Genomic DNA, 105,132 nt, shown 5'->3' with positions numbered 1-105,132 from the left:
TTCGTACCTGTCGTGTGAACTAGGTCGGATCGTCGAGTACTTCCAACCTAGTTTATTCGATTTGGTGCAGGGCTACTAAAAGCCTACTCCATAGTCGGTACTCCGACTTGGTGTAGGTAGTTTACTTAATCATTTCCCGGTTTACCACCGGGAAACGATCTTAGCTAGGGGGCCCAGATAGGTCTACCAATCCATACCTCTTGACACGGCAAGAAGAAACCGACACATCGAGTGTCTTAAACAAGAATATTATAGACCATTTCCCCTTCGTAGAGACAGCGAGAGGGGATTTTATATGCTATCGGATTGATAGGTTTTTGGAAAGTAAAACATATCCCAATACGGTTTACTTAAGATTGTCCTTCGAGAGGAACGAAGCAATCTCCGTATCTATTTTTCAGAGGATTTTACCCCCAGGGCGCTATATCAGTAAACGGTATTGAAACATATCCTAGATGCGCGTTAATTGATATTGCTCGCCTACGTCGAAAACCTCAAAAAACAGCCTCTTAAAAATAAAAAAACAGTTTTTTTTTACCGTCCGGATGGCTGTAGCGATGTTTTTTGTCGAAAAATGCTTGGCATCAAACTCCTCAATAAATCAGTTTACATCTAAAATTAAATATTTTTGTTTTGGCATTAATTGCTTCTGCTTTGCTGTTGATTTTATACTTAATCTAAAGTTTAGTAACTAGCAAATTTGGTTACATATAACTGCTATTTTCCGCCAACTGCGAAGGTCATATCGGCACTTTCAATCTTGAAGGTGATGGTATTGCCGTGTTGATTTGTTTGACCCATCTTTTTGGCTGTTGAGAGCAAATTACGGATAAAAAACTATTGAAAATTGTGCTGTCTTAAAATTATTAGGATTAATCGCTCTGTTATAAATTATACAAAATGATCCGTAGCTCGCAATTGTCGTCGGCGTGCGATCGTCCCCAATGAATTTAGAAAACAAATTCATCGCCACAGAGAGCAAAATGTATCGACTTGGAAGTTCGAGTCTTCCTCGGTAATGTATCGACTCAGAAGTTCCGAGTCTTAGTTGGTGCGGACATCATAAAGCTGCCTTAATTAACACAAATCATGGCTTTGGAAGAATAGCCAAAAAATATATCATCTATAAACAAGAATTAACACTTGCTCGCTTATGGTAGCCCCCGTAACAATACGTATGCCTAAAGTTATAGTTCACAGCAAAGCATATGCGGGGATCTAAATCAATAGGGTGAGGTGGTAGTGTCTGGGTGTTAAGAGGGGCGCTCCAAGAGGAATGTTTGGCGATCGATCCCTTCCCTATGGGGGAGGCTAAAACGTAAGAAGGCAAGGATCGGGAGACTGTGGTGAATTTTTTGAGTCCCGGAGAGTAGCGTTAGCACTAAACTCTGCATTATTGTAGGAAGCTAGGTAAATTTGTAACAGTTCTTAACTATGGAAAATTCTGTCAAAACTGCTAGCATGGTGACACTTTTGCTAGCAAAAACAGATAAAGTAAATAAAGTTGGCTAGCTCTAGAGGCCCCGATCCCCATCCCGGGGATCTTGAATCAATTGGATTCGTACCAAGTGGTTTTAGAGTTACAATTGGAACCAAAGCATCGCTATTTAACTGAGTTCTTTAGTTACTTTTACTTTCTGCTATGAACGTGGATTTTATCAAAGCCCAAGTCAGGTTGCTACAGGGTGCAAGTTCATCGGAGCGAGAAACCCTTATTAAAAACATCGGCGTCTGTGCTGGCGTGATCAGACCCGGAGAGTACGTGACTCCACAGCGGAAGCACGCCATCACTCTCTGGCTGCAAACAAATGCAGTGCGACTCCGGCTTCCCCAACTTCCTCTGGATTTATCGGGCCACAAGCCTTCACACGGAAGTAATTAAGAGGCAGCAACAGAATCAGATAAATTAGTCAATCTTGTCTAAAAGTGCTTTTTTGTTGAACCCTACAGGGTCAATGAGACACGATTCAGATTGAAAAAATGTTTGTAGGGAGAGTTGAACCCGAAAAAATGCCTGCGAATCGGAAGCGGCCCACCGCTTTGGGAGACAAAGGAAGTGAACGTCAAACCTGCTCTAAAAGTAGATTTGAGTGAGTTTCGCAGAACGGGGTTATTGTCCACCACTAAAACCTGGGTTATTTGCTTTTAGATTTGAGATTCAAGATTGAGTTCGTGCTGGATAAATTTGCTATTTGTCGATCGGCTGAAAAATCAACCCTATCGAATAGGTATAACTAATTACACGGGCAGTCGCAGGACTGCCTTTATTTTTGAGTTCCCAGACGAAACTCCTGCAAGTTACAATAAACCCATCTACTTGCAGACAGACTAAAGAGTTGGGAGTTCTCCTCTATTAAATACTGAGCAACTGGGATAGCTATGAATTTCACCCGGTACAGGATTTGTAGAAAGGCCAGCAACAATCTGAAATTTCTGTCCGGGTTGGTAGTGGGAGTCGGGCTGGACGGTAACTGTTGGAGATGTGGAACTTTCTGAGGGAGGATATCCGGTGCATGGCTTGAACTAGGGAGCAATTGTTATTTATGATATTAATATCATCCAACAGAAAAAGTTATTGCAATTAACTACCAGCCGGGAAGTCTAAGGGTATATTCAGAGGGGGATGAATCTCAATTGCTGCGCGAAGTACCCCCGAATGAATTACCGCGCTTGATGAAAGGCTCGTCGGATGGAGGAACGGAAGCCGACAATTAGACTTCGAGAGTACCTTTAAATTTGATGTACTTCCAGATGTTAAAACAAAAGAAATGGTATATTTAAGGTAGGTCGAAAAAAGGAAGTTTCTAATGCAGCTCACCTACAAATACCGCCTCAAACCAACCAAGCCCCAACTAGCAACTATTGTGGCTCATCTAGAACTTTGTCGCCGACAGTACAACTACCGACTCGGTGAAAGATTCAGATGGTGGGAAGCCACAAGAACGCCCATTAATGCCTGCCCGTTAGTTGTTTCGATAGTCCCTCTCGATGAGATTTATCGCAATATTCCCTTAACCAGAGTGCAGACTAGGGATGGCAGAAAGAAGGATGAATCAGGGAATCCTTTAACTAAAAAAGGGGACGTTTTCTCAAATATCGAAGGCGGATATGTACAGTGGCAGACGATACAACTTGCCGACTTGAAGAACACAAAAAAGCTATTTCCTGACTACAAAGTGCTGGATTCGCAAGTCTTGCAAGATGTCGTCAACAGAGTTAAAACTTCGTTTTCAAATTTCACCACGCCCGACAAAAACGGCAATCGTAGAGGCAAGCCTAAATTCAAAGGGCGACCCTACTACAAATCCTTCACATACCCTCAACTAGACAATCTAAATATTGTCAAAGACGAGCAAAATAGGATTTGTATTAGCCTCGCAAAAATAGGTCAAGTGCCGATGGTTTTTCACCGTCCAATACCAACAGGTTTCAAGGTTAAGACGGGTACAGTTGTCAGAGAAGCGGATGGGTGGTATATTTCCCTGACGCTAGAAGACAAAACGGTTCCCGTAACGGTTGCAGAAATTCAACCAACCGAAGAAAGCACTCTTGGTATCGATCTAGGAATTACTAATTATGCCTATCTTTCCAATGGTGAAAGAGTTGAGAATCCTAGATTCTTGAGGAAATCTGCTGACAAATTAGCAAGACTTCAAGCAAGGCTAGTTAGTAGAATTAAAAGTTCTAAACCTTGGCAGATTATCAAAGACAGGATTTCCAAACTCCATCAGTTCGTAGCTAGAGCGAGACTTGATTTTCAATTCAAAATAGCACATGAACTGTTTGGCAAGTGTGAAATTTTGGTGGCTGAAGATTTGAGTATCAAGAATCTAACAAGACGCACCAAAACTAAAACTGATATTGACAGTGACGGTAACTTAGTTTATTTACCAAACGGTCAATCAGCTAAAAGTGGCTTGAATAAATCAATGCTTGATGCTGCTCACGGGCAATTTGCTAGCGTCCTGAAATATGTTGCCTGGAAATTAGGTAAAAATGTTTTGTTCGTCGATCCCAAGGGAACTTCTCAGCATTGCTGGCATTGCCTCAACAAAGTACCGAAAGAATTGTCGGAAAGATGGCATTCCTGCCAGTGCGGAGAATCTTTGGATCGAGATGAAAATTCAGCCAAACTTATCAGAAAGATTGGTCTACTGCATCAAAGTGGCGGGGGAACTCCGTCACTCAAAAAAGCCTTTGCAAAAAAGGAAAAAGAAGCCTGCGGTCTAACTGTACTCAGTTGACCGTCAGGTTCGTTCACCTTGCTTTCTCATATATTTGCCAACAAAAATACTGTGCCGAAAAAACAAAAATTTCCTTATTTAGTTGGTTCCCGATGGACTTCTCACCAAAAAACTTGGGGGTGGCGGCACTTTCAAGTAGTCAACCGCAAAAACGAAGGTCAATGGGTTTTTGCCGAAATGGTGGCGGCTTGCGATCCAAATGTCCGTTTCTGGCTGAATGCCAAACAGCTCAAAGATCGATCGCTCTGGCAAGCTGGATGGCAGTCTACACAAGAATTAGAAGAATTAGAAGCGGCAGAGTAAAAGATAGCGCTTTGGGGGTAGAGTGAGGTAGAGATTAGTCATGGGCGATCGCAACAGGGTAAAGTAATGAAAAAAAAAGTTGTGTTCTTGGTGTGTTTGCTAATTAGTGCTGGATTGGGCGGTGCAGTTGGCGAAGAGTCGATCGCAATTCCAATTCGCTCTCTTCCCAATACTCTATCTGCGGATATTCCAACTCCCGCAGCGGAATTGTCCAACCTAGTCCTGACCTTACAAGACTTACCCGCAGGTTTTGTAGAGATGCCACCTGCGACCATGCAAAAACTGGTCAGCGGTCTCCAGACATTGAAACCAGCAAGTGTGTTTGCTTATAACAAAAACGACGACCAGCATTTTCAAATAATCCTAGGATTTACACAAAAACTGACCAACCAGATCGAGCGAGCAAAATTTGACGCAGATATGCGTGAAGATGTTTTTGCCAAAGAGTTCTCCAAAGGTTTAAACAGTAGTGGTAAGAATGAATATCAATTTACTAATCTTACTACTTTAACTTTAGAAGAAAAGATTGGGGAGGTATCGCGTGGGTGGACAAATCAAGGAAAAATACAAGGTGTGACGATGAATCTCGAAATCGCGGTATTTCGACGGGGAAAAATAGGAAGTTATCTGATGATTCTGTATGTTGATGGCAAGAAACCCGCTATAACAATGAGTTCAGCCGCACGCCAACTTGACAAGCGGATCGTGGAACTGACTCCTGACTTAACTCAACCGCAATAAGCGGGTAATGCCAGCGGTAAAAAAAATCAGCCTGATACCTGAGGGTGAGACTCAGATTGGTTGCCCTAACAAGATTCTTCGTTAAAAATAGCATAAAAACCTAATTTTTATGCTATTTTTAACGAGGAGTGTTACCAGAAAATTTAGTCGATCGCACTTGTTGCGGCATCCAGAGATGATATCATGTCTGTTGAATTGCCCGCCATCAAATTTTGTCGTTTGGTTGGGGCAGGTTGATAGATATTATTGTGGATGTGAATCTGAGATTGTTAGTAAACCCGCCACAAGTATTATGGTTGATTGACCAGGCAAAATCTGCCCCATAAGCAAGAGATCGATCGCAATAATTGATACAAAAATACCTATGACTGCCGCTGTTTCCCTGCAAAATGCCTGCAAAATCTACAACAAAATTCCTGTTGTCAATAACCTTTCATTCACGATTGAAGCCGGAGAAATGTTCGGTCTTTTGGGCCCCAACGGTGCCGGAAAATCGACGACAATTCGGATGCTGACTACGCTGACTAAACCCAGCAGCGGTCAAATTGAGGTAGCTGGATATGACGTGATGCGTCAAAGCTTGCAAGTTAAACAGTCCATCGGCGTTGTGCTGCAACAAACTAGCGTTGATAATGAGCTTTCTGTATGGGAAAATATGGAGTTTCACGGGCGGATGCACCACATCCCCAATCCGAAACGCCAACAATTGATTAAACAGTGGTTGGGATATGTAGAATTAGCAGAAAGACGGGATGATTTAGTCAAAACTTTGTCCGGTGGAATGAAGCGGAGGTTGCAAATTGCCCGATCGCTTTTGCATGAACCGGAAATCTTATTTTTGGACGAACCGACTGTAGGGTTAGACCCGCAAACGCGGCGCAGGTTGTGGGAAATTATTCTAGATTTGAACAAGCAGGGGATGACTATGCTGTTGACGACGCATTATATGGATGAGGTAGAGTATTTGTGCGATCGCATCGGGATTATGGACGGCGGTAAGTTGATTCAATTGGGAACGCTAGCGCAACTGCGGCAAGAACACGGTCAAGGGTTGGTGATGAAGCAAATAGGCGATCGCTGGGAATACAAGTTTTTCCCGACTTTGGAAGAAGCGAATTTTTATCTGGATGCGAAAGAGGATAAGACTGGTATGATGGTTCGTCCTTCTAATTTAGAGGATATTTTTGTAGAACTGACTGGCAGACAGTTAGATTGATAAATGTCTAATTGCTTTTTTCCGGTTTTCCTAGATAACTCGATCCTTCTGAATTCAACGTCTCTATTTCTAATTACCAGAAAGAATTGGTTGAAAGCCCGCCCGCCTTTGAGGTAGAAATTAAAATCAGACTATTCATTACTCCAATCCTCTTCCTTCTAGGTAGAGGTCGCTCTCAAACTGTCCCAGGTCAACTGTCAACTGTCAATTGTTGAAAAATTCCCCAATGACTCGTTTAGCCACAACAATAGAAGCCATACTTTATCTAAAAGGTCAGCCGGTGTCGCTTGTAGAGATTGCCGAGATTGCTAAGTGCGATCGATCGGAAGCCGAAGACGCGATTATCGAGCTCATGTCTGACTCATCCCACCGCGACAGTGCGCTAGAAGTCGTCGAAACTCCGACGGGATACAGCCTGCAACTCAGAGACGAGTTTGCGAGTTTAATGCAAACTTTAATACCCCCAGAATTAGGTGTTGGGGCTTTGCGGACGCTGGCGGCGATCGCCCTCAAAGGTGGCATCGCACAGCCAGATTTAGTGAATTTGCGGGGTTCGGGGGCTTACCAACAAGTGCAGGAACTGGTGGAAATGGGTTTCGTGCGGAAACGGAAGCCAACGGATGGGCGATCGTACTGGCTACAAGTTACCGAAAAATTTCACCGGTATTTTCAAGTAGACCAATTGCCCAAACAATTACAACTTGACTTTCAGGCAAATTTGTACCCAAGCAATGAGGAGTAGTTTGAAGTAGAATGTAGCAAGCCAGAAATTAAGAATCGCCAAATGGTTTTTCACCCTGACTTTGACCAAAACAATGCCCAACAAACCGCAGTCAATCCACTTCTGAAGTACCTCCAACACCAATCCCCGGAGGTTCTAGCCCGCATCGCCAAGTCCGCCAGCCCAGAAATCAGAGAAATTATCTCCCACAACGTTCAAGGACTTGTCGGCGTCCTGCCTTCAGACAATTTTAACGTCGAAATTACCACAGACCGCGAAAACTTAGCAGGTTTGCTAGCTTCAGCGATGATGACAGGCTATTTTCTCAGACAAATGGAGCAGAGGATGTACCTAGAAGAAAATTTAGCAAGCACGAGTTCGATTCAACCAAACCCTACCAAAGAAAATTGACATACTCACGTCTGCTGAAGCAACGGTGATTCTTATTCATGGTTCACAGAAGTCGGCTTGCTATATCAGGCTTCCCTTTTATAGTAGAGGCAGTCTTCTCCCCATGCTTTCCCGATTTCTCGGCAGATTCCTAATGCCCTTAGGTACTGTTAGATGGAATTAATTATTGGTTTTGTTTTTTGGGTACTTATTTATTTCCCCTAGCTATGTTTTTCTTGGCTTTCGCTACCCAATATTTTGCAGGTCTAGGCTCTACTTTCTGGTTCAAGGAGTCTTAACAAGCCACCACCATGGGATTTCCAACCGCTATAATTATAGCAAAAGCCGATGCTCAAAGCACGGGGCTGATTTACCCAATTTTTTGGTAAAAAGAGCAGCGACGGGTTTGGCAAGCCAGAAAGAAGAAACGTGTTGACAACAAAAACATTCCTGGACGGAGTAGCGAATTAAGAAACCGGGTTTTTAATCCTAATATACCGGACGATACACGGATGATTTGGGTAGCAAAACCCGGTTTTTGTGTCTACGACTATCCACCATCAGATTTATTTTTCAACTCGACCGCTTGAACTTAACCACCGGTGGGACTCCCGGATATGGGAAAAGCACCCGGACGTACTTTAATTTTCTGAACTTGACCGAAACGGTTAATTTCCACTTCGAGTTCTTTGCCCACAGCAGTGTTTTCCACCCGTTCTTGTACGTCCCCGGGAGTGTTGACCGCAATTCCGTCAATTTTTTGAATGACATCTCCAGCGCGCAAGTCGGCTTGTTTGGCAGGGGAATTTTCCACGACTCTCGTCACGGCTACGCCTCGATCGATCGTAATTTTGTTATCGAGTTGTTTGTTGACTTCTGCCTTGGTGGCGGGAGTCAAACTGAGCATTTGAATCCCCAAATAAGGATGTTCGGCTTTCCCTTTGGCGAATAACTGATCGGAAACTCGTTTGGCGGTTTCGATCGGAATTGCAAATCCCAAGCCTTGAGCGTCGGCGCGAATGGCGGTATTGATGCCAATTACTTCGCCTTGGTCGTTCAGTAGCGGGCCGCCTGAATTACCGGGGTTGATGGCGGCGTCAGTTTGGATGAACCTGACTCGTTTGTCGGGGATGCCGACTTGGGAACTGGTTCTACCCGTGGCGCTAATAATGCCGACAGTCACGGTATTGTCGAGCCCTAAAGGATTGCCGATCGCGATCGCCCACTGTCCCGGTACAATATTGTCCGATCGACCCAAAACCACCTGCGGGAGTTCCTTGGCATTAATTTTCACAACAGCAACATCCGTCAGCGGATCGACGCCCTGCACCTTACCCTCAAACTCGCGGCCGTCTTTGAGCGTCACCTTAACAGTATCCGTCCCGGAGACGACGTGAGCATTAGTCACAATGCGGCCGTCAGAAGTAAGAATAAACCCAGAACCGGTACCGCGCCTGACTCGTTCTTCCGGCTTGGGCAAATTGTCCCCAAAAAACCGGCGAAACAAAGGATTGTTGAAAGCTTCGGGGACTTGATTCGTTACCTTAGCCGAAGCATCAATCCGCACGACAGCAGGGCCGATTTTTTCGGCTGCTTCAGCAATAAAATTGGGATTGCTGCGATCGACTGGGCGATTTTCCTGAACGGGAGGAGACACATAGGAGGGGATTTGCTGGCGCACCACGGGCAAAACTGATCCGGTTTCTGGATTGTTTGAGCCTTGTAGATAGCGATTCCCCAACCATCCGATGCCTCCCCCAACAGACAGCAAAGTGACATAAAGGGTCAACTGCTTAAAAGATAAACTCATAAAAGCACTCGGTAAGTGAGAAACTCAGAGACTTCAGTCCTGAGAGAGAAACTCCAAGAGCGGTTTCAACCGCCTTGAATCCCCTTGCGGGGTAGAGGGGTATGGTTGCCCCTCTGGCGAGGATGGTTGTCCTCAATCTCCCTTTCGGGGTAAAGTTAGCTTCGCCAATGTTATAAAGGCTTGTCAGGCTAGCAGCACTGCCTCAGTGACTTTAAGGCTGTTTAACTACTAGCGACAGAGCAAGGGACTAGCTTCGCATCCCAGGGTGTCGTGACCTAAATAACGTAGCCAGTTAAGGCTTAGGCTGGTCAATATAGCTTGCTAGATTTCTCTTACAAGCTCAGTGGCTTGAGCCCTGAGTTACTGACATTTAACAACTCCCGCTGAATACCTCATCCCCGCAGACACCTTCGGCATCAAGTATTTTTGTCTTGGCGACGGGAAGGAAGCGGGGCGGGGCGTACCGCTTCCTCAAGAATATAGCTGTTAGCAACCAGGCGCAACACGGGCATCACGGGCAAAAATTGCCTGATTTGCCAAGAGCGACAAAAACTAATAATTCTCATCCTAACTTGGCTTAGCCTGGGATTTATAGTCTAGGGTACGGCTGGAGTTTTCAAATAAGCCTTTTCACTCGGCTCAAAAATTGTCAATTGTCCGAATGAATACTTTTTTCTGCACGCAATGAGTTCTAAACGCCTATTTTTGGTCATTTATGCATTGATTTGCTCGATCGCCCCTGTTGACAAAACGGCGGCAAATCTTCCTCCCGGCGCACCTTTGGAAAACCCGAATCCTGCCCGCGATTGCCTGGGGCAGGCCTTGGATCGATCGCGCCGCCACATCGCTCTCCAGGGCGAAACGTTGACAAACCTCTGCCTAAAGGCAAGAGGATTCTTGCTTCGCAGGGATTCCGACGAATTTACCCTCTGCAAGCATCTTGACCGTATGCCCTACGGCTGCAAGTCCTCTACTTAGAACTAAAGCGAGCTGCTGCAACATCTCTATCGGTTGTGTAACCGCAATTTGAGCAAATATGAGTACGCTCAGAAAGCTCTTTTTTGCCTGTTGCGACACCGCAATTTGGACAAATCTGACTGGTTTTCTTCGCATCCACTTTTTGGAAGTACACCCCGCGTTTCCAACAGGTTTGTTCCAAAATAGTGAAAAATTGACCCCATCCAGCGTCTAAGCAGTGCTTGCCCAGCATCCCTCTAGATAGTCCAACTAAATTTAAGTCCTCAACGAATACCATCCCCACATCATTGCAAATTTGATGAGAGATTTTGCGATGCCAATCTTTGCGACAATTAGCCACGTATTCATGCAAAAGAGCAACTTTTTTTTGAGCTTTGCGCCAATTATTTGAGCCAATCTGCTTTTTACTTACACGTTTTTGCAGCAATTTCAGCTTGCGTTCTGCGTCTATAAAAAACCTTGGCCTCTTGACTAAAAGACTATTAGAAGTTGCTATGAAATTCGTGAGTCCGACATCGATTCCCAGGGGATTTCCGTGTGGCATTACCTCGGGAATTTTTACGTCCCATGCAACGGTCAGCATTACATACCAGCCGGATGCACGATTTACCACCCGTGCCTGCTTAATAATTCCACCATCGGGAATTGCTCGGGATTGCCAAAATTTTACCCAGCCAATTACAGGCAGTTTCACACTACTATTTTGAATTGGGTTTGAACTTAGTTGTGGAAACACAAAAGACCTCATCGCTCCCCTTTTTTTGAATCGGGGAAATCCGTGATTTTGTTCCCACATACTTACAAATGCCTTTTCTAGTCGGCGCAGCACTTGTTGTAAAGCTTGAGCATTGATACGTTGTAATGCAGGGCTGGTTTTCCTGTATGCAGTTAAGGCTTTACATTGAGTTGAGTAAGTTGGTCTGGGTGTTTCAGCTCTGATGATGAATTCCGAGCGAAGCGAACAAGCGTCAATCCGACATTTTCGCGAATTATACCAATCTTTACGTTCTTGCAGGGCATAATTATAGACCTTGCGACATTGTTCCAACCAATCCTCAAATATTGCTACTTGTGTTTTTGTTGGTTTTAGCTTGAATTCATAAGTCAGATTGAACACTTGCATCACCTCCTTGTTTGATTTTACCGAATTTCTACAAAATGGCAAAAGGATTTATAGAATAAAGTCGTCCTGGAAGGACGAGGCTCTAACCCCCTAATTTTGGTAGATTTTTTGGCTGCGGAGGGTACGCAGGTTTTGGCTGCGGGCGGAGGGACTGTCGCCTTTGCCGGGCCGCAGGGGGATTACGGGAATTTAGTTGTGGTGAACCATCAAGCGGGGAAGCAAACGCGCTACGCTCATTTAAAAGATCTTGCGGTGCAAGTCGGTCAAAAAGTGCGATCGGGAGAAGTTTTGGGAAGCGTGGGGATGACTGGAAAACGGGACATTCCCCAAGCTCATTTACATTTTGAAGTTCGGTACAATTCGGGTTCGGGTTGGGTGGCGGAAGATCCGCTGCTTTATTTGCAAGCTGCTGTTAAAAAATAAAATTAAAAAACATAGGCCGTTGAACACACAATTCAACCGCCAATTCTGTTTTTGTCTCACATAATTTACCAACAAAAATGGGTTTAAAGCCTCATCCTTCGAGGGGGAAATAAAACAAAATTATTCACTGTTTCATTCCTCGGACTTATAGGTAGAGGTATATCTAAAACTGTCAACTGTCAACTGTCAACTGTCAACTGTTGAATCCAAGCCCGTGGCGAGATTTGAACTCGCGACTTCCTCCTTACCAAGGAGGTACTCTACCCCTGAGTTACACGGGCATAAAAGATTAAAAATGTTAAATTAAAATGTTTGACTTTTAATTTTTAACTTTTAACTTTTATGTGAATTGTGGTGGGCCGGGCTGGATTTGAACCAGCGTAGGCGTAGCCAGCGGATTTACAGTCCGCCCCCATTAACCGCTCGGGCACCGACCCATTTGTACCCACAGTTAAACATCCTAGCAGATTCTTCTTTTTCTGCAACATGACATTTAAAAGTCTAATCATTCAAGGCTGAACACATAAGTCATATCGCGTCCGGTCGATTACCATAACAAAAACAGTTGGCGCGTGTAAGTCCTCCGCACTACGGCGGGAAAGCGGACTGAAGTCCGCACTACGAACCTTAACAGTTGGCGCGTGTAAGTTCTCCGCACTACGGCCGGAAAGCGGACTGAAGTCCGCACTACGAACCTTACAAGAAACCGGGTTTTTTACCGAATCTGAGGGTTGCAACGACTATTTTGCTAAAAACCCGGTTTCTGGCCACGTGTCCATCTAGGATTCTTATAGCACCGGAAGTCTGGGCTCAGCAGAAATTGTTAATTTAGTAATTCGCCGGTTTCTTGCAGTTTGTGCAGGCGACGGTAAATGCCTTTTTGGTTCAAGAGTTCGTCGTGGCTGCCAACTTCGACGATTTTACCGCCGTCGAGTACGACGATCGCATCGGCTTCGCGAATTGTACTCAGGCGGTGGGCGATAATTATGGTGGTGCGCGTACCCAAGATGTTCTGCATGGCTAGCTGGATCGATCGCTCCGACTCATAATCCAAACTAGAAGTAGCTTCGTCAAAGATTAACACGTCCGGCTCCACTAACAGCGCCCTAGCAATGCCCAACCGCTGCCGCTGACCGCCAGATAACCGCATTCCCCGCTCCCCGACAACGGTATAGTAACCTTGGGGCAACAAGTTCACAAACTCATCAACTCTGGCGATGCGACAAGCTTCTTCAACCTGGGCGAAAGTTGCTTTCGGGTTGCCGTATGTCAAATTATCTAGCAAACTACCGTTAAACACGTCTACTTCTTGGTGGACAATGGCTAAACGCTTGCGGTAGCCAGTGACATTTAAACTGGAAATATCCTCGCCGTCGATCAGAATGCGCCCGGAGTTAGGCTCGAAATATCGAAACAGCAGTTTCACTAATGTTGATTTCCCCGAACCAGATCGCCCGACTAATGCTACAGTCTGACACGGATGAATCAATAAATTGATATCCTGCAAAACTGGCTTTTCGCGATCGTACCCGAATGTCAGCCCGCAAAACTCAATTTTGCCACTAAATTTATAAGGCGACGCGGATGCAGCATTTTCTGTTAAATTCACCGCATCAACACCGTCTGGTAACTGCATAAACTCATGGAAGCGGATCATTGAAGAATAGCGGCGGGCAAATAATTCGGCGATAATACTAATCGGGCGGAGTTGCGAATAGGCCATACTTGCTAAGGTGTAAACCGTAACAAAATATCCCAGAGATATTTTACCTGCGACTGTTGCTGCTAGACTAAAACCGAGAACTGAAAACAGGCAAAGCTGGACGATTGCTTGTCGGTATGTCCCCAGGATGACGTATCCTTTGTGAATGCGTTGAATTACAACTTTCAACTCGCGATCGAGTCTGGTTGTTTGCTTTTTTAGTTCGTTTGTTTCAGTGGCAAAAGCTTTGACTGTTTTGATGTTTGTAATAATTTCTGAGTTGCGACTTTCGGTATCTTCGATGTATTCATCCAGAATTTCTTCGCGCTGAGTCAGCCCTTGGAGGCCTTTGAGGGTGAAACTGAGGATAAATATGAAGGAAATTGAAATTAATAGGCCGATGCGCCATTCAATTAACCAAATAACTGCAAAAATGCCGATTAAGCGGACGACTTCTGGGATGAATTCAGCGGCAATTTCTGGGTATGTCCAAGTATGGTTGGCGATGCCTTTGGCGATGCGACTGGAAATTCGTCCGGCGTTGTTTTCGTCGTAGTATTCTAAGGGTAAGGTGAGCATTTTGCCGATCGCTCCTTTCATCCAATCCCGCCTTGCTCTCAACGGTACTACCCAATGGAACCAATTTCCCATCCAAAGTTCTATGGGTGCTTTGACGACTGTTACTACAAAAATCAAGCCCAGCAAGACGGATAGCGATAATATCTTGCTGGGTGACTGCTGGGTAAGTGAGGCGATCGCTGCGATCGATTTTTGCGTTATTGTGTCTGTAGGTCGATCGGACAATACATTTAAGAGTTGCCCGATCGCGTAGGGTACAGCTAAATCCGCGATCGCAAACAGGCTGGATGCACCGATGCTCAGAGCTGAGATTTGACTGTAGCGGGTGTAGTATTTAAGGATGTCCCGAAAACTTGCCATAAATTTCTGTTGCGATACAACCCTTGCAAACACTTGAGTCTGATAACTGCGCGCGATGGCGCTTGAATTACAAGTATACTACAAAAGTAGGTCTTCGGGGAAATCGATCGAGAAAATCTGAAGCAGCTCAGCTCGTTTAAAGGTGCGATCGCAGATTTGAGATAAATATTATTGGGAAGGGGCAATCGAATGAAGCAGATCGATCGCCAGCGATGATATTTCAAGGGTTGAGACAAAAACAGAAAACCACCGACTAACGCAGATTAACGCAGATAGTCTCAAGAAGAGCGATCGAATTAATGCACTGCCGAACTTAGTTGTGGTGTCGCAGAAGTCCTTGTACTGGTACTTTTGGGCAGTAATTGATTGAGGGCGACACACAAGTATTTTATCACGGTGTCCCTGCTGGCAGTCACCCCACTCGAAAGGGCAAAAAAATACAGAAGACAGAATTCCCTAAAAATTCTGTCTTCTGTGACTAAAGCTTTCTAATTTTTAGGTTTGAGCAGCGTGTTAGCTGAAGGCGTAGGCTGATTGCAGCGCCCACCAGATTAGGATGCCGATGCCGCCACCAATGACGATCGCTGAAATGGCGATCGCGATCGGGCTGTCAGCTCCCTTGAACTTCATGATTCCGCGATTTAAGTCTGACATGAGCAGTGTTCTCCCACAATTGCAGCTTGATTGTAGCTTTGCCCTCGGCGGATCGCGGTCAAAAGCACTGCAATTACTGATTTTTTTAACAATCTACTTGCTGCAATTTCAGGCGGGGTGAGGCATTCGGGTGCGCCCCAGCGAGTTTATGAAAAAAACTTACAAAAAACACTTGACAAATTCCGAGCAGTGAGGCAATATTATTAATACCGCAGCAAATGCGGGTGTAGCTCAGTGGTAGAGCGTCACCTTGCCAAGGTGAATGTCGCGCGTTCGAATCGCGTCACCCGCTTTTAAAAATCAAGAACACCAGGAAGACTAACCCGGAAAGTATAGCGAGAAGATATCGCATATACCCCTAACGGTTGTTGAAAACACCTAGGTTAATGGTAAAATTGATTAGATAACTGGCAAGTCACAATAGCCGATCGGGCGATCGATCGAAACAGGTAGTTAAAAGCCTCGACTGGGCAGAATTGACCGGGAAGCGAGACTCAAGCTCCTGACTTTAGGTAGGGGGAAATTCGATAGCGGTTTCAACCGTCTTGAAGATTTCTTTAGGTATTTTTTACAGAGTTAATCAAAAGTTGATGTTATCATCAAAAATATCGAGTAAGAATAACCACCTGCGTGTTGAAACATCCTGAGTTGGGAGCAATCCCTGCAACGGGCATATTCGGCCCATATCCGAAACAGCTCTCATTGCGAATAATGGCAGGATGTTGAGCCTACCGTACCTGTTGGCTAGTGATGGCAGGACGAAATAAAAAAAAACAAAAGTATACGGAATGTTTGAAGAAATTCAAACTGAGTTAGTAGCGGTGGCTTGATAACGCCGAAGACAAGCCCGACTTTGGACTATTCAAGAATCCCCGTCTATGACTCGGGTTCGGGAGTATCACAAGTTTGATTAAATGGATATGTTAACGATTATTTTTGCAAAAACGCTTTTTTTATCCGATCGCTCGTGCCATCTCAAAAAGCTCCCAAAATTGACTTAAACGATGAGTACCCGTGCCCTTGCCGGCGCCGCGGCCGTCTCGTACCCATAACGCTGACAGAAGCCTTTGGCTGCAACCGCTGTCAGCAAATATTTGTATTGGAGGAAAACGGACACGTCATCGAGCAACTATCAACGAACTATCCTTACAAGCAGGCTTGGCGGTGGACAGGCAACCAGTGGCACAGAGCACATCCGGGTTTGAAGGCGCACTACTTGCCCCTAGCCCTGGGGATGATTTTGGTGCCGCTATTGATTTGGCTGCCCCTGGCGCTGCACTCACCGGGCCCGAATATTATTCTGTGGGCAATGGTCGCTGTGCTGTTAGCAATGCTGCCGGCGCTGATGGTATGGCTGGCTTACAGGCGTTAGTTAAATGATAATAGAGGATTTTAGTCATTCATCAGAGGGGGCCAATGTCGCCCGCCGCGCTTATCAGGCTTCTTTGGAATTGGCGGCAACCAAAAGTACGGATCGCGCTGCTGCTTTGCAGGCAATGGCGATCGCACTCAAACGCCGACAAAATGACATTTTAGAAGCCAATACTCTGGATCTAGAAGCGAGTCGCGACATGGCGATTCCCGACTTGATTGTGGACTGGCTGAAGCTGACGCCGGAACGGATCAAGACAACTGTCCAAATTTTGCAACGCTTGGGGGAAATGCCAGATCCAATTGGCAGGGTGATCAATGCTTCTTATCAAGTCGATCGCTGTCAGGTGTACTGTCAGTCTCTGCCGCTGGGGGCGATCGCGCTCATTTACGAGGCGTTTCCAGAGTTTGGGGCGATCGCGGCCGGTTTGTGTCTCAAAAGCGCTAACAGCTTGATTCTCAAAGGTGGCAGCGAAAGCTGGCAAACTAATGCTGTAATTGGTGAAGCTTTGGTTTCGGCGATCGATGAGGTAGGTTTGCCGTCAGGATGTTTGCAGGTATTGCCACCGGATCGGGGCGCTTCGATCCGCGATTTGGTAACTCAAGACCAATATCTCAATTTAATTATTCCCTACGGTAGACCGAGTTTAGTGCAGCAGGTGGTAAGGCTTTGTACGGCACCGGTGTTGCGATCGGCAATGGGCAATTGTTACCTTTATTGGTCGCCGACTGGTAGTTTGGAGATGGCAAGGTGGATGATTTTGGACAGCCATCAAAGTGTGCCCGATCCGGTAAACGCGATCGAGAAAGTATTGATCGATCGCAACCAAAAGCATTCTTCCTTAGTCAGGCTGTGGAACAGTTTAAAAGAAAAAGGCTTTCAAATTACCGCAGATGCGGATCTTGTCGCAGATTTCCCAGACTTGAAGCTGGCGGAACCCTACGAGTGGACTCAACCGTATTTAAACAAAACCATCGCGTTTAAAGTTGTTGATAGTTTGGAAATTGCGATCGGCTGGATTAACCGCTACAGCAGCGGCCACGCTGACGCGATCGCCACTGAATCTTATTTAGAAAGCCGCCAATTTGCTCTGGATGTTAACAGCGCCTCAACTTTTATTAATGCCTCGCCTCGGTTTTGGCGCTATCAAAATCGGGGAGATGCAATTTTTCTGGGAATGTCCAACCAAAAAGGCTATCGTCGGGGATTGATCGGGCTAGATACGCTGACAACAATTAAAGAAATTGTTCAAGGTAACGGAGAATTTTAGCTGAGTTATCTTTGGCAGTTTGGCTGTTGAATTTATACCAATTATAAAAAATATTGCTACTACCGAAATTAGAGCATTTCATCTGTATGCCAACGGCACAGTAGGGTGTCTAGCCGGAGTTATGCAAATGACAGATAATTTATCGACAATCAATAATAATTGGTATCAATATTTTTTTAAATAGGTATTAATTTAAGTATATATAGCGGTTATCAGAAAGATTCGCGGACGTTGTTGGGATGCGAGCCCTCTGAGTTTACTGGTTTTGCAAACAGTCTGTTATACCTCATCTTTTTGAGAAAGGCTATAGCCGTTCTCAGAAAGATGAGGTACTCATGGCATTGGGCGAAGCGAAGCGGAGAGATTGAACATTTTTTGACCCAAATATGATTTTAAAATTGTCTGTCTCGCACATATAAACATCATCACAAAATGATTTAATGAAACCAATTTTTCGGCAAATATGATATACTAATAAATGTCAAAAAAACAATCTGACTAACATTTTGGTGTGATTAGCAAACAATGAATTCAGAAAAAATGCTTATTTCTTTAGACGAGACTGTCGATCGCGAAACGCTAATTCACCAATCGGCTTATGTTAAAAAATTGCGTCCGCTACTGCCACCAAATGCCTTTGAACCAGATCCTAGCAAATTAACAATCCTGTTAATCAATCTGGGAATTTTATTGCTGGGATGGGGAATTGCCGACTACCTCGATCGCTGGCCTGTCTACCTTTTAGGGCTTTACTTGCCTTTGGCTGCGATTATGGGCAATAGTATCATAGTTTTGCTATTTAGCTCCCACGATCTGATGCACGGCAGCGTTCAGAAAAAATCCCGGCTGACTTATGCGATCGCCTTTTTAGGCCTAAGTATGCTATTGATGCCACCTACTCAGTGGAAATCGCTGCACAACCTCGTACACCACAGTACCACCAATTCCTTAGCAGACCCCGATCGCAATTACCTGTTCCAGCAACCGGATACTTGGGGAAAATGGATTCAAAATCTATTTGTACCGTCGGTGGAAGTCAATCCCCTGTGGTTCATTGTAGGCATGGCTGGATCGTGGTTGGTGCATAACTTCCGCAACGTGTCATCGGTATTGTTATTCAACGATAAATCTGTGGATTACGTGCCCGCTGCGTTTACCGTTAGTCCGAAAGATCGATTGACGATCGCCCTGGAATGTCTCGGAATTTTGGGAATTCATCTGGGCGTCTTGTTTTACCTAGATTTTAACCCGATTAAAGTTATTCTGGCATACATTTTGCCGATCGCACTGGGTCACGCAGGCACAATGTTTTACATCTATACCAACCACATGGGTTGCCGGATGACCAACATTAATGACCCGCTGATCAATACTACTTCCCTGCGGGTTCCTAAAATATTTGACCTGCTGCACTTAAATTTCTCTTACCATACAGAACACCACATTTTCCCTAGCATTAACTCCAACTATTACCCGATGGTGCAAGAGTTGTTAAACGTTCACTATCCCAATCGAATGAATTTAATCGATGCTGGGGAAGCTTGGCGGTTGCTGATGGAAACGCCCCGGCATTATAAAGATGAAGTTACCTTCACTGATTCCTTAGGAAAAATGTCCGTTAATTGCAGTATTCTCGAAGAATATAAGGGCTAATTTAACCATGTCAAAAATCCGTAGGTATGCACTGCATACCTACGGATTTTTGACAGTTATATAATGTCGTAAGATTGGTTTTATAGTGCAATACGGTTGACTTACAGCTTTTTGATGAATTTAGGAATGAGAATTAAATAACTTACAATTTAATGGTTCGTGGGATGGGCGTCCCGCCCGTCCCGGAAAGACGGGCGGGACGCCCATCCCACTTTCTTTGTGTAAATTATTTAATTTGCGATCCTTACGAGCGCGATTTTATAGGAATACAGGCATTTTTACCAAATCTGATTGGTCTTAAGTCAACTATATTGGTTCTCAGAAAGATTCGCGGATGTTGTTGGGCTTGGGCCCTATACGTTCAAGCGGTTATGTAAGCTGTCAGTCATACCTCACCTTTTTGAGAAACGCTATATATTGGTTGATAGTGAGGACTCAGAGTTCAAACTTATGGATGCGGACTTTGGGGCGAACGACAATACAAACCTGTTTGATTCCGGGCAAAGCGTTGTGCAGGGAATTGACTGGGATAATAGACATCTCCCAAAAAGACAGTCTTGAACAGGCAGGATGTCTGTTTCACAGTATTATGGGAGATGTCTATTATTATTTGAGCTTGAATCGCCTGAAAAATCACTGAATTTTAGCAGCGATTTTTCACGCGAATTGGGTATTAGATGCTGATGCTATTGATCACTAAAGAAGGTTTGAGAGCAATATATGGCACTAATCGCTTTTTATTGTTCTGATCTATCTTCTGTTCTGCCACATTCAAATCTTGCTGGAACTGTTTGACTAACTGTTGGATCGGAGTACCTTCAAAAACTTCGTCGAAGGTGGCACGATAGAGTTCTCGGAAAGATTTATCGTAATAACCCAAGCGGTCATATTTATAAGCTGACAGAGTAAACAAAATTTGCAGTTGTTCGGCCGTTTTTTTGTAGGGCGGAAGCAACTGTAAAATTTTCATTTCCGTAATTACTTCGGGAATCTCTGACTTGTTAATTGCCGGAATATCGCGGTAGGCAGCCAAAGGCATATTGGCAGCAAAACTCATGTATTGATGCTGGGTATAATTCACAGCAGAATGCTGGGGCCCGCAGGTAAAAATCACGGTTGTGACAATATCAATCAATTGTTGAACATCCTCAATGCGCTGTGGCATTCCTTTGACTTTACCTCCTGTCTGGGAGGATAATTCTTGGGCCCAGCGTTGCAGTTCGGTATCATCGGTAAGTTTCTGCTTTGTCGGGTAAAAGTATTTGAGATAGCCGGAGACAAAGGTTTTAATCGCGTTCCACAGCAGCAATCCATCATCTCGGTAAGGGTAGTGAGGTAGTTGAGTTGTGTTGTCCATTCCGCGATTTTTTAGTTCCGTTGGGAAGGCAAATTGATCCAGACTCCAGTTAGTGCAGGCTTCTCTACCGATCTCTATTGTCTCTGGCAAGGTTCCTGCCAGCAACTCATCGACGGGGCCTCCAGGGGCGATCAACTGAGTGCGTGCGAGATTGTTGTTGGTCAACATGAAGCGAAAGTGGGGTTTGAGCAATAAGCTGAGGGGATGATTTTCAGCTAACTGTCGCGCTGTGACGATCGCAATTGGTTCCATAACTAGATGGGTTCGACCTAAATGCGAACTCATTTCGTGGTGATTGGCATCTGCTACTTGGACGCAGAGTTTGGCAAATAACCAATTGAGTGGCGGATCTGACGGCGTGTAGACACGGCTGCCCGGTTTGGGGTCTAGTTGGATCGCAATGGGTACCAGTTCACCGCGATCGCGCACTCCAGTCCACCGCCAAGCGAAGAAAGCACGGGGTTTCGGCAAGTATTTCCTGCCCTTTTCGTAGGTTCCTCCTTGAATTCGAGAAGGTGCGCGATAGTTTGGATCGGTACCTGTGTAGTCGGCAATATAAATACTTTTTTCCCGTAACAGTCTGGCAAGTTCCAATAATGGCTGCTTGCTGTCGAGTTTTGTGACGATTTCTGCCCGGGGGTCGGTGGCACTTAAGAGACGAAGTACCATCGGATTTGCCCCAGACAACCGCTGTTCGGCAAAAGAGCGATCGGTTTGGTAAGTCTTGGCAACTTGAGGCAGCCGGATCACAGGAAAGAAGTCTTCATAGTCTTGGAGCTCGTCGAGAGGATCTAGAAAAGATCTCGCCCGGACTGCCAACATATTTACAGCAAGTTCAGAGGTTGCTAATATCCGTTCTCCAATATAATCGCTCGAAAAATTCTCGATCGCTGGCACGGTTTTCAATAATGCCAAAGGCGATAAACTGTTATAGTCAAATTGGTAATCTTGTTGCTGGCGATTTAAGTAATCGCTGCGCTGTTGTTTGTTCGCATCGTCTTGAGGAAGGGAAGGTTTCATGATTTTTACCATTATCAAAATTCACCCTTGTTTTTTAGTAAAATATAGGTAAAAATTACTATAAAACGAGGATGGGATGAACTAAGTTTTGTAACCGTAGAAGAGAGCTTGATACAATCATAGTTCGCAGATAGGTAATTGCGCTCCGGACAGTTTCGGCTTATGTTGCTGCTACGAGTCGCAGATTTCCAAGCACGGGGATTTTGAGATGCTGACTCAAGCTTTATCGCGCACTCAAATCCATAGCTCGAAGGGAAATTTATCCTAATTCAAATAATTTTTGCAACAGTAGGTTTGGTTTGTATTCAGGATATGATAATTTTTATTGCTGGTAAAGCTGATATGATGAACGTGATTATTCGACCAAATGTATGAAGTCTTCGAGTTTAAGCAAGGTTAATATTTCAACGCGGTTTCGGTCTCGCGAATCAGCCGAACCGTTGAAACAAGCGCTACAGGATCGAAGCCTTGTACCCGAGGAAGCAGCGGCATTACTAGCAGCAGACGAACAGCGTGCCATTCCTGCTATTAGCAAAAATGCAGCGTTGATCGAGGAAATTCAGCATCGGGTGCAAAGCTTGCCATCTTTCCATTCTCTGCTACAGGGCGATAGCCGAAATTTGACAGATATTCCCGATGAAAGCGTGCATCTGGTAGTCACATCGCCCCCGTACTGGAATTTAAAAGAATATCTTAAAAACCCAAACCAGCTTGGGGAAATAGCAGACTACGAACAGTTTTTGCAAGAGATCGATCGAGTATGGCAGCAAATATGGCGTGTTTTAGTCCCCGGCGGACGGCTGGTGATTGTGGTGGGCGATGTCTGTGTTGCGCGCCGGCGTTTTGGCAGGCACATGGTATTTCCCCTGCACGCGAGTATTCAGGAACACTGTCGCCATTTGGGATTTGATAACCTCGCACCGATTATCTGGTACAAAATCGCCAATGCTTCTCTAGAAGCAGCAGGAAACGGCACCAGTTTTCTCGGCAAACCTTACGAGCCCGGAGGCGTCATCAAAAACGACATCGAATTTATCCTGATGCAGCGCAAACCGGGCGGCTACCGCAGTCCCAGCCTGACAGCACGAGTATTGTCCGTGATACCGGAAACTCTTCACCGACAGTGGTTTCAACAAATTTGGCAGGATATCAAAGGCGCTTCCACCAAGCAACACCCCGCCCCGTATCCTTTGGAACTAGCAGAAAGGCTGGTGCGGATGTTTTCTTTTGCTGGGGACACGGTACTTGACCCATTTATGGGGACAGGAACAACCTGCGTCGCCGCCGCCAACTGGGGGCGCAACAGTATCGGGGTAGATGTTGAGCCAACTTACCATCAGCTAGCGCTGAAACGGATGCAGGAGACGTATGGCTTGCGCGTAGTCTATGACGGATTGATGGGGGAGGTTGCTCAATGACTGGACAGACACCCATTATCCCCAATGATGTGTTCCAGGAAGCGGTGCAGGGTTTCTGGGATACCCGCATCGCCCAGGCACAAGCCCAGGTGCTAGCTGGCAAGATTGACCAAGGGAACCGCAGTGCGGTGACAGGCGGCAAGCAGATGGACGGTTTCATCCTGACGCTGACTAATTTCTTGCTGGCTGCAGGTGTGCCTCAAAACCATATCCACGTTAAAAAAAGCCTAACCGTTATACCGGGGTTCTTTGGCCCGACGAAGATGTACGACTTTTTGGTGGTAAACCCTCAAAAACGGCAACTCAAAGTAGTCATCGAGTTGAAGAGCCAGGTTGGCAGCTTTGGCAACAACTTCAACAACCGCACAGAAGAAGCGATGGGGGCTGCTCTCGACATCTGGACAGCTTACCGGGAAGGGGTGTTTGGCGCAGCACCTCCGCCACCGTGGTTGGGATATCTGTTTGTTTTGGAAGACTGTCCTGCCTCGCACACCCCGGTACAGGTTGCTGAACCGCATTTCACGGTTCTGCCAGAGTTTAGAGGGGCCAGCTATGCTAAACGCTATGAACTGTTTTGTCAGAAGATGGTGCGGGAAAGGCATTTCACGGCTGCTTGCTTTTTAGTGACCGATCGCAAACAGGCTGCACAAAATCCCAACTATACGGAGCCATGTTCAGACTTGTCGGCTGCCAATTTTTTGCAGCAACTTATCCGGCACGCGCTCTAAATTAGGTAACAGATTTTGGCGCTGCTGAACAGGAGTATGAATGTACATTTTTTAGTTGTTGCCGAAAACAAACTTTTTGCGCCTTTGAGTCTTTGTGTAGAAGTTAATTCATATCTTTTCCGATCGATTACCTTAACAAAAATGGTTCGTAGTGCGGACTTCAGTCCGCTCTTAAAATGCGGACTGAAGTCCGCACTACGAACCTTGCTTATTGCGGTACCGGACATGATGTTAATCAGCAATCCTACAGTTTATTCTTCGTTTTCACCCGCATATACAGCTCTTCCATCGCCTCAATAAACGAACCATCCTTCTGCCAAAACGGCGGAAAATCTCCCTGTTTCTTCACCACGATCGCACTTACGCCACTTTGCACGCCCACCTCAATCGTCTGCGGCAACCGCTTCGCACCGTGCCAAAACTCTCTCAGGCTGACGGTTGGCGCCTCATTGGCGATCGCCTGCGTGTAATAGGAATCCACCGCCACAGGCTCGACTGAATCCGCCGTTAACTCGGCAGAAAGCGCCAAGCCCAAGGGCGTTTTTGCTAATTCGCGGTGCAGCACTTCCTTAGAAAGTCCGCGCAATTCAAACAACAAAAATGGATCTTTGTCCAATTCGGCGGCCACCAGATAATAGACTCCCGCAATATGTTTGCAGGGATTGCTATAGTCTGGGCAAGAGCAAGTGGTTTTAAAGTCCTCGCGGCTGCTGGGTAACAGGTGCAATCCGAGGGGTGAGAAAGCGTTTTCAATGTTGTCGGGCATTTCGTTGAGCAGCAGGCGGGAAATGAAGCTGGCTTTTGATGCCATTTGGGCGATCGCCACTTGCCACTTTGCCTGACTAATCGGCTCAAACTCAATTTTAGTTTTGTACAGCGGCTCCTTATAAACTCCAAAATAAGGATTCACCGAACCCCTGACTTCTGCCATCACTAAGCCATCATTCATTTTAAAGCTCTTTACCTTACCATTTCGTGCATAGGAACGTCCCCGCCCGAGACGCCCAGAATCGGTAAATCTTTCCAGCGCCTCGATAAATTTGTTGCCCCACCAAGTCCGAGTAAATTGTGGCATATTTTTGATTTTCTCCTAATCTAAAACTGCATTTTTATTGAGCCTAATTAAATTCTTAAATGCCTCATTATCCAACTCTGTCAACCAGGATTCATCAGCACCAATAATTGAGCCTGCCAATTTCTTTTTGTCCTCAATCATTTGGTCAATCTTTTCTTCCAAAGTGCCAATTGCTACAAACTTATGCACGAACACATTTTTTTCCTGCCCGATCCGAAACGCCCGATCCGTTGCCTGATCTTCTACCGCCGGATTCCACCAGCGATCGAAATGGAATACATGATTGGCTTTTGTTAGGGTAATTCCCACACCGCCGGCTTTCAGTGATAGAATAAATACCGAAGGTTCTGATTCTGGATCTTGGAACTCTGAAATCATCCGTTCCCGTTTTTCGCGACTGGTTCCGCCGTGGATGTAATAAGTGTTGTAATGTAGGGTTTGTTTGATGTATTTTTCCAACGCACTTCCCAATTCTGTAAACTGCGTAAATACTAATAAACTTTCACCTTCGGCTTTGACTTCCTCAATCATCTCGATCAGCCGTTCCAGTTTGTGCGATCGCTCTGGTGTAAACTCACTTTCATCCTGCAAAAACTGGCGGGGATGGTTGCAAATTTGCTTTAACTTCAGCAGCGTTGCCAAAATCATCCCCTTGCGCTTCATGCCTTCAGCCGCGTCAATTTCTTCCTCTATCTCTTTGACAATGGCTTCATAAAGCGAAGCTTGCTCGCGGGTGAGATTGCAGTAGAGCTTTTGCTCAACTTTGTCGGGGAGATCCTGAATAATTGACTTGTCGGTTTTCAGACGGCGCAGGATAAAAGGTTCTACTAATTTTTTGAGCGCGGCTGATTGCGTGCGACTACCATGTTTTTGAATCGGTAATTCAAACATTTTCCGAAACTGCGCCTCTTTTCCCAAATATCCGGGATTGAGGAAGTTAAAAATTGACCATAAATCCAACAAGCGATTTTCGACAGGTGTTCCAGTCAATGCTAGTCGATGGGTAGCGGGTAACTTTAAAATCGCCTTGGTTTGCGCGGCTTTCGGATTTTTAATATTCTGGGCTTCATCAATTACCACGCGATGCCACGCTACGCTGCTCAACAGCTTCTCATCTTTGCGCGCCAAGGTAAAGGAAGTAATCAACATATCACAATCTTGGACGGCAGCTTTAAATGCTTTGGCATCTTGCAAACGTTGAGGGCCGTGGTGAATCAGCGATCGCAATTCTGGAGCAAATTTTTCCATTTCCTTTTGCCAGTTGCCAACTACGGAGGTTGGCGCAATTAGCAGCGTCGGTAAAATTGCATTTGCTGTCTCTTTTTTTCTCTTCTTTTCCGTTCCTTGTTCCGTCTCTTTGGTAGTAGATAAAACTTCTCTTTCCTGCAACAATCTAGCAATTACCTGCGCCGATTTACCCAAACCCATATCGTCGGCAAGACAGCCATTTAATCCAAGGCTTTCCAAATAGCTCAACCAAGAAACACCGCGCTTTTGATAATCCCGGAGTTTGCCTTGAAAGCTTACTGGATCTGCAATCAACTCTAGCCGACTCTTGTCGTGCAGCTTCTCCAACATATCCGATAAAGCGCGATCGCGCTCCACCTCCAAATCTTCACTAGCTTCTCCTTCTGCCGTCAACTTCATAAAGTCAATCAAGCTGACATCGGGATTCTCTTCGCGATGTTTTTGCCAAAAATTCAGCATCTCCTGCATTTTATCTTTGTCCAGTTCCATCCATTGTCCTCGGAACTGTACTAACGGCGTTTTACTATTAACTAACGCCTGCCATTCTTGTTCGCTAACTCTTTCGCCTCCGATCGCCAATTCATACTGATATTCCACCAAGGAATTTGCCGAAAACAATCCCTTGCCTTTGATTGCAGCGCTTTTACTGCCCTTTCCTTTGACTTGCAGGCGAATCTTCGCCCGCTGCCGTCCCTTCGGCGTCCACCAAGCGGGGACAATCACTTTATATCCAGCATCTTCTAATACCCAAGCGGACTCGCTGAGGAAGGTAAAAGCATCATCTACGTTGAGGGAAATGTTAGCGGGTTTGTCTGTTTCTAGCCCCTGCCAAAGTTGGGGATAAATGCGCGCAGCGTAGCCGAGATTTGTCAGCAGATGTTGTTCAAAGTTGTCGCCGAATTGTGTTTGCAACTGTTTTTGTTGAGTCGATCGCGATCGCCAATAATCCTGCAACGGCACCCGCAGAGATGGGTCTTGTTTTGCCGCCACCTGAAACTCTAACACCCAAGGCTGTTCGGGGTTTTCGGGGGATTGTAATTGAAAGCAGAGGGAGAATGAGTCAGCAGATTGATTGCGCGTAATGCGATCGCGCCAGGTTTGCCATTGCCGGTATTGTTCGAGGCTGACTCGCGCAATTTTTTGTGTTTGGTTAAAGCAGATTTCGAGTAAAGAATCCTCAATCTTCATCTGAAACGATGCTGGGATGGGAGTTTGAGTGACAATTTCTGCGATCGCGCATTCTGAAAAATTACGCAGCAACATTTCGCGATCGTAGAACTTTGGTGTATCTTGTAGCTGGATCTTCCGAAAACCGGACACACAAACTAAAGGCATCCATTCAACATAGCGTTGTAACTCTGTTTCGTACTGTGCTGAGACAATTTCCCATCCCGGATAAATATCAAAGCTGGGTGGAATTTTGGCAGGTGTTTTTGGAGTTTTTGTGGTTGTTTTTGTTTCACCCGCTTTCTTGCGCCCGCGCGTGGCTTTCTGGGCGGGTTCGGATGTTTCGATGGGTGCGATCGCGATCGGAGCAATTTCTCGATAGCGCAACGCCGGAATATAATGATCTTTCAGAACAATTTGCTTAAAAAATTGGGTGTAGTGATACCAAAACAGCAAATCTGAACCAAACTGAACTTCTGCTAAATCGTAGAGGGCCAAAAAATGCAAATCGTTCAATACTTTAGTCAAAGTGTGGGTAGCGATGACTGCACAATCGACTTCCCAATACTCCAACTCAAATGTTTCGGGTAATTCTGTCTCTAAATATCGCGCTAACTCTAAAGATGGTAGCGGCTGGTTATCGGCAGTGGGCAGTAAAAAGTACCGATGGGCGATCGCGTATTCTAGCCCCATCCCACTTGTATTGCTGGCTGGTGCGAGTTGAATCCCGGCTTCTTTCGTTAGAAACTCTGTTAACTGTGCCGTCTCCAATTGTCGGGGATGAACCTTAGCAGGCTGTTTTTTCCTTTCAGTGGTTTCAACCCAAAGACAAAACGTTCCAGCTTGAATAAAATTCTCTTGTGTTTGAGGAATCCAAGTCCCGTGGAGGATTTTCATAGGTCATACCAAACGCAACCTTTAGGAGACGATCGTATCATGAATTAGCCGAAAAACATCAGACGGCAGCTGAAACCAGGTTTATACAAACGATGTCCCGTCCAAGCGTACTCAAGAAAATAAAGGTATCTATCTGTAAGGTACGTTGTTGGGCTTTAGCCCTGCTGAAATCTGTAAGGTACGTTGTTGGGCTTTAGCCCTGCTGAGATCCGTGACAAATAGGAAAGTATGCGCCTAACAAGCCGGATCTCCTGAAGTGCATCTGATTTTGGCAAGGGTTCTCGCATTTCGGCACATAATTTATGAGTAACAATCAGAGATTTACTGCCGAAATGCTTCGCCCCTTAGAGGGCTAAAGCCCAACAACATACTTCATTTTTACGAAAAGAGCGACAATCTGACATATCCGCACATCTCCGCTTAAATTGCATCAATCTTTGATTGATAGATGCCACATTCTGCACGTCTATTTTGGAACTTAACTCTCTATATAACCTTGCATATTTTCCGGTTCAAATTGCTGCAAAATATTAGCAGCTTGATTGGTTAAATCGTCAGTACCTTTAACTGCAATCAAAAATTTGCCCGCATTCAAACGGTTGCGATAGGGCAAAGCATCGCCGCTACCAAAGGCCATTCCTCCCGCACCGCCGACAAAAACGCTGCCCATTCCGGCTGCGATCGCACCTAGCACTCCGCCGATCGCGTGATCGCCAATTTCGCCCGCCCATGCAAAAGTCTTCAACTCTGTCATCAAGCTGAAAGTAACGCCGGCAATAAAGCCAAACGGTATCAGCCAAACAGCCATGAGTTTAGCTTGTTTCTTTGCTTGCTGGTTGGGGTCGATTAAGCCAAATTCATCAGCAGTTTTGTAGCCCCGTCCCAAAATGCTGACTTGCTTCATGGGTAAGCCTTCTTTTTCGAGGGCGCAATAGGCAGCTTCGGCTTGCATTCGATCGGGCAGTACGGCGATAAGATAATTCATCAAAATAATTCCTGATAGTTAGGCTTCAATATCCGGAATTCATTATAGCCTGAAAAGACTTGCTAGCTAAGCAATTGAGCGTTTTTAAGACGATCGCCCAGGACGATCGCCCGTAAAGGTAAAATATTTCAAGCAAAAATGACCGACCTTGACCGAATACGGATACAATTCAAACTGCACAAAGGCAAGCTTGAGCTGAGCTGTTAGATTCTGCTCTAAGTCATAAGTCTCAACTTTGAGCTCGCCAACGCTCGGCCTATTTTTACTATTGCACTCAATTGCTTGCTATGCCTAAAGTTCTAGTATCCGATCCGATCGACCAAGCCGGTATTGACATCCTCTCCCAAGTCGCACAAGTTGACGTGAACACAGGGCTTTCAGCCGAAGAGCTCGTGCGAATTATTCCAGATTACGATGCTTTAATGATCCGTTCTGGCACCCAAGTTACCAAAGAAATCATTGAAGCCGGAAATCTACTAAAAATCATCGGTAGAGCGGGCGTTGGCGTAGATAATGTCGATGTCCCCGCCGCTACCCGCAAAGGAATTGTAGTCGTCAACTCCCCCGAAGGCAACACGATCGCAGCAGCCGAACACGCGATCGCCATGATGCTATCGATGTCCCGCCACATCCCGGAAGCCAACGCCTCCGTCAAAGGCGGTAAATGGGAGCGCAACCGCTTTATCGGCGTAGAAGTTTACAAAAAAACCCTCGGTATCGTCGGTTTGGGCAAAATCGGCTCCCACCTCGCCACCGCAGCCAAAGCAATGGGCATGAAACTGCTCGCTTACGATCCCTTCATCTCTACTGAAAGAGCCGAACAGTTGGGCTGCCGCTTGGTAGAGCTCGAACTGTTGATGCGCGAATCCGACTACATCACCCTGCACATCCCCAAAACGCCGGAAACTCTGCACTTAATTAACGCTGAGGTGCTGTCGAAGATGAAGCCCACGGCCAGGATCATTAACTGCGCCAGAGGTGGCATCATCGACGAAGCAGCCCTCGCAGAAGCTATCAAATCAGGTCAAATCGCCGGTGCAGCGATCGATGTTTACGAACATGAGCCGCTGGAAGCTGATTCTCCATTGCGGAATGTCGGGCAAAACATCGTGCTGACGCCTCACTTGGGAGCTTCTACGGCTGAAGCTCAGGTGAATGTGGCGATCGATGTTGCCGAACAAATTCGTGATGTGTTGTTGGGACTGCCGGCGCGATCGGCTGTTAACATACCAGGAATCTTCCCAGATTCGATCGAAAAACTCAAACCCTACCTGCAACTCGCCGAAACCCTCGGCAACCTCGTCAGCCAGCTAGCCGGAGGCCGAGTCGATTACCTCAACGTCCAACTCCAAGGCGAATTGGCCAGCAACCAAAGCCAGCCCGTAGTCGTCGCCTCTCTCAAAGGCCTGCTCTCCCAAGCCCTGCGAGAGCGCGTTAACTACGTCAACGCCAGCATTGAAGCCAAAGAACGCGGAATTCGCGTCGTGGAAACCAGAGACGCCTCAATCCGCGACTACACAGGCTCTCTGCGCCTCTCGGCAAAGGGAACTCTCGGCGAACACACAGTCACGGGTGCAGTCCTCGGCGAAACCGAAATTCGGATTACCAGCGTTGACGATTTCCCAGTCAACGTTTGCCCGACGCACCATATGCTGTTTACCTTGCACCGCGATATGCCGGGGATTATTGGCAAAATTGGTTCCCAATTGGGCAGTTTTAATGTCAATATTGCCAGTATGCAAGTAGGCCGTAAAATCGTGCGAGGCGATGCAGTGATGGTTTTGAGCCTTGATGACCCTCTGCCAGAGGGTATATTGGCTGAAATTATGAAAGTTCCTGGGATTCGGGATGCTTACACGGTGAATCTTTAAAGGATTTTAGATTTTTTAGGTTCCCCAATCTAAAATCTAAAATCATTAAACGGTAACTATTTAAAGGATTTTAGATTTTAGGTTAACCCAATCTAAAATCTAAAATCGTTAAACGGTAACTATTTAAAAGAGTTTAGATTTTAGGTTTCCAAATCTAAACTCTAAACTCTAAAATCTAAAATCGTTAGACGCTAACTCTTTAAAGGATTTGGGGGTTTAGATTTTGGATGCAAGGACTGATAATTGGTAATAAGTGATTGGTCATTGTTAATTGGCAAAGTTAATTGGCAAAAAAGCTGGAATTTTTCTATTAGTCAATCGTCATTTCTCACTCTTCAGTTCCCAGTATCCAGTTCCTGACGGGCGAATCTAAAATCTAAAATCTAAAATCTAAAATAGTCATGGCACATAGCTGGTGGGAAATTAGAATTCTTTGCGATCCGGCGCTGGAAGATATCATCTTTTGGCGGCTGGAACGGTTTAACTGTCGGGGAACTGCCACTCAGATTAAAAGCAATTCCTGCCTGATGTCGGCTTATTTGCCCGAGGAACAAGCGGGATTGTTGGATTTAGCCGCCCTGTCTTTGTGGCTGCGCCAAGATGCTTTGTGTGCGGGTTTGCCCTTACCTGCGATGCAGTGGGATTTGATAGAGGATGAAGACTGGGGGAGCACTTGGAAGCAGCAGTGGCAGCCTCAAGAAGTGGGCGATCGCTTTTTAATTAATCCGGCTTGGCTGCCCCCACCGACTGATACCGATCGGGTAATCTTGCGTTTAGATCCCGGTGTGGCTTTCGGTACGGGTGCTCACGCTACGACTCAACTCTGTCTGGAGTCGCTGGAAATGCGCCTCGGTTTTGACGACAAAGAATGTGTAGTTGCTGATATCGGCTGCGGATCGGGTATTTTGTCGATCGGCGCGGTGTTGTTGGGCGCCACGAAAGTTTATGCTTTGGATACAGATCCTTTGGCAGTGCGATCGACCATCAGCAACCGACAACTCAACCGCATTAACCCGCAGCAGTTGGTGGCAGAACTCGGAAGTGTCGATCGGCTGATCGAAATGACGGGCAGCCCGATCGACGGTTTGATGTGCAACATTTTAGCAGAAGTAATCATTGATTTAATCCCGCAGTTCACTGCAATTAGCAAGCCGAGCACTTGGGCAGTTCTCAGCGGCATTTTACTCGAACAAGCCAAACCAATTGCAGACACTCTCGAACAACACGGTTGGATTGTCGCTACTCTGTGGAAGCGCGAAGATTGGTGCTGTTTTAACATTCGGCGCAGTTAATAATTGGGAAGGTTCGTAGTAAGGACTTTAGTCCTTCTTCAAAGTTTGTAGTAATTTGTAGGGTGCGTCACTTAGGATAATTCAATTCACAAGCAATCAGATATTGGCTGACGCACCTTACAGAAGTTGGGTAAGATAGTAAGTAATTGCAGCAGAATAATTAAGATATAGAAATTATATTAAGTTTGCAGTAAAGACTTTAGTCCTTCTTCAGAACACGAAAGAGGACTAAAGTCCTCACTACAAACCAATTTTATCGCTGTCGCTCGACAGCAGATGATATTAGAGAACGAACATAAAAAGAGACAGAGCCGATTAAATAAAAACTATTCACCAAAATCAACAATCCTTTACCAATAGAAGAGTGAACAAAACCAAAAACGCGGTAAGTTGACAGCAGCACTAACAACATTTCAATAAAAGAAACAATTGAGCCGTAGTGATTTGGATCCCAATAAGAAATCGGGCTGATAAAACGGTAATTGCTGAACGGAAAAAAGTGCCTGTGAGCATCATCATTATGTACAGGCAAATCCCCCAAAGAGTGCAAAATCATACTCAAAAACAGAAATTGCAGATTTTGCCAGCCCAAGTAATAAGCAATTAACCAACCAATAACCGCCAGGGGAATTGAATGAAACAAAGCAACAATATTTTGGTTTAAAGGCTCATAGTATGCTTCCGACCAGATTTTGGCTTCCGGCAAGCGAGCAATGTACTTCGCCCAAAAGTAAAATAAAAATATCGGGATATCGGGTAAGATTCCGCCGATCGCAATAATCAGATTAAATTCCGGCTGTTGCGGTTTACCCAGAATAGCTAGATTGATAATCGCGTGACTGGGAGTTTTCATAAGACAAAAATGCAAAATTGGTTTGTAGTGAGGACTTTAGTCCTTCCAAAAGAGGACTAAAGTCCTTACTACGAACCTAACTTCCTCGTTGGTAGTAAGGACTTTAGTCCTTTCAGATAAAAGTGAAGTCCTGACTACCAACCTACAAATGAGGTTGCAGTCGATCGATCAACTGCGCCGGCTGCAATACTCCCTCAATGCGATCGACCTCAACACCATTTTTGAACAGCACCAAAGTCGGCAAAGCATAAATGTGAAACTGCGACGCCAACTGCTCGTACTTATCCGTATCAATCTTAACAACCATGAGCTTATCTTTGGTCTGACCGCTCACCTGCTCCAAAATCGGCACCATCATCTGACAAGGCCCGCACCAAGTAGCATAAAAATCTACCAGTACAGGCAAGTCGGAGCTTGATAGTAACTCTTCAAAACTGTTGAACTGTTTTTGAACTGCCATCTTAAAAATGTGGTAAAGGGACGCCCATTATACCCGAAGGGTTAACGAGTAGGGAATTGCGACAACTCAATTAGTGTCAAATTAAGACTAAAAACCTTGAGAAATCTCGCTTTTAATCGAGTCTCGATCCCCCTAAATCCCCCTTAAGAAGGGGGACTTTGAGCACCTCCGGTTCCCCTCTTCTGTAGGGGCGGTGCCCCCGTGCCCGCCCTCGGCTAGGGGGATCTAGGCCTTAATCGTCAGACAGTAGACCGGCACTAGATTTGACGTGTTGGTTGACACTAATACTCAAAACTGAACTGAGTAAGTCAGTATAAATTTTTTTGGTTCTGGATCGATTTTAGTGCAGAATTCTGTGAGCATAGATTTTGAGGACAGAATTATGGAATTATTGCCAGAGACATATCAACGATTGCGGGGTCAAGTTGCAGTTGTCACCGGTGCATCGCGGGGAATCGGGCGCGCGATCGCTCTAAGCTTAGCAGCAGAGGGCGCTAAAGTCGCCGTTAACTATGCGAGTTCCAGCGCTGCGGCTGATGAGGCCGTAGCAGAAATCATCGCAGCAGGCGGAGAAGCTGTGGCCCTTGGGGCGGATGTCTCTAAAACTGACCAAGTGGATGCACTCGTCAGCAATGTCATGGAAAAATGGGGACGAATTGACATTTTGGTGAACAATGCCGGCATCACCCGCGATACATTGCTGCTGCGGATGAAACTGGAAGATTGGCAAGCAGTGATTGATTTGAATCTCACCGGCGTATTTTTGTGTACGAAAGCTGCTAGTAAAATCATGTTGAAACAGCGCAGCGGCCGAATTATTAATATTGCTTCGGTTGCCGGTCAAATGGGAAATCCCGGACAAGCTAATTACAGTGCGGCGAAGGCTGGAGTAATTGGATTTACAAAAACTGTGGCAAAAGAGTTAGCAAGTCGTGCGATTACGGTAAATGCAGTTGCACCGGGTTTTATTACCACAGATATGACCAAGGATGTCAAATCTGACGAGATTTTGAAGTACATTCCGCTGGGAAGATACGGCGAAGTTGACGAAGTTGCGGGGATGGTGAAGTTTTTGGCGGCGGATGCGGCGGCGGCCTATATTACCGGGCAAGTTTTTAATGTCGATGGTGGCATGGTGATGGCTTAAGATTTGATTTTATAACCGCAGATATCTGCGGTTATGATTTTATCTCAAATACCTGTAAGCTGGTTATCAGTAAACCTTCCAGGTACGTAGTTGCGATGAAAGCGCTCCGAAAGGTACGTAGTTGCGCTTCAGCGCTCCGGGAGCATCTAATTTTTTTACAAACCATTTTTTTACAACACAATAACAGGTAGGTAAAGGATTACCGATGTATAGCATTTCTCAAAAAGATGAGGTATAATTGACAGCTTATATAACCCTTAAACTCAGAGGGCTGAAGCCCAACAACGTACCTCACAACGTACCTCACTTTTTTAAGAACCGCTATATGCCGATCGCAATCTAAGTTTCACAATCTAAATATTTTCCGAGCCCAATTCCGTACCGCAGCCAATAAACCCATTAAACTCTTGAAAATGCGCTGCAAAACTGAACTTTTCTTAACCTGGGAAATCTCCTCAATTTCTACTGGTAGCGGCGGCATTCCGACAACTTCGTAAAGCGGATATTCGCCGCTCTTTCCGGGAATTTTAACTGATACGCATTGATTGACGATCGCCAAATCCTTCACTTCCTCATAAGTTTCCTCAGAAATCAGCAAACTTGTTCCTACTTGCTTGTTTGCAGCTTCAATCCGGCTGGCAAAATTTACCGCATCCCCGATCGCCGTTACCGTCTGATTTTTCTGGGCCCCCAGATTCCCCACAACCGCCAAACCGCAGTGAATCCCAATCCCAATCCGCAACCGGTGATGGTATAAAGTCTCAAAATAAGGATTTAGTTTGTCCAATTCCTCCAGCATCTCCACCCCAGCCCTCACCGCTTGTTCCGCTGCCTTCTCTGAGTTTTCTAACCCAAACAGCGCCATAAAACCGTCGCCCATATAATTATTAATCATCCCGCCGTTGCGGTTGATCGCATAACCCATTTTTTGGAAATAGCGATTTAAAATATAAATTACATCATAGGGTAACAGCGATTCTGCAAAGGCGGTAAACCCTCGAATATCGGCAAACAAAATTGCTATTTTTTTTTCTTGGCCCACAGGTGCAGAAATGAAGTTTCCGGCGATTTCGTCGTTAAAGGTTTCTAAGTCTTCAGAATCGATCGCCAGACGGCGCAAAATCACCTTCCCGCCCGCAACCTGTGTCTGACACGCCAGCCTAATTTCGGGATCTAGGCGCAGTTTGTTCGCGAGCTCATCTTCCGCGGAATTGCGGGGCGAGCAAAATTCCAAACCTTCGACTATCAAGACGCGACAAGTCGAACACCGCGCACTACCACCACAGGCGTGGGTGTGGGGAATACCTGCACGCAGGGAAGCTTCCAGAATTATATCGTCGTCGTCTATCTCGATCGCGCGATCGTCCGGCAGATAGTGAATCTGTGGCATATGTGGCGTTTCTAACTAAGTAGCGAGGCATGAAGCGGACATCTGTTATTGCAACGACTCTCTATGCAAACCCGGTTTTTCGACATTTTTTCTGCATTGCCTGATTCCTTCAGTATAAATGGCGATCGGCATTAGCTTCTCGTGCCGTCCACTCAACCGCCAAACAAACTCAGCTTTAAATCGGCGATCGCACCCTCAAAACACCTCAATTCAAGCTTCATTAAAGTCTGTGGAATTAGTCTCAAATCTCCCATCTAAAATTTTAAATTAACTGACATAATTCTTAATAAATTTATGATAGCTCAAAACCCTTTAAATCCGTTATCGAATCTCCTTCACCCCCCCGATATTTTGATAGGTTTGTAGATTTTTGCTATGCAAACCATACTTGGCAATAGTTTTAGCTGTTGGGTTCTCTAACCGCCAGCAAATTTGCTTGAGATAGAATAGCAGCATCTTTAAAACCCGTATAACCATGAGTTCATCAACAGCCCTACAAAACATCGAACAGCACATCCCGCTGGTGGGAAATATCCATCTCAAAAGCCCGATCGCCTATCGAGCAACCCGCGTCGCAGTCAGTGCAGTTAACGCGGTGCAAATGGCAGTAGCAGAGTCTTATATCAACGGCTTAGAAGTACCGGATTCTGTATTGCGAAGTCTTTTTGATACCTGTATGCCCGTCTTTTTTAAGTATTTTCCCTCTCTGCTCGCACCCTACGAATGGGTACTCAAAGAAACAGAGCATACAGCCGAAAGCCCGCGAGATTTAATGAAAATTCAGTACGACTTGCCTCAAGCTATGCTGAATCCCATGTTAGGCGAGAGCAAACTGATTTATCCGAAATACAGCATGGGATTGTGGGAAAAAGGAGCAGCCAACCTCGAACAATCCCAAATTCAGATGATTGATGATGTAATTGAGAAACTAGAGATTCAGGATGGCGATCGCATTTTAGACTTTGGCTGCGGTTGGGGCTGCGTTCCCAATTACATTCTTTCCAAATTCCCCAATGTCCAGTTTACTGGCATTAATCTCAGCCACCATCAATGCGAATATATGCGTCACAGGATGCAAGATCCCGACAGCTACCTTAGTTCAGGTCGATTCACTCTATTTGAAGGCGATTTGAACGACGCCCAATTCGATACCAAATTTGACAAAATTCTCTCGATCGGAGTTTTTTGTCATGTCGGTAATTTAACCAAAGCTTTCCAAAAGCTCGCCTCTTTCCTCAAAGATAACGGCCGCGCATTCATTCACATCATCACCGTTCGTACTCCTAACAACATCTCCAGCGTTTTCACCCACAAATACATTTTCCCCCACGGCCGTTACTGGAAATACGATGCCGTTCCCAGCCACAACAAAGACCTCAAAACCATCAAACAATGGTATCTCAACGGTTACAATTACTCTACAACCTTTGCTAACTGGCTGAAAAACTTTGATGACTCTCAGCCGATAGTCAAAGATTTAGACTACGGCATCGACTATGCCAAATTCCGCAGAATCTGGCGGTTTTACTTGATTTGGTTTGTTGCTAATTTCGCCAGTTGCGATGGTGAATATAACGGCAACGGTCAATATCTAATGGTTCATGCCTAATTGCTGACATTCCTGGACGCATCAACCGGGTTTTTCAACCGCCATTCTTCGTTAATTAAAGAATCTCACCTGTCGGGAAACGGCGCTGCCGTGTCCGGCGGGGAGTTCAGGCAATAACAGCTAATTGTTGCTACGGTTATTAAACGTAGCAACAATTTTTGATGCTTGGTATTATTTGACGATCTTAGACTATAATTAAAGTAGTGGGACTGTTAAAGAAGTAGACTTTTGAGTTACTACAGCAACATGAAGGCAATTTCAAATTAGAATCTAAAATTGACTGATGTTACAAAAAGAAGAACTGTTAAAAGGCATCGAAAACCGCGAATGTGTGGCGCGGGCATTAGACCAAGCTGAACAAGCAATTAAAACTTGGGAAGTTACTCTGACTGATTTTCTGTCGCCGCCGGAGTTGGCGGACACTCTGACGGTATTTAAGCGCTTGACTGATGTGGAATTGGTGGCTTGGGGCGGCTATCCCCAGGGTGAAAGGCAGAGAATTGCGATCGCCCGATCGGAAATCCCGATCGACTCTGGGAGTGTTAGCGTGGCTGCGGTGGAGATAGCCGGCAATTTCTTGTTTGACACCGCCAGTCACCGCGACTTCTTAGGCGCAATGCTGGGTACGGGAATTGTCCGCGAGAAAACCGGCGATGTGATTGTCTTGGGGGAACGGGGCGCGCAGGCGATCGTCATGCCCGAAATGGTAGAGTATCTGGAGATGAGTTTGCAGCAAGTGCGATCGGTTCCCGTTAAAACTCGGCGCATTGAGTTAAGCGAACTAAAAATTAGAGAACCGAAAAAGAAAGAAATGACAACCGTTGAAGCATCGATGAGATTGGATGCTGTGGCTTCTGCTGGATTCGCCATGTCTCGCAGCAAAATGGTTGAATTCATTGACAGAGGTGACGTGCGAGTTAATTGGAAAGACATCACCCAAGCTAGTTATAACGTTAAGTCGGGAGATTTAATCGCTGTTACTGGTAAGGGAAGATTGGAAATTGGGGAAGTTATGATTACTAAAAAAGAACGCTATCGAGTGCAGTTAACTCGATACTTGTAATTCGGAGAATTGGGAATTGAGATGCGGGTAAGTGCTGGAGTCAGACAGGGGTTAAAAACCCCTGTCTCACAGCGAAAGTCCAGGGTTAATTTATTGTTGGGATAGGATATATAAAACTACTAAAAGTATCGCTCAAGCTTCGGCCAAGGTACGTAGTTGCGCTTCAGCGCTCTTTATAATATTAGGAAAGAGCGCTGAAGCGCAACTACATACCTAATTTGTCTGAGGACTAAAGTCCTCACTACAAACCTTTTGTATTGCGAGCAATTGACCGAATGGGATAGGAAATTTGCGATTATTTAATCTAGCTATCCAGTCGGTTTCAAGCGACTTTCGCTATTAGCCCGGAACTTGAGTTACGGGCGGACTTAACTTAACTGCAAATTGTTAGCGCCGAAATAGCTTGGCTATCGAGTTCACCACAAGTTCTCGCGGCATAAATCGGGGCATATTTACGATTAGAGGATTCGGGAATCCGCCCGTCACGACATTGGACTGATTTTTCTCTAAAGCTTTGAGTGCATCTCGCACTACTTCATCAGCGGGGACGAGTTTTTGCCCGCTGCTAGATGCTAGGGATGCCGGAAATTCTGCTGCTTTAAAAAAATCGGATTCTGTAGGGCCCGCACAAAGTGCTAAAACCCGAATTCCTAAATCTTTGTTTTCCGCCCAAATTGCCTCGCTGAAACTTAACACAAAAGCTTTAGTTGCGGCGTAAATTGATAGGTACGGCATCGGTTGAAAGGCTGCAATAGAAGCAACATTGATGATACTTCCCGATTTTCTCTCCCGCATTCCCGACAAAAATAAGTGCGATAGCTCAACTAACGCTACAATATTCAGTTGCACCATTCCTACTTGTTTTGCTAAAGGGCGATCGGCAAAAGCGCCATAATCTCCACAACCCGCATTGTTCACCAGCAAATCAACCGTCCAACCTTTTTTAACAACCGCATCAAATACAGCAGTTGTGGCTCCTGGCGCAGTCAAATCTTGAACGATAATTTCGACCAAAATATTGAATTCCTGTTGCAGTTGAGCCGCTAGCTGCTGCAATTTCGCTTCGGAACGAGCTACCAAGATTAGATTGTGCTGGCGTTGGGCTAATTCGATGGCAAAGGCTGCGCCTATTCCGCCTGAAGCACCGGTGATTAAAGCAGTTGGCATGAGGTTAATTTTGATGATTTGATTTGGGCTTTATATATTTTAACAATTATCTCGGCTAGCAGCCTGTAGAATAATTAAATAGGGAATAGGTAAACTACTCACACTAAGCTAACGCTATAGTGTGGGCTTTTGGTAGCCCTTGAGTTACTGCACAAGACAACAACTCAGAACCTCTAGGCTGGCTTACACTCAGCCCAACAAGAGCAATCATTTTTGAACCATTAACATCGGCATCCCCAACCCAACCACAGACTTGATTGCTACACTTGAATTTTTTCTCGGTTCTGACACCGATGTGCAGACAACAATGGCAACTCTGGCTTGTATAGGCTGGATTGACCGCTACAACCTCAATCCCTTCGCAAATTCCTTTGTATTCGAGAAACGTTCTTAACTGATAAAAAGCCCATGAATTACTGCGTCTTCGTTCAGTCTTATTTCTAGGTTTAGAGTTAGTCCGTTCGCGGATACCTATTAAATCTTCGATAGAAACAAAGGATTGAGTTTCTTTGGCTTCAAGAACGATCGCTTTGCTAATGTTGTGGTTGATCCATGTTTGGTATCTTCTTTCGCGACCTCCTAGCCGTTTCAAAATCTGCCTAGCCCTACGTCTAGTAGACCTTGTGCCTTGAGATGCCTTTTTCTGCAAAGAAGCTCGAACACGACTGTATTTATCTCTAGTCTGTTGAATCCCTCTCCCTGACCACGATTTACCTGTGCTAGTTACAGCAATATCACGCCTTCCAAAATCAACACCGATAGCGTTAGTTGTCTTTTGAGTATTTGGAGTTTCAGATTTGAGCTGAATGTGGACATACCAGCAACCATCCTTATGCAGACAAACTTGAGCCGAAGTAGGGTTTTGCCCAGCTAATTTACCGCGATGGTAGTTACTAGCTCTGATTGGAGAAATTAATCGTTTTCCTGTGGTGCTAATGCTAACAGTCCAATTTTCTTCGATAAATCGAAAAGTTCTGGCATCGCAATCAAAGCTAGTTGGTTTAAAGCTCTTAACCTTTTTCCCTTTCTGAAGAGCTGTCAGACGGTTAGCTCCGACTCTAGCGCAAGCTCTAACTACATGGTTAGCTGTTAGTCCAAACTGGTCTTTTACGTCTTTGTAGCAGACAGCTTGGATTGAGTTTTTGTTGGTTAGGTTAGGATTAACATTTTGATTAATCCAGTTACAAGCCGACGCAAAAGCATCAGCCATCTGGGAGAACAATTGTTGCTGTTCGGTACTGGCTTGAAACTTTACAACTAAGGTCAGGACTTGTTTCATCTCACCAAAAACTCACTTCTATGAGAATAGCTTAATTATCGCCGTTGTGCTGTCGCACGTTTTATACTGGTTGTAATTCCTCTCGCTGCTAAACTTCGTTATAGCGGGAGCCTCCTTGCAACATTAAGGTGAGTTTTATGGGGCGTCTTACCGATCGAGCTTTTGACATTTTACGGGCGGAAGTTGACAAGTGCGCGGCTGATGATGCTCTAGCGGGTGGGGTTTACCGCAAGATGGTGATGAAGCGGCTGGAGAAATTGCGATCGCAAAACGGCACTTTCGCATCCAGAGAAGAAATCCGCGATACTTTCAAAGACGAATTTCCCACATTCAGCGAAGAAGCTCTCAAAGCTGCTGTCAAAGCCAACCGCGCGCCCGGATTGTTTGATAAAATCATCTGGGTTGGCGGTTTGCTGGGTGGCGCAGGGGGGATAATTTGGCTGATTAACCTGCCTTTCCCGATGATTCGGTGGCCCGTGGCGAACACTATGCCGATCCTGCTGCTGCCTAGCTTTATTAGTATGGATTACAATTACCGACAGGCGATCGCCCTCGTGGAACAATCCGATCAACTGGTTAACAAAGCTACGGCTGCGGCAGATTTTGAATATGGCGACACGAAAGTAAAACAAGCTCAAAAACACCTCGATGCTTTGCCGGTGTGGTTCCTCGGCTACTATCCAAAAACTTATTGCTCTTTTTCCGGCTGCACTTGGCGCTTTACAGTGGATGAATTTCAAGCCGCCCGCAAAAATATCGGGCGGATGGATGCTCAAATTTTTCAGCAAAAAAATGCTTTTGCTGAGTTAAATCAAGTCGAACAAACTCTCGACGCCGCAAAACAGCAGTACCAGCAAGCGAAAACTGCCGCCGACAGGCAAAAAGCGACTGGAAATTGGCAAAGTGCGATCGATAAACTCAATCAAATTCCCGCCGAAACCCTCGCCGGAGAAACTGCTAAGAAAAAACTCCAAGCAGCGCAGAGAGATTTTCAAGCAATGGGAGGAATCGCCACCGGTTCGGTACACGCCGACAACTTAATTGAAGCAGCCAAAGAATTTGCTTTTTCTGCCGCCGTCGCCTCCCAAAAACCGCCACATCCAGCCGCACAGTGGGAACAAATAGCAGGATTGTGGGAAGAAGCAATTAACCGACTGAAAATGATTCCTGTCGATAACCCGGGCTATCTCGATGCTCAAACCAAACTCGCCCAATACCAGAAAAATTTAGGAATTTCCCAGATTAGAGTCCAAGCAGAAAAAGATTCTGCCAAAGCTTTACAAGAAGCTAAAAGTTTGTTTGCTAACTTGCAAAATAATGTAAATTCTCCCAGTCAAAATCCTGGTTACGCCCTCAGCCAATTGCAACAGATTATCAATCAATTAGAATCTGTCAAACCTGGGACAACTGTTTATCCCGAATCTCAAAAATGGCTGCAATCTGCTCGCAAAAAACAGCAAGAATGGCAAAAATAATTAAGTAGTAGTCGGTTAGTATAGCCTTTCTCAAATAGGTAAGGTACGTTGTTGGGCTTCAGCCCTCTGAGAGTGATTATATAGTAAGCGAGGTCGCATCAAAAACTCCATTTACATTCATACCTCATCTTTCTGATAAATGCTATAGTGAGGACTTTAGTCCTTCTTTCTGCGGACTAAAGTCCGCACTACGAACCGATAAGATTAGTTTGTAGTGAGGACTTTAGTCCTCAGAAATGCGGACTTAAGTCCGCACTACGAACGAATCTGTGGGTGACGATTGAAATATTTAAAAGTGCGATCGCATTTCTGCACATTAACACACCCTACTTGACAATTACAAGGCAGTCAGAAACAACGGCGTATCAATCAATCGCACACCTCGATCGCAATACCGCCATATCTCCCTTCCTCGGCCCAACACTTGACCCCTTCAATATAGCAAAGCTGGCTGGGATACTCTTCTTGAGTATCCACTACGACAGCCTCAACACCTCCATCCATGGAGTTGTTAAAAAATTGTACCTTGCGCCCTTGACTGTCACAGGCTTTGCTACGGCAAGTCGAACATACTAGACGGGGATATCGATCCCAATATGGCGATGGGATGGAACAGATGGGACAGGGCTTAAATTGTCGATCGCTCATACAAAGATGCCATTAAAAAATATATCGATTACCAAGTCGGATCGACATACACATTAATTGTAACTTGCTTTTTCCCCGAAGGTATGCCGGAAATACAAGCACAAATCGCCTCCCCGTCATCAATTTCTACTTCACAAGCATGACAAGAACCCATCATACAACCAGTAGGAATAGAAACCCCTGCACGTTTGGCTACATCTAGCAAAAGCTCTCCCGCTTCTGCTTCGACTGTCACATTATCTGGCAAAAAAACAATCTTTATCATTTAATTTTTCCTTTTGATATAGCGGTTCTCAGAAAGATGGGGTACGTTGTTGGGCTTTAGCCCTCTTATTTTAAGTGGTTATATAAGCTGTCAGTCATACCTCATCTTTTTGAGAAAGGCCATAACACATTTTTTACCAAGTTTTGCTCTCAAAAAAATTGAGGTTTATTGATAAGAACTATCAACCACAGGTGCGTCGCTCTGAGATTTTTGGTACTTAGTTAGGTTTTTTTCATGGCGACGCACCCTACGATTGGTAAAAAACAAATTTTTGTCATTTAAATTATAACCTCCGCTCTAACAAACAACTGTCAACTGTCAACTGTCAACTGTCAACTGTCAACTGTCAACTGTCAACTGTCAACTGTCAACTGTCAACTGTCAACTGTCAACTGTCAACTGTCAACTGTCAACTGTCAACTAACCTAAAATATGCTTGATATCCAAATGCTTTTCCACTGTATCTGCTAGAGTTTCTAATAGAGTTTCTCTATGTTCTCGGTAATTCGGAATACCTGTGGGCAATGCACGGAGTCCCCGCTGTTGGCGCAAGTGATTTAACCAAGCCCGCCGCCAAGCTCCATTGTCAAATATGCCGTGCAGGTACGTCCCCCAAACTGATTGAGAAGTGTTGACAATTCCTAAAGTTGGATCGTCAAATAACGGTTGAGTCAAATCTGACTCTATCATCTGGGTTCTTCCTTGATGAATTTCGTAACCGGAAACTGGTAAACCCGGTTGAGGATAGTTAGATGTTACGATCCGCTGGCGGGCAATTTTGTTTGGTGCGATCGCAGTTTTCAAAGGCAATAACCCCAATCCTTTGAACTCTCCCTTTTCTCCCTCAAGGCCTTCTCTATCAGTAATACTTTCTCCCAGCATCTGAAAGCCACCACAAACTCCCATCACTGTACCGCCAGCTACTAAGTAATTTTTAATCGCTTCTGCCATGCCTGTTTGACGCAGCACCTGCAAATCTGAAATTGTAGTTTTAGAGCCTGGTAAAATCACCGCGTCTGGATGGCCTAACGGGTCTTTGGGGCTGATATATTTGACAGTGACAGTGGTTTCCGATTCCAGGGGGTCAAAGTCGGTAAAATTGGAAATTCGGGGCAGCCGGATGACAGAAATATTCAAGTCGGTTTGAGAATTGGGAGAACGCCGATCGAGTAAATCGAGGGAATCTTCCGAGGGAAACACTTCATCTATCCAAGGAATCACCCCAACTACGGGGATTCCCGTCCTTTCTTCCAGCCAAGTCAAGCCCGGATCTAAAATCGATTTTTGGCCTCGGAACTTATTAATAATGAATCCTTTAATTAAAGCGCGTTCGTCAGGATCGAGCAATTCCAAAGTACCGATAATGTGAGCAAAAGCGCCACCGCGATCGATATCAACTACTAGCAAAGTCCGAGCATTCAGATGTTTTGCTACCCGCATATTAGTTAAATCGCGGTGTTTGAGATTGATTTCTGCTGGACTTCCTGCTCCTTCGCACACAATCATGTCAAATTCTTGACCGAGAAATTCTAAAGATTCCCGAATCACTTGCCAGCCGAGATCGAAATACTGCTCGTAATATTGAGATGCTCGCACATTTGCGATCGCCCTGCCCTTGACAATCAATTGAGAAGTCATATCTCCTTGCGGCTTGAGCAAAATCGGATTCATTTCTACCCAAGGTGCGATGCCCGCAGCCCAAGCTTGCACTGCTTGAGCATAGCCAATCTCTCCGCCGGCGGCTGTGACATAGGAATTCAGTGCCATATTCTGACCTTTAAACGGAGTTACCCGCCAGCCTCGCCGAGAAAAGATTCGACACAATGCTGCAACCAGTAAAGATTTTCCTGCGTGAGATGTTGTTCCCACGACCATAATTGCTTTCATAATATTAATTTAGAATGTAAAAACAGTTGACGGTTGACAGTTGGTAGTTGACGGTTGACGGTTGACGGTTGACGGTTGACGGTTGACGGTTGATAGTTGATAGTTGACGGTTGACCGAAGCAAACAGGAACAACGAAAAATTTAAAAGGAATAAGGAACAAGGAAAAATTTAAAATCTAGGATTTATAGCTTACAAAATTTGACCAAATAAATGGTTTTTTTATTGGCTCTAGGGGTGACAACGAATTGGTTTTGAGGGAAAACCACATTTGTCGCCACCCGCACCTAAGTCCTAAAAGGAAGAAGGAAGACAGAAGAAGGTAGAAGACAGAATTAAAACAATTCTGGTTTCTACCTTTTGCTTTTTGTCTCAAGATGACGGCCTATCTTCGCCGGATACATTCTCAGACTTCGATTCAGTGGCTGGTTTGGCCTGTTCAACTAAATCCGGTTGCGCTCCGTCAGACGAGGGTTTTTCTTCTGTGGATTCGATCGAGATTGTTGATACTGAAACCGTTTCTACCTGAACGCTCAACCCTGGTTCTCCCGGTACTTCTATCTCTACAGGCGGTGCTGAAACGATTTCCACCACAGTCATTTCTAGAGATACAGCAGGAGCTTCTGCTTCCGTTACGCCTGCTGCTGCTTTGGGTTCACCAACCGCATCCGCAGGTGTTTCTTGAGCCAACGGATCTGTTTGGCTTTGTGCCGGCGATCCGTCGTCTAAAATCGAACTTTCCCCTATTTTGGCAGAATTCGCCGCAGTTTCTGTTGCTATCAACTCGGCCATTGCTTCCACATCGGTGGGAAACGCCACTGCTTCGCTGGTTTCGGATGCCACTTCGGCAGCAGCTTCGGCTAATTCTGATTCGAGAATCTGGTCGATATCCGGTGCAGGAATTGTCGTTACCTTAGATTCAGGAGATTCAGGTGCGATCGACTCAGGTGCCACTTTCGGCTTTGTCACCGGAGTATTTGCATCAGGCTTGTTTTTAGCCGCACCCCGTCCCAACATACCGCCGAGACTATTTTTGAGATTGCCAAACAGACTTCCGAAACCGCCTGATTTTTTAGCTGTTTTGGCAGGAGTTGGGTTTGCCGTTGGGGCTGCGGTTGCGGTTGCTGTCGCCGTTGGGGCCGCCGTTGTAGCATCAGACTGGGACTCTTTAGCCCTCGATCTCCACATCTGGTCAAAATCATCATCATCGTCATCATCATCAGCCTGCTTTTTGGCTTCTGGCTGAGCCTCTGCTGGCTCTACCGTTGGTGCAGCCGCAATTTCTGAAAATTCTAGAGGTGAAGGCAAAGGAGTGAAGTTGCTGGCTAATTCTGCTGGGGCTGGTGAAGTCTCAGCAGGAGCATTGTCAACCGAAAACACCGGTATTTCTGTAATTGCGGGTGCTTTTGAGTCGGGAGTTTTTAAGTCAGGGCCGATCGCACTTTCGGGAATGCTTTCGGGAATGCTTTCGGGAATGCTTTCGGGAATAATCTCAGCGATTTGCCCAGTCGCCGGTTGTGCTTCTACCTTTGCCTGGCCCTGATTCGCAGGTGCTGGAACAGCATCAGCTTTTGGTTTGGGCGATCGAACAAACTTCGGTTTTTTAGCTGCGGGTTCAGGTTTCTTACCAAACAAACCGGATAAAGGCCCGCCCATCGCCCCGGCCAAATTCGCCGCCTGAGGAATCGGCGTTTGCTGAGCCACCGGCGTCACCTGCCGGCGCAAAGTCAGAGTTTCCCAGGCAAACCAGCCCAGCAGAGCCACACCCGCCATTTGACCAAGCAGGAGAGCACCAGTAATTCGCCCCGCACAAGTCCATAAAATTAACGCATAAAAAAGTCCTACCCCGCTCCAGGTAAAATCACTTTTCCGGTGAACCTCTGGAAAAAAGAAGGCCGCCATGTAAATACTAAAGCTGCCCAGACCGACCGCCAACGCCAGAATGTATGCAAGCATCTTGTCGGTACCTCCGCTGTGTCAAATAACTTCTACGCGCTAATTCTACCTTTGCGAGACACTCAACGGCTTCTTTCTGAAGGACAATTCCCGATTTGGAACGAATTTCGGCAAAGAATTTTGTACCGGATGTAACGGATTGACAGGATTTAAGGGTGGAATTCTGAGGAGCATCTCAATTTTTGCAAAAATATATTTTTTCTTTGAGTCCCTTCCTCGCTCGCGATATACACTTCGCTCTTCGGGGACAGCACTATAAAATGCAAAACACAGAGGCTCCCGAAGTCAGAGAAAAGAAACAAAAACCAATAACGAAGAAATCGCAGGCAATATTTCGCCTCTCCCCCTCTCCCCCTCTCCCCCTTTCCCTCTCTCCCCTTCTCCCCTTCTCCCCCTCTCCCCCTCTCCTCGATCGTGATATCTATCACTAAACTAGCGTTGGCGCGATCGCACCTGCGGTAGACGATGTTTTGTATGTTGTAGGTGTAAAAGAAGTTATGCCTTAGGGCGTATGTATTGGAGACAATGCCATGTGTGAAAAACTGTTTTTAGCAGCGAGCTTAACTTTATTAGTTCACATCTTTGCCGGAGTCGGCACTTCCGCGAAATTACCGGTAAATTTCGTATTGCGATCGAGCGATCGTCCGACACAAATCCAGAAACTTCCCTTTGTTACAGTACCTGCGAGCTTCAAGTCAAACGTCGAATCCTAACGATCCGTGCCAAATAGTACGTGCAAGTGGGATTTATCGCAAGGCAGAGCCTGTCTAAAGTTTTTTTTTCAAGCTGTTCTCTTTTCTATTTGACTCTTCACAACTGATCGCTTTGTAGTAAGAACTTCAGTCCTCATTAAGACCGGCTAACAATAACGGAAGTGCTTGCTACAAACCCTAAATGAATAATGAGTAGCAGCTCCGATATTAATTGCCATAAAACATTTAACAAATCTCAACATCAAGTTGTGCAGTCAAAACCTTCAAACCCAAAAAAATCTGTAATCCCGAGTAAAGCATCAAAATAGATCTACGATCGCGCTTGGGTTAATTTTTTTTGCGATCGCACAACCAGAAAGCAATTGCACTATCTGTGTTGTACAGAGTTTTGCTTCCGGGACTATCCGATCTGAAGCGTATTGATATATAATCGCCAGATGAAGCTCAAAGCTGATAACCACATAGACTGTTAAATCAAGGAAAGTGAAAATGGGACTTAGCGATATTCTTTTGAATGAAAACAAGAGAGACACTATTGTTGATGACTGTGTAAAGTTGATAGACAAACAAGTTGCAGCAGCACCGGGATTGGGCGGCCTTGCTCTGAAAGCTGCCTACTCTACCGTTAAGGGGATACGGGCTGACTATTGCGCCCAAGTCGTCGATCAACTTTTGCCCGAAATCTCGATCGCACTCGATCCAATGTGGACTGAAGCCGTAAACAATGGCAACCCAGTCGCATATCTAACTGAAAGAAAAGCTCAAGTAGCAGATCAATTGCTCCAAATCAGTGACAAAAAAGCCGAAAACAGCACCAGAGCAGTTGTCAAAGGCGCCTATGGCAAACTCCGCCCCTCCGCTAAGACTTACGTCGAAAACGGCATACCAGATTTAGCCGCAATTATAAATAAACATACCGCGAGCTGATTTTCAATAGGTGGGGATTTCCCGCCAATTGAATAAATCTACTCGTTACCAGCAATTCCTGGTAAAACAGCCGTAGGGTGCGTCGAAGAAAGAAAAATCCCTAAAAAAATATCGACAATCTCATAGCGACGCACTCCTACAAAAACACTCAAACAAAAAAACTTATTTTGTAGCATTACTTTGAAAAACTGGTACAGCGGTTCTCAGAAATATGAGGTACGTTGTTGGGCTTGGGCCCTCTTAGTTGATAGTTTAGTGGTTATATAAGCTGTCAGTCATACCTCATGTTTTGAGAAAAACTGGTATTACTTTATCAGATGCCTCAGTACAAAGATTTTTGATTCACAAAATCATCAAAGCTGACGCACCATAGCATCTTAAATTGTCTTATCCATTGCCAATTACCCACTGATTCGCAGCCAATATTTTTAGAATAGCCTCTCCGGTAATGCCCAGCCCCAAAAACATTACCACCACCGCGCTAATTGCAGGCATAAATTTGACTGCTGCAATCTGTTTCGGCAGTCTATCAAAATTCCGTTTGGCATAAACTAAGATTAAGCCGATCGCACTCAGCACCAAAGCCAATCCCAAACTAAAGGCTACCACGAGCGTCATCCCCAGACCAACATTGCCCAAAGCCGACGCGCTCAACAGCATCACCAATGCGGAAGGACAAGGCAACAATCCCCCGGAAATGCCCAACACTAACAAGCTTTTCCAAGTAATCGGAGAACCGTCAGATCCTGGTGGCAAATGTGAATGAAGGCGGCCGTCTCCATGATGGTGGTAGTGCTGAGATATAGGTGGTTTGACAGGTTTAAATTCTCTTTCCCAAGTTCCCCTACTCAAAAGATTTACTGGTTCCTCAAGGTTCGTAGTAAGGACTTTAGTCCTTGGGTTTTTGCGGACTAAAGTCCTCACTACGAACCTGGTTTTGCGGACTAAAGTCCTCACTACGAACCTGGTTTTGCGGACTAAAGTCCTCACTACGAACCTGGTTTTGATTCTTTCTGAAAGTAGTTTGATGCCGATGATTGCTACTAATAAGCCTGAGATTAAACTCAGCCAAGGATCGAGTTTTTCTGGCTCGATTATGTTAGAAGCAAATAATGTAATTGCGCCTACAGCAAACACGCCAGCAGTGTGAGTAATTGTAGTTGTTGCTGCTAGAAATACAGCGTGTACTGGAGTAGCCCGCGAACCAACTAAATAAGCGCCGACTATGGTTTTCCCATGTCCGGGTGACATCGCGTGCACGCATCCCCAAGTAAATGCTCCGACTACTGCTAGCACAAAACTCCAACCTGACTCCCAGATTGATTCTTTTCCAGCTAACAAAAATTCTCGGTTGTGTGGCGTAAATACAATGCTTTTGACAGCACCAGCTTCGACAATTGTAGCTTGACAGCTAGCTGTCGGAACTCCGGGCAAAAATAAATTGTATTTAATCCGCATTTTGTTGTTTTTTGAAGTTACGCTAGATTCTGGCCAGGTGTAGTTTAAGATTAAGGTGCTATGGGTATTGGGCTGCTGGATCGAGCTGGCACTCTTAGCTATTTCCAGGGGTTTTACTGTAACCGATCCGGGAATCTTGCTACTTTTGGTGATGCTAATTTCTTGACTAAAAAACTTTTCTAGTTCTGTTTTGTGATTCCTAACTTCTGCCAGTTGTAACTGTCCGTCTCCATTGTCGTCGGCAAATTTTGTTAGGCCGGTGGGAAAGGTTAATGTTATTTCGGTTTGCAAATCGTTGACGATGATTTCGGCTACTGATAAGTCTGACCAGTGGGAATAAACTGGTTGGGTTGAGTTTGTACAAAATAGTAAGATTGTGAGCGAAAAAAGAATTAAATATTTTCGCATTTTTTGCCAGTTTTTGTGCATGGTTGGTTTTAATTTGATGTGTTTGTGGCTAATTTCAAAATTCATAACTTCCCAAACCCAATGCTTGACGAGATCGACTATCAAAACTCGGATCGATTTCCTTCACCTTTTGAAAATAAGCGCGAGATTCGGCATCTTTTCCTAAAGTCTTAGCGATCGCACCAGCCCGATAAAACATCCCAGCATCGCGAATTCCCGATCGCACAATTTCAACCATCACCCGATCGGCTTTTTGCCATTCGCCAGCACTAGAAAGCGCCCAGGCGTAAATATCCAGAGTCACCGCATCCCTGCGAATTTTCACCTCTTCCTGCATTAACAACAGCGCTTCGGCGACATCCTGCGATCGACCTTTTTCCAGCAACAAACTCGCCAAATCGCGCCGGTGCCCGAAACCGCCAGAAACCTGTTCCTGTCGCAGCCCAGCTTCTGCTTTGTCGCGCAGTCTCCCCGAGGATCTCGCATCTCCCTGCAACTCCTTCACCCTCGCCATACCGCGATCCACCAGGCGATCGAACACCGTCGCAGCCCCGCCAGAATAGGCAGAAACCTTGCTGTAATTAGCCTCAGCTTCCCGATAATTTCCCTGGCGCGTCTCCAAATCCGCCAAATAAATCAGCGCTAGCGGGTATCGCGGAACCAACCGCAACGCTTCCAAAAATAGCGCTTTCGCCTGCACAAACTGCCCGCGGCGGGCGTAAAATCGACCCAAGAGCGATCGAACTCGCGCCGATCCAGCAATCTCTCCCGGTTCCTCCGCAGCCATTGCTTGCCGGTAATCCTGCAAAACCTCCGCGTCTCGCCCCTGCGATTCTCTCACTAACGCTCTTAATGTGAGAGAACCTAAGTTAGGAATCCGATTAACTAAGGCTTCTGCGGCTATACTTGCCTCACCGATTTTTCCGGTGGCTAAGTGAGATGTGACGGAAAGGGCGATCGCATCTTCATTGTCAAAACCCACCTGTTTCGCCAAGCGCAAAGCCGTCGCAAAATCGTGTCTGGCCTCGGCAATTCGAGCTAAAACTAGCAGCGCGCCTTTGTTGTCAAAAGGCAAAAGGGCGATCGATCTTTCTGCGGCTTGTTCGGCTAATAAAAACCAACCACCTTCCCCAGTTACGCGAGCCATTTTCAAATAAGCACTCGCCAAAGCAGCCCGATTCAAACCGCTTTTTGAATCAACAGCCAATCGCTGCTGGTAAAAAGCAATTTCCTGCTGAATAGCTTCCTTTTGATTCGGATTGTTCCTCAAAGTTTCCGAAAACTGATAGCGGTAATTAGCATCGAGATTTGCCGTACTTTTATTAGCAATTTTTCCTGAGATTTCACGCAGATTGGGCAGCAAATTAACTGCGACAATTCCCACTATCGGCAGTCCGATGAGAAGCAACCACCAGAAAAGATCGGATTTAGGTTTTTGTGATTTGTTGGCAGTCATATTGTAGGGTGCGTCATTATTGGATTTAGCACGAAAAACTACGATTTTATTTGATAAGGTCGGCTCATGCTTGAGCCAAGGTACGTTGTTGCGCTTCAGCGCTCTTTATAAATATTAGGAAAGAGCGAAGACAGCGCAACAACGTACCTATTGTTAGGTTAGTTTTCTCGGGTGCATCTAATTGTGGCAAGGGCGAAGGAAGCATTTCGGCACATAATTTATGAACCATAATCTGAGATTTACCGCCGAAATGCTTCGCCCCTACGAATATATTTGCAAAAAAGAGATGCTCCCGTTTCCTCGGTGATTGTAGAAGGTGCGTCGCTCTGACATTGTTGCTTTTTTTTCAGTATTATCGATAGCGACGCACCCTACAAATAACTTCAGCGCTCTTGATAAATATTAGGAAAGAGCGCCCAAGCGCAACTACATACCTATGACTATTAACTAATTCGGCAAAGCCAAATAAGGAAAATTCGGTTCTAACGGTTTGTGTCCCTGAGCCGGATTTCCAGGAGCTCCGTTATAAGAAACGTTATCGCTAGCCGGAGAACCCACCAAAGCTCCCAAAGTGATATCAACAACATCGTCCAAAAGCAAACGACCTCCGATCAAACTTCCTTGAGCATTTGCCGCACTACCGTAGCCGCTGGGCCTTGTGGTATCGATCCGCAGGACATCCGGTAAGAAAGCTTTGGCGATCGCATTTGCATCCACATTATCCTTACCGTCCAAAAGATCCACAGCATTGAGAGTAGCAACAGCTTCCTGTCGCACCGGAGCAGCAGCAGCACTCAAATCCAATCTCGGAGAAATAGTATTAAATGCTTCCAGAAACTGGGGAGTAACTATCAACGCCTCATTAATTCCCGGTCTCGCCAAACGCTCGAATTGTTTGAAACCGCCAGCTCCATCCCTCACAGAAATAGTTGACCAAACATCAAAAGTATTCGCGCCTGTTCCTGCTTGCAGAAATGCCTTCGGAACGCGCACCGCAATGGTATTGACGTTGTAGCCTTTAGCAAAGTCGAGCGCTTGACTGGCTGGCTTGAAACCTACTTTAGGGCCCGTTCCCAAAGCCCCAGCCCGGACTCTAAAAAATTGTTCCACATCAAAGAAAAACGGATCTTCCCGCAAACCTGCAAATACAGTTAAGTTAGAACCGCCCACAGGTACTGTATTCAAAACAGCATTAGAATTCAGCGGAGTTGTGGCAATTAAACCGCCATTAACCGTTGTCTTAGTTGTGGTCTGGGAGCCGCCGCGCACAACAGTCATCGCTACCGCTTGCATACCTTTACTGTTAGGCGGACTGAAGGCAAACCGCAAGATAATATCGGCACGTCCAGTCGGTGTAGAATTTACATCACCTACCTGCGTGATGTGAAATTGGTAAAGGGCTGTGGTGCTGAAATAATATTGATAGCGGGCTACAGACCGAGGATTTGAATTCATTGTAAAGACTAAATCCCCGTCCGCAGCGCCGGAGTTTTGATCTTTTTCGCGATAGACGTATAAGTCGGTTAAATTGACAGCGCGACCTTTGATATCGACTTCGCCGTCATCGTGGTCGGAAGCGGCAATTATCCCAGGAGTTAATACAACAATTAAAGCTGCTTCAATTGCTAGGATAATTCGGCGAATTTTCTTGGTGAGTTTCACAGTTAGCACCTATCTTTTACTGAGATTTTTACAAAAATTAATCGCAAATAACCCACCTTCGCGGGTTTTACTTTGGTCGCCACAGGTTCAACTTGTTAACCTGTCGGGCTTTTGGGAGGTTGCTGAGCCTTCTCGTAATTGGTATACGAAGTTTTGGCTATTTTGGATCTGTACAGCAAGATTAGGTATGAAAAACTATGCAGAAGTGATAAACTGCAATATAAATCGGATAGATTACAATTCAAAGCATCACAGAATTAGCCCGCAAAGGCATACTTATGCTTGCATCCCCAATTGACTTACAGTTATGTTCTATAGTGATATACGCCGAATATTTAATTTTGGATCTGTACGCTCAAAACAAAATTTTTCAGGTACACTGAGATGACAGGGGAAAAGTTAAGTGATGAATCGCTGCTGTTAGTGCAGATTGCCCAGAAAGACCAAGCAGCATTAGCTAAACTGTACGATCGCTACGGTCGTGCAAGTTTCGGTCTCGCTTACAAAATTCTGGGTTCGGTAGAAGAAGCTGAGGAAGTTGTGCTCGATGTTTTTTCCCAAATTTGGCAAAAAGCAGCAACTTACGATCCCAGTCGCTCTCGTGCGGATACTTGGTTATTTATGCTTACCCGCAGTCGTTCCCTCGATCGCCTCCGAGTGTTGCAGCGAACAGTCCGCGCCGCAGACGCTTGTCTGGAAGATGCTAAAATTCCGTCTGCGCGTATTGCAGAACCGATGGAAGATGCAATACTTGAAGAACGCAGCGCCCAAGTCAGCGCAGCCCTAGAAAAACTGCCACCAGAACAGCGAATTGCGATCGAACTAGCCTATTACGAAGGATTGACTTGTGCGGCAATCGGCACTAAACTCGGTATCCCGACAGGTACAGTTAAAACTAGAATTCGGTTGGGAATTTCTAAGTTGCGCCAAACTTTGAGCGAAGAGTTTTAGATTGTCAAAAAAACAAAATTTAAATTGTTTAATATCGATCTAAACCTATGGCATCTCCAATCTTCCATCTTGAGTGCAATGGCAAAAAAAAATCGAAAATCTAAAATTTAAAGTCTAAAATTGATAATGCCGGAGAACTGATGGAAATGATGCCAGACGAGGAGTTTAATCTGCTTGCAGCGCTTAAAGCTCTCGATACCCTTGATGAGTCAGAACGCAGCGCACTTGCCGAGAAATTGCAAGCATCCCCAGAACTTCAAAGCGAATTAGCTGCCTTTGAAACAGCAATTTCTGCGATCGCCTATACAGCCCCTGCCGTTCCCGTCGCCCCCGACCTCAAAAACCGCCTGTTGCAGCGCATAGCCGAACTACCAATTGTTACATCGCCCACAGAAAATAATCCGCCATCTTTAATTGTGCGATCGCGCGATGTCAAATGGAGACCCTACTCAGTTCCGGGAATCTCGATCGGCAAGCTTTATCTTGACAAAAAAAAGCACCAAATTACTTGTTTAATGAGGCTGGAACCGGGAGTAACTTTTCCCCTGCACCGACACGCGGACTCGGAGGAGGTATTTGTATTAGAAGGAGACTTAACTGTAGAAGGGGAAGTTTGCTATCAAGGCGATTATATTCGATCGGTTCCCGGTTCCATTCATTCGCCCATCACCGAGGGGGGATGTTTGCTGTTAATCAAATCTTCTACAAATAACGAAAGGCTCGTTTGAATCCATACCTAAATCTATTCTGGGACGGGCATCTTAATAGGAAAAATTGGATTAACATCAAATTCGATCGCATCCTCTTGCATTCATCTCTATCTTCTCTCTCTGTGTTCTCTGCGCCCTCTGCGGTTAAATAATTCCGATCCAACCGGAAACGATATAAAGCCGGAACTCCGCGACAAATTAAAAGAAGACGATTCATTACTCCAAGCTAAGAGGGCTAAAGCCCAACAACGTACCTCATAAAGCCGGAGGAACTCCAGGACAAATTAAAAGAAGACGATTCATTACTCCAAGTAAGAGGGCTGAAGCCCAACAACGTACCTCATCTTTCTGAGAACCGCTATAGGTCGTTGTCAACTGTCAACTGTCAACTGTCAAAGGATAGTGCCATGCTAAATTACTGGCGTTTAACTGCTCTAATGTCCGCCGTTATTATACAATTTGTTCCCAAAAGTGCGATCGCCCAAGAACGTGAAGGATGCTTTCTAGTCAACTCAGCGGGAGAAGTAATTAACTTAAACCAGTTGTGCACGCCCCAAGACTCGGGAGTCAAGCTAACAGGAGACGACGGGAAATTTATCGAAGACTACAAACGGTTAGCCAAAAACTACTCTCCCGACGCAACAGGCGCTTTATTGCAAGGAATCCAAAGCAACCCCAATCAAAAAATTGCGGCCGCGAAAAGCATATGCGCCCAAGCCAAAGCGGGAGTTTCTCTGCCGGAATTTAAATTAAGGGCGATCGGGCAAGCTGGTAGTATCGAAAATCCCACGGCTAAAGAAAGTTTTCTCGCCGAAGCCGATATTATCACAACTCTTGCAGGCAATCATTACTGCCCGGAATTAGCCAGCAAGTAAGATTGTAAAATATTTAGAGACGCGGCAATCCCGCGTCTCTATTTGCAGTTAAAATATGATTAATATTCCTCTTGTCGCGCCACGACTCAGGAAATTACCCCGCATGAGATGAAACATTTAAAATCAAGTTCCGCCGATTTGCGGGATTTATTCAAAGACAGCATCACCGTTAAATACCTTGCGGAACCGCTAAAATCTGTGCCGGCGGGCGAAGATGCTGCTAAATTGCGATCGTGGATGGAGGCGCGCGATTTTGATGTGCTCGGGATCGAAGAAAACGGGACGGTTTGCGGCTATGTGGAAAAAGCGCACTTAATGACAGGTAAGTGCAGCGATTACCAGCAAATTTTCCACCCATCGCAGTTAATCGCCGCCTCGACTCCGTTGATGGAATTGCTACCGCTGCTGCGAGAAAAACCGAGATTGTTTGTCTTGGAAAGCAACCGCATCAACGGGATTGTCACCTGCGGCGATTTGCAAAAAGCGCCGGTGCGGATGCTGCTGTTTGGGTTGGTGACGCTGCTGGAAATGAATTTATTGCGGATTGTGCGGATTTACTTTCCCCAAGATTCGTGGCAGAAGTGGCTGAAGGGCGATCGTATTGTAGCAGCAAAACACCTGTGGGAATTGGGGCGATCGCGAAATGAGGCAATTGACTTGATCGATTACCTGCAATTCTGCGACAAGCGAGATTTAATCCTGACGAATGCCGAAATAGTCGATCGACTGGGGCTCAAATCCAAACGTTACGGGGAGCGTTTTTTGAAGTCAGCAGAAGCATTGAGAAACAAATTAGCACACGCCCAAGACTTAATCAACGGTTCTTCGTGGCCGGAAGTAATTCTTCTCGCCCAGGAAATAGAAGCGCTGTTGCAGCGATGTGAAGAAATTGAAATTTCTCTATGAAATAGCGCAAAAAACCCAACAACATCCAAAGGTACGTAGTTGCGCTTCAGCGCTCTTTAGACTTATGAAATAGCGCAAAGAACACAACAACATCTAAAGGTACGTAGTTGCGCTTCAGCGCTCTTTAGACTTATAAAATAGCGAAAAAATCGCAACAACATTCTAAAGGTACGTAGTTGCGCTTCAGCGCTCTTTAGACTTATGAAATAGCACAAAAAACACAACAACATCTAAAGGTACGTAGTTGCGATCTTTGCACTCTTGTCTAGATGAATGAGCGCTGAAGCGCAACAACATACCTAATACCTAAAAATTAGCTTTCATATACGTTTTATCTTCGACCTAGTTTTTAATTTTCAACTTCCTATTAGTATACTGAGGAACCCACCCTTGAGCAGTGGTGTAATACTGCACAGCTTTCAAGTACAGCAACGGAGTAAGATAAAACCAATGTTCTGTATTAGGCGGTACTTTAATATATTCTTCAGCTTGCAACATTAATTGTACCTGAGAGCCGTTAGGATAGACAAACCCAAAAACACATTCCCCAGCTAAAACGTGCAGAACTTCTGCATCTGCGTGGGTGTGAGTGCGATCGCTTTGAGTCATCAGCGGGTAAATCTGTGGCGAACCGGGATGCAGCACTTTTAAGTCGCACCACTGACATCCGTTGGCGCGCTTGAAGTATTCAAACTCGGTTTTAAATGCTGCGAGAATGTGCTGTTTTTCTGTGACATTGAGAATGTCTTGCAGTAGAATTTGTTTAACCGCAGGATTTTCCTGATTTGACAGGCGATCGAGCTCAATATTTAAAACAGCCAGTTGGCTGGCGATCGCCCCGATATCGGTATATGTCCTACCGTCTTCTAGTTGCAGAACAGCCATATTACATCACCTATTAATTTCGCTTAGAAGAGAATTTAGTTGCCACTTTCCATATACTGTTGTTACAGACTAAATTCCTGCTTGTTTTCCATAATAGCCGATCGCTAAAATTAGATGTTTTTCGTTATATTTTATTAAACATTTACCATAAAGAATTGGTTGAAAGCCCCAACCCCGAGCGGAAGAAATTACGATCCGACTATTCATTACTCCAATCTTCTTCCTTCTAGGTAGAGGTCGCTCTTAAACTGTCAACTGTCAACTGTCAACTGTCAACTGTCAAACATACTTTAATTGTCAAATTTTAACTTTTATTTAATAACCTTGAGAGTAGAGAGTTGGGTGCTTGTGGCGCACCTTACAAAACTCAAAACTTTTAAACGAGCATTCCCGCAATACAAGCAGTCATGAAACAAGCCACAGAACCAGCAATCATCGCCCTCACGCCCAACCGAGCCAAATCACCCTTGCGCGATGGCGCCATCGCACCAATCCCCCCAATTTGAATCCCGATGGAACCAATATTAGAAAAGCCGCACAAAGCATAAGTCGCAATAATTACCGATCGTTCCGAAATAGCCTGTTGCTTCACCAATTCCATCAAATCCAAATAAGCAATAAACTCATTTAAAATCGTCTTCTTCCCCAAAATAACTCCTATTTTTCCACAATCCGCCCAAGGCACGCCCATCAGCCAAGCCACCGGAGCCATGAAATAAGAAAGAATCCATTCCAGTGACAACTGAGGCAAACTAATCAGCCCTCCAAACCAACCCAAAAGCGCATTAAAAAATGCCAACAAACCCAAAAAAGCTATCAGCATTGCCCCCACATTAGCCGCTAATTGCAAGCCGTCGCTAGCACCAGAAGCAGCAGCATCCACGGCATTAGCATAAACCTGTTCTACCTTAATTTCCACCTCGCCAGCAGTCAGGGACTTTTCAGTTTCTGGATACAGCAATTTAGAAATTGCCAAAGCAGCCGGTGCCGACATCACCGACGCAGCAATTAAATGTTGAGGAGACACGCCAAAAGAAATGTAAGCCGCCATGACTCCGCCAGCAATTGTCGCAAAACCCCCCGTCATCACAGCGTGCAGTTCCGAGAGCGTCATCGTTGCTACATAGGGTTTAATTAACAGTGGTGCTTCTGTTTGACCGACAAAAATATTGGCAGCACAGGAAAGAGTTTCTGCACCGGAAGTTTTCATGGTTTTAATCATGCCCCAAGCGACTGCCTTCACCACTCGCTGCAAAATACCGTAGTGATAAAGTAGGGTGATAAATGAAGAGAAAAAGATAATAGTGGGCAGGACTTTAAAAGCGATCAAGTGATCGGTAAATTTATCACCAAATACAAACTTTGCCCCAGCATCAGAAAAATTCAGAAATTGAGTGACTAAATCTCCCAAAAATTTAAATGCCACCAAACCCGGAGCAGTTTTGAGAATCAAAATTGCAAAAATTAGCTGCAAAGCAATTCCCCACAGTACGGGAGGCCACTTAACAGCCCGTCGATCGACTGAAAAGGCGTAGCACAAACCGACAAAAACTCCTAGCCCCAACACAGAAATAAGTCTTTCCATTTCAGTCACATTCCCTTATAATTAAAGATTAAAGCTCAAAATTACGGCGCAGCCTAATTGCTGCTACTTTTATGCCTCTACCTATAGTTGCTATTATTGGACGCCCCAATGTAGGCAAATCGACGATCGTCAACCGTTTAGCCAACAGCCAAGACGCGATCGTCCACGACGAACCGGGAATTACGCGCGATCGCACGTACAGGCCAGCATACTGGGGCGATCGCGAATATCAAGTCGTAGACACCGGCGGGCTAGTATTCGATGACGAGACCGAATTTCTGCCATTAATCCGCGAACAAGCAATGGCGGCCCTCGCAGAAGCCAGTGCAGCCATTTTTGTAGTAGACGGAAAAACCGGACTCACCGGCGGCGACGAATCCATCGCCTCTTGGCTGCGAGTGCAAAAAGTCCCCGTCATTCTCGCCGTCAACAAGTGCGAATCGGAAAATACCGGACTTACCCAAGCAGCAGACTTTTGGACGTTGGGACTGGGAGAACCATACCCCATTTCCGGGATTCACGGTAACGGTACCGGCGAATTGCTAGACCAATTAATGACTTACCTTCCCACAGAAATAGAGCCAGAAGTAGATGAAATCAAAGTAGCAATTATCGGTCGTCCCAACGTCGGAAAATCCAGTTTGCTAAACGCATTTCTCGGAGAAAACCGCGCCATCGTCAGCCCAATTTCCGGCACAACCCGCGACGCAATTGACACCATAGTAGAACGCAACGGTCAAACCTACCGCCTGATCGACACAGCCGGAATTCGTAAAAAGAAAAACGTCGAATACGGCGCCGAATTTTTCGGAATCAACCGCGCCTTCAAAGCCATCCGTCGGGCAGATGTCATACTGCTAGTAATAGATGCAATTGACGGCGTTACCGACCAAGATCAAAAATTAGCCGATCGCATCAGCCAAGAAGGTCGAGCCTGCATCATCGTCATCAACAAATGGGATGCCATAGAAAAGGACAACGACACCATCTACGAGTACGAAAAAACAGCAAGAACTAAACTGTATTTCCTCGACTGGGCAGAAATGATCTTTGTCAGCGCCATGAGCGGACAGCGAGTTGAAAAAGTCATTGAATTAGTAGACAAAGCCTCCGACGAACACAAACGCCGCGTCGCTACCGCCGTCATCAACGAAGTCATAGAAGAAGCCACAACCTGGCACTCAGCACCAGTTACCCGCCAAGGAAAACAAGGCAAAATCTATTACGGTACCCAAGTGCGATCGCAACCGCCAACAATCGCGCTATTCGTCAACGATCCCAAACGCTTCACCGAAAACTACCGCCGCTACATGGAAAGCCAATTCCGCAAACACCTAGGCTTTACTGGTACACCAATGCGGCTGCTGTGGAGAGGCAAAAAAGTTCGCGCCAGCGAAGTCAGCACCACAAACAGAGCACTGCGCGTGAAGTAATTCCAGACTTGAGATTAAAGAAAAAACGCAGTTTAACGATCTAAGCAAATTGCGTTTTTTTATTTTCTCTTCCTTCCTTCTTTCTCTTTCTTCTTTCTCTTCCTTCGCGTCCTAGCGCTGACGCGCGGCTTCGCCTAAAGCGTCTTCGCGGTTCAATAAATTAGATCTCTTGTATCATCACGTCCCGTCGATTACCATAACAAAAACCGTTCGTAGTGTGGACTTTAGTCCGCAGCATTTTGCGGACTAAAGTCCACACTACGAACCTTATTGCGGTCAATCAGTTTGATACAAAAACCGCAGATATAAGGCAGATAAACACAGACAAACGCAGATAATTTCCAGATAATTTGGAAATGAATGCAATAAGTCTATTAATATTATTAAAAATCTCAAACCGACAACATGGATTTACTTCGCTCGCTCCCTATTGGACTTTATCTAGAACAACCCGTAACCTGGCTGCACCGGCTAGACTCCCGCGTCAAACTAGCCTGGTTGATGACATTTCTAATTGCGCCCATACTCGCCAATCCCGTTTGGCGGTTGATGCTAGTAGTAATGTTAATCGTACTGACACTAAGCGCAGCCATTCCCTTCCGTGTCTGGAAACAGCAAATGGGACTGCTGCTGCTATTCTGCCTTTTAGTATTTTGCCTCAGCGCGATCGCCCCTGACGCACTTCCATCAGAACATCGGCCCCGCATCCCCGCCGACGAATTAACCTTTTCCCAACAACCCGCAACCCTTCCACCCGCTCAGAATCCCAAACCCTGGTACAAACCTTTTAATTTAGGCTCAAACTCTCCAACCCAAACTCCTAAAGTTCAAACCCAAAATAAACTCCCCCAACCCACAAACTACAGTTACGTTTTATTCAAACAAGGCCCTGTTAAAATCACCCGCAAATCCTTAGATTTAGCTATCAACGTCAGCACTCTATTCTTTACAGTAATTTACAGCACCAACCTCTACCTGCTCACCACAGCCAGCGAAGAAATTACCGCCGCCATCGAAAACTTAATGCAGCCGTTGCGCCGCTTGCGCTGGCCAGTCACCGAAATTGCCCTAACATTAACCTTATCTTTGCGCTTCATTCCCCTCGTATTAGAAGAAATACAAAATTTAGTGCGATCGGTCAGCACCAGAGCCATAAACTGGAAAAAACTCGGATTTCGCCGCGCCGCTCAAGTTTGGTTGACTATCGCCGAGCGCCTGTTAGAAAACTTGCTCCTGCGAGCCGAACAAATTGCTAGCGCCATGAAAGTTCGCGGCTTCACCAGTCCCGATCGACACCGTGTAGAATGGCACCAGTTGCACTTCAAAATCCGAGACTGGATCGCCCTCGGCTGCTTGATCCTCCTCTGGAGTGCCCGCTTGGTTTGGGGTTGGGACAGTTAGTTAACAGTTGACAGTTGACAGTTGACAGTTGACAGTTGACAGTTTCCAACAATAATGCAGGTGTAAGCTGTTGAGCATTTAAAATGGTATTGTAGGGTGCGTCAATTTTAAGGCGTTTCCCATGTACGGTCAGTGTTGTAGCTGACGCACCCTACGTAAATAGTTAGTGGTTTAAATGCTCCACAGCTTACTTAGTCCTACAAAGCGCCTATCCAGTCAGTCATCCCCAATTCTTCAACTCTTCAACCTCAAATCTCAAATAATCTGAGATACTTCCACGCGATCGTCCTGCTAAAGTAATGGATGCAAATATTTAGAGATCCAAGACCTTGAACATCTATCTTGGGACAGATATCGTATATGTTCCGCGCATTCAAGCTGTATTAGATCGATTTGGCGATCGCTTCCTAGAAAAAGTTTACACGAGGGCAGAACAAAGAGACTGCGGACAACTAAATTCTCAAGACAGCAGCATTAAAGGTAAAATGAACCGAGTTTCCTGCAACCAACTAGCGGGGCGGTGGGCAGCAAAGGAAGCTGTTGTCAAAGCTCTAGGCACGGGATGGCGGGGAATACGGTATGCTGATGTCGAAATTCAGCGCTCCGAAAACGGTGCTCCTAACGTGCAACTGCACGGAACCGCCGCAGCACAAGCCTCTGTTTGGGGAAATTGCCAGTGGCAGTTGAGCCTCAGTCACGATGGAGACTATAGTATGGCTACCGCGATCGCCCTTTGCACCCCGCGATCGAGCGAAACTCAAATCTAAAATCTAAATCTTTAATCTAATATCGATCGATTGTGAGAGTGAATGACTACCGAAACCTACCTGAATCATCCAAACTTTGGCCTCCTCTTCAGGGTATCCCAGGTTGAAGACAGCCAAGAATTATTTACCACCCTATACGCCCAGCGCCTATTTTTCTTAGTAACCAACGGCCCTGGCGGCCTCAGATTCGATCCTATCAGTCGATCGGACGCTCGCCTCATGGTCGAAATTCGCCTGCGAACCCTCCGTCGCAGCGGTCAATATCAGGAATACGACCAATTGCAGGCAATTCACCAGCGCACCTTTCAATAGCCAAAATCGTTCAACTGTTGACAGTTGACAATTGACAGTTGACAGCTAGAGAGCGACCTCTACCTATAAGTCCGAGTATTGGAGTAATGAATAGTCTGATTTTAATTGATCCCGCTCCGGCGGGCGGGCTTTCAACCAATTCTTTCTGGTAATCGGTAATTGGTAATCGGTAATTGGTAATCGGTAATCGGCAATTGGTAACTTGGTAATTGATATAGCGGTTCTCAGAAAAGTGAGGTATGCCCAATGCCCAATGCCCTGTTTGGCCTTCTTCCCAATGCCCAATGCCCTATGCCCTATGCCCAATGCCTATGAGTACCTCATGTTAGTGAGAAAGGCTATATCTGTCTTAATTGTCCTGCCCTCCTGTCAAGAGCGTTGAGTACCATGACCATTGCCTCTCGAATTAACAGCCTTCGCCAACAGTTGCCGGAATCAGTGCGGTTAATTGCCGTTAGCAAACAAGTACCGACTGATGCTATCCGCGAAGCCTACGACGCGGGCATCCGAGATTTTGGCGAGAGCAAAGTTCAAGAGACTGCCGAAAAACAAAGCCAACTGCAAGATTTGCCAGATATCAACTGGCACTTGATCGGCCACTTGCAAGCCAACAAAGCAGCAAAGGCCCTAGAGCATTTCCAGTGGATTCACTCGCTCGACAGCTTAAAACTGGCTCAGAGGCTTTCGCGCCTAGCTGGCGAAATGTCTTGCACCCCGCAAGTCTGCCTGCAAGTCAAAATATTGCCAGACCCCGATAAATACGGGTGGAACGTCCCAGAACTGCTTGCCGACCTCTGTGAACTCAATAAATGTGAGCATATAAAAATTCAAGGTTTGATGACAATACCTCCGCTGGGATTAGATGACTCGCAAATCCTACAATTGTTTAAGAGCACTCGCGAACTTGCTGACAAAATCCAGGAGCAAAATTTGCCAAACATTCAAATGCAGCAGCTCTCCATGGGGATGTCGGGAGATTATCATTTGGCAATTCAAGCAGGTGCTACTATGGTACGGCTAGGACAAACCTTATTTGGCTCTAGGAGGGGATAAATTGTTCAAATCTTCTGATAAGCACAACTTAGGTTAAATATAGAGTAGTTAACGACCCGCGGCTAACCCGCAACGCGAGTATAGTCGGGGCAGCACAGTCGTAAAGGAGCTTCAATGGTGAACATTTTTTCTAAGCTACGAGATTTTGTAGGCTTCAACAATGAGCCTGAATACGATTACGAGTACGACGAAACCGAAAGCGAACGCTTTGCGAACGCCTACCAACCACCTGAACCAAACGCTGCCGCTTCTGCTGCTGCGATCGCCGCAGCAGAAGAAGAACGCCGCCAAAATCGCAGAATGCGGGAGCGGTCAGTAGTAGGATCGACAGGTACGGATGTTGTTGCACCAACCGGGGGAGTAGGATCAGTAATGAATAATGTGATTGGAATGCCTGGATCTATGAACGGGATTTCGGAAGTAGTAGTAATGGAGCCGCGCACTTTTGAAGAGATGCCGGCAGCAATTCGAGCTCTTAAAGAACGCAAATCTGTGGTTCTGAACCTAACGGTGATGGATCCAGACCAAGCGCAAAGAGCTGTGGACTTTGTGGCGGGCGGTACTTATGCCCTTGACGGTCATCAAGAGCGTATTGGCGAAAGCATTTTCTTGTTTACGCCTAGCTGCGTGCAAGTAAGAACTCAGTCTGGTGTGGTTCACGAAGTGCCCCCAGCCCAAGGCCGCCCGCGCCCTGCTGCGGCTGCTCCCGCACCGACAGTCTGGCCGGCTGAACAAGCTCAATTGGCTCAGTAGTGAGTTGACAGTTGACAGTTGACAGTTGACAGTTGATTCCAAAAGCTGTTGGCTGTTGACAGTTGACTCCGAAAGTCGTTGAGAGATATTCATTCAAAAAAACACTATAGTAAGGTGCGTAGTCAGTTGACAGTTGACAGTTGACAGTTGACAGTTGACAGTTGACAGTTGACAGTTGACAGTTGACAGTTGACAGTTGACAGTTGACAGTTGACAGTTGACAGTTGTTGACAGATATTCATTCAAAAAACCAGTATAGTCAGGTGCGTCGCTACCAGATGAGCAATGGAAGTTTTAGATGGTCGAAAGCGACGCACCCTACAAACAACGCACTGTTAACAAATAACCAATAACAAATAACAAATAACCAATAACAAATAACCAATAACTAATAACTAATTAACTATGATAAAATTTGGTACGATCGGCGGCGGAGTAATGGGAGAGGCTCTCTTATCCCGCTTAATAGCAGAAAAAGTTTATTGTCCTTCAGAAATATTGGTGAGCGATCCGCAACCGCAACGGCGCGAATTTTTGACTGCAACCTACGGAATCGGAACAACAGCCAGCAATCTAGAAGTTGCTAACGCTACGGAAGTGCTGTTTTTGGCGATTAAACCGCAAATTTTTGAGCAAGTAGCTTTGGAATTGGCCGTGGCGATCGATCGCCCACAAGCAAATAATGGAGAAACAGCTAATTCTCAGCCAGAAGCTGCGATCGTGTCGATTTTGGCGGGAGTTCCCCTGAACAAGCTCGAAGCAGCCTTCCCGGGGCGCTCTGTGCTGCGGGTGATGCCAAATACTCCGGCAACGGTGGGGGCGGGCATGAGCGCGATCGCCCCGGGGAAACTCGTGCAACCGACGGATTTAGAATTAGTCAAGCGGATGTTTCAGGCCGTGGGAGAAGTGGTGGAAGTGCCTGAAAGTATGCTGGATGCGGTGACTGGCCTTTCCGGTTCCGGGCCAGGTTATGTTGCGATTTTTATCGAAGCATTGACAGATGGCGGTGTTTGTGCTGGACTGCCGCGGGCGATCGCCTCTCAATTAGCAATCCAAACAGTATTCGGTACGGCGAAGCTGTTGCAAGAAACGGGAATGCACCCAGCAGAATTGAAAGATAGGGTGACAAGTCCCGGCGGTACGACGATCGCCGGAATTGCTACATTAGAAAGTAACGGTTTTCGCTCTGCTGCGATCGAAGCAGTGAAAGCAGCTTGTTTGCGCTCTCAAGAATTGGGTAAATAAAAAAAGATAATTTACAATGGCTTATAGCGACTTCAAGCTCAAAGAAATTGTCAAACAATTTGACTTAATTATCAAGGAAAATCAAGATTTATTTGCCGATATATTAGAAGTAGAATCTAGCGAAATTCTGAAAGTATCGTTAAAAGAAAACGCAGGATTAGCGGTAGACATCAATACCGAAAAAGCGCGTTCTGAACTGATTATCGCACCAATTTTACTCGAAGTTAGACGACAATTGAATTATCAAATTGGTTTATTTTCCGGTTCCGAGTTTAATGTAGCTCCTGAAAAAGGATTAAATGGAACCTGCGATTTTTTAATGAGTTTGTCAGCGGAACGCTTGTTTATCAGTGCTCCTGTGATTACCCTTGTTGAAGCGAAAAAAGAAGATATTAAGGCTGGTTTCGGGCAGTGTGCAGCCGAAATGTTAGCCGCTCAATTATTTAATGAGGAAGAGGGAAATCAGATTCCGATTATTTATGGGGCCGTGACATCGGGTACTGTGTGGAGATTTTTGAAGTTAGAGGGACAGATTGTGTCTATTGATGCGATCGAGTATTATCTGAGGGATGTGGGAAAAATTTTAGGGATTTTATTAAGCGCTATACCTCCGATAGATAAGGGGTAGGCACGGGGCACTACCACCCTAAAAATTTTGTGAATCATTCAGGATTGCTATATGATAAATATAAGAGGGTTCGCATCCCAAAAATGTCCGCGAACTTTTTTGGGAAGTGCTATAAATCAAACTAATTATCACTCGCTGGCTGCTGTTTCCAATTTCTGCCCAATTTTCGGTTCAGTACCGTTCAAAAGCCGCTGAATGTTGCTGCGGTGCCGCACGATTACAAATACGCCGCCCGCAAGTCCAAACAACACATAAGCTAGCGGCTGATGTAAAGCAAACATCAATCCAGAAACGCTAATTGCTCCGATAATAGAACTCAAAGAAACAATTCGCGATAGGGCAAAAACTATCCCGAAAATTCCGAAAGTCCCCAAGCCGACGGGCCAGTACAAACCTAGTAAAACTCCCAAACTCGTAGCGACGGATTTGCCACCTGTAAACCCCAGCCAAATTGATTTGCTGTGGCCCAAAACAGCAAACAAACCGGCTAAAGTTGCCATCCAAGGGATGACTGTTGCAGTATCTTCTAAATTGGCGCCGATCGCGAGCTGGCTGGTAAAATCTAGAGAGTAGATGTAACGGATCAGGACGATCGCACTTACGCCCTTCAACACATCAACCAGCAACACCGCCAACCCCGGCCCCTTTCCCAAAGTCCTGAGTACGTTAGTCGCGCCAGTCGAACCAGAACCTACTTCCCGAATATCAATCCCCAGCATCCATTTACCCAAAGCGTACCCAGTTGGAATCGAACCCAGCAAGTAAGCTGCGATTAACAATGCGCCATTTAAAATTATCCAGCTAGCCATGTTTTGATTTTAGATTTGTTGTACAGAAGGAAGTTCGGCAACGAATTATGTAACTGATGTCAAGCAGAAGGAAGAACTAATTCCGGTTAGTTTACCCTAAATTTCTTCAGTCCGCGGAGGCGGACTTTGTTTGTATAGCCGCGAATTCTATTCGCCGGAAATTGAAGTCAGAAGTCAGAATCTAGAACTAATTCCGGTTAATTTACCCCCTAAATTTCTTCAGTCCGCGGAGGCGGACTTTGTTTGTATAGCCGCGAATTCTATTCGCCGGAAATTGAAGTCAGAAGTCAGAATCTAGAACTAATTCCGGTTAATTTACCCCGGAATTTCTTCAGTCCGCGGAGGCGGACTTTGTTTGTATAGCCGCGAATTCTATTCGCCGGGAATTGAAGTCAGAAGTCAGAATCTAGAACTAATTCCGGTTAATTTACCCCCTAAATTTCTTCAGTCCGCGGAGGCGGACTTTGTTTGTATAGCCGCGAATTCTATTCGCCGGGAATTGAAGTCAGAAGTCAGAATCTAGAACTAATTCTGGTTAATTTACCCGGAATTTATTCAGTCCGCGGAGGCGGACTTTGTTTGTATAGCCGCGAATTCTATTCGCCGGGAATTGCCGGAATTGAACGTGTTAAAGCCGGATTGGAAATCAAAAATCCTTAGAAGTCGTTAAAGTTTGCGGATCGGAAGCAAAGGCCAACCACAGCGGAAATTGCAGCATCGACAAACTGATTAAATCTTCTGTTTCGTCTATCACAATTAAAGGCAACTTACCATCTCTCACCAGTCGATCGGCTTTTTGAGCCAAAGCCTCCGCAGACTCAAACATAATAATGCCACCTTCCGGGCCAAAATCGGTGCGAGTAATCCCCAAACAATCCTGCAAACCCCGGCGCCACTCACCCAAACGTTCGGGACTGTTCGCGAGCACCAACGTCCGCACCCGCGTGCCGTAGACGCTTCTGAGTACAGAAATAATGGTCGAACTAATCAAGATATTTTGCAAGCGCGAACCCATTGTTCGCAATGCACCCCTTCCTCCTTGGGTGAAAAACCAGTTAGAAACTCGTTCGGCGTGGATGGGTTCAAAAGTGCGCCGGAGTTGCCAAGGCGGGCCGTAATAGTCGGGGAGAGTGCGATATTGGTCTAGGGTGCGGCGAATTTGTTTGGCTTGTTCTTGAAATCCTTGTTCAGCAAATCTGGGATTTACGGGGGAAGAGGATTGAGACTCCTCAACAGAAATTTGCTTGGAAGTTTCTTGCACCGGCGGCGTCATATCTAAGAGTTCGGCGGTAGCTGCTAAATCCTGCAAACTGCCGACTAGATAGTCTTTGAAACCTTGAACTCTGATTGCTAAATCTTGGGAAACTCCGGCGAAAGTAGTTCGCATTTCCTTTTGAATTCGATCGCGCCTGCGTTCGAGTTTTTCTACTTCAATTTGCAGGGCTTGCTTGCGATGATCTAGCTGTATCAAGCCGTCTTGTACCAAACGCCCTATTGATGCTTGAGCCTCGCCCAACGCTTCTAACGCCTTAGCTTTGTCAGCTTCCAAGGTGGCAATTCTTGCGGTCAAATCTTGTTCTTGCTGTTGCAATGCTTTGACTCTATCTGCCAAACTTTCGGTAACATTTTCTGGTACGGGCGTTACCGTTTCTGCGGTTGCTGTTGGCTGGGAGTCTGTTTCTGGGGAACTTTGGGCGATCGCACTTTCAGATTCGCTATCCTCAGTTTCTGGCGAAATTTGGGCGATCGTGCGCGCTTCGTCCACCACAGGGGTGATTTGGGGATTTTCCTCGTCCCAGGGGTCTATTTCGGGAGGAATTTGCGATGTGAGATCGTTTTGGGCGATCGACAATTCCTGTATTTGAGATGGCAATAGATTTTCCGTCTCATTCACGGGTAGAGTTGGTTCGCCATCAGCGGCTGGTTGCGATTGCGGTTCTTTGGTTGGAGATTCGTCTGAATTCATGGGAAATTTGTTCGGCGTGGGGCACAGAAGAAGTTAAAAATTTAAAATTAACAACTTGTTTAGTCTTCACGGGGACAGCGCTGTTCTAAGCAGGTCTGTAGCATTTTACGATCGAACAGAACCGGCAGAAAGTGAATACTGTTAATTTCTTTGAAGTAAAACAAAATCGGCACAGCAGGCCAAAATATCCGCCAATTTTGCCATTGTCGGTAAGGAAATTGGCGGATCAACTTGGACGATCGATAAATGTCCAAATCCGTTGGAGTAAACTGTAGCCGGATAGTAGCGGCTTGGTACATCAGAAACAAGCCGAACAGCGAAAGCGGCAAACTCACCCACTTCTGCACGAACAGCAGCGGTACAGCAGCTAGTACCAGGACTAGCGGAATCGCATAACTCGGTGCAAGTTCGATCGTATCTGTGGGTGCAGTCCCAGAGGTAGTTGTAGTCACGGGTTTAAATCAAGGGGTAGTTAAAGGAATATTGCCCATTATTCATATTTTATCTATTTCCTAGCTTACCAAAGAACTGGGTCTAAAGCCCCGTCCTTTTAGGACGGCTTTTCCTCTTTGAGTTTATCAATCCAATCCTCGATAAGCTGGGTCATTGTTTTTTCCTTCTGCTTGGCAATTCTCCGTAACTTTTCTAGCCGACTCACCGCAACCCGAATACTTAATCTTTGTTTAATCATTTGGCTACCCGATTGCTACCCACCATGATATCATGGTTAGCATGAAAACATTGAAGTTCAAGCTATATCAAAGCAAGCGGAACAGACACCTCAAGCGAAGCATCAATGCTGCCGGGGCGATCTACAACCATTGCATTGCACTTCACAAACGGTACTACCGGATGTGGGGCAAGCACTTGAATTGCAGCAAACTTCAAAGTCATATCGCCAAACTCAGAAAGCGTAAATCTTTCTGGCAACAAGTGGGTTCTCAAGCTGTGCAGGATATCTGTCAACGCATTGAGAAGGCATACCAACTGTTTTTCAAGCATCACAATAAAGGCGTTAGACCTCCTGGTTTCAAAAAAGTCCGCAGATATAAATCATTCACCCTTAAGCAAGCCGGCTACAAATTATTAGGCGGCAATCGAATTAAGATTGGGAATCGCGTTTATCAGTATTGGAATTCTAGAGAAATAGAAGGGAAAGTTAAGACGTTAACCATAAAACGGACTCCTTTGGGAGAGTTATTTATGGTTGTAGTCGTTGACAGTGTTAAAGAATCTGAAATCAAAGTCGAGACGAGTAGAACCGCTGGCTTTGATTTCGGCTTAAAGACGTTTCTCACCTGCTCTGACGGTTCCAAGATTGAATCACCGCAATTCCTAAAACAGTCCCTCAGTGCTATCAAGAAAGCAAATCGTCAGCATTCCAAAAAACGAAAAGGCTCTGCCAATCGAGAAAGAGCAAGACTTAATTTGGTTCGCAAACATGAGGACGTAGTAAATCGTCGCTCTGATTGGTTCTGGAAATTGGCTCGCGAACTCACTGATAAGTTCGACGTGCTGTGCTTTGAAACTCTGAATTTAAAGGGAATGCAGCGACTTTGGGGACGTAAAATCTCAGACATTGCATTTGGTAATTTTCTCCAAATTCTCGAATGGGTTGCCAAAAAGAAAGGAAAACAAGTAGTTTTTATCGACACTTGGTATCCATCTAGCAAGACTTGTTCTCATTGCGGACACGTTCTGAAAGAGTTGGATTTGTCAGTGAGACAATGGCGTTGTCCGTCCTGTCAGAATGTAAACGACAGAGACGAGAACGCTGCAATAAATATTTGTGCGGTTGGGGCATCAACCGTTAAGTTAGGCGATGTTAGACAGGCTATGCCTGCAATTGCTGTTTGATCTTAGAATCCCCTCGCCTTCAGGCAGGGGAGTATGTCAAAGGCCTTTGAGCACGCTAGAGCCAGTACCCTGAAACATCAGCCAAGTCAGGAAAAAGTTAACAATAAAAATAGCCAGCAAAGCCGTCACCACCGCTGTGGTAGTCGATTGGCCGACGCCTTTGGCGCCGCCGGTAGTCGTCAAACCCCAGCTAGTGCCGATGACAGCAATCAAACCACCGAACACAAAAGCCTTAATAGCAGCGCTGCAAATGTCCCACAGACTCAGGAAATGGCGGACTGATTCTAAAAACACATTTTGAGAGATGCCGTACATTGTCGTCGCAATCAGCATCCCGCCGGCGATGCCCGTGACGAGGGACAATATTGTCAGAATTGGCAGCATCAAGCAGCAAGCTAAAACGCGGGGAATTACTAAATAGTCGATCGGGTCTGTTCTGAGCATCAGCATGGCATCTATCTGCTCTGTGACTTGCATCGTGCCGATTTCCGCAGCAAAAGCCGAACCAACCCGTCCCGTCACGATTACGGCTGTTAACACCGGGCCGAGTTCGCGAGTCAAAGACAAAGCCAAAACCCCGCCGACGACATTACCCGCACCGAGGTTAATAAACTCCCTGGCTACCTGAACCGTAAATACCATGCCGACAAAACCCGCAGTCAGCAAAGCAATCAGCAGCGATTCCGGGCCGACTGCTGCCATTTGGTCGAGGGTGTTGCGACGGTTAATTTTGCGAGTTAGCAAGTGCAGCATGACTTGGCCGCCCAATAAAATGGCTGCCAGTAACCGCTGACTCCACAAACTGAGGCTTGATGGTGTAGTTGTGCTCAAGGGATTTTGACTGTAGAACAACTGCAAAAATGAAATCTATCTACAAATCTTAAACAAGTTTCTTCTCTAAGATTTAAGATTTCTGACAGAATTGGCCACTGAGGGCGATCGCTGCCTATCGTAGAAAAGGACAAGTTTATTTTACTTGCACCTTTCGGCAGTTTAGCTGAATTTACTGACTGTTATGAGCATCTTTCCTAATTTTATTCGCTCTTTACTGCTGACCAGCCTCCTGAGCTTTGTCGCTCCCTTATTGTTAATCGGCGCGGGATTGACTAGCTTTTCGTTGATCGGTCTTGTGCCTGCTCTGCAAGCAGTAGGTCGTTCTGGAGAAGACCAGATTTTGCAGTTCTTAGCCACTTTTGGCAGTGGCTGTCCTCTCCAGGGATTTTTGGTGATTGGCCTAGCTTTTAGTTTAGTGGGTGCTTTGTTTGATACCTACGCTTCTTATCAGCATTCACGGTGGGGTTAATGGTGTTTCTATTTGAAATCTGGGATTTGAGATTTTATGTAGGGAATTCTCGATCGCGCATCTAAAATCTCAAATTGTTGGGTTGCTGTGCATCGAATCGCGCCCCCTCCAGCGAAACAGTCTCTATCGAAGCTCCTCGTCCTTTGATTCAGCAGTGGAGTCAAATCTCAAATCCACTGACTTCGCCCAAAAACGGATATTTGCTTTCCTACAGGAGTCGTGGAGAGCGAAAATTAGAGAGTTCAGTTCCAGCTACCAGATTCATCATTAGAGTTAATTCTACAATCTCAAATCGTTTGGCTACCTCAGCATTAACTAAGTAAGTCGGTACGAAAATTCATAACTATGTCCGCAGCGAGCGTAACGCAGTGAAGTGAAGCATAAGTCCTACGGACAGGCTTCGCCAACGCAAGGTTTTTGTAGGCTTCATACTTTGTTACACAGCTCGGTTTATTTGCGCCTACCTACTTATCGATCGAATGCGTCTACAATCCAGAAGAAAGATTGCCTTATGTTCTGGCATTTAAGGACTGTCGCGATATCGGGTGGACTGTACGCGATGAAGAAGAAGTTGGCGAACTTGAAGCAGAATTTTTAGGAATTTCTTTGGGCGAACCGGAACACCGCAAGCCTGCTGTAATTACTACAGACATTTTTGAAATTTCAATTTTGTATGGCAGTTTTAGCATTCATAAGGGAGAGGATTTAAATTTGGAAATAGCAGAATTAGAAACGGAGGTTTTAGTATCACAAGCAACCGCAGTCTAGTAGCAATTTAAAAGTATTGCGCCGTTAAAAAGTAAATTGCTTAGTAATTTTATGTGTAAAATAACCATTATTAGGTTCGTAGTGAGGACTTCAGTCCGCAAAAAAAGAGACGACTGAAGTCCTCACTACGAACCTGGTTGGAAAAGGTTCGTAGTGAGGACTTCAGTCCGCAAAAAAAGAGAGGACTGAAGTCCTCACTACAAACGAATTACCAATTTTTTAACAAACATAGTAGGTATTGTTGCACGCATCAGTTTACGATACTTAATAGAACTTTTTTGCCAAACGAGGTAGAACCAAATGCCTGATATTGTTGATATTGCCGTAGGTGCGGGTTCGTTCCAAACCCTGGTAACTGCGGTGCAAGTAGCAAATTTAGTAGATGCGCTCAAAAGTCCGGGCCCTTTCACTGTCTTTGCACCGACTGACGATGCTTTTGCGAAATTGCCACCGGGAACTATCACAACCCTAGTGCAGAATGTCCCCCAACTGAGCAGGATTTTGATGTTTCACGTCGTCTCCGGCAAGTTTATGAAGGCAGATTTGGCAAAACTCGGTTTTGTTACTTCCTTAGAAGGTTCGCCGATTAAAATTGATTGTTCAGACGGTTTTGAGGTGAAGAATGCTACTGTTGTCGCGGCTGATATCGAAGCTGACAACGGTGTCATCCACGTCATCGATAACGTGATTTTAATGGGATAATTTCGCCTTTAAACCTCGCTGCTGGAGCGAAGCAGGTGCCTTGCGGTGTCGCTTCGCTCCCGATCGCGCTTTTGGTTTTTTAGCAATTAAAAGTTATATAAATATAAAAAAGTTGTCTTTTCGCCTGATGTATTTTAAGATGATTGTTTAAAAAACTTTGAAGATGAATAATTATAATATAAGGAAACCAGTGTGGTGAGCACTATGCAAATCCTAGCCGCCAGCCTCAAGGCCAAAGTCCGCCAGCGTACCTTGGAACTGCAAGTTCTCAACGAACTTACGGAGAATGTACAACTTGCTGCGGTTGCTGATGAAATTTGGTCTGCTTGTCTGGCACATCTCGGGCGCCTGATTCCTGGTGAGACGATCGCACTTTTAACTCTACCGGACGATCGCATCTACCTGCAACACTTACACCCGTTAACTGAATCGGTCAAATCTGAAATAGCAGCCTGCTTGCAAGCTACTCGCACCCAATGGCTGGCAGGAAGTCGAGACTGGGCGTACAACATCGCTGGCCCGCCAATTGCTCAGTTTAAGTCGGTGTTGGTGGCACCGGCTAACCCGGAGGACAGTGAAGAATTGTTGGGAGTATTTTTCATCGGTGCAGAGCAGGGAACTGCTTTTAATTTTGAACACCTTTGTTTGCTCCACACGGTCGCTAAAATTTGTGTTAAATCGTTAATTACTTTAGCAGCTAAACAGACGGATGTCAAGGGAACTGTTCAAAATAATTTTGCTCTAGATGCGGAAAGCCAAGAGCTATTGTTGCGGGCTTTAATAGACAGTATTGACGACAGAGTGTTTGCCAAAGATCGAAATTTTAGATACATTTTTGTCAATCAAAGTTTTGCTGCATATTTGGGGAAAAAGGTTGAAGAAATTATTGGCAAAGACGATCTCGAATTAGGTTTCTCAGAAGCAGCAGTATTTGGCGATCGCCACGGCTCAATTAGGGGCATCCGCGAGGACGACCGAGCTGTGCTGGGGGGGGAGACGGTTCGCAATCCCTACCAGGCGATCGCCTTTGCAGGTGGCAAACAGCAGGTCTTTGACACGCAAAAACTGCCCCTGCGCGATGCGAAAGGCAATATATTTGCGATTTTGGGCATTTCTCGGGAGATTGCTCAATGGGAGGCGACAGATGAAGCCCGGAATCAAAGCCAAGCCAAACTGCAAAAAATTACTGCTAGCGTACCCGGTACGGTATATCAAGTTGACTTGCATCTAGATGGCTCGATAGCCTTCTCGTTTGTGAGCGCGGGCTGCCGAGAATTGTATGAAATAGAACCGGAGGTGGCTCAGCAGGATATTCGTGCAATTGTTGACATGATTCATCCCGAAGATAGAGATGATTTTCGGAACTCGGTAAGGCTGGCTGCGGAAAATTTGCAGCCTTGGCGGTGGGAAGGTAGAATTATTACCCCCTCTGGAAAACTTAAATGGATTCAAGGGGCTGCACAACCGGAAATGCAAGGATCGGGAGAGATAGTTTATTATGGCTTGTTCACGGATATTAGCGATCGCAAACAAGCTGAGTTAAAACTGCAACTTTATCAAGAAATATTTTTAAAGTCCAATGATGCGATCGCCATTTTAGACCCGCAAGGCTATTATTTGGAAACTAATCAAGCTCACACGGCTTTGCTGGGTTACAGTGCATCAAAATTGTGGGGTAAAACTCCTGCAATTCATACGGGAGAAGAGACATTTGCATCGGTGCTGCAAATATTGATCGCAACAGGGAGTTATCGAGGCGAAATGAGCTGTGTTAAGGATTTGCAAGGGGGAATCTTTGAGGTGGAACTTTCGGCTTTTGCGGTTCTCAATGATGCTGGGGATGTGGTTTGTTACGTCAGCGTCAAAAGGGATATCACCGAACGCAAGCGAGCTGAGGAAAAACTCAAACTTTACCGAGAAATCTTTTTAAACTCCAACGATGCGATGGTGATTATCGATGCTGATGGGTTTTTCCTCGAACAAAATCGCGCTCACCAATCGCTATTAGAATATACAGACGCTGAATTAGAAATAGAAACGCCGCCGCTGGTGGCGGGGGAACGCTTTTCTGCGATTTCCAAAAGTTTAGCGAAAACTGGAACTTTTCGGGGCGAAATTACTAACTTTACTAAAAAAGGTCGCACGCTGGCGATCGAGGTGGCGGCATACTCTGTAATTAACAACAGCGGCGATATAATTTGTCACGTCTGCGTTAAGCGCGATATTACCGAACGCAAAAAAGGTGAAGAAGAACGACAAAAATTTGTGTCGCTGATTGAAAATAGCAGCGATTTTATCGGTATGGCTACTCTCGAAGGTCAAACGCTGTTTGTTAACGAAGCCGGTCAAAAACTGGTGGGTATAGAGAATATGTCGGAAGTGCTTGATACCGAGATCTGGGATTATATAGGCGAAACTTTTAAACAGGAATTCAGTCAAGAGATTTTGCCAATAATTGTCAGTCACGGCCAGTGGCAAGGAGAAGGTCAAATGCAGCACTTGCGTACTGGAAAAAGTATTGATGTTGTGATGAATGCTTTTCTGGTCAAGCACCCTCAAAGTAGCGAACCGCTGTGCTTTGCTGCGGTAATTCGCGATGTTACAGAACGCAAGCAAGCTGAAAGAATGCTGCTGGAACAAGCAGAACAGGAACGGCTGGTTTCGGCGATCGCCCAGCGAGTGCGACAGTCTCTCAACCTCACTCAAACTCTGAGCACGGCTGTACAAGAGGTACGGCAATTACTGGCAACCGATCGCACGGTAATTTATCGTTTTGATTCCGATGACACAGGGATTGTGGTTGTCGAATCTGTAGGATCTGATTGGATGCCTATGCTGGGCAGAAAACTTCAGGAAAAATCTTTTGGGGAAAGTTACAAAGCGATGTACCGCGCTGGCAAGATTCAAGCAGTTGAAGATATTTATAATGCTAATTTGAGCGAGATTCACCGAGATTTACTGGTGAAATTGCAGGTAAGGGCTAATTTAGTTGTACCAATTTTTATCGGCGACGAAAGTCAGGAATTAGCAATAGAATATTCGCCAGAAACTCCTAGAATTAAGTCGCAGATCGAGAGTTTGGACAAGCGTCAAAATCGGTTGTGGGGGTTGCTGGTTGCCCACCAGTGCAGTGCCCCGCGCGCTTGGACTGATTCTGAGGTGGATTTGCTGGGAAGGTTGAGCGTGCAGTTGGCGATCGCCATTCAGCAATCTACTTTGTTCGAGCAAGCGCAGCAAGCCCGAGAAGCCGCTCTGGAAGCGTCTCGAATGAAGTCACTATTTTTAGCAAATATGAGTCACGAAATCCGCACTCCGATGAATGGAGTGATGGGGATGACAGATTTGCTGCTGAAAACAAATCTTACTCCCGAACAGCTAGACTTTGTGCAGACGCTGAAACTCAGCGGTCAAAATTTGCTGTCGATCATTAACGATATTCTTGACCTTTCTAAACTGGAAGCAGGAGAAATGCGCTTAGAAACCATCGAATTTGACCTCAGTATCTGTCTGGATGAAGTGCTGGATTTGTTGGCAACTCCCGCACAAACTAAAGGTATAGAATTGGTGGCGTTGATTGATACCGACGTGCCGCTGCAAATTAAAGGGGATGCAGCGCGATTGCGGCAAATCCTCACTAATTTAATTAACAATGCGATTAAGTTCACGGAAGCAGGAGAAATAGTAATTGAGGTTTCAACTGGCAGGATTCCTGGGATATTGGCAGCCAGCGACGACCAGAAAAAATTAGAGAGTATCCAACCATTAAAACTAGGAATCAATCGCTCGCTGTTCCTGCTGTTCAAGGTCACAGATACAGGGATTGGGATTGCTGCCGAAGACCAAAAAAAGCTGTTTAAATCTTTTAGTCAAGTTGATGCTTCTACTACGAGAAAGTACGGTGGCACTGGTTTGGGTCTGGCTATTTCTAAGCAGTTGGTGGAGCTGCTAGGGGGTAAAATTGGTGTGGAAAGTACCCCCGGTAAAGGATCGAGTTTTTGGTTTACTGTGCCGGCACTTAAGGAAAATTTAACTGGGGCTGGGACAGCGTGCTCAGTGAATTTGCAAACGGTGCTGGCGGGGCAGAAAATGTTAGTTGCTAGCGACAAGCCCACAGTGCGAAAAGTGCTGCTGAGAATGGCGGTTTTGTGGGGGATGGAAGTTGATGAGGTTGAGAATGGTTGGATGGCGATCGCATCTCTGTACAAAGCTGTCAGCATAAAATCCCCTTACGATATCATTTTGGTTGATATTCAGTTGCCGGAAATGGTGGCGGGAAGTCTGGAACGTTTGATGATTGCTGAGCCGGCAATGCAGCAGACGCATTGGGTGGTGCTGACTTCAATTACTCAGATATCGGAGGCTAAACGTTTGGTAGATATTGGTTTTAGCGGTTATTTAACTAAACCTGTGAAAGCTCACCGGCTGTTTGAGTGCTTGGTAAATGCGATCGCCCCGGGTGCAGTGGTTGACTCGCGGCTGGCAAATTCAACGACAAATCCAGACTCCTCTATTGACAACCGGGAGTTAGCTAGCCTAAAGATTTTGTTAGTTGAAGATACTCCGATCAATCAAAAAGTTGGTCTGAATCAACTCAAGGTTTTGGGATGTGCGGCGGATGTGGCAAATAACGGCGCTGAGGCGCTATCGATGCTGGCTATCAAAAAGTATGACATTGTGCTGATGGACTGTCAGATGCCAGTTTTGGACGGTTACGAAGCTACGCTGGAATTGCGCCGCATGGAAGCGACAGGCACTGCTGCTGGGAAGATGGATCCCGATCGCAAGACGGTGGTGATTGCAATGACGGCAAATGCTTTGAAGGGCGATCGGGAAAAGTGTCTGGCGGCGGGCATGGATGATTATATTAGCAAACCTATTTCCATCGAAAAGTTAAAATCTGTACTAGAAAATTGGTCGGTACAGTTAAAAGTTGAAATTCCTCAGTTTAAGGGTGAGGAAGTCCAAAACTCTGCTTCGGATCTAGAATGCGTAGTCGATATGGCACGCTTGCACGAAATTGCGGGCACTGATTTGGACTTTGAGCGGGAAATATTGCAAGCTTTTGTGGTGGATACTAGCAGTTATTTAGAATCTGCTAAAAGTGCGATCGCCTCGCGAGACATGGAGACACTGGCCCGCCGCGCGCATCAAATTAAAGGTGTCAGCGCTACGGCGGCGGTGCGGTTAATGCCGGAGATGGCTGCTCAGCTTCAAACTCACGCCGAATCCAACGATTTGGAAGGCGCCACGAAAATCATCGCTGAATTAGAAATAATCCTAGCGGGGGTTAAACAGTTGGTTGCTGCTGAATTATCTGGTTAATCGATCAATTTTCTCAGGACTAAAGAAATCCTGGGCGGTTGGAAACCGCATCTACACAAACGATGTCCGCCTCCGCGGACTAAGAAATATGGAATTTGAGAGAATGTGCGTGCGATGGCTTACGCCCCGCTACGCTACGGCTCTTCAACCCGCGGAGGCGGGTTTTGTCTGTGTAGACGCGGTTTCAACCGCCGGGTGTGCTACGCTACGACTCTTCAACCCGCGCACCATCCGGGTTTTGCTTGACAAGACGCGGTTTCAACCGCCGGGTTTCTCAAATCCTATGTAAAGATTCTTAATTTTTTATCAAGATATTTATCTGTATGTGACGAGATTGGGAACTCTTATAACATCTTGTGTGTTGTAGCTTTTGACACTACTATATTAAGTTATTGTGGTCAAATATAAAATAATCATTAAGCCGATGACAAGACGGCTACTTTTCGTCTATCGGCTTGAAACACTAAGACCAACTCATCACCCAGCCAGCCCACTAAGTGCGTATTTACGCTCAACGAGGTTTTATGACTCCAGTCATGTTACGCCAACTCTGGTCATTAATTGAAACCACCCAAGCGACTCTGTTAGTCAATTTGGACGATGCCACCCTGGTACAGTGGCTGCTGAAGCAGTTGAAGATGAACTCTGCGCTCAATGGTAACGAAACAGATTTGCTGAACGAGTACATCGAGTCTCGGCTGTCGCTAATCCGCGATTTAGCCGAGCAGCGCCTAGCACCAGAGCGGTTCTAAGCGCATTAAATCAAAATTGGATAAATATTGTAGGCAAGATTTTCAACAGTTGACAGTTGACAGTTGACAGTTGACAGTTGACAGAAGGAGAGCGACCTCTACCTATAAGTCCGAGTATTGGAGTAATGAATAGTCTGATTTTAATTTCTCCCTCAAAGGCTTGGGGCTTTCAACCAATTCTTTCTGGTAAGCAAGATTGTAGGCAAGATCGCCCGCAGCGGGCAAAAAAAATAATAGGCGGTAAGCCGGTGCGCTTTTCAGGGTGCGACACCGGGTTGAGAATGGTTAATTTGAAACGGTAAGGTGTTCTAGATTGCCGATCGCAACAGTTCTCGACACTGACAAGTTAGGATCGTCGAGAAAGTGTTCTACTGGTAAAATGTATGCGTAAATTGGGATTTCTGTTGCTGGCAAGTGTGTTGTTTGTGGCACCGCTGGCATCTTGTAGGGATCGATCGGCACAAGTCGGACAAACACCAGCCTCGCCTGCGGGAAACGCGCCACAACAAACTTCGAGCCGGATAGATACAATTGTCAGCCGCGGTAAACTAATTTGCGGCGTTAGTGGCGAACTACCTGGTTTTAGCTTTGTAGACGAAAAAGGCAAATACTCCGGCTTGGATGTGGATATTTGCAGGGCCATCGCTGCGGCTATATTTGACGATCCCGAAAAAGTCGAATACCGAAAGCTCAACGCCAAAGATAGGTTTACAGTTTTGCAGGCCGGAGAAATCGATATTCTCAGCCGAAATACCACCTACACGGCGAGTCGCGACAGCACTACCGGCTTGGAATTTGCCCCAATTATCTTTTATGACTCTCAAAGCATCATGGTCAAAAAAGATAGCGGCATCAAAAGCTTAAAAGATTTTGCGGGCAAATCTATCTGCGTGCAGACAGGTACGAGTACCGAACAAAATTTGTCCGACCAAATGCGAAAATTAGGAGTTAAATACACTCCTGTGGTGTTTGAAGATGCGAATACTACCTTTGGCACTTATCAAGAAGGTCGCTGTCAAGGTGTTACAGCCGATCGATCGCAACTCGTGTCGAAGCGCACAACTCTACCGAATCCTGAGAATAATGTTGTTTTGCCGATCGTAATGTCAAAAGAACCGTTAGCCCCAGCGGTGAAAAGCGGCGATCCTAAATGGTCGGATGCGGTGAGATGGATTATTTTTGCGGCGATTGAAGCTGAAGATTTAGGAATTAATTCAGCAAATGTAGACCAAACTGTGGCAAGCACTACAGATCCAAGCGTCAAACGTTTGCTAGGAAAAGAAGGAGATTTAGGTAAAGGTTTCGGACTCCCCAACGACTACGCCGTCCGCGTTGTGAAGAAAGTCGGGAATTACGGCGAAATGTACGATCGCAACCTCGGCCCAAAAAGTACACTTAAGTTAGACCGGGGTCAAAACAAACTCTGGAAAGATGGCGGTTTGCTGTACTCGCCACCCTTCCGCTAATCAACAGGTTTGTAGTTGCGCTTGGGCCCTATGCGTGTCCGCAACTACAAACCTAAAAATCAACTTAAACAAAGGTACGTAGTTGCGCTTCAGCGCCCTCTTAGGTACGTAGTTGCGCTTCAGCGCCATCTTGGTACGTAGTTGCGCTTCAGCGCCCCGATCTACGCAACATACGCAGCAGATTTAATCAAAATAATATTTAAGCTATGAAGACAGAACCTAAACCGGACAAATCCGAGAAATCATCCAAAATTAAAGATATATCAACACTGCTGCGGGACGATCGCTTCTGGAAAATAGCCGGACAGGCGATCGCCCTAATTTTAGTAATAACAGTCATCGCCATTCTCTGGGACAACCTCACCGCCAATTACGCGCAACTGGGGATTGCATTTGGATTTGACTTTCTCAATTCCCAAGCATCCTTCGACATCGGCGAAAGTGTAATTCCCTACAGTCCGGAAAACAGTTACAGACAAGCTTATTTTGTCGGATTACTCAACACGCTGCGAGTAATGGGGTTGGGAATTGTTTTCGCAACAATTGCAGGTTTGACCGTAGGAATTGCCCGCCTTTCCGACAATTGGATCTTGCGTAATTTAGCAGCTTTGTATGTGGAGATTTTGAGGAATACACCATTATTGCTGCAATTATTTTTCTGGTATTTTGCAGTGTTCATTTCCATGCCCAAACTCGAAGACAACCAGCAGATGAAGGGCCCTCTTTACTTTACAAATCGGGGTATTGCTGTACCTTGGCCTGCGACTTTGCCAGGTTTTGAGATTTGGTTAATTTTGCTAACTGTGGGAGTTTTGGCTGCGGCGGGGCTGTGGATGTGGCGGGCGCGGGTGATGGTGGAAGAAGCGAAGCCGGGAAGACAGTTGTTTTGGGCCGCAGGTGCGATCGTCCTCAGTGCAATTTTAGCTGGGATTATCACCCAAAATCTACCTTTCCGCGTCGATTTCCCGCGCCTCACACCAGCATTGCAACTCGAAGGAGGATTAAAATTAACTCCAGAATTTGCAGCCCTCGTGACAGGACTCAGCTTGTATACTGGCAGTTACATAGCAGAAATTGTCCGCGCCGGAATTCAGTCAGTCTCGCGAGGCCAATGGGAAGCAGGAAAATCTTTGGGACTGAAATCTGGAACCCTGATGCGGATGGTAATTTTGCCGCAAGCTTTGCGGGTGATTGTGCCGCCGTTAACCAGTCAGTATCTGAATTTAGCAAAGAATTCGAGTTTAGCCGTGGCGGTGGCTTATCCCGACGTTTACTTTGTGGTGGGTTCTCCGACGCTGAATCAGACCGGAAGGGCGATCGAAACAATGATAATTATCATGGCAACATATCTTACAATTAGTTTGATAGTTTCTCTCTTCATGAATTGGTACAATAAAACCGTACAACTAAAGGAAAGATAAAAATTCAAATTTTTGAAATTTACCAAGAGGGGAAAGGAAAAATAAAATGGCTTACAGTGACTTTAACTTAAACAACGTTTTGAAAACATTTGAATTAAGTTATTCTGAAATCGCTGATTTGTTTGCAAACGAACCGGAATTAGAATGTAGTCCATCACTCGCAGAAACTTTACGGCGATATCTGCCCATAGCTGTTGGCAGCAATACAGAAAAATCTCGTTCTGAAATGATTATTGCGCCAATTTTATTAGAATTGAGAACACAGTTACAAGACAAAATAGGTTTATTTTCAGGAATAGACTTTACTGTCAATTCAGAAAGAGGTTTAAATGGAATTTGCGATTTTCTAATTACCCGTTCTCCAGAATTGATGATTGTAAAATCCCCAGTCATTGCAATTGTAGAAGCTAAAAAGGAGAATATAAGTTCGGGATTAGGACAGTGCGTGGCAGAAATGTTAGCTGCTCAAATATTCAACCAACGTGAAGGTAAGGAAATTAAAGTAATTCTTGGGACTGTGACTACGGGAACAGTATGGAAATTTATTAAGCTAGAAGGAACAGCCGTAGAAATTGATAGTAGCGAGTATTTCCTGAGCAATGTCAATAAAATATTGGGGATTTTAGCAAGTGCAATTAGAAATTAACAAATAACAACTAACAACTTATGGAAACTTCCCCCGTACTGCCGCCTCCCGCCACCGAATCGCCCACCCCTTGGAATTGGGCGCGCAAAAACCTATTTAGTACCTGGTACAACAGCATTCTGACAGTATTTTGCTTAATTGTCGCCTTCCAAACAGTCAAAGGAATTATCGTTTGGGCAACTACAAAAGCTAAATGGCGCGTGTTAGAAGCCAACTTGCCACTATTTTTTGTGGGCAGATTTCCCAGCGAATCCTACTGGCGGCTGTGGATAGTAGCCGGAATAATTGCCTTGTTGGGAGGTTTAACTTGGGGCAATATTCAGCGAGATGAACGTCTTTGGAATCCGCCTACACTAATTTTACTGGGTGCTGCCGTTGTTGGTGCGGTCATTTCGCCGATCGACCTCACCTCTCGCTTCTACCTCTTAGGAATTATCATCGCAGCCGCCGCCAGCTATATCGCTGGGCGACAAATTAACCCTAACCCCCCCCAACCCCCCCTTAGTAAGGGGGGGCGAGGGGGGGTTAGCTGGATGCCTGCAATTTGGACTCTTTCCTTCCCAGTAATTCTGTGGCTAATTAAAGGCGGATTGGGTTTGACAGAAGTCTCGACAAATGACTGGGGCGGTTTAGTGCTGACGCTATTTTTAGCAATTATTAGTATTGTGCTGTCGTTTCCCTTGGGAGTATTGCTCGCCCTCGGGAGACAAAGTTCTTTGCCAGTCGTCAAACTACTTTCAACATTGTACATTGAAATTGTTCGCGGTTTGCCATTAATTGGCATTTTGTTTTTAGGTCAAGTCATGCTGCAATTATTCTTACCGCCCGAATATCCCAAATTAGATAGAGTGATTCGGGCGATCGCCGGATTAACATTATTTAGTGCGGCTTACCTAGCCGAAAACGTCCGGGGTGGCTTGCAGGCCGTACCCAGGGGACAAATAGAAGCAGCAAGAGCGATCGGGCTAAACACACCCCTACTGACCATTCTGATTGTACTACCTCAAGCACTGCGAACAGTCATTCCGGCGATCGGCGGTCAATTCATCGGATTGTTTATGGATACATCCCTGCTTTCGCTATTTGGAATGTTAGAATTAATCGGCATATCCCGCGCAGTTTTAGCAAATCCATCATATATAGGCAGATACGCCGAAGTTTACATATTCGTCGGCCTCATTTATTGGGTATTTTGCTATTCAATGTCACTAGCCAGCCGCAAAATTGAAAAAAGTCTAGAAAAAAGTCATTAGTCTCTAGAGGCGGGTTCACCAACAAAATAGAACTACAAACCCAAATACATATAAACCCGCCCCCTCCCAACCCAAATATATATAAACCGAAGTCTGTAGGGGCGGGTTCACCAACAAAATATAACTCCCAATCCAAATATATATAAACCCGCCCCCACCCAACCCAAATATACATAAACCTCCCCTCCGGTAAAGCAGTCAACAGTCATCAGGCAATAATTATCCGTCATTATTTAAAGGACAAAACTATGCAAGATAAACTAACAGTTCCAGAAACAGTAATCGTAGCAGAAAACGTCCACAAATGGTACGGACAATTTCACGTACTGCGCGGCGTCAGCATGAACGTCAACCGAGGCGAAGTCGTCGTCGTGATGGGCCCTTCAGGTTCCGGCAAATCGACGTTTATTCGTACTTTCAACGCATTAGAAGCATACCAGCAGGGTAAAATTACGATCGACGGAATCGAACTTTCCCACGACTTGCGAAACATCGAAAAAATTCGCCAGGAAGTCGGAATGGTGTTTCAGCAATTCAACCTATTTCCCCACCTATCAGTCCTGCAAAACGTCATGCTAGCGCCCGTATGGGTGCGTCGCTGGCCCAAGAAAAAAGCCGAAGAAGTAGCGATGCAACTATTAGAAAGAGTCGGGATTTTGTCTCAAGCCCAAAAATATCCCGGACAATTATCTGGCGGACAGCAGCAACGGGTTGCTATTGCACGTTCCCTAGCAATGCAGCCGAAAATCATGCTATTTGACGAACCGACATCAGCATTAGATCCGGAAATGGTGCGGGAAGTTTTAGATGTCATGCGGAATTTAGCGAAAACAGGAATTACAATGGTAGTAGTGACTCACGAAGTCGGATTTGCGCGCGAAGTTGCCGATCGCATTGTATTGATGGACGGCGGCGTTTTAGTGGAAGAAGCACGCCCGGAAGAGTTTTTTCAGAACCCGAAAGAAGAACGCACGCGCAAGTTTTTATCTCAGATATTGTAAACGGAACTTACGTCATTATAGGTTCGTAGTGAGGACTTTAGTCCGCATCCAGAAGACTAAACTCATCGTTAAAAACATTAATAGGTTCGTAGTGAGGACTTTAGTCCGCATCCAATCAGAAGACCAAATCAATCATTAAAAACATTAATAGGTTCGTAGTGAGGACTTTAGTCCGCATAAAATCAGAGGACTAAAGTCCTCACTACGAACTATTTTTTGTGATTGATTCGCTTGACCCAGATAACAGCGTTACAATAGTAGATATATAGCCTTTATCAAAAAGGTGAGGTATCACTGACAGCTTACATAACACCTTAAACAAAGGGGGCTCGCATCCCAACAACATACCTAATCTTTCTGAGAACCACTATAAGTCATAAAATCTCAAATTTATATGCCGTCCACAAAAACCCTGCCACTAATTAAAGATGCAGAACGCCTAGAAAGCCGCCTCAGAGAAATTCCGGCAGTTCCCGGTGTATACTTAATGCGCGACGAGAGCGATCGCATCCTGTACATCGGCAAATCCAAAAAACTCCGAAACCGAGTCCGTTCCTACTTCCGCGAAAGCCAAAACCTCAGTCCTCGCATTGCGATGATGGTGCAGCAAGTACGCGAAATTGAATTCATCGCCACCGACACAGAAGCCGAAGCTTTGGCCTTAGAAGCCAACCTCGTAAAACAGCACCAACCTTATTTTAATGTCCTCCTCAAAGACGATAAAAAATATCCTTATTTGTGCATAACTTGGTCGGAGGAATACCCGCGCATTTTCATCACCCGCAAACGTCGGCCGGGTAATGCAAAAGACCGCTACTACGGCCCCTACGTCGATACAGGCGCGCTTCGCAGTACGCTGCATTTAATTAAGCGGATTTTCCCCCTGCGACAGCGCCCTCAACCGCTGTTTAAAGACCGTCCCTGTCTCAACTACGACATCGGCCGTTGCGTCGGCGTTTGTCAGGGGCTAACTTCGCCGGAGGAATACCGAAAAATTATTCAAAAAGTGGCGATGATTTTCCAGGGAAGGACTCAGGAATTAATGGATATTCTGGAACCACAAATGGAACAAGCTGCGGAAGATTTGAACTTTGAAACTGCGGCCAGGATTCGCGACCAAATTAAAGGTTTGCAATCTTTGAGTGCTGGTCAAAAAGTGTCTTTACCTAATGATACCGTTTCCAGGGATGCGATCGCCCTGGCAGCAGACACGCAGCACGCCTGCATTCAATTATTCCAGATTCGTGCAGGTCAATTAGTCGGCAGACTGGGCTTTATGGCGGAGATTCCCAGGGCGGGCACAGGCGCACCGCCCCTACATTCCGGGGAAGAAATACCTAGGGCGGGCACAGGGGCACCGCCCCTACATTCCGGGGAAGAAATACCTAGGGCGCGCACAGGCGCACCGCCCCTACATTCCGGGGAAGAAATACCTAGGGCGGGCACAGGGGCACCGCCCCTACATTCCGGGGAAGAAATACCTAGGGCGGGCACAGGGGCACCGCCCCTACATTCCGGGGAAGAAGAATTATCTCAACATTCTCTTACCTCCCCCCCTTACCAAGGGGGGGAACGAGGGGGGGTAGAAGCCGGGGCGATTTTGCAGCGAGTTTTGGAAGAACACTATCAAAATGTCGAAGCCGTAGAAATTCCCAGCGAAATTTCTGTACAGTACGACTTACCAGAAGGCGAAATATTAGCAGATTGGTTGAGCAACCGCAAGGGGCGAAAAGTGACTATTTTGACTCCGCAGCGCCAAACTAAGGCGGAGTTAATTGAGATGGTGGAACGGAATGCTGAGTACGAATTGGCGAGAATGCAACGATTGAGCGATCGCAATTCTCAAGCAATGCAAGATTTAGCCGAAATTCTCGATTTACCAGAAATGCCGCACCGCATAGAAGGTTACGATATTTCTCACATTCAAGGTTCGGATGCGGTAGCTTCCCGCGTCGTATTTATCGACGGTTTACCAGCGAATCAACACTACCGCCACTACAAAATTAAGAATCCTGAAATTAAATCCGGTCATTCTGACGACTTTGCTAGTTTAGCAGAAGTTATCGGCAGACGATTTAGGCTCAAAGACGCAGAAAGAAACAGCAAGCAGCAAGATGAATTTAGCAAGTTACCAGATGCGGAAGCAGTCAGTAATGTGTCTTCAGTTTCTCCTAATATTGCTGACAAACCGGATTTGATTATGATAGATGGTGGCAAAGGTCAACTGTCAGCAGTTGTGGCTGTTTTGCGGGAGATGAATTTGCTAGACGAGTTGCGGGTTGTGAGTTTGGCGAAGCAGCGAGAAGAGATATTTTTGCCGGGGGAATCTTTGCCGCTGCCAACTAATTCTGAGCAACCGGGTGTACAATTACTGCGACGGGTGCGGGATGAGGCCCACAGGTTTGCTGTGAGTTTTCACCGAGATCAAAGAAGTCAGAGAATGAAGCGATCGCGCTTAGATGAGATTCCCGGGTTGGGACACCACCGCCAAAAACTGTTGTTAGCGCATTTTCGGTCGATCGACTACCTGCGTTTAGCGACTCCCGAACAGTTGGCCGAAGTTTCTGGAATTGGCCCGCGTCTGGCGCAGCAAATCTACGATTATTTCCATCCGTAAAGCCTTTAGTAGCGTGGGAGAGGGGATTTGGGAGGCTACGAGTCCCTATTCAACCACTTTCAAGGAGAACTTGAGAAATTTTGCACGGGCCTATTGCAATTCTCAGAAGCTTGTGGTATGTTTAGGTTCTGTGTGAATGCGGGTGTAGTTTAGTGGTAAAACTTTAGCCTTCCAAGCTAACTATGCGGGTTCGATTCCCGCCACCCGCTTATTAAACAAAAAGCCTCAAACCAACGATAAATCAACGGTTTGGGGTTTTTTATTGCCGATTTTTTGGCTGGGTGGGGCGTCAAAAAGACTAGAAATTGGATACAAATTGACGACAAAACGACCAAACTGAGTATCAAGTGACTGCCCGATCGCCCTTTTTGAATACAATTTGAATACAATTTGAACACAATTTGACTAGAATTTGACTGTAAATATCCAGCCGACAGGCAATAGCAGTAAGGTGGGGTGTGCGTGGAACCCTAGATAATGGGAGTTGTATGAGTCCTGTATCTGGAAGAATAATGAGTTAACATAGAGTGCCTCCAGTTGGCAAGATTGTCGATCGCACTCAGCTTGAGTTATGACTGATTCGGAGTCGCATCAGTCAGAAGGAGAACCCGTGAAATATTTTTCAGTAGTAATGTATTTGCTGCGGGAACGGCAACAGTTTCTCGAAGAAATTCGCGAAGGTGTCAAGCTCAAATCTAAAATTTTTGGTTTGTTAATTTCCAGTACCATATTTTTTGGTATATACGGAGCGATATTAGGTGCATCTAGTACGTGGATGCAATGTCTGGTGTCAGCAATCAAACTGCCAGCGCTTTACTTACTGACGCTGATTATCTGCTTTCCCACACTGTACTTTTTTAATGTCATGTTTGGTTCAAAACGAACTTTTGAACAGTATTTGACATTGTTGATGACATCAATGGCGATGATTAGCGTTTTGCTGTTTGGATTTGCACCTGTCAGCCTATTTTTTCTGATTAGCAGTACCAATTACAGCTTTTTTCTGCTGTTGAATGTTGCTATTATGGCAGTCACAGGATTTTTGGGGGTAAGTTTTATCTATCAAGGAATGCACTTTATGTCCGAACAAGATGCCGAAGGCAAAGACATCAGGCTAAATATTTTGCGCTTCTGGTTGGGACTGTATGCGTTTGTGGGCAGTCAGTTGGGATGGACGCTGAGACCTTTTTTTGGCGCACCGGGACAAGCTTTTCAACTTTTCCGCAGCCGAGAGAGCAATTTTTATCTGAGTCTGTGGGATTCAATTAGGTCTCTGGGAGGATTTTAATTAATGCCAATTTAAGGAGATTTGCCATAGTGATACAAGCGGATTTGGATGAGTTGAGAATTCCTGAGAAGGAGTTGGAGGATTTGAGCGGAATAGCTTTGAGCGACGGTTTTTCAGGGAATTTTTATCACCCCGATACACTCCGAAACGGCAAAAAGCTGTTTGCTCTTTTGTTGCATGAGTTGCTGATATTTTGCGTAACACTTGTTATCTCGCTCCCGGTTGCTTTGCTGGCCAACAAACATGAAGTTAGTTCAGCTAGCGATGCTGAAATATTTGTCCGGGTTTTACAAATAACTTTGGGTTTGTCGCTGGCGATTACTGTTGCTTGGAATGTCTATCAATGGCTGAAGGCAAAGCCTTTAGCAACGCTGGCGGGTCTGTTGGATGAAGTTGAGAAGTATCATGAGGTGATTAAGGCTTTAGATATTATCGATCGCCTAACGGCTGCTGGCAATTTACAAGCCAATTTAATTAACCGACAAGATGCAATTGAGGCCTTAAAGATTACTAGAGAAAGTTTAGTTTGTGCTTTAAAAACAGAGAAAATTCTCAGGGAAAATCATAAATTCATTGGTCGCCGCTACGAGTTATTTGCTAATATTGAAAGTAATTTGGCGGCTTTGATGGCGCTGGATGTGAGCGATCGGGCGACTGAATACGGGCGGTTGCTAAATGAGGCTCTGGAAATTGGGATGAGCGTACACAAAGAGGTAAGAAAGTTGAAAAATGGCAAATGATTTGAGGTATGTTGTTGCGCTTAAGCGCTCTTTCATGTATAGCGATTCTCAAAAAGATGAGGTACGTTGTTGGGCTTGGGCCCTCTTAGTCTAAGCGGTTATACAAGCTGCAAATTATACCTCATCTTTTTGAGAAAGGCTATATATACAGGAAAGAGCGCTGAAGCGCAACAACGTACCTTGAACCTTTTTTCGTGAGAATTTTAATCGTCAAAGATATCTAATTCTTGTCCCTCAGACTCTTTTTTGCCATCTTTTTTAACACCCTTCCGCAGCCCGATCGCAATTTTGCTATGTTTCTCAATCTGCTTCATCACCTGTCTCGCCCTGTCAATCACCGACGGCGGTAAACCAGCCAACCTCCCCGCTTCAATTCCGTAGGACTTATCAGCACCGCCGGGGTGAACTTCGTGCAAAAATACGATTTGATCCGGCAATTCCTTCACAGTCACCTGATAATTTGCCACATTATCCAAAATAGAAGCTAATTCATTTAACTCGTGATAGTGAGTCGCAAAAATCGTCCGCGCCCGAATCTCGCTGGCTAAATATTCTGCCACAGACCAAGCAATCGAAAGGCCGTCAAACGTCGCCGTTCCCCTGCCGATTTCATCTAATAAAACCAATGATTTCGCCGTCGCGTGATTGAGAATATTTGCAGTTTCATTCATTTCTACCATAAACGTAGACTGACCGGTTGCTAAATCGTCCACGGCGCCGACTCGGGTAAAAATACGATCGCAAATTCCCAAAGTCGCAGCCTTCGCCGGGACAAAACTGCCCATCTGCGCCATTAACTGGATCAAACCAACCTGGCGCAAATAACAACTTTTGCCGCTAGCATTCGGCCCAGTTAAAATAATTAAATCTGGGCGACTTAGCGCTGCTTCCCGACCCAAAAAAGCCGAATTCGGGACAAAAAATCCCGGCGGTAAAGACTTTTCCACCACCGGATGACAACCTTCAATAATTTTAATTTCCCGACTTTCTGTCATCATCGGGCGACAGTAATCTTGATAAACCGCTACTTCCGCCAAACCGCACAAAATATCCGCCGCCGCCACCGCCCGGGAAACGTTGCGAATAATTTCGGCGTGCTCTCCTACCTCCGATCGCAATTTCGCAAAAATATCGTATTCCAAGTGATTCAAATCTTCCCGCGCCGTCAGAATTCGCACTTCCCTTTCTTTTAATTCTTCTGTGCTGTAGCGTTCTTCATTGGTGAGAGTTTGCTTGCGGGTGTAGTCGTTCGGTACTTGGTCAACTTTCGATTTGGTAATGCTGATGTAATAGCCGAAAGCTTTATTGTAGCCGACTTTTAAATTAGAAATTCCGGTGCGTTGCCGTTCGTTAGCCTCTAAAGTGGCAATCCATTCTTGATCGGCTGATGCAGTGTGGCGCATTTCATCAAGCATGGAATTAATGCCCGATCGAATTAAACCTCCTTCTTTTAAATGAATCGGCGGTTCGTCAACTAAAGAAGCGTGAATTTGAGTTGCTAATTCTTCTAAAATGGGCGGGACATTTTGCAGCGCTTTTAAATAGGGCGAGATTCCTTCAGTTGCGATCGCAGCCAATTGGGGTAATTTTGACAGAGAATCGGCTAAAGCGACCAAATCTCGCGCGCTAGCGGTTCCAGAACCGGCGCGCCCTGTGAGTCTTTCGATGTCGTAAATTTGGCGCAGCAACTGCTGCAAATCTTGGCGCAGCGGATTATTTTCTACTAATTCTTGAATCGTATCGTGGCGGGCGCAAATACCTTTAATGCTGAGTAAAGGTTGCAGCAACCAGCGGCGCAAAGCGCGGCCTCCCATGGCGGTGCTGGTTTTGTCTATAGCCCACAGCAGCGAACCGTGAAACACGCCATCTCTGACTGTTTGAGTAATTTCGAGATTGCGGCGGGTTTGATAGTCTAGTGTCAGAAAATCGGTGAGTGTGTAAGTGTGCAATCTTTGTAAAGCAACTGCTTTTTCTTTTTGAGTTTCTTCGAGATATTGCAGCAAACCCCCGGCGGCGCGCACTGCGAGGGAAAGGTGCGCGCATCCCATCCCTTCGAGCGATCGCACTTTGAACTTTTGCAGGATTCGCTGTTTGGCTTCGGACAAAGTAAACGGGATTTGCGATCGCAAAGAATAGCAAAACGAATTCGGCAAACAATCGGGTAAATGCTCGGATTTCTCTCCCGGCCTCAACATCGTCACCAAATCCGGCGCATTAGTCGGAACCAGGACTTCCGAAGGCTGCAAACGGAGCAATTCTAGGGTTAATTGTTCTAAACTGTCGGCTTGAGTAGTGACGAATTCTCCCGTAGAAATATCAGTATAAGCCAATCCCCAATGTTCTCCAGCGATGACGACTGCTGCTAAAAAGTTATTTTGTCGGGGTTTGAGCATTCCGTCATCTGTCAAAGTTCCGGGAGTGAGAATGCGGGTGATTTCGCGCTTGACTTGGCGGCCTTCGCGGGCGGCGATCGAGGCATCTTCAACTTGATCGCAAACTACTACAGCATAGCCTTTTTCTACTAACTGAGAAGTGTAGCGATCGAGGGCGTGGTGCGGCACTCCTGTCATCGGCACTCGACCGATTTCTTTGCCGCTTTCTTTGCTAGTGCAAACAAGTTCTAATTCCCGCGAAATCGTCACGGCATCTTGAAAAAAACACTCAAAAAAATCTCCGACTCGAAACAATAAAAGTGCGTGGGGATACTGTTCTTTCACTTCCACATACCGCTGCATCATCGGCGTCAGCTTGGTGAATTCTAGTAGGCGGTGGTCGGCATTGCGGATATTTTCTTGATTGGGGTCTGTTGGGCTAGATGCAGTGTAAGGCATAAAAGGCGATCGATAAATTTTGATCTTTAACAACTTTAGCGCAAGCTCGGCTTTTAGTTATAGCTAATGATACAATTTTTGACGATTAATCCTCCTCAAGCAGGGTGCGCGATTCTCAAGATGCGATCGCAGTTATATGGTTCGTCGTGCCGTTCGTAGTGCGTCCTGGTGTCCGTTCTTATCCTGCGGACACCAGGACGCACTACAAACTGCTTTATAGCGGACACTCCCGGCGCACTACAAACTGGCGATCGCCAAAAACAACCTCAGCCATCCTTGTTAGCTGTTAAAACAATAATCCTAAATCTATTGCAATTTACGCTGGGATAAACTCTACCTTTTTTATAACTTAAAACAGCCGAAAGATAGATTTAAAAATTATACCTCGGATAGAGAACTGCCACATTTTATATCCTTAAAATTAAACAATACAGCCAATTGATTTAGCTGCGGAGTAAATTTAAGATTTAGCATCAAAAATCTGGGAGTTAACTAGAGGAGAACACAATACAGAATACCCGAACCCCTGCAAATGGCCACCGCCAAAGCCAAAACCATCAACTACGAAGCCTGTCGCAAAGGCGGCACAGTGTCAATTCCCGGCGTTTACGGCGGCTTTGTTGACAAAGTGCCCTTAGGTGCAGCGTTCAACAAAGGATTGACCATGAAAATGGGACAGACACACGTTCACCGCTATTTGCGCCCTTTGCTCGATCGCGTTCAAAAAGGCGAAATTGACCCAACCTTCGTGATTACCCACCGCATGAAATTGGATGAAGCGCCCGACACTTACGAGATTTTCAAACACAAAAAAGATAACTGCATCAAAGTTGTTCTCAAACCATAACTCACCATTACTTCACAAGGAGAAACTATGCTTTTACAAGAAAAAGAATCCGGCGACTTGATAGAAATCATCGATATCGAGACTTTAATCAGCCCTACCCAAAATCAAGTAGCGGGACGAATTCAAGCTGGTGAAGAAGAGCAAGATCCGGCACATTTTGAGAAGGATAAATTAGTTTTCCCCTCCGGCGAAGTTCTGCCGCGCTGCTGGACTGAGGAAAATTATAAAGCTTAAGGTTCGTAGTAGGGACTTCAGTCCTTGATTGACTCATTAAGTCCTGGATGGAACTGTCACCTTAATCAAGGTATGTAGTTGCGCTTTAGCGCTCTTGATAATCTAAGGAAAGAGCGAAGACAGCGCAACAACGTACTAATCAAGGTATGTAGTTGCGCTTTAGCGCTCTTGATAATCTAAGGAAAGAGCGAAGACAGCGCAACAACGTACCTATGTCAAATAAATCAAGGTATGTAGTTGCGCTTTAGCGTTCTTGATAATCTCCGGAAAGAGCGCTAAAGCGCAACAACGTACCTAAATATTCAAAAAATGCCTAGCCCGCAAATCGATCGACTTGATTCGCTTCAGTGACATCTGGGATATCCAGGCGATTGGCCAATCGTTGAATTACCGCTTCTGGGACTGCTGCTGCGCGCGATCGATTCCGCCGCAAAATTTCCTCCAAGGGAACTTCCAGGTAAACAATCCGAATTCTAGCTTGATAATCAGCAAAGAAATTAATTAATTGCTGGCGCATTTGTTTAGTCGTATTGGTGGCATTCCACACAAAAGAACATCCCGATTTCATGTATTCCCGCCCTCGCTGTTTAGCTTCGACGATGACATTTCCGGGAGTTTCATCGGGAGGAACGTTCATCTCTTTTCGCAGCGCGTCCAAGGAAATAACAGGCCAATTGGGTAGATTTTCTCTTATCCAATAATCCTTACCGCTTCCGGGCAATCCCGACATCAAAACGACTTCGCATCGAGTATCGTCAAATGCTTCATAATCGGGGTTTCCGTTGTCTTTGCGGAAGTAGATAAATCGGCTGTGGGCTGACGGGAATTGTCGCGGAGAATCCAAACAATTATTTTCTTGACAAAACTCCCGAAATAGTTGTATTTTATCCAGAATTTCTTGTCTGTCGCTACACTCGCGACCGCGCACGTCTGCTTCTGCTAAAAGTGCGAGGAAATCGCAGCGGACAACTTGACTGGCCTTAATTACAGACTGCTGCGGGTTGGGTTTTTCCAGCAGCCAGATTGGTAAACTGCCGAATTGGACGATCGCGCAAACAGTCTCCCGAATGCTAAACTGCACCGGCGGGTCAAATTGAGCTAAAATTTGTCTGACCATCCTCGCACCTTGACGGGCGTGACCTTTCGAGCTAATTCTGCCATTTTCTTCTATCTTTGTAAAAGCAGGTTTTGCGACATCGTGCAGCAAAGCCGCCGCAAAAACCATTGAACGTTCTTGCACCGGAAGCTGCCGCCAATTCGGGGAAGATATTAAGGCTTCGCAGACCATTTTGGTGTGAATTAAGACATCACCTTCAGCGTGATAAATCGGATCTTGCTGGCATCCTTCTAAGTTTTGAATCCAATCAAAATGATTGTAAATGCTCTCCCAATCTAGGAACCAATCGGGCGGTTCTGGACAAAATGGAAAAGTCCAAGTTGCAGATTGTGATAATAAAGCAGTCATAGTTTCACCTATTTGTTAATAACGCAATTTCTTCGTCCGCGGAGGCGGACATTGTTTGTGTAGCAGCGGTTTCAACCGCCGAGTCTCATCTGTAAATTTCTGAATTTCTTAGTCCGCGGAGGCGGACATTGTTTGTATAGCAGCGGTTTCAACCGCCGAGTCTTATCTAAAATTAAATAAATCAGCGCCGGGACGCAAAATATTCGGTACAATCGGGCGATTCAGCCAATGTCCCTCCGCATTTTTAATCGCAGTCAAAAAGCTAGCGCGCACGTACTTGTAACGCGCCTTGACAATTCCACCTGCTTCGACTTTAATATACAGACCCTCCATGCGATCGCTATTATCAGTCTCCTTCAAACACCGCTCTTCATCCAATCCCAATTCCCGAGACTGCAAGCGCAACCGATCCAAATGTCCGGGTTGAATAAAATTAGATTTATCCATCAACTGCATCATGTGCTTGGGCGATTTTACGACTCCCGAAAACAGAACAGGAACAGAGACTAACGGCACTCCGTTCAACAACTGGCGGCGGGCTTCTGTACTCAAAAACTGACTTGTTTGCAAGTCCAGCACGTCGTATTCCATAAAATAGTGCGGCAGAAAATCATAAAAAACAGTATGTTTGGCATAAAGCCATTCACCGTACAAAATATAACGATTTCCCAGCACTTCTCCCAGGACTCCGCTGAGACTGAAAGCCCACTGTTTGAACAAGTTAAAATGTTTTTCTCGCGGGCCGCCGGTGAGATAGTGGCCGCGACTTTGCAGCAGCATTTGCCCGTCTGGCGCGAAGCTGATGCCTGTATTGGCGCCGTCTACCTTTTCTTCGATAATTAAAGGGCGATCGGCAATAGCGCTAAACGGCACGCTGTTGAGGTCTTCATCACCCGGCTGGAAACGCGAACCTTCGATGTGATAAGTTCTAGGATATTTAACAATTTCGACCATCGCTGTTACCTTTTTTATCTATCATAACAATTGTATTTGAGTTGTTAGTTGTATTTTTTTACGAACCGCGAAGACGCAAAGAGCGCGAAGTCTGATCGAAGAGAGGTTTGCGAATCATTTAGGAGTGCTATATAGCAGTCCTTGCAGAAGTCGTAAAGTTTTTTACCCCACCCCAGCCCTCCCCTTATAAAGGGGAGGGAGTAAGAAATTCACAAATGATTTAGGATTGCTATATAATAGATGTATCACAAAGGAGCGTATATTTTGAAAAGTCAAAGTTTCCAGAGCGTAACGTCAGCGATCGCTGGAATTCTATTAGTAGTCGCGCTACTCCTGGGCTTCAACTCTTTTGTTGTCATCAATCCAGGTGAAGCAGGGGTTGTTAGCATTTTAGGAAAAGCCACAGATGGAGCATTGTTAGAGGGATTTCACTTCAGACCCCCGCTGATATCCAAGGTTGATGTGTACGATGTCACAGTGCAAAAGTTTGAAGTTCCCGCCCAGAGTGCTACTAAAGACCTTCAGGATTTAAATGCTAGTTTTGCGATCAATTTTCGCCTCGATCCAGCAAAGGTAGTCGATGTCAGAAGGACTCAAGGAACCTTGGAGAATATAGTCTCTAAAATTATTGCTCCGCAGACGCAAGAAGCATTTAAAACAGCGGCTGCCCTGAGAACCGCCGAACAATCTATTACTCAAAGAAGCGAACTGAAACGAGACTTTGATACTGCACTGAAGGAGCGGCTATCAAAGTATGATGTAATTGTGCTGGACACGAGCGTTGTCAACATTCGATTTTCCACAGATTTTGCGAAAGCAGTTGAGGAAAAACAGGTAGCCGAACAGCGGGCGCAAAGGGCTGTTTATGTTGCTCAAGAAGCTGAACAACAAGCTCAAGCTGATATTAACCGCGCTCAAGGTAGGGCTGAAGCTCAACGGCTTTTGGCGGAAACTCTGAAGGCTCAAGGCGGCGATTTGGTGCTGCAAAAAGAGGCGATCGAAGCTTGGAGAAGCGGCGGCGCTCAGATGCCAAAGGTATTGGTTATGGGTAGCAATTCGAGTCGGGTTCCTTTCATTTTTAATATGAACGATATGCAGGAAGAACCCGATCGCCCAAAAGCGATCGACAATTAAAATAGCACTTACCCTCTGAACCCTTGTTTCTGGGAAAATGTTGGCTTTGCTAACCACAAATCTCGCCAGAAACCGGGTTTGCTCAGAAAGCCTGCCCAAGTCCTATGAGATTTGCCGGAGTATGCTACACTTCTGAAAGCCAAAATATAGCGACAGCTTAAAACCTTTCGCTATTAAACCAAAGTCCGCAATTAAGACGCAGACAGCACACTCATTTTCGGAAGCAAGGAGAAATTATGACCCGCGCTATTATGGAAACCGACAAAGGTACAATCAATTTAGAACTGTTCGATGCGGATGCGCCGAATACAGTGAAAAATTTTGTTGACTTGGCGGAAAAAGGTTTTTACGACGGACTATCGTTTCACCGAGTCATTCCTAACTTTATGATTCAAGGTGGCTGCCCCAAAGGCACTGGAACAGGCGGGCCCGGCTACAAAATCAAGTGTGAAATCAACTCGAACAAACATTTGGCAGGCACTTTATCGATGGCTCACGCAGGCCGCGATACTGGTGGAAGCCAATTCTTTATTTGCCATTCTCCCCAGTCTCATTTAGACGGAGTTCACACAACTTTTGGCAAAACTGAGGATATGTCTGTGGTGAATGCGATCCGCCAAGGCGACAAGATTATTTCGCTCAAAATCGAGCATTAATTTTCAGTAATTAGTGACGTTTGTAGTAAGGACTTTAGTCCTTATTGCAAACATAAATTACTCATAATTGTGTTTTACAACTCCTCAATACAGTTCATACTTGAGCAAAGTACAGGGAATCGAGCCATTAAAAACCGGAATTCGCTTCGATGTCCTGAGTCCTACCTGTTTACCCAACTCCTTATTTCCAGTCAAAATAAACGCGTTCCAACCTTTAAAACGCTGCTTGAAAATATCGCCCAACATCTTGTATAAATCTCCCAATTCGCTAGCATCTCCCAGGCGCTCTCCGTAGGGAGGATTGCAAATCAAAATGCCTCTATCTGTCGGTGCTTCCAACTCGGATAACTCGGTACGAGCAAACTTGATTTTACCTGAAATACCTGCTTGTTGGGCGTTGGTGCGAGCTTGATCTAACATATCAGAATCGCGATCGCACCCGGCGATGATTTCTTTAAGTTCCGGCAATTCGCTGTTTTCAGCTTCGGCCCACAATGTATCCCACAAAGGTTCGTCAAAATCCCGCCACGTCATAAATCCAAACTTTTCTCGAAACAATCCAGGTGCAATGTTCAAGGCCTTTAAAGTCGCTTCCAGGGGCAAAGTTCCGGAACCGCACATCGGGTCTAAAAATGGTAAATCTGCCGTCCATTCTGCCATCTCTAACAAAGCCGCAGCCAGGGTTTCTTTGAGCGGAGCCAGCCCCATTGCGGGGCGATATCCCCGCCTGTGCAAACTGCCGCCGGAACTGTCTAAGCTCAAGATAGCGCGGTCTCGATGGATGTGAAGGTTAATTAGTAAGTCGGGATTTTCGACATCAACATTGGAACGTTTGTTAAATTGCAGGCGCTGTTGGTCGGCGATCGCATTTTTGACCTGCAATGCTGTAAAGTGAGTGTGGTTCAACTTATCGTTGCCGCCGGTGCAGTTGACTGCTAAGGTATTGTGAGGCTCTAGGTATTCGTCCCAAGGAATTTTCTGCACTTCGCGGTAGAGCTTATCTGAGTCGTAGCACTGGAATTCGGCTATGGGAACTAGCACTCGAAAAATTGTTCTCGACCACAGATTGACGCGGTACAATAAAGCGCGATCGCCCGCGAAGTAAACTCCTGTAAAATCAGGCTTGACATCTTGCGCCCCTAAACTTTCTAATTCTTGGGCGGCGATGGTTTCTAAACCGCGCGCAACTGTAGCAAAATATTGATTCATTGATAATTACGAAGGAAGTTCGGCAGCGAGCAATGTACGGGATGTAACGGATGTTAACGGATGTAACGGATGTTAACGGATGTTAACGGATGTAGGAGGGAAGAAATAGCTATAGCCTTTCTCAAAAAGATGAGGTATGACTGACAGCTTATTATCACCCTTAAGCTAAGAGGGCTCGCATCCCAACAACATACCTCATCTTTCTGATAACCGCTATAGGTGGTTGGGGATTGGGAATCGGTTTTTCTCGATCGCCCAAATTAGATAGTAGCTCGTTTTAATCCTAAGTCTCACAAACAACACTCTACCTTAAGGTAGATGCCTCTGTTTCAAAAGACTGATATTTTTACAACTTATTGTCAAGAGTGGATTGCCGGTTTAGCAGTATGTGCGTAAGGGCGATCGGGCTAGCCAGCGGTCGCTGAATGTCCAGAATCAATAGCTAGAGAGGATTTACGCTTAATTGTCAACTGGGTTAGCAAGGGATCGGAAGTGCGATCTCCGACTGCTTATTGAAAAGTATTACTAATTACTTGCATGATTTATTGACTTTGTGCTAGGCTTCTACTCGAAGCTGAAAATGCAAGCCCTAACGTCAAAGTCTGGGAATATTTCAGCGAAATGGGTTTCATATAACAATCGGAGGCCATGATGTCAAAGGTAATCAACGGATCTGCTCTCAAACTGTCCCGTGCTAGCAAAATCCAAGTAGAAGTCAAGGAAATTGCCAAGCACGCCACAGCTAAAAACATCTCTTCTGCGCTTAATGTTGATGCCGATGGCAGCGATGTTACCAACGAGTAATAGCAGGTTTTTCGGTTAGACTTCGCATCCCCAAGCAACAAGTAGTAGATTTTACTGTTGTCTGTCGGGAAATGTGGACTAATTGAGGGCAAGCATAAAGCATTGTCCTCAATTATTCAATTGTTCAAAATTTATTGAGAAGTTTTATCAATAGAATTTATGCGATCGATCGCGAATCTACTCAAACCATACAATCTCGAAGATTTTCTAAATAACAACTGGACAAACAAAGCAGTTGTCATTCCCAGCGAAGGGAAAAAAGACTTTGCACATTTATTTTCCTGGGAAAAACTCAACTACCTGCTCAACTTTCACGAATTAAAATATCCCGACATTCGCTTAGCAGTAGCAGGAAAAGTTCTCGACGCCAGCGAAAACGTCAATCTCATAAAACTGTGCCAATCGGGAGCAACTTTAATCGTCAATCAAGTTCACAAACTTATCCCAGAAATAGCTGAATTTGCGGCAGAAATAAAAGCAGATTTAGGTTATCCAAACCAAGTAAATGCCTATTGTTCTTGGCCAGAAAAACAGGGATTTTCTTCCCACTACGACACCCACGAAGTTTTTATATTGCAAACAGACGGGATTAAGGAGTGGTATGTATTTGCAGACACAATTAAATACCCGCTGATTGACCAAAAATCCTCTGCATTTTCGCCACCAGAAACTCCACCATATTTAACCTGTACTTTGCACCCCGGAGATGTGCTTTACATACCGCGCGGACATTGGCATTATGCAGTTGCTTCAGATGAACCGTCGCTGCATTTAACATTAGGAATTCACTGCAAAACCGGAATTGACGTTTTAGAATGGTTAGTGGGCGAATTGCGACAACAAGAAGAGTGGCGTCAAAGTTTACCGCTGCGAATAAAATCAGATTCCATTGATGTAAGTGTAAATAATTTAATTGCTGAATTGCAGCGCTACGCAAACAGTAAAAATCTTGGAGAAGAGTACAGCAGCTACCTTGACAGTTTAGCAAAACCTGTGGCGAAATACTCTCTCCCTTATCAAGCAGGGTTCAACATTTTTCCCTACGGGATTCAAACTAAGTTTAGGATTCCCAAGTTTCTGCGGGTGAGAATTCGCGAATTACCTGACGGGTGTGGATACAAAGTTGTTGTTGGAGGTAAAGAAGTATCTCTGAAAGGAGTGACGGAGAAATTTATGGACAATCTATTCAGTACAGAATTTTTTACAGGAGAGGATGTGATGGATTGGTTGCCCGATTATGATTGGGAAATTGATGTAGTGCCACTTTTGTCTAGGTTAGTAGTTGACGGAATTATTTTTGTTGGTTAAAACTAGAGAAGGGTACTAGCTGTAATGAATGGGTTGTTAAAAAAGTAATTTATGACACATAACGAGGTGGAAAATGCCGGAGACTTTTTTTTGCGCCGATGCTTCTAAATGCGTTGAAGAGGATATTATTGGGAGTGGTACTAATTACCAAACCTATATATTGATTGAATGCTGTTTGCCTTGGGAATCAGAAGCTTTTGATTCCAAACAAGTGCCCCAGAATCTCAGGGATTTGGTGGAGGAAGTAGAGCATTCAAAGCAAAAAATTAGATTTTTGTTGATAAATAGCGACCAAACTAAATGTGCTGATAAGCGCAAAGTGTTGATCTATGACAACAAAAGTCAAGGACTTTTTGATGGTTACGAAAAGCAGGAATTTAGCGCGAGTAATATTGAGCAAGTAGCGGGAATTGTCAAAAGCTATTTAGCTGGAGAAGTGCCGGATTGCGAAGTTGAGAATAACCCAAGTAGAGATATTTTGGTTTGTACTCACGGGAGTCATGATAGATGTTGCGCGAGATATGGAAATCCTTTTTATGCCCAAGCAACAACTTTGGTTTCGGAGTTAGGATTAAGTGATATTCGTGTTTGGAAATCTAGTCATTTTGGCGGACATCGGATGGCACCGACTGCGATCGATTTGCGTGATGGCAGATATTATGGAAATCTCGATCGCATTTCATTTCAGTCAATCTTAACACGGACTGGCGATATTGAATGTTTGAATCAGGTTTATCGGGGTTGGGGGATTTTGCCGAACCAAATTCAGGTTTTGGAACGAGAATTCATCATCCGCTACGGGTGGGATTGGTTCAACTACAAAGTCTCAGGCTGTATCGTAGAGAAAAATCCTGAAAATGATGATTTTGTTGCTGAATTAACTTTTGAAACAGTTGATGGTACTTATGTCTATCGGGCTGAGTTGGTTAAAGATGAAGCTAAAACAGTCAGGTTTAAAGGTTCCTGCGGCGCTAAAAAAGAATCAGAGTTTGTCAAATATTTGGTAAAGTATTCTTACTTTTACTCGAAGAAAGAGGAGTCAAGGTTTGTGATTTATCCTTTTCGAGATTTTCGTAGAGATAAGACGGCGGTTGAAACCGCGCCTACACAAACGATGTCCGCCTCCGCGGACTAAGAGAGACGGCGGTTGAAACCGCGCCTACACAAACGATGTCCGCCTCCGCGGACTAAGAGAGACGGCGGTTGAAACCGCGCCTACACAAACGATGTCCGCCTCCGCGGACTAAAGAAAATAACGTAATATCAACCGTTGTGTTCAACCCGCGGAGGCGGGTTTTGTCTGTATAGACGCGGTTTCAACCGCCGTCTTCAACTCCATGAATATGTGCGGGATTCCCAGGTATTCAAAGGGATTGTCTTTTTCTACAAATCCGAGGTTTTTGTAAAATTTAACGGCGTTAATGCGAGACATCAGTCTTACTGTTTTGAAATTCTTTTCCTTAGCTTGTGCGATTAGTTTTTCCATCAGTTTAGTGCCGATTCCCTGGTTTTGAAATTCAGGAAGTACAGCAATATAAGAGATGCTTCCCAATTCTGGGGATAATTCTCGGAGTCTGCCCGAGCCGATAATTGTGCGATCGCCCGTTGCTGCTATAATATGACAAGCACCGTTCTCATGACTGTCCCTTTCGCTGCCTCTTTCCATGCCCAGGGGCGATCGCAAAACCAACCACCGCTGGTAAAACATATCCTCTAATTCTTGTGCGTTTTTAACCCACATTCCGCACCCCCAACTGGCACATACACTGCTTGAGGGGGTAAAAGTGAATTATCCGAGATAATAGTGAGTAAAAACACCCAGAAATCTGTGCAATTATCGCATCACCCAGTTAGGGA

General features: G+C 45.5%; 88 protein-coding genes, 4 tRNA genes and 1 pseudogene. 59 read left to right on the top strand and 34 right to left on the bottom strand.

Annotation, left to right across the window (positions count from 1 at the left end; genetic code table 11):
* The first annotated feature begins 1,642 nt into the window (after positions 1-1,642).
* The 7 genes from QZW82_RS13515 to QZW82_RS13485 all read left to right on the top strand — a co-directional run bounded on the left by QZW82_RS13515 (position 1,643) and on the right by QZW82_RS13485 (position 7,636).
* Entirely contained in the window at positions 1,643-1,882 is a 240-nt protein-coding gene (locus tag QZW82_RS13515) for a hypothetical protein (RefSeq protein ID WP_293148907.1), read from the top strand.
* 925 nt (positions 1,883-2,807) lie between these two features.
* Positions 2,808-4,244, top strand: a complete 1,437-nt coding sequence (locus QZW82_RS13510) for a transposase (RefSeq protein WP_293148906.1) — start codon at positions 2,808-2,810, stop codon at positions 4,242-4,244.
* A gap of 51 nt (positions 4,245-4,295) precedes the next feature.
* Positions 4,296-4,547 carry a TIGR02450 family Trp-rich protein gene (locus QZW82_RS13505; protein WP_293148905.1) on the top strand — a complete coding sequence of 84 codons (252 nt, stop codon included), beginning with the start codon at positions 4,296-4,298 and terminating at the stop codon, positions 4,545-4,547.
* A gap of 66 nt (positions 4,548-4,613) precedes the next feature.
* On the top strand, positions 4,614-5,288 hold the full coding sequence (locus QZW82_RS13500) for a hypothetical protein (protein WP_293148904.1): 675 nt from the start codon (positions 4,614-4,616) through the stop codon (positions 5,286-5,288).
* 364 nt (positions 5,289-5,652) lie between these two features.
* On the top strand, positions 5,653-6,504 hold the full coding sequence (locus QZW82_RS13495; RefSeq protein WP_293148903.1) for an ABC transporter ATP-binding protein: 852 nt from the start codon (positions 5,653-5,655) through the stop codon (positions 6,502-6,504).
* A 226-nt stretch (positions 6,505-6,730) separates the two neighbouring features.
* Entirely contained in the window at positions 6,731-7,246 is a 516-nt protein-coding gene (gene scpB / locus QZW82_RS13490) for an SMC-Scp complex subunit ScpB (protein WP_293148902.1), read from the top strand.
* A 42-nt stretch (positions 7,247-7,288) separates the two neighbouring features.
* Positions 7,289-7,636: a DUF760 domain-containing protein gene (locus QZW82_RS13485; protein ID WP_293148901.1), complete on the top strand. Its 348-nt coding sequence runs from the start codon at positions 7,289-7,291 to the stop codon at positions 7,634-7,636.
* A 571-nt stretch (positions 7,637-8,207) separates the two neighbouring features.
* Here the strand turns inward: QZW82_RS13485 and QZW82_RS13480 are convergent.
* From QZW82_RS13480 to QZW82_RS13470, 3 genes are all read right to left on the bottom strand, one after another.
* Positions 8,208-9,425, bottom strand: a complete 1,218-nt coding sequence (locus QZW82_RS13480) for an HhoA/HhoB/HtrA family serine endopeptidase (protein ID WP_293148900.1) — start codon at positions 9,423-9,425, stop codon at positions 8,208-8,210.
* Between the two features lie 416 nt (positions 9,426-9,841).
* On the bottom strand, positions 9,842-9,991 hold the full coding sequence (locus QZW82_RS13475; protein WP_293148899.1) for a hypothetical protein: 150 nt from the start codon (positions 9,989-9,991) through the stop codon (positions 9,842-9,844).
* Positions 9,992-10,395: 404 nt separating this feature from the next.
* Complete coding sequence (locus tag QZW82_RS13470; RefSeq protein WP_366665019.1) at positions 10,396-11,526, bottom strand: transposase; 1,131 nt, start codon at positions 11,524-11,526, stop codon at positions 10,396-10,398.
* Positions 11,527-11,625: 99 nt separating this feature from the next.
* Here QZW82_RS13470 and QZW82_RS13465 point away from each other — a divergent pair.
* A pseudogene (locus QZW82_RS13465) lies at positions 11,626-11,949 on the top strand (M23 family metallopeptidase); the annotation flags it as partial.
* A 209-nt stretch (positions 11,950-12,158) separates the two neighbouring features.
* Here the strand turns inward: QZW82_RS13465 and QZW82_RS13460 are convergent.
* The 4 genes from QZW82_RS13460 to QZW82_RS13445 form a co-directional block, all read right to left on the bottom strand.
* Positions 12,159-12,230 (bottom strand) — tRNA-Thr (locus QZW82_RS13460).
* A gap of 71 nt (positions 12,231-12,301) precedes the next feature.
* A tRNA-Tyr gene (locus QZW82_RS13455) sits at positions 12,302-12,386 on the bottom strand.
* A gap of 386 nt (positions 12,387-12,772) precedes the next feature.
* Positions 12,773-14,590 (bottom strand): ABC transporter ATP-binding protein, encoded by a 1,818-nt coding sequence (locus tag QZW82_RS13450; protein WP_293148898.1) that lies wholly within the window; start codon positions 14,588-14,590, stop codon positions 12,773-12,775.
* Positions 14,591-15,103: 513 nt separating this feature from the next.
* A complete protein-coding gene (locus tag QZW82_RS13445) occupies positions 15,104-15,244 on the bottom strand; it encodes a hypothetical protein (RefSeq protein ID WP_293148897.1) in 141 nt (46 codons plus the stop codon).
* A gap of 220 nt (positions 15,245-15,464) precedes the next feature.
* Between QZW82_RS13445 and QZW82_RS13440 the strand changes: the two genes are divergently transcribed.
* The 4 genes from QZW82_RS13440 to QZW82_RS13425 all read left to right on the top strand — a co-directional run bounded on the left by QZW82_RS13440 (position 15,465) and on the right by QZW82_RS13425 (position 19,539).
* Positions 15,465-15,536 (top strand) — tRNA-Gly (locus QZW82_RS13440).
* Between the two features lie 675 nt (positions 15,537-16,211).
* Complete coding sequence (locus QZW82_RS13435) at positions 16,212-16,616, top strand: hypothetical protein (protein ID WP_293148896.1); 405 nt, start codon at positions 16,212-16,214, stop codon at positions 16,614-16,616.
* A 4-nt stretch (positions 16,617-16,620) separates the two neighbouring features.
* Positions 16,621-17,886, top strand: coding sequence for a glutamate-5-semialdehyde dehydrogenase (locus QZW82_RS13430; RefSeq protein ID WP_293148895.1), 1,266 nt, complete (start codon positions 16,621-16,623; stop codon positions 17,884-17,886).
* A gap of 540 nt (positions 17,887-18,426) precedes the next feature.
* Positions 18,427-19,539 (top strand): fatty acid desaturase, encoded by a 1,113-nt coding sequence (locus QZW82_RS13425; RefSeq protein WP_363318826.1) that lies wholly within the window; start codon positions 18,427-18,429, stop codon positions 19,537-19,539.
* A 673-nt stretch (positions 19,540-20,212) separates the two neighbouring features.
* On the opposite strand, the gene QZW82_RS13420 is transcribed toward QZW82_RS13425, so the two are convergent.
* Positions 20,213-21,916, bottom strand: coding sequence for a lipoxygenase family protein (locus QZW82_RS13420; RefSeq protein WP_293148893.1), 1,704 nt, complete (start codon positions 21,914-21,916; stop codon positions 20,213-20,215).
* A 371-nt stretch (positions 21,917-22,287) separates the two neighbouring features.
* Here QZW82_RS13420 and QZW82_RS13415 point away from each other — a divergent pair, with 371 nt between their 5' ends.
* Positions 22,288-23,334, top strand: coding sequence for a site-specific DNA-methyltransferase (locus QZW82_RS13415; RefSeq protein ID WP_293148892.1), 1,047 nt, complete (start codon positions 22,288-22,290; stop codon positions 23,332-23,334).
* Positions 23,331-24,062, top strand: a complete 732-nt coding sequence (locus QZW82_RS13410) for a PaeR7I family type II restriction endonuclease (protein WP_293148891.1) — start codon at positions 23,331-23,333, stop codon at positions 24,060-24,062. The genes QZW82_RS13415 and QZW82_RS13410 overlap by 4 nt, the downstream gene beginning before the upstream one ends.
* 244 nt (positions 24,063-24,306) lie before the next feature.
* On the opposite strand, the gene QZW82_RS13405 is transcribed toward QZW82_RS13410, so the two are convergent.
* From QZW82_RS13405 to QZW82_RS13395, 3 genes are all read right to left on the bottom strand, one after another.
* Positions 24,307-25,137, bottom strand: a complete 831-nt coding sequence (locus QZW82_RS13405) for an SWIM zinc finger family protein (RefSeq protein ID WP_293148889.1) — start codon at positions 25,135-25,137, stop codon at positions 24,307-24,309.
* Positions 25,138-25,152: 15 nt separating this feature from the next.
* Positions 25,153-28,449, bottom strand: coding sequence for a DEAD/DEAH box helicase (locus QZW82_RS13400; protein ID WP_293148887.1), 3,297 nt, complete (start codon positions 28,447-28,449; stop codon positions 25,153-25,155).
* A gap of 478 nt (positions 28,450-28,927) precedes the next feature.
* Positions 28,928-29,434 carry a hypothetical protein gene (locus tag QZW82_RS13395; RefSeq protein WP_293148885.1) on the bottom strand — a complete coding sequence of 169 codons (507 nt, stop codon included), beginning with the start codon at positions 29,432-29,434 and terminating at the stop codon, positions 28,928-28,930.
* A gap of 287 nt (positions 29,435-29,721) precedes the next feature.
* Here QZW82_RS13395 and serA point away from each other — a divergent pair, with 287 nt between their 5' ends.
* Both serA and prmA read left to right on the top strand, forming a co-directional pair.
* A complete protein-coding gene (gene serA, locus QZW82_RS13390; RefSeq protein ID WP_293148883.1) occupies positions 29,722-31,305 on the top strand; it encodes a phosphoglycerate dehydrogenase in 1,584 nt (527 codons plus the stop codon).
* A gap of 401 nt (positions 31,306-31,706) precedes the next feature.
* Entirely contained in the window at positions 31,707-32,597 is an 891-nt protein-coding gene (prmA, locus tag QZW82_RS13385; protein WP_293148882.1) for a 50S ribosomal protein L11 methyltransferase, read from the top strand.
* A 253-nt stretch (positions 32,598-32,850) separates the two neighbouring features.
* Here prmA and QZW82_RS13380 read toward each other — a convergent pair whose 3' ends face one another.
* On the bottom strand, positions 32,851-33,450 hold the full coding sequence (locus QZW82_RS13380; RefSeq protein WP_293148881.1) for a hypothetical protein: 600 nt from the start codon (positions 33,448-33,450) through the stop codon (positions 32,851-32,853).
* A gap of 142 nt (positions 33,451-33,592) precedes the next feature.
* Entirely contained in the window at positions 33,593-33,910 is a 318-nt protein-coding gene (gene trxA, locus QZW82_RS13375) for a thioredoxin (protein WP_293148879.1), read from the bottom strand.
* Between the two features lie 382 nt (positions 33,911-34,292).
* Between trxA and fabG the strand changes: the two genes are divergently transcribed.
* Positions 34,293-35,057, top strand: coding sequence for a 3-oxoacyl-[acyl-carrier-protein] reductase (gene fabG / locus QZW82_RS13370; protein WP_293148874.1), 765 nt, complete (start codon positions 34,293-34,295; stop codon positions 35,055-35,057).
* Positions 35,058-35,403: 346 nt separating this feature from the next.
* Here fabG and QZW82_RS13365 read toward each other — a convergent pair whose 3' ends face one another.
* Positions 35,404-36,447 (bottom strand): adenylate/guanylate cyclase domain-containing protein, encoded by a 1,044-nt coding sequence (locus QZW82_RS13365; RefSeq protein ID WP_293148873.1) that lies wholly within the window; start codon positions 36,445-36,447, stop codon positions 35,404-35,406.
* Positions 36,448-36,922: 475 nt separating this feature from the next.
* Here QZW82_RS13365 and QZW82_RS13360 point away from each other — a divergent pair, with 475 nt between their 5' ends.
* Together QZW82_RS13360 and QZW82_RS13355 are read left to right on the top strand one after the other, a co-directional pair.
* Positions 36,923-38,056, top strand: a complete 1,134-nt coding sequence (locus QZW82_RS13360) for a class I SAM-dependent methyltransferase (protein ID WP_293148872.1) — start codon at positions 36,923-36,925, stop codon at positions 38,054-38,056.
* A 283-nt stretch (positions 38,057-38,339) separates the two neighbouring features.
* Entirely contained in the window at positions 38,340-39,119 is a 780-nt protein-coding gene (locus QZW82_RS13355; RefSeq protein WP_293148871.1) for a photosystem II S4 domain protein, read from the top strand.
* A gap of 387 nt (positions 39,120-39,506) precedes the next feature.
* Here QZW82_RS13355 and QZW82_RS13350 read toward each other — a convergent pair whose 3' ends face one another.
* Positions 39,507-40,286: an SDR family oxidoreductase gene (locus QZW82_RS13350; protein ID WP_293148869.1), complete on the bottom strand. Its 780-nt coding sequence runs from the start codon at positions 40,284-40,286 to the stop codon at positions 39,507-39,509.
* Between the two features lie 103 nt (positions 40,287-40,389).
* Entirely contained in the window at positions 40,390-41,565 is a 1,176-nt protein-coding gene (locus tag QZW82_RS13345) for a transposase (protein ID WP_293148868.1), read from the bottom strand.
* 137 nt (positions 41,566-41,702) lie between these two features.
* Here QZW82_RS13345 and QZW82_RS13340 point away from each other — a divergent pair, with 137 nt between their 5' ends.
* Both QZW82_RS13340 and QZW82_RS13335 read left to right on the top strand, forming a co-directional pair.
* A complete protein-coding gene (locus QZW82_RS13340; RefSeq protein WP_293148867.1) occupies positions 41,703-43,040 on the top strand; it encodes a hypothetical protein in 1,338 nt (445 codons plus the stop codon).
* Positions 43,041-43,313: 273 nt separating this feature from the next.
* Positions 43,314-43,616: a hypothetical protein gene (locus tag QZW82_RS13335; RefSeq protein WP_293148865.1), complete on the top strand. Its 303-nt coding sequence runs from the start codon at positions 43,314-43,316 to the stop codon at positions 43,614-43,616.
* 100 nt (positions 43,617-43,716) lie between these two features.
* Here QZW82_RS13335 and QZW82_RS13330 read toward each other — a convergent pair whose 3' ends face one another.
* The 3 genes from QZW82_RS13330 to QZW82_RS13320 form a co-directional block, all read right to left on the bottom strand.
* On the bottom strand, positions 43,717-43,953 hold the full coding sequence (locus tag QZW82_RS13330; protein WP_293148863.1) for a 2Fe-2S iron-sulfur cluster binding domain-containing protein: 237 nt from the start codon (positions 43,951-43,953) through the stop codon (positions 43,717-43,719).
* Positions 43,954-44,373: 420 nt separating this feature from the next.
* Complete coding sequence (gene cobQ, locus QZW82_RS13325) at positions 44,374-45,840, bottom strand: cobyric acid synthase CobQ (RefSeq protein ID WP_293148861.1); 1,467 nt, start codon at positions 45,838-45,840, stop codon at positions 44,374-44,376.
* A gap of 370 nt (positions 45,841-46,210) precedes the next feature.
* Positions 46,211-47,794, bottom strand: coding sequence for a Ycf66 family protein (locus tag QZW82_RS13320; RefSeq protein WP_293148859.1), 1,584 nt, complete (start codon positions 47,792-47,794; stop codon positions 46,211-46,213).
* A 530-nt stretch (positions 47,795-48,324) separates the two neighbouring features.
* Here QZW82_RS13320 and QZW82_RS13315 point away from each other — a divergent pair.
* Both QZW82_RS13315 and QZW82_RS13310 read left to right on the top strand, forming a co-directional pair.
* A complete protein-coding gene (locus QZW82_RS13315) occupies positions 48,325-48,507 on the top strand; it encodes a hypothetical protein (protein ID WP_293148857.1) in 183 nt (60 codons plus the stop codon).
* 489 nt (positions 48,508-48,996) lie between these two features.
* Complete coding sequence (locus QZW82_RS13310) at positions 48,997-49,434, top strand: hypothetical protein (RefSeq protein WP_293148855.1); 438 nt, start codon at positions 48,997-48,999, stop codon at positions 49,432-49,434.
* Positions 49,435-49,821: 387 nt separating this feature from the next.
* Here the strand turns inward: QZW82_RS13310 and QZW82_RS13305 are convergent, their stop codons facing one another.
* From QZW82_RS13305 to QZW82_RS13295, 3 genes are all read right to left on the bottom strand, one after another.
* On the bottom strand, positions 49,822-51,366 hold the full coding sequence (locus QZW82_RS13305; protein WP_293148853.1) for a sulfite exporter TauE/SafE family protein: 1,545 nt from the start codon (positions 51,364-51,366) through the stop codon (positions 49,822-49,824).
* The gene (locus QZW82_RS13300; RefSeq protein WP_293148851.1) at positions 51,356-52,756 is read right to left on the bottom strand and encodes a hypothetical protein; all 1,401 of its coding nucleotides are present in this window, start codon (positions 52,754-52,756) and stop codon (positions 51,356-51,358) included. The genes QZW82_RS13305 and QZW82_RS13300 overlap by 11 nt, the downstream gene beginning before the upstream one ends.
* Before the next feature lie 447 nt (positions 52,757-53,203).
* Positions 53,204-54,418 carry a DUF4331 domain-containing protein gene (locus tag QZW82_RS13295; protein WP_293148849.1) on the bottom strand — a complete coding sequence of 405 codons (1,215 nt, stop codon included), beginning with the start codon at positions 54,416-54,418 and terminating at the stop codon, positions 53,204-53,206.
* 384 nt (positions 54,419-54,802) lie between these two features.
* On the opposite strand from QZW82_RS13295, the gene QZW82_RS13290 reads away from it, so the two are divergent.
* The 4 genes from QZW82_RS13290 to QZW82_RS13275 all read left to right on the top strand — a co-directional run bounded on the left by QZW82_RS13290 (position 54,803) and on the right by QZW82_RS13275 (position 57,860).
* Positions 54,803-55,369: a sigma-70 family RNA polymerase sigma factor gene (locus QZW82_RS13290; RefSeq protein WP_293148847.1), complete on the top strand. Its 567-nt coding sequence runs from the start codon at positions 54,803-54,805 to the stop codon at positions 55,367-55,369.
* Positions 55,370-55,515: 146 nt separating this feature from the next.
* Positions 55,516-56,097: a cupin domain-containing protein gene (locus tag QZW82_RS13285; protein WP_293148845.1), complete on the top strand. Its 582-nt coding sequence runs from the start codon at positions 55,516-55,518 to the stop codon at positions 56,095-56,097.
* 389 nt (positions 56,098-56,486) lie between these two features.
* The gene (locus QZW82_RS13280) at positions 56,487-56,954 is read left to right on the top strand and encodes a hypothetical protein (RefSeq protein WP_293148843.1); all 468 of its coding nucleotides are present in this window, start codon (positions 56,487-56,489) and stop codon (positions 56,952-56,954) included.
* A 108-nt stretch (positions 56,955-57,062) separates the two neighbouring features.
* Entirely contained in the window at positions 57,063-57,860 is a 798-nt protein-coding gene (locus QZW82_RS13275; protein WP_293148841.1) for a hypothetical protein, read from the top strand.
* Between the two features lie 342 nt (positions 57,861-58,202).
* Here the strand turns inward: QZW82_RS13275 and QZW82_RS13270 are convergent, their stop codons facing one another.
* The 3 genes from QZW82_RS13270 to QZW82_RS13260 all read right to left on the bottom strand — a co-directional run bounded on the left by QZW82_RS13270 (position 58,203) and on the right by QZW82_RS13260 (position 60,330).
* Entirely contained in the window at positions 58,203-58,745 is a 543-nt protein-coding gene (locus tag QZW82_RS13270) for an acireductone dioxygenase (protein ID WP_293148839.1), read from the bottom strand.
* Between the two features lie 69 nt (positions 58,746-58,814).
* The gene (locus tag QZW82_RS13265) at positions 58,815-58,952 is read right to left on the bottom strand and encodes a hypothetical protein (RefSeq protein ID WP_293148837.1); all 138 of its coding nucleotides are present in this window, start codon (positions 58,950-58,952) and stop codon (positions 58,815-58,817) included.
* A gap of 169 nt (positions 58,953-59,121) precedes the next feature.
* Entirely contained in the window at positions 59,122-60,330 is a 1,209-nt protein-coding gene (locus tag QZW82_RS13260) for a NupC/NupG family nucleoside CNT transporter (protein ID WP_293148835.1), read from the bottom strand.
* 71 nt (positions 60,331-60,401) lie between these two features.
* Between QZW82_RS13260 and der the strand changes: the two genes are divergently transcribed.
* The 8 genes from der (at position 60,402) to QZW82_RS13220 (ending at position 67,922) form a co-directional block, all read left to right on the top strand.
* Positions 60,402-61,763: a ribosome biogenesis GTPase Der gene (gene der / locus QZW82_RS13255; protein ID WP_293148833.1), complete on the top strand. Its 1,362-nt coding sequence runs from the start codon at positions 60,402-60,404 to the stop codon at positions 61,761-61,763.
* 405 nt (positions 61,764-62,168) lie between these two features.
* Entirely contained in the window at positions 62,169-63,164 is a 996-nt protein-coding gene (locus QZW82_RS13250; protein ID WP_293148831.1) for an energy-coupling factor transporter transmembrane protein EcfT, read from the top strand.
* A 329-nt stretch (positions 63,165-63,493) separates the two neighbouring features.
* The gene (acpS, locus tag QZW82_RS13245) at positions 63,494-63,931 is read left to right on the top strand and encodes a holo-ACP synthase (RefSeq protein ID WP_293148829.1); all 438 of its coding nucleotides are present in this window, start codon (positions 63,494-63,496) and stop codon (positions 63,929-63,931) included.
* A 42-nt stretch (positions 63,932-63,973) separates the two neighbouring features.
* Positions 63,974-64,243: a transcriptional coactivator PipX gene (pipX, locus tag QZW82_RS13240; protein ID WP_293148828.1), complete on the top strand. Its 270-nt coding sequence runs from the start codon at positions 63,974-63,976 to the stop codon at positions 64,241-64,243.
* Positions 64,244-64,630: 387 nt separating this feature from the next.
* Positions 64,631-65,296, top strand: a complete 666-nt coding sequence (locus QZW82_RS13235) for a YggS family pyridoxal phosphate-dependent enzyme (protein WP_293148826.1) — start codon at positions 64,631-64,633, stop codon at positions 65,294-65,296.
* Between the two features lie 114 nt (positions 65,297-65,410).
* The gene (locus QZW82_RS13230) at positions 65,411-66,049 is read left to right on the top strand and encodes a cell division protein SepF (RefSeq protein ID WP_293148824.1); all 639 of its coding nucleotides are present in this window, start codon (positions 65,411-65,413) and stop codon (positions 66,047-66,049) included.
* 405 nt (positions 66,050-66,454) lie between these two features.
* Complete coding sequence (gene proC, locus QZW82_RS13225; RefSeq protein WP_293148822.1) at positions 66,455-67,294, top strand: pyrroline-5-carboxylate reductase; 840 nt, start codon at positions 66,455-66,457, stop codon at positions 67,292-67,294.
* A gap of 16 nt (positions 67,295-67,310) precedes the next feature.
* Positions 67,311-67,922, top strand: a complete 612-nt coding sequence (locus tag QZW82_RS13220; protein WP_293148821.1) for a hypothetical protein — start codon at positions 67,311-67,313, stop codon at positions 67,920-67,922.
* A 128-nt stretch (positions 67,923-68,050) separates the two neighbouring features.
* On the opposite strand, the gene plsY is transcribed toward QZW82_RS13220, so the two are convergent.
* Positions 68,051-68,731: a glycerol-3-phosphate 1-O-acyltransferase PlsY gene (gene plsY / locus QZW82_RS13215; RefSeq protein WP_293148819.1), complete on the bottom strand. Its 681-nt coding sequence runs from the start codon at positions 68,729-68,731 to the stop codon at positions 68,051-68,053.
* 468 nt (positions 68,732-69,199) lie between these two features.
* On the opposite strand from plsY, the gene QZW82_RS13210 reads away from it, so the two are divergent.
* Complete coding sequence (locus QZW82_RS13210) at positions 69,200-69,391, top strand: hypothetical protein (protein WP_293148817.1); 192 nt, start codon at positions 69,200-69,202, stop codon at positions 69,389-69,391.
* On the opposite strand, the gene QZW82_RS13205 is transcribed toward QZW82_RS13210, so the two are convergent.
* Positions 69,378-70,697: a DUF3086 domain-containing protein gene (locus QZW82_RS13205; RefSeq protein ID WP_293148815.1), complete on the bottom strand. Its 1,320-nt coding sequence runs from the start codon at positions 70,695-70,697 to the stop codon at positions 69,378-69,380. The genes QZW82_RS13210 and QZW82_RS13205 overlap by 14 nt on opposite strands.
* A 59-nt stretch (positions 70,698-70,756) precedes the next feature.
* Entirely contained in the window at positions 70,757-71,149 is a 393-nt protein-coding gene (locus QZW82_RS13200) for a DUF3119 family protein (protein WP_293148813.1), read from the bottom strand.
* A gap of 280 nt (positions 71,150-71,429) precedes the next feature.
* On the opposite strand from QZW82_RS13200, the gene QZW82_RS13195 reads away from it, so the two are divergent.
* Positions 71,430-72,554: a transposase gene (locus QZW82_RS13195; protein WP_293148811.1), complete on the top strand. Its 1,125-nt coding sequence runs from the start codon at positions 71,430-71,432 to the stop codon at positions 72,552-72,554.
* A gap of 36 nt (positions 72,555-72,590) precedes the next feature.
* Here QZW82_RS13195 and QZW82_RS13190 read toward each other — a convergent pair whose 3' ends face one another.
* The gene (locus tag QZW82_RS13190) at positions 72,591-73,385 is read right to left on the bottom strand and encodes an MlaE family lipid ABC transporter permease subunit (protein WP_293148809.1); all 795 of its coding nucleotides are present in this window, start codon (positions 73,383-73,385) and stop codon (positions 72,591-72,593) included.
* A 184-nt stretch (positions 73,386-73,569) separates the two neighbouring features.
* Here QZW82_RS13190 and QZW82_RS13185 point away from each other — a divergent pair, with 184 nt between their 5' ends.
* The 15 genes from QZW82_RS13185 to QZW82_RS13115 all read left to right on the top strand — a co-directional run bounded on the left by QZW82_RS13185 (position 73,570) and on the right by QZW82_RS13115 (position 91,833).
* On the top strand, positions 73,570-73,857 hold the full coding sequence (locus QZW82_RS13185; RefSeq protein WP_293148807.1) for a hypothetical protein: 288 nt from the start codon (positions 73,570-73,572) through the stop codon (positions 73,855-73,857).
* Positions 73,858-74,361: 504 nt separating this feature from the next.
* Entirely contained in the window at positions 74,362-74,625 is a 264-nt protein-coding gene (locus QZW82_RS13180) for a hypothetical protein (RefSeq protein ID WP_293148805.1), read from the top strand.
* A gap of 300 nt (positions 74,626-74,925) precedes the next feature.
* Positions 74,926-75,327: a fasciclin domain-containing protein gene (locus tag QZW82_RS13175; protein WP_194011615.1), complete on the top strand. Its 402-nt coding sequence runs from the start codon at positions 74,926-74,928 to the stop codon at positions 75,325-75,327.
* Positions 75,328-75,519: 192 nt separating this feature from the next.
* Positions 75,520-80,649, top strand: a complete 5,130-nt coding sequence (locus QZW82_RS13170) for a PAS domain S-box protein (RefSeq protein ID WP_293148801.1) — start codon at positions 75,520-75,522, stop codon at positions 80,647-80,649.
* Positions 80,650-81,173: 524 nt separating this feature from the next.
* Positions 81,174-81,401 (top strand): hypothetical protein, encoded by a 228-nt coding sequence (locus tag QZW82_RS13165; protein WP_293148799.1) that lies wholly within the window; start codon positions 81,174-81,176, stop codon positions 81,399-81,401.
* Positions 81,402-81,526: 125 nt separating this feature from the next.
* On the top strand, positions 81,527-81,703 hold the full coding sequence (locus QZW82_RS13160) for a hypothetical protein (protein WP_293148796.1): 177 nt from the start codon (positions 81,527-81,529) through the stop codon (positions 81,701-81,703).
* Positions 81,704-81,784: 81 nt separating this feature from the next.
* Positions 81,785-82,867, top strand: a complete 1,083-nt coding sequence (locus QZW82_RS13155) for an amino acid ABC transporter substrate-binding protein (RefSeq protein WP_293148794.1) — start codon at positions 81,785-81,787, stop codon at positions 82,865-82,867.
* Positions 82,868-83,073: 206 nt separating this feature from the next.
* Positions 83,074-84,288, top strand: a complete 1,215-nt coding sequence (locus QZW82_RS13150) for an ABC transporter permease subunit (protein ID WP_293148792.1) — start codon at positions 83,074-83,076, stop codon at positions 84,286-84,288.
* A gap of 46 nt (positions 84,289-84,334) precedes the next feature.
* Positions 84,335-84,934 (top strand): hypothetical protein, encoded by a 600-nt coding sequence (locus QZW82_RS13145; protein WP_293148790.1) that lies wholly within the window; start codon positions 84,335-84,337, stop codon positions 84,932-84,934.
* Positions 84,935-84,954: 20 nt separating this feature from the next.
* A complete protein-coding gene (locus QZW82_RS13140; protein WP_293148789.1) occupies positions 84,955-86,187 on the top strand; it encodes an amino acid ABC transporter permease in 1,233 nt (410 codons plus the stop codon).
* 248 nt (positions 86,188-86,435) lie between these two features.
* Positions 86,436-87,188 carry an amino acid ABC transporter ATP-binding protein gene (locus QZW82_RS13135; protein ID WP_293148787.1) on the top strand — a complete coding sequence of 251 codons (753 nt, stop codon included), beginning with the start codon at positions 86,436-86,438 and terminating at the stop codon, positions 87,186-87,188.
* Positions 87,189-87,582: 394 nt separating this feature from the next.
* A complete protein-coding gene (uvrC, locus tag QZW82_RS13130; RefSeq protein WP_293148786.1) occupies positions 87,583-89,805 on the top strand; it encodes an excinuclease ABC subunit UvrC in 2,223 nt (740 codons plus the stop codon).
* Between the two features lie 138 nt (positions 89,806-89,943).
* Positions 89,944-90,014, top strand: a tRNA-Gly gene (locus QZW82_RS13125).
* Between the two features lie 362 nt (positions 90,015-90,376).
* Positions 90,377-91,093: an actin-binding WH2 domain-containing protein gene (locus QZW82_RS13120; RefSeq protein WP_293148765.1), complete on the top strand. Its 717-nt coding sequence runs from the start codon at positions 90,377-90,379 to the stop codon at positions 91,091-91,093.
* 29 nt (positions 91,094-91,122) lie between these two features.
* Positions 91,123-91,833: a hypothetical protein gene (locus tag QZW82_RS13115; RefSeq protein ID WP_293148764.1), complete on the top strand. Its 711-nt coding sequence runs from the start codon at positions 91,123-91,125 to the stop codon at positions 91,831-91,833.
* Between the two features lie 203 nt (positions 91,834-92,036).
* Here the strand turns inward: QZW82_RS13115 and mutS are convergent, their stop codons facing one another.
* The gene (gene mutS / locus QZW82_RS13110) at positions 92,037-94,664 is read right to left on the bottom strand and encodes a DNA mismatch repair protein MutS (protein WP_293148908.1); all 2,628 of its coding nucleotides are present in this window, start codon (positions 94,662-94,664) and stop codon (positions 92,037-92,039) included.
* Positions 94,665-95,196: 532 nt separating this feature from the next.
* On the opposite strand from mutS, the gene QZW82_RS13105 reads away from it, so the two are divergent.
* Together QZW82_RS13105 and QZW82_RS13100 are read left to right on the top strand one after the other, a co-directional pair.
* Complete coding sequence (locus QZW82_RS13105) at positions 95,197-95,511, top strand: hypothetical protein (RefSeq protein ID WP_363318823.1); 315 nt, start codon at positions 95,197-95,199, stop codon at positions 95,509-95,511.
* A 27-nt stretch (positions 95,512-95,538) separates the two neighbouring features.
* On the top strand, positions 95,539-95,745 hold the full coding sequence (locus QZW82_RS13100; protein ID WP_293148762.1) for an acetyltransferase: 207 nt from the start codon (positions 95,539-95,541) through the stop codon (positions 95,743-95,745).
* 313 nt (positions 95,746-96,058) lie between these two features.
* On the opposite strand, the gene QZW82_RS13095 is transcribed toward QZW82_RS13100, so the two are convergent.
* Positions 96,059-97,210: an AAA family ATPase gene (locus QZW82_RS13095; RefSeq protein WP_293148760.1), complete on the bottom strand. Its 1,152-nt coding sequence runs from the start codon at positions 97,208-97,210 to the stop codon at positions 96,059-96,061.
* A gap of 162 nt (positions 97,211-97,372) precedes the next feature.
* On the bottom strand, positions 97,373-98,164 hold the full coding sequence (locus tag QZW82_RS13090) for an RNA ligase family protein (RefSeq protein ID WP_293148758.1): 792 nt from the start codon (positions 98,162-98,164) through the stop codon (positions 97,373-97,375).
* Positions 98,165-98,428: 264 nt separating this feature from the next.
* Between QZW82_RS13090 and QZW82_RS13085 the strand changes: the two genes are divergently transcribed.
* Both QZW82_RS13085 and QZW82_RS13080 read left to right on the top strand, forming a co-directional pair.
* Positions 98,429-99,298 (top strand): prohibitin family protein, encoded by an 870-nt coding sequence (locus QZW82_RS13085; RefSeq protein ID WP_293148756.1) that lies wholly within the window; start codon positions 98,429-98,431, stop codon positions 99,296-99,298.
* Positions 99,299-99,534: 236 nt separating this feature from the next.
* Positions 99,535-99,954 carry a peptidylprolyl isomerase gene (locus tag QZW82_RS13080; protein WP_293148754.1) on the top strand — a complete coding sequence of 140 codons (420 nt, stop codon included), beginning with the start codon at positions 99,535-99,537 and terminating at the stop codon, positions 99,952-99,954.
* A gap of 84 nt (positions 99,955-100,038) precedes the next feature.
* Here QZW82_RS13080 and QZW82_RS13075 read toward each other — a convergent pair whose 3' ends face one another.
* A complete protein-coding gene (locus QZW82_RS13075) occupies positions 100,039-101,163 on the bottom strand; it encodes a THUMP domain-containing protein (protein WP_293148752.1) in 1,125 nt (374 codons plus the stop codon).
* Positions 101,164-101,811: 648 nt separating this feature from the next.
* On the opposite strand from QZW82_RS13075, the gene QZW82_RS13070 reads away from it, so the two are divergent.
* From QZW82_RS13070 to QZW82_RS13060, 3 genes are all read left to right on the top strand, one after another.
* The gene (locus QZW82_RS13070) at positions 101,812-101,967 is read left to right on the top strand and encodes a hypothetical protein (RefSeq protein WP_293148750.1); all 156 of its coding nucleotides are present in this window, start codon (positions 101,812-101,814) and stop codon (positions 101,965-101,967) included.
* A 159-nt stretch (positions 101,968-102,126) separates the two neighbouring features.
* Positions 102,127-103,275: a cupin domain-containing protein gene (locus tag QZW82_RS13065; RefSeq protein ID WP_293148748.1), complete on the top strand. Its 1,149-nt coding sequence runs from the start codon at positions 102,127-102,129 to the stop codon at positions 103,273-103,275.
* Positions 103,276-103,348: 73 nt separating this feature from the next.
* Complete coding sequence (locus tag QZW82_RS13060; protein ID WP_293148746.1) at positions 103,349-104,410, top strand: sucrase ferredoxin; 1,062 nt, start codon at positions 103,349-103,351, stop codon at positions 104,408-104,410.
* 141 nt (positions 104,411-104,551) lie between these two features.
* On the opposite strand, the gene QZW82_RS13055 is transcribed toward QZW82_RS13060, so the two are convergent.
* Positions 104,552-105,016: a GNAT family N-acetyltransferase gene (locus tag QZW82_RS13055; protein WP_293148744.1), complete on the bottom strand. Its 465-nt coding sequence runs from the start codon at positions 105,014-105,016 to the stop codon at positions 104,552-104,554.
* Between the last annotated feature and the right edge of the window lie 116 nt (positions 105,017-105,132).

The sequence above is a fragment of the Microcoleus sp. bin48.metabat.b7b8b9.023 genome, from assembly GCF_013299185.1.
In the GTDB taxonomy this organism is placed as follows: Bacteria; Cyanobacteriota; Cyanobacteriia; order Cyanobacteriales; family Microcoleaceae; genus Microcoleus.
This window is presented reverse-complemented; position numbering and strand designations above follow the sequence as displayed.

Bases quoted from the DNA above. Each gene is read 5' to 3' on its own strand.
- QZW82_RS13430 (WP_293148895.1), top strand. From the start codon at position 16,621: ATGATAATAGAGGATTTTAGTCATTCATCAGAGGGGGCCAATGTCGCC.
- QZW82_RS13100 (WP_293148762.1), top strand. From the start codon at position 95,539: ATGCTTTTACAAGAAAAAGAATCCGGCGACTTGATAGAAATCATCGAT.
- cobQ (WP_293148861.1), bottom strand. From the start codon at position 45,840: ATGAAAGCAATTATGGTCGTGGGAACAACATCTCACGCAGGAAAATCT.
- QZW82_RS13275 (WP_293148841.1), top strand. From the start codon at position 57,063: ATGAAACATTTAAAATCAAGTTCCGCCGATTTGCGGGATTTATTCAAA.
- QZW82_RS13090 (WP_293148758.1), bottom strand. From the start codon at position 98,164: ATGGTCGAAATTGTTAAATATCCTAGAACTTATCACATCGAAGGTTCG.
- QZW82_RS13055 (WP_293148744.1), bottom strand. From the start codon at position 105,016: ATGTGGGTTAAAAACGCACAAGAATTAGAGGATATGTTTTACCAGCGG.
- QZW82_RS13305 (WP_293148853.1), bottom strand. From the start codon at position 51,366: ATGAATTTTGAAATTAGCCACAAACACATCAAATTAAAACCAACCATG.
- QZW82_RS13260 (WP_293148835.1), bottom strand. From the start codon at position 60,330: ATGGAAAGACTTATTTCTGTGTTGGGGCTAGGAGTTTTTGTCGGTTTG.
- QZW82_RS13285 (WP_293148845.1), top strand. From the start codon at position 55,516: ATGATGCCAGACGAGGAGTTTAATCTGCTTGCAGCGCTTAAAGCTCTC.
- QZW82_RS13415 (WP_293148892.1), top strand. From the start codon at position 22,288: ATGAAGTCTTCGAGTTTAAGCAAGGTTAATATTTCAACGCGGTTTCGG.
- QZW82_RS13355 (WP_293148871.1), top strand. From the start codon at position 38,340: ATGTTACAAAAAGAAGAACTGTTAAAAGGCATCGAAAACCGCGAATGT.
- der (WP_293148833.1), top strand. From the start codon at position 60,402: ATGCCTCTACCTATAGTTGCTATTATTGGACGCCCCAATGTAGGCAAA.
- QZW82_RS13205 (WP_293148815.1), bottom strand. From the start codon at position 70,697: ATGAATTCAGACGAATCTCCAACCAAAGAACCGCAATCGCAACCAGCC.
- QZW82_RS13145 (WP_293148790.1), top strand. From the start codon at position 84,335: ATGGCTTACAGTGACTTTAACTTAAACAACGTTTTGAAAACATTTGAA.
- QZW82_RS13320 (WP_293148859.1), bottom strand. From the start codon at position 47,794: ATGCTTGCATACATTCTGGCGTTGGCGGTCGGTCTGGGCAGCTTTAGT.
- QZW82_RS13310 (WP_293148855.1), top strand. From the start codon at position 48,997: ATGGGACTTAGCGATATTCTTTTGAATGAAAACAAGAGAGACACTATT.
- QZW82_RS13400 (WP_293148887.1), bottom strand. From the start codon at position 28,449: ATGAAAATCCTCCACGGGACTTGGATTCCTCAAACACAAGAGAATTTT.
- QZW82_RS13365 (WP_293148873.1), bottom strand. From the start codon at position 36,447: ATGCCACAGATTCACTATCTGCCGGACGATCGCGCGATCGAGATAGAC.
- QZW82_RS13280 (WP_293148843.1), top strand. From the start codon at position 56,487: ATGCTAAATTACTGGCGTTTAACTGCTCTAATGTCCGCCGTTATTATA.
- QZW82_RS13330 (WP_293148863.1), bottom strand. From the start codon at position 43,953: ATGATAAAGATTGTTTTTTTGCCAGATAATGTGACAGTCGAAGCAGAA.
- QZW82_RS13150 (WP_293148792.1), top strand. From the start codon at position 83,074: ATGAAGACAGAACCTAAACCGGACAAATCCGAGAAATCATCCAAAATT.
- QZW82_RS13485 (WP_293148901.1), top strand. From the start codon at position 7,289: ATGGTTTTTCACCCTGACTTTGACCAAAACAATGCCCAACAAACCGCA.
- QZW82_RS13095 (WP_293148760.1), bottom strand. From the start codon at position 97,210: ATGACTGCTTTATTATCACAATCTGCAACTTGGACTTTTCCATTTTGT.
- QZW82_RS13070 (WP_293148750.1), top strand. From the start codon at position 101,812: ATGATGTCAAAGGTAATCAACGGATCTGCTCTCAAACTGTCCCGTGCT.
- fabG (WP_293148874.1), top strand. From the start codon at position 34,293: ATGGAATTATTGCCAGAGACATATCAACGATTGCGGGGTCAAGTTGCA.
- QZW82_RS13395 (WP_293148885.1), bottom strand. From the start codon at position 29,434: ATGAATTATCTTATCGCCGTACTGCCCGATCGAATGCAAGCCGAAGCT.
- QZW82_RS13475 (WP_293148899.1), bottom strand. From the start codon at position 9,991: ATGAGAATTATTAGTTTTTGTCGCTCTTGGCAAATCAGGCAATTTTTG.
- QZW82_RS13265 (WP_293148837.1), bottom strand. From the start codon at position 58,952: ATGAATAGTCGGATCGTAATTTCTTCCGCTCGGGGTTGGGGCTTTCAA.
- QZW82_RS13420 (WP_293148893.1), bottom strand. From the start codon at position 21,916: ATGAAACCTTCCCTTCCTCAAGACGATGCGAACAAACAACAGCGCAGC.
- QZW82_RS13410 (WP_293148891.1), top strand. From the start codon at position 23,331: ATGACTGGACAGACACCCATTATCCCCAATGATGTGTTCCAGGAAGCG.
- QZW82_RS13195 (WP_293148811.1), top strand. From the start codon at position 71,430: ATGAAAACATTGAAGTTCAAGCTATATCAAAGCAAGCGGAACAGACAC.
- QZW82_RS13445 (WP_293148897.1), bottom strand. From the start codon at position 15,244: ATGTCAGACTTAAATCGCGGAATCATGAAGTTCAAGGGAGCTGACAGC.
- uvrC (WP_293148786.1), top strand. From the start codon at position 87,583: ATGCCGTCCACAAAAACCCTGCCACTAATTAAAGATGCAGAACGCCTA.
- QZW82_RS13270 (WP_293148839.1), bottom strand. From the start codon at position 58,745: ATGGCTGTTCTGCAACTAGAAGACGGTAGGACATATACCGATATCGGG.
- QZW82_RS13220 (WP_293148821.1), top strand. From the start codon at position 67,311: ATGGCTTATAGCGACTTCAAGCTCAAAGAAATTGTCAAACAATTTGAC.
- QZW82_RS13230 (WP_293148824.1), top strand. From the start codon at position 65,411: ATGGTGAACATTTTTTCTAAGCTACGAGATTTTGTAGGCTTCAACAAT.
- QZW82_RS13075 (WP_293148752.1), bottom strand. From the start codon at position 101,163: ATGAATCAATATTTTGCTACAGTTGCGCGCGGTTTAGAAACCATCGCC.
- QZW82_RS13350 (WP_293148869.1), bottom strand. From the start codon at position 40,286: ATGCCAACTGCTTTAATCACCGGTGCTTCAGGCGGAATAGGCGCAGCC.
- QZW82_RS13235 (WP_293148826.1), top strand. From the start codon at position 64,631: ATGACCATTGCCTCTCGAATTAACAGCCTTCGCCAACAGTTGCCGGAA.
- QZW82_RS13160 (WP_293148796.1), top strand. From the start codon at position 81,527: ATGAATAGTCTGATTTTAATTTCTCCCTCAAAGGCTTGGGGCTTTCAA.
- QZW82_RS13495 (WP_293148903.1), top strand. From the start codon at position 5,653: ATGACTGCCGCTGTTTCCCTGCAAAATGCCTGCAAAATCTACAACAAA.
- serA (WP_293148883.1), top strand. From the start codon at position 29,722: ATGCCTAAAGTTCTAGTATCCGATCCGATCGACCAAGCCGGTATTGAC.
- QZW82_RS13175 (WP_194011615.1), top strand. From the start codon at position 74,926: ATGCCTGATATTGTTGATATTGCCGTAGGTGCGGGTTCGTTCCAAACC.
- QZW82_RS13065 (WP_293148748.1), top strand. From the start codon at position 102,127: ATGCGATCGATCGCGAATCTACTCAAACCATACAATCTCGAAGATTTT.
- QZW82_RS13480 (WP_293148900.1), bottom strand. From the start codon at position 9,425: ATGAGTTTATCTTTTAAGCAGTTGACCCTTTATGTCACTTTGCTGTCT.
- QZW82_RS13470 (WP_366665019.1), bottom strand. From the start codon at position 11,526: ATGCAAGTGTTCAATCTGACTTATGAATTCAAGCTAAAACCAACAAAA.
- scpB (WP_293148902.1), top strand. From the start codon at position 6,731: ATGACTCGTTTAGCCACAACAATAGAAGCCATACTTTATCTAAAAGGT.
- QZW82_RS13060 (WP_293148746.1), top strand. From the start codon at position 103,349: ATGCCGGAGACTTTTTTTTGCGCCGATGCTTCTAAATGCGTTGAAGAG.
- QZW82_RS13515 (WP_293148907.1), top strand. From the start codon at position 1,643: ATGAACGTGGATTTTATCAAAGCCCAAGTCAGGTTGCTACAGGGTGCA.
- QZW82_RS13140 (WP_293148789.1), top strand. From the start codon at position 84,955: ATGGAAACTTCCCCCGTACTGCCGCCTCCCGCCACCGAATCGCCCACC.
- plsY (WP_293148819.1), bottom strand. From the start codon at position 68,731: ATGGCTAGCTGGATAATTTTAAATGGCGCATTGTTAATCGCAGCTTAC.
- QZW82_RS13080 (WP_293148754.1), top strand. From the start codon at position 99,535: ATGACCCGCGCTATTATGGAAACCGACAAAGGTACAATCAATTTAGAA.
- QZW82_RS13135 (WP_293148787.1), top strand. From the start codon at position 86,436: ATGCAAGATAAACTAACAGTTCCAGAAACAGTAATCGTAGCAGAAAAC.
- QZW82_RS13155 (WP_293148794.1), top strand. From the start codon at position 81,785: ATGCGTAAATTGGGATTTCTGTTGCTGGCAAGTGTGTTGTTTGTGGCA.
- QZW82_RS13290 (WP_293148847.1), top strand. From the start codon at position 54,803: ATGACAGGGGAAAAGTTAAGTGATGAATCGCTGCTGTTAGTGCAGATT.
- QZW82_RS13405 (WP_293148889.1), bottom strand. From the start codon at position 25,137: ATGCCACAATTTACTCGGACTTGGTGGGGCAACAAATTTATCGAGGCG.
- QZW82_RS13425 (WP_363318826.1), top strand. From the start codon at position 18,427: ATGCTTATTTCTTTAGACGAGACTGTCGATCGCGAAACGCTAATTCAC.
- pipX (WP_293148828.1), top strand. From the start codon at position 63,974: ATGACTACCGAAACCTACCTGAATCATCCAAACTTTGGCCTCCTCTTC.
- QZW82_RS13510 (WP_293148906.1), top strand. From the start codon at position 2,808: ATGCAGCTCACCTACAAATACCGCCTCAAACCAACCAAGCCCCAACTA.
- QZW82_RS13380 (WP_293148881.1), bottom strand. From the start codon at position 33,450: ATGAAAACTCCCAGTCACGCGATTATCAATCTAGCTATTCTGGGTAAA.
- QZW82_RS13105 (WP_363318823.1), top strand. From the start codon at position 95,197: ATGGCCACCGCCAAAGCCAAAACCATCAACTACGAAGCCTGTCGCAAA.
- QZW82_RS13315 (WP_293148857.1), top strand. From the start codon at position 48,325: ATGTGTGAAAAACTGTTTTTAGCAGCGAGCTTAACTTTATTAGTTCAC.
- QZW82_RS13500 (WP_293148904.1), top strand. From the start codon at position 4,614: ATGAAAAAAAAAGTTGTGTTCTTGGTGTGTTTGCTAATTAGTGCTGGA.
- QZW82_RS13250 (WP_293148831.1), top strand. From the start codon at position 62,169: ATGGATTTACTTCGCTCGCTCCCTATTGGACTTTATCTAGAACAACCC.
- QZW82_RS13300 (WP_293148851.1), bottom strand. From the start codon at position 52,756: ATGACTGCCAACAAATCACAAAAACCTAAATCCGATCTTTTCTGGTGG.
- QZW82_RS13345 (WP_293148868.1), bottom strand. From the start codon at position 41,565: ATGAAACAAGTCCTGACCTTAGTTGTAAAGTTTCAAGCCAGTACCGAA.
- proC (WP_293148822.1), top strand. From the start codon at position 66,455: ATGATAAAATTTGGTACGATCGGCGGCGGAGTAATGGGAGAGGCTCTC.
- QZW82_RS13120 (WP_293148765.1), top strand. From the start codon at position 90,377: ATGACTGATTCGGAGTCGCATCAGTCAGAAGGAGAACCCGTGAAATAT.
- trxA (WP_293148879.1), bottom strand. From the start codon at position 33,910: ATGGCAGTTCAAAAACAGTTCAACAGTTTTGAAGAGTTACTATCAAGC.
- QZW82_RS13340 (WP_293148867.1), top strand. From the start codon at position 41,703: ATGGGGCGTCTTACCGATCGAGCTTTTGACATTTTACGGGCGGAAGTT.
- QZW82_RS13450 (WP_293148898.1), bottom strand. From the start codon at position 14,590: ATGGCAAGTTTTCGGGACATCCTTAAATACTACACCCGCTACAGTCAA.
- QZW82_RS13165 (WP_293148799.1), top strand. From the start codon at position 81,174: ATGACTCCAGTCATGTTACGCCAACTCTGGTCATTAATTGAAACCACC.
- prmA (WP_293148882.1), top strand. From the start codon at position 31,707: ATGGCACATAGCTGGTGGGAAATTAGAATTCTTTGCGATCCGGCGCTG.
- QZW82_RS13360 (WP_293148872.1), top strand. From the start codon at position 36,923: ATGAGTTCATCAACAGCCCTACAAAACATCGAACAGCACATCCCGCTG.
- QZW82_RS13185 (WP_293148807.1), top strand. From the start codon at position 73,570: ATGAGCATCTTTCCTAATTTTATTCGCTCTTTACTGCTGACCAGCCTC.
- mutS (WP_293148908.1), bottom strand. From the start codon at position 94,664: ATGCCTTACACTGCATCTAGCCCAACAGACCCCAATCAAGAAAATATC.